Below are 98368 nucleotides of genomic sequence, written 5' to 3' on the forward strand. Positions count from 1 at the left end.
CGCCGTCCACGGTGTAGGCCACATCTGCTCCAAAGCCATTTACATCAAAGCGGTCAGCGCCCCGTCCAACCTCTTCATCCGGGGTAAAGGCGATACAGATCTTGCCATGCTTTTCCTCCGGATGGGATAAAAACCAGGCTGCCATGGTCATGATCTCTGCCACACCCGCCTTATCATCTGCCCCTAAAAGGGTGGTGCCGTCAGTGGTGATAAGCGTCTTTCCCTTATAATTTTTCATTTCCGGAAAGTCATTTGCGGAAAGCCAGATGGAGGCGTCCTTATTTAAACAGATATCCTCTCCATCGTAATTTTCAATAATCTGAGGCTTTACGTTTGTGCCTGAAAATGCAGGCGCTGTATCCATATGGGAAATAAAACCCAGAGCAGGTGCCTGATGGCCTTCCTCCAGATTTGAGGGGATCACGCCGTATACATAGCCGTTTTCGTCCTCACGCACATCCGATACGCCCAGCTCTTTCAGTTCCTCTGCCAGCATATGGCCTAAAACCCTTTGCTTTTCTGTACTTGGCATCTGCTCCATATCATCCGCAGACTGGGTGTCTACGGCTGCATAGCGCAGAAAGCGCTCTGTTACCTGTGATCGATTCTGTACCATTGTGTTTCCTCCTTAAATGTACCATTTTCACAAAGTTCAGTTTCTAAAACTGTAAATAAGTATATCACAGGAACCCTATCCTGTCCAATCCGCTTTAGCTTACGTCTCTGCATCCTCCAAACCCTCTCTCAGCTCCAGATCCCTTGCGATCATTTCCAGATAATGCACCAGCATATCCCTGTGAGCTCGGATCCGCCAGGAATGGTCAATTTCATCATAGGTAAAGCTCTTGCGCCCTCCGGCTTCCATCCGGTCCCAAAAGTGCTTTATGGTACGGAAAGGCACATAATATATCTCATCCATCCCCGTATAGTACAGAACAATAAAGGCAATCCCACCCTGAGCCTCAAACTCCTCCATAAAACGGATCTGGTGAGCATGGATGTTCTGCAGAGGAAAAGTAGATGCACTGCATTCCTTGGCATCAAAGCATACGGGAATCCCCTGAACCACTCCGATATAGTCCACGGTACTCTTCTGGTCAAAATAAGCCAGAGTGATGTGCCGGCTGGACTTATCAATCTGGATCGGTGTGATGGGCGTGGGTATTTTCTGTATCAGGGCAAGCTTTTTCTCCCTGTAGCTGTCATTGGTGCGGTTAATCAAATCCTCAAGGGTAGAGCCCCGAAGGCCTCTGGTGTTCCAGGTTCCCATCTTATATCATCTCCTTTATTTCCATAAGTATTGTATCATGAAACCATAAGAAACTCAACGAACCACAAAATCCCATCATTGCCATTTTCCCCCCTTTGTTTTATAATAAAAAAGGAACTGTAAACCCTTACATAAAAAGCAAATGATTACGAGGTGAACCAATGAATCCGTCAAACGTTTATTTCACAGATTTTCACACAATTGCCTTTGGCGACAGTCTTCCTACCAAGTTAAAAAAGCTGATCAAAAAGGCTGGGATTGAAAACCTGGATCTGGATGGAAAATTTGTTGCGATCAAGATGCATTTCGGAGAGCTGGGAAATATCAGCTACCTGCGTCCCAATTATGCCAGGGCCGTTGTTGATGTAGTAAAAGAGCTGGGTGGAAAGCCCTTCCTTACAGACTGTAATACCATGTATCCAGGCAGCAGAAAAAATGCCCTGGAGCATATGGAGTGCGCATGGGAAAACGGCTTTACTCCTTTGACCGTGGGATGTCCCATCATTATCGGAGACGGCCTTAAGGGAACCGATGATGTAGATGTGCCGGTAGAAGGCGGCGAATATGTAAAAGCTGCAAAGATCGGACGGGCAGTGATGGATGCGGACGTATTTATCAGCCTGACCCATTTTAAAGGCCACGAATCTACAGGATTTGGAGGCGCTATCAAAAATATCGGTATGGGCTGCGGCTCCAGAGCCGGAAAGACCGAACAGCACAGCAGCGGAAAACCCCATATTACCCCTGAGCTTTGCAGAGGCTGCCGCAAATGCCAGAAGGAATGTGCCAACAATGGCCTTATCTTCAATGAAGACACCCGCAAGATGGAGGTCAATCTGGACGGCTGCGTAGGCTGCGGACGCTGTCTGGGAGCCTGCAACTTTGACGCCATTGCCTTTAATGACAACGCGGCCAATGCCCTTCTCAACTGCCGCATGGCTGAATACACCAAAGCTGTAATCGACGGACGGCCAAACTTCCATATTTCCCTGATCGTGGATGTATCCCCCAACTGTGACTGCCATGGTGAAAATGATATCCCGATCCTTCCAAATATCGGCATGTTCGCATCCTTTGATCCTCTGGCCTTAGACCAGGCCTGCGTGGACGCCTGTCTGGCAGCTGCTCCCATGCCCGGAAGCCAGCTGGCAAGAAATATGGCAAAGAAGGATTTTGTGGATCACCATGACCATTTCCGCAATTCCACTCCTGAATCCGAGTGGAAAAGCTGCTTAGAGCATGCGGAAAAGATCGGACTGGGAAGCAGGGAATACACCTTGATCAAAATGTAATATGTGATCCGCAAGAAACAACAAAACAGGAGCATATCAGGCTTTTTGCAGCCGGATGTGCTCCTGTTTGACTGTGGTGCGCCTGACGGCACACGTTTCATTTATGCTTCTGACTCGCTCTTAAATCTGGCTGCCTGCTCTGCGATCAGTTCCTTGTCCTCAAAGTAATTGATCTTCATGGCGCGCTTCATCTCTGCCAGTGTTTCTGCTGCCTTTTTCTCAGCTTTGATGCTTCCCTCTTCCAGGATCCTGTATACAGCGGGAATATCCTTTGCAAACTCTTTTCTGCGCTCACGGATGGGGCGAAGCTCATCCTGGATCACATTGTTTAAAAATTTCTTAACTTTTACGTCTCCCAGTCCGCCTCTCATGTAATGAGCCTTTAACTCATCCAGATTTTTGTACTCCGGCAGATACTTTTCAAAGTGAGCGTCCGTACAGAAAGCATCCAGATAGATAAATACAGGATTCCCTTCCACCTGTCCCGGATCCTGAACTCTTAAGTGGTTGGGATCGGTATACATGGACATGATCTTCTTTTTAATCTCCTCCTCAGAATCAGACAGGTAAATGCAGTTTCCAAGGGACTTGCTCATTTTTGCCTTTCCGTCGATTCCCGGCAGACGCAGACATGCCTTATTGTCTGGAAGAAGAATCTCAGGCTCTACCAGACTTCCGTCATAGACGGAGTTGAATTTATGGACGATCTCTCTGGTCTGCTCGATCATGGGCGCCTGGTCTTCTCCTACCGGCACGGTCGTCGCCTTAAAGGCAGTAATGTCCGCAGCCTGGCTGATGGGATAGGTGAAAAAGCCAACCGGAATGCTTGTTTCAAAGTTGCGCATCTGAATCTCAGATTTTACTGTAGGATTTCTCTGGAGACGGGAAACCGTCACAAGATCCATATAGTAGAAGGTCATCTCACAGAGCTCAGGGATCTGGGACTGGATAAACAGAGTAGACTTCTCAGGATCCAGACCGCAGGCCAGGTAATCAAGGGCTACTTCGATGATATTCTGGCGTACTTTTTCCGGATTATCTGCATTGTCTGTCAATGCCTGAGCGTCTGCGATCATAATATATATTTCATCAAACTGACCGGAATTCTGCAGTTCCACTCTGCGTTTTAATGAGCCTACATAATGTCCAACATGAAGGCGGCCTGTAGGACGGTCGCCGGTTAATATGATTTTTCCCATTGTATTTTATCCTCTCATCTCCAGTTAAAAACCGGAGTTTATAATAAATAAGCATACCCCAAAGGTGATATTATGTCAAGCACGGAAGAGGCTGTTTCCAGCCTTGCTTATGCCAGTCCTTCGCCTTTCATAACTCTTAAAAATGACTCGGGAAGAGGCGCTGAAAACTCCTTTTTGCCAAGATAATGAAGAGGCGCAGGAAGATCTTCAGGCATAACCAGACGGAAGGAATGAAGCATCTGGGAGGTGATTTTGTAGTTTGACCGCACACGTTCATTGACCCTTCTGTCACCATACTTAAAATCACCTAAAATAGGATGGCCGATGGAGGCTAAATGGGCCCGGATCTGATGGCTGCGCCCGGTAATCAGCGTTACCTGCAAAAGGGTCACTTTTCCGTTTGATTTAAGGGGAACATACTCCGTCATAATGGGTACGCTGTCTGCTGTCTGCTTTGAATGGATCTCTACTTTGTTGGAAGCTTCATCCTTCTTTAAAAAGCCTGTGATCAGCTGTTTTTCTTTCACCTCTCCTTTAACCAGGCACTGATAATATTTGTGGATGCTCCTGTCTTTGAATATGCGGTTCATCCCCTGGAGTCCTGCCAGTGATACGCCTGCCGCCACAAGTCCGCTGGTATTCCGGTCCAGACGGTTGCAGATAGAGGGCTTAAAGGTACGCAGCTGCTCAACCGGCAGATGGCCGGACTGGATGAGGTAGTTTAAGATATGTTCATTTAGGGAAATATCACTCTCTTTTGCTTTCTGAGAAAGCATGCCGGAGGGCTTGTTGACGATCAAAATATGACTGTCCTCATAGATGATATCCAGCTTTACTGCCTGGGCGCTGTTTTCCTTTCCCGTCTTTTTGCAGCAGACCGTGCTGCTTTCTGATAGCGGCCGACCGTTCAACGTCTGCGGGGTTTTTAAAGCCTGAGGGACTTTTGATGCAGACGGGGCGAAGGATAGATCGGCTGTGGTCTGGGAAAATTTAGCAATCGTCTCATCCGCCAGAAACAGGCGGATCACATCTCCTTCCTCCAGTCTCTCGGCTCCCTCACACTTCTTTCCGTTCAGCGTAATGTTTTTTTTACGCATCATTTTATATAAAAAGCCTTTTCCTGCCTGATTCAGATATTTGGTTAAAAGCTTGTCTAACCGCTGTCCGGCCTCATTTGCCGTGACCTTCAATTCCTGCATGGTCTTTTTCTCCTTATATCCTGATTTAGGATTCCCACCGGCTGCCCTTTGGCGCGTATTCGATCCGTTCCATTACATCCAGGATCAGGCGGTGGGGCAATAGCTTTGTAAGCAGATAGAAAGCCTTCATGGTCCAGCCATAAACAGAAAGCTCACGTCTGGATACACTATCCCGGATGGCTTTTTTTACCACCCGGTCCGGCTTTGCCATCACAAACTGCTTATAAAGGGGGATTTCACCTGTTGTCTGGGCAATATCAAAAAATTCCGTTTTCACAGGTCCGGGGCAGATGGCTGTTACAGAAATCCCCCGATCTTTTAATTCCCGGTTTAAGGCTCTGCTATAGCTTAGTACGTAGGCTTTTGTCGCCGCATAGACCGCAAAGCCCGGCTGTGGCAGAAAGGCGGCGCTGGAGGCAAACTGGAGGATCCGGCTGTTATTTGGCATAAAGGGAAGAACCATAGACGTAACTGCCGTAAGGGCCGTGCAGTTAAGCTCTGCCATTCCTGTCTGGTCTGATACAGAAAGTTCCCTTACACCGCCAATCTTTCCAAAACCGGCGGCATTTACAAGAAATTTTACCTGAGGCCCGGCCTGCGTAAGAGCTGCCTTTAATCGTTCAAGGTCTTTTTCTTCTGTAAGATCCAGATCAAAGGTGCGTACAGGAATACCGATGAAATCCTTTAACTGCTCCAGACGCTCCTTTCTGCGTCCTATGGCCCAAATCTCATCCAGGCCTTTAAACTGCTCCCACAGTTGAATGGCGCATTCTCTCCCCATTCCTGAGGTGGCTCCTGTCACTACAGCAATCATCATAATAAGCCCTACCTTCCCTTCTTTTTATGGATATTGCGAATGGCTTTCTTCTTTCCTGACGGCTGGCCTTTGTCTGTTTTCTGGACAGGCCGGCTGTTTGTCCCCTTTCCTCCCTTTGATCCGCCGGAACTGTTTTTGCTCCTGTAGTCCTTCGTTCCACCCGGACGCACCAGACACTTCTTATCATAGCCGATCAGATCCGTCCTTCCGGCAATCCGCAGCGCCTCTGTCACAAGATCGTAGTTTTTCGGGTCGCGGTACTGGATCAGCGCCCTCTGCATGGCTTTTTCATGTGGATTGACCGGCACATAGACTTTTTCCATGGTACGGCAGTCATAGCCGGTATAGTACATACAGGTGGAAATAGTAGAGGGCGTGGGGTAAAAGTCCTGTACCTGCTCCGGCATATAGCCCAGATCCCGCAGATATTCTGCCAGCTCCACCGCTTCCTTCATGGTAGAACCGGGGTGGGAGGACATCAGATAGGGAACCAGATACTGATCCTTTCCCAGACGCTCATTCATCTCCTTATATTCCTTGACAAACCTGCGGTAGACCGCATTTTTCGGCTTTCCCATACGGTTCAACACAGCATCAGAAACGTGCTCCGGAGCTACTTTTAACTGTCCGCTTACGTGGTATTCGCACAGCTCCTTTAAAAATTTTCTGCTGGTGTCCGCTAGCAGGTAGTCAAAACGGATCCCGGAACGGATAAATACCTTTTTCACCTTCGGAATAGCCCGCAGCTTCCTCAAAAGGGCCACATAATCGGAATGATCTGCTTTCAGATTTTTACATGGCTCAGGAAACAGGCACTGCTTTGAGGGACAGGCTCCCTTCGTAAGCTGCTTTTCACAGGCCGGGAAACGGAAATTAGCCGTAGGCCCGCCTACATCATGGATATAACCCTTAAAATCAGGCTCTTCTGTCAAACGCTTTGCCTCTTCCACTAAGGATTCATGGCTTCTGGCCTGAATGATCCGTCCCTGATGGAAGGTAAGGGCGCAGAAACTGCAGGCGCCAAAGCAGCCCCGGTTGCTGATGAGGCTGAACTTGATCTCACGGATAGCCGGAACACCGCCAAGAGCCTCATAAGAGAGGTGATAGCTTCTCATATACGGCAGAGCATAGACGTCATCCATCTCCTGCTTCGTAAGGGGCTTTGAAGGCGGATTCTGCACCACAAAAAGTTTCCCGTCATAGGGCTCCACCAGACGTTTTCCAGAAAATGGATCTGTATTGCTGTACTGGATAAAAAAGCTTTCCGCATACCTTTTTTTATCACGGACAAGCTCCTCATAATCCGGCAGAAGCTTGTAGTCATAGACATTTTCCAGCTGCTTTGTCTTATAAACCGTACCGTCAATAAAGGTAATATCCTTCACATCCAGACCGCTGTCTAAGGCATCTGCTATCTCTATGATGGAGTGCTCTCCCATTCCATAGGAAATAAGATCCGCCTGGGCGTCTAAAAGGATCGAGCGCTTTAACCGGTTGGACCAGTAGTCATAGTGGGCCAGACGGCGCAGGCTGGCTTCAATGCCTCCGGCGATAATAGGAACATCCTTGTAGACGGAGCGGATCAGGTTGCAGTAAACCACAACCGCATAATCCGGCCGTTTTCCCATGACGCCTCCCGGAGTATAGGCATCCTCTTTCCGGCGCTTTTTCGATACGGAATAATGGTTCACCATGGAGTCCATATTTCCCGCAGAAACTAAAAAGCCCAGCCTGGGGCGTCCGAATGTCTGTATGCTTTCCTTTGTTTTCCAGTCCGGCTGGGAAATGATCCCCACACGGTAGCCGTGGGCCTCCAAAAGCCTTGAAATAATGGCGGTTCCAAAGGAAGGGTGATCTACATAGGCGTCGCCTGTCACATAGACAAAATCACACTGATCCCAGCCTCTTGTTTCCATATCCTGCCGGGTAACCGGCAAATAATCATGTATCATACGCTCTGCTCCTTATAAAAGCTCTCTAAAATCACAGATAAAGCCGTCTGCCAGAGCTTCCTTTTCTTTCCGCATGGCTTTGGAAAATGTATCTTCCACTGCGTACACCGTCATCCCGGCTCTCTTTCCAGCCATGATTCCAGCCGGAACATCCTCAAACACCAGACAGTCCTCCTGCTTTGCTCCCAGCCGTTTCGCTACCTCCAGATAGATATCTGGAGCCGGTTTTCCAAAGGGTACCTCACAGGCCGTTACCACCTCACGGAAATATTTTTCCATATCAAGGGATTTTAATACAGCGGATACCATTTCTCTGCCGTTGCTGGTGGCAATGCCTGCGGGAATCCCTCTGGCTGCAAGCTCCTCCAGAAATTCCCGTGCTCCCGGTTTTAGAGGAACTTCCTTTTCATATTTTTCCAGAGACATGGCAATCCAGGCTTCCTTGATTTCTTCTATAGAGTCAGGAAGTCCGAAGCGCTCCTTAAAATAAACAGCCGTCTCTGTAAAGCTCATGCCTTCAATGGCTTTCTGCAGATCCTCCGGGCAGGACAGGCCGTACCGTCCCAGATATTCGATGTCAATATCCTCCCACATCCACATGGAGTCTACCAGTGTTCCATCCAGGTCGAAAATGACTGCTTTTATGTAATCCAGTATCATATTTCTGATATTTCTCCTTTCAGACCGGCCAGTTCCTTTTGGGTAAGCGGCCTGTATTCTCCTGGCAAAAGCGCCGGATCCAGACAAAGCGTTCCCATGGACAGCCGCTTTAAAAATACGACCCTGCAGCCCAGAGCTTCAAACATCCGCTTTACCTGATGGAATTTCCCCTCATGGATGGTCAGGGTCACAGGAGCCGCTTCTGCAAAGGCTGTCTCCGGCGCACGTCCCAAACGCTGTTCCCCCTCTTCTCTGCTTAAACAGATAAGCTCTGCCGGTCGGGTCTTTACTCCATCCTCTAAAATCACGCCATTCTTCATCTGTTCTGCGGCATCTTTAGGGAGAGTTCCCTCGATATAAGCCAGATAGACCTTATCCACATGTTTTTTCGGGGAAAGCAGTTCATGGGCCAATGCTCCGTCATTGGTAATCAAGAGCAGGCCCTCTGTATCCAGATCCAACCGTCCAACCGGAAAAAGATCTCCCCTGAGGGCATCTTCGATCAGGCTTACTACGGTAGGATAACGGCCATCCTCTGTGGCAGATACGGTTCCCTGAGGCTTATTTAACATAAAATACTCCATCCGGGCATAGCTTACCGGCACACCGTCAAGGAAAATCTCATCCTTTTCCGGATTTACCTTTGTATCTGCTGCCTTTACGGTCTGTCCATTGACCTGGATCCGGCCCTTTCTCGCAAACTCCTTTACCTGGCTGCGGCTTCCCTTTCCCATTTCTGTGAGAAATTTATCCAGACGCATCTGTCCGGTATTCTGTTTTTTCTTCTCTGCCATATGGATTTTACTCCTGTTTTTCTTATCCGCCGCTGGCAGCTTCACAGCTACTGTAAGCGCCAGCCGGGATAGTATTTATTTTTCAGTGTCATATTGTTTCCCTTGGCCCAGCCTAGTGGGAAACCTCTATAGGCCACCAGGCACCAGCCTTTTATGGGGCCTTCCTCCGGCAGCAGGCTGATCGTTTCCCCTTTCAGGTAGCGCGCCACACGCTCATCTTCCTCAGAAAGATTTAAAACCACTGGATATTCCTCTATGCGCAGCGCCATTGCCAGTGCCTGTGAGGGCTCAAAACGGCCCTTTTTCAGTTCTCCGATCAGCAGGCCGGTGCGCAGAAAACGTAAAGGCAGGCCCGTTTCCAGTCCGCAGGGCAGATAGTATACATGTTCCTGATGGATGAACATACGTTCTTTTTTCCAGGAAATCCTGCATGAACGTAAAAATGCTTCCAGCTCCCGAAGGCCTGTATCCTCAGAAGCCGAAGACTTTTTGCCCTGGATCTTTCTGCTTTCGGCTCTGTTGGGATGACGTTCTCCTGGTTTGGCAGGATGACCGACCGGGGTTGGTATCTTTTTTGATCCTTCACTCTTTTTTCTTAAAAGCGCCAGAAAATGGCCTTCCCCCTTCATCCGGTGGGGAAAAAGGCGCATACAGCCGTTCAGTCCGATGCCGTCTGCGGATCCGGGTACAGAGGCAAGATTGAAAGGCACCAGCTCCATTTCCGGGTGCGATTCTAAAAGAAAGTTTACATTATCCTCATCCTCCAGCCTTGAAAAGGTGCAGGTAGAGTAAAGGAGCATACCGCCCGGTTTCAGCATAGCCACGGCCTGCTCTAAGATCCGGCGCTGGATGGGGCTGTAATATTCAGGACCTCTGCTGGTCCAGTCTTTTACCATGTCATCATCCCGCCGGAACATCCCCTCGCCGGAACAGGGAGCATCTACTAAAATTTTATCAAAAAATTCCGGCCAGACCTCTGCCAGCTTTTCCGGGTCCTCGCTGACCACTGCAATATTGGCAGCTCCTGTTAATTCCAGATTTTTAAGCAGGGCTCTTGCCCTGGAATAGCTGATATCATTTGATACCAGAAGGCCCTCTCCCTTAAGCTTTGCCGCCAGCTCCGTACTCTTTCCTCCCGGAGCCGCACATACATCCAATACCTTATCTCCCGGCTCCACTGGAAGCATGGCCGCCGGCGTCATGGCGCTGGGTTCCTGAAGGTAGTACAGCCCTGCAAAATAGGCAGGATGTCTAGATGGCCGGTCCTGGCTGTCATAATAAAACCCATTTTTCGTCCAAGGGACTGGAGAAAGTTTCCAGGGAGAAAATTCTAAAAATTCCTCAGGAGAAAGCTTAAGCGTGTTCACTCTCAGTCCCGGTTTCCATTCTTCCTCATAGCTTTTTATATACTGGTCGTATTCCTTTCCCAAAAGTTCTTTCATCCCGGCAAGAAAGTCTTTTGGGAGCATTTTCACATCTGTCATCTTTTTGACCTTTCAATGTTTTTCCATATTGGTTATATTACTGTACTTCTTCCATATACTGATACAAAACTCCCACCCTCTAAGGTTCTTCATGAAACACTCCCTCGGCAGTTTGGGGGCAGTCTTCTGCCTCATCCTTCTTCTTGCCTGCCCGGCTCTGGCCCTCACAGGAGCCAGAAATGGGCTTCTTCTCTGGGCGGATGTGGTTCTTCCCACCCTTCTGCCCTTTATGATCTGCTCCGGCATGATCGTGGCCCTAAACGGCGTTCCCCTGCTCACAAAGCCCCTTTTCCCTTTTTTATCCCGTTTTATGGGCCTGTCCCAGCCGGGAAGCTTTGTCTTTATCACGGGCCTTCTATGCGGATACCCCATGGGAGCACGGATGGACAGCCGTTTCCTGGAAGAAGGACGGATTGAACTTAATGAAGCCAGAACGCTTCTTGCCGTCAGCAACCACCCCAGCCCCATGTTTATCCTGGGTTATATCTGCGTTCAGGCCGCATCCCTTTTTTCTTCTTCAAATGCCTGTCCGCCCTGGATCTTTCTCACCGCTTTGTATCTGCCCATACTTCCGGTTTCTTTTCTGGCAAAAAAATGTTATCATCTGAATCAGGAAGCGTCTCTTTGCAGACAGGATAACTATAAATCGGAGCATACACGCGTTTCCTTTGACGCCCACTTAATGGACTGTCTGGAAACCATGGAGAAAATCGGCCTTTATATTATGATTTTTTCCATTTTGGCTTTGTATCTGAGTGCACTTCCAGATTCCCTTCTCCCTCTTACGCTAAGATGCGCCCTCTTAGGCGCGGTAGAAATCACTACAGGCATCCAGGCGATCTCAGGCTCTGTTCCCGGCTTTGCCGGAGCCCTTCTTATCACAGCAGCCGGAGCTTTTGGGGGGATTTCCGGGATCTTTCAGACAAAAAGTGTACTAAAAAGTGCCGGACTGTCTATCCGGCACTATATTCTGTGGAAGTTTTTCCACAGCGTCCTTTCCTGCGCGGCCTTTGCTCTGTGCTTTTTCATAAATCAAAGCCTGCAGATCGGTATTTAATCAGCCTGTGTTTCCTGATTCTCCACAGCAGCCGCAGCCTCTGCATTCTCCTCTTTCACAATCCCTCCGGACAGCTCATTGCGGTTGGCAGAAACAATATCATAGCTGGACTGCATGGAACTCATAAATGCGTCAAAACGCCCCTTTGCGTTGTCCATGGTGTGGTTAAGAATGGTCTGCAGGCTGCGGAGCATATCATCCGTATACTGAATGGAGCCCTGTCGGATATTATTGGCGTCATTCACTGCGGCATCTACGATTGCCTGAGCCTGGATATTGGCCTGTGAAATAACCTCCTCCGCATGGCTGTAGGCCCGCTGCATGATCTCATGCTCATTGATCATCTCTGTCGTCTGCTCATTAGCCTGAGCTACCATGGAGTTTGCCTCCTCTGAAGCCTGGCTTACCATGGAATTTGCCTGCTCTGTCGCCTGGGCGATCATGGCATCTGCCTGAGCCTTTGCCTCAGAAAGCATGGCGTCGGACTGGGATCTGGCGTCATTTAAGATGGTCTGCTGCTGACTGATGATCTTCTGATACTTTGTGATTTCATCCGGGATCCGCATACGAAGCTCTACCAAAAGCTCCTCCATCTCCTCTTTGTTCACAATGATCTTGCTTTTGGACAGCGCCTGAGACTTGCAGCTGTCAATATATTCTTCAATCTCGCTTATCAACTGTTCAATTCTGCTCATATTACGATCTCCTTCATCCCTGTACTTTTTTTATCTCTTCCAGCTTTTCTCTTACTCGTCTGGCTGTGGCCGGATGGAGAAAGCCGCTGATATCACCGTCATACTCCGCGATTTCCTTCACAATGCTGGAACTTAAATAGGAGTATTTCAGGTTGGTCGTCAAAAATATGGTATCGATCTCAGGGGCAATGACCCTGTTTGTCTGGGCCATCTGAAGCTCATATTCAAAATCCGTGATGGCGCGAAGACCTCTTACGATCACCTTGGCATCATTTTGGCGGACAAAGTCGATCAGAAGGCCATGGAACGCCTGAACTTCCACATTGGGAATATCTCCTGTCACTTCCTCTAACAACTCTACCCGCTCTCTGGCCGTAAACAGGGGCGATTTTGCCCGATTATTTAATACTCCGATAATTACCTTATCAAACATGGATGCGGTACGCTTAATAATATCCAAATGACCCAGAGTGACCGGATCGAAGCTGCCTGGATATACTGCAATTTTCATTTATTCTCCCTTGCCAGCAAAGATATGCTTGTTGGTCTTGTATATTTTTTCTTTTGTCATATGGTAACCAGCTTCCTCTAACCAGCCAAAATCCGTTTCTTTGGACGCTTCTATTATGATCTGTGTATCCTCTGTTACCATCGGTGAACCCGAAAGATACTCCAGAACCCGTTTTTCAAGTTCCATTCCATAGGGCGGATCCATAAAAATCAGGTCAAAACGATAATTTCTTCCTTCCAGCCGCTTAAGTCCTGCAATTACGTCAGATTCCAAAACAAGAGCCCCCTCTTCCAGGTGGGTACGGCTCAGATTTTCGCGGATACACTCCACCGCTTTTGGATTATTTTCAATAAAGACTGCCTTTCTGGCTCCTCTGCTTAAGGCTTCAATCCCGATGGCACCGCTTCCGGAAAAAAGATCCAGAAAAAAGCATCCGGGAATCTGGGGCTGGAGCATATTAAAAAGTGTCTCTTTGATCCGGTCTGTAGTTGGACGTGTGTCCAGACCTTCTATTGTTTTTAAAAGCAGCCTTCTGGCACTGCCTGCGATAACTCTCATGGAAAAACTCCTGTAATTAAGCAATTTTCATTCCAAACAAGTATAATATGAAATGAGCTGTAATACAAGGTTTTTTTGGAATTTTCTAAAAAGAGCAGACACAGTTTCCCATGTCCGCTCGTTTGCATCTGTTTCTTTCCTATCCTGCCCTCAAAATCAGTACCCGTAAAAGATCTGGGCAATGGGTGAAGTCTTATCAAGGATCAGCGTATTATTTCCGCTCGTAAGAGACGCCTTTGCCGCATCCAGAGAGCGGACAAAATTGTAAAAATCTGCCTTGCTGGCGTCATTATAGGCATTAGATAAAATCTGCATATACTGGGCTTCTCCTTCTGCACGGATGCGTTCCGCCTCAGCGGCCGCCTTGGATTTCATCACAGACACCTCTTTTGTGGTGTCATTTTTAATCTTCTGGGCAGAGGAATTTCCCTGAGCCGTATAGGAAGCGGCAATGTTGTTCCGCTCAGAGATCATACGGTCGTAAACAGACTGCTTATTGTCATCCGGCATATCTAAAGACTTGGTTTCTACCGCCATTACCTGAATGCCATAGCCGTCCAGAGAATCTCCAATTCCGCTGCTGATATCAAGAGCCAGCTTTCCGTCTCTGTTTTCAATGATCTCGGCCTGATCCATGTTGGAAATGACAGATTTCATAGTGGAAAAAACAGAAGCCGCAATACGGGACTGGGCCTGAGCTACCTGTCCGTTTAAATGTCTGGTAAAGAGCACCGGGTCAGAGATCTTCCACAGTACAAAAGCATCGGCGATCATGGTCTTTTTATCCTTTGTAATTACATCCGACTGGGGGATGTCATAGATCTGAAGGGACTTTGGAATGGAAGTCCCTGTCTGAAGAAAAGGCACCTTTAAGCTCACTCCCGGAGTTTCCACTACCCGGACGATCTCGCCGAACTGGCGGATCAGCTTATACTCGTTGGGATAGGTCACCACTAAGGACGCTCCCAGTAAAACCGCAGCAGCCGCCGCAGCAAAACCTGCTATGATACCGACTTTTTTCATTCCTGCGCCTCCTCTATGGTGATCTCTCCGGATGGCTGGCCGGAGGCTGTCTGCTGTTCCATGGCTTCTGCAAAACGATCCAGGGGCAGCAGCTTCTGAGTCCCGCTTTCATCTACAATATAAAGCTTCATATGAGGCAGAACCTCTTCCATAGTCTCATAAAACATACGCTGTCTTGTGATCAGAGGATATTTGGTATATTCCGCATACATCTGTTCAAATCGCGACACCTGGCCCTGGGCCTCATTGATACGGGCTTCCCGTTCTGCCTCTGCATCCTTTATAATCTGGTCGCACTGAGCTTCTGCCTGAGGAATTTTTTCATTTCGGTCCTTATTGGCATTATTGATGGCAGTTTCCTTTCCCTGCTTGGCATTTTCCACGTTTTTAAAGGCATTCAGTACCTCTGTGGTAGGAGGAAAGGCGTCCTGAATGGTAATATTTACCACTGCAAGACCGATATCCTCTTCCATCATACGGTTTGTAAGTTTTTCCTTGATTTCTGATTGGATTTCAGATTTTCCTGTGGTAATTACATCGTCTACATTGTGGGTTCCCACCGTATCGCGGATATAGGACTGGGCCAGCATTTTTAAGGTGGCAACAGGCTCTGAGGATGCGTAGAGATATTTGACCGGGTCATTTACCATATATTCCAAATAGAAATCCGTGTTTACAAAGTTAAAATCCTTGGTGATCATGATAGATTCAGATTCATCACTCGTTCCGGTCTCAGGGTCATAGCCAATCGGCATTCCCTTAATGCCCTTGGATACCCGGCGCACATTCTGGATAAATGGGATTTTAAAATGAAGCCCTGCCTGAGATACTGCCTGGGCACTTCCCAGCGTACTGACAACTGCATAATTTTCTTCATCCAGAATATAGTAGCTGTTCGTACCCAGAAGGATCAGTATAACAGCCGCAGCTGCCACCTTTCCCCCTCTGGCAAAACGGCGTCTTTTTTTCTTCTTTTTTACCGGGTTGCCGTTGGAATCAAAGCGCTCCGGCTCCGGCGTCCCGTCCTTCTCCCCCTGCCCGTCTTCCGGCTTTTTACCGCTGTACTGTCCATTCAGCTGCTGAAAAAGCTTCCGGAAATCAGGGTTTTGTCCCAATGGATGTTTTTTCATGTAACTCCTCCTTATCTGCCCGACATAGGTCACTCATCCCCCGAAAAATATATAAGAGGATTATAACAGATAGAAGGCTGGTTTTCAACCAAAATGACAGTCTTTTACAGATCCAAAGCCAGATTTCTTAGCCATTTTTTCTGACGGTACCGCCAATAGCCCAAAATCATTTTATAGATTTCCTCAGAAAGTACCAGAGCGTATACCAGATAAATCGGAAGATGCCATACAAGCGCTCCCAGAAAAGCCAGCGGAACACCGATGATCCACACGCCGCTGGTGTCCAAAAAGAGGCACATTTTCGTGTCGCCGCCGCTTCTTAAAACACCTACCACATTTACATAGTTAAACATTTTTGCAGGCATATAGAGGGCAAATACCAGCAGGCAAAGATTTACATCCATGGCTACCTGAGGGGTAATGGTATAAATCCCGATGATCTGCCACCGTCCTGCCACCATCACAAGGTCAGCTGCCATAGTTATGATAAACTGCAGGATAAAAAACTGGGTGGCATATTTTTCTGCTCTCTTTATCTTTCCCGCGCCAAGTTCATTTCCAAGAATGACGGCTGTAGCCGCGCTTAAGCCCTGGAACAGCACTACAAAAATATCCTGGATCGTGGTAGCAATGGTAATGGCCGCCACTGCGTCATCTCCCATACGGCCATATGCCAGAGAGTACAGTGTAGTCCCCAGTCCCCACATAAATTCATTTGCAATAACCGGAGCCGATGTATCTGCGAAACGGAGGATAAAATCCCTGCTCCATCCAAACAGGCCTTTAAAGCCGCAGGCCAGAGGAAGCTTTTTGCCGTAAACATATAGGAGCACAAGACTGACCTCAATGCACCGGGCGATCAAAGTCGCGCAGGCAGCGCCTGCCACGCCCATCTGCGGAGCACCGAATTTTCCAAAGATCAGCACATAGTTTAAAACAACATTGATAGCAATTGCAATACAGCTGCATACCACAGGATATACAACCTTATTTACAGCCCGCAGCATGGCGACGTACACATTTGTCATGGCAATAAAAGGGTATGTGAGCACGGCGATCCGAAGATATTTTATGCCCAGTTCAATGCTGCTCTCACTGGTTGTAAAGATCCGCATCACCTGATGGGGCCAGATCAATCCCGGGAGCACAAATACAAGTGCTCCGGCTGCGGCCAGGAGAATAGATAAGCCCAATACTTTCCGTATGCTCTTTACATCTCCATTACCCCAGTACTGGGCCGCTAAAATACCGGCTCCGCTGACAATGCCGAATACCAGCAGTGAAAATACAAAAAAATACTTATTTGCAAGTCCCACGGCGGCAATGGCGCTGGAGCCAAGGCCTCCGATCATCAGAGTATCTACCATATTTACTACTGTATTAAGCATACCCTGCAGTGCCACAGGGCATGCGATCATCAGCGCTTTTTTAAGAAATCTCCGGTCACGGAGCATTTCTCCCGTGCGGATCATCAGCTGTCTCATCGTTCGTTTCCATTCCTTCCTCGTTCATTCTGTTTTTCCTGTCTTCCAGCAGTTTTTTTGCAAGTACGCTTTCAATTTTCTTATTTCCGATCGTTAACACCTGAAAATGCCAGCCGGACTGGTCGATGGAGGGCTTTTCGCCCTCTGCCGGAATCCGGTCTAACCGGGATGTAAGAAAACCGTTTAATGTATCGTACTCCTCCTCGTCCTCTCCCAGGCTGAGTTTTAGCGCCTCTGAAACCTCATCAAAGGGAGCCAGTCCGCTGATAAGCCAGGAACCGTCCTCTCTTTCGGTCATATAGTGCTCTTCCTCGTCATATTCATCCATGATGTTCCCCACGATTTCTTCTAAAATGTCCTCCATGGTCACCAGGCCTGCGGTTTGTCCATACTCGTCTACCACGATTTCCATATGGATCTTTTCCGACTGCATTTCTTTAAAAAGAGAATCAATCTTTTTTGTCTCAGGGATAAAAGCCGCCTCTCTTAAAAGTCCCGGCACTTTACGGATTTCCTGTTCCCTGAATTCTGCTTTGCGGGCCAGCATGGCCGCATCTCTCAGATGAAGGATCCCGATAATATCATCCATATCCTCGCCATATACGGGATACCGTGTATTTATGCCCTCATCCAGCATAAAATCAAGGGCAGCCTCCAGCTTCATGGAACCGTCAAGAGCCGTGATCCCGGTTCGGTGAGTCATAATATCTTCTGCCGTTGTGTCACCAAGCTGGAAAATATTGGATATCATTTCTGTTTCATCTGCTTCCAGCACCCCCTGCTCATGGCCTTCATTGACCATGGTCATAATATCTTCTTCCGTTACATCCTCATAACCGTGTAACTTGATCCCAAAGCGCCTTAAAGCTGCAAAAAGCTTTTTTCCAGGCCCCCAGCTTCCATCCTCCATAGTAAATTCAAAAACTCCTTTCTCGCGTTCCCAGCTCCAGGCTGATCCGCATAGCCTCATCTACCCGTCTCATCATTTCCCCGTCAATATGACAGATTTTTTCTCTCAGCCGCTGTTTATCAATGGTGCGTACCTGCTCCAGTAAAATGACAGAATCCCTGACCAGACTCCGGTTTCTGGCTTTCAGCTCTACATGAGTAGGCAGTTTTGCCTTATTCATACGGGAGGTGATCGCTGCACAGATTACCGTAGGACTATGTCGGTTTCCCACATCATTCTGAATGATCAGCACCGGACGCACACCTCCCTGTTCAGAGCCCACAACCGGGCGAAGATCCGCATAAAAGATATCTCCCCGTCTGATGATCATAGCTTTCCCCTCCCATGTACTGATACACTATCAGCATATGTAGGGGGACAGTCCAGGGAGCGTGTCTGTACCTCTTATAAATATCTTATGGCTCTTCAAACCCTTCGTAGCGGTCATCAAAATAATCCTTTGTTCCTGCAATCGCACCGTCTTTTATATAGACTCGGGGCACCCGCTTTCCAATATCGCAGATGATCTCATAGTGGAAACCACCTGAGCAGGCAGCCATTTCTTCTACTGTGATCTCTTCTTCCCCATCCCTTCCGATCAAAGTAACCTCATCATCCTCTTTTGCCTCAGGGATATCCGTCACATCGACCATAAACTGATCCATGCAGATCCGGCCAAGGATCCTGGCCCGCTTTCCGCGGATAAGGACAAAACCTTTATTGGACAAAGCGCGGTTGTAACCGTCCGCATATCCGGTAGGAATGGTTGCCACCCGCATAGTCTTATCTGATACAAAGGTGCTGCCGTAGCTTACTGGCGTTTTTGGTCCTATTTCCTTAATATAGGTGATAAAGCTCTTAATTTCCATTATAGGCGTCAGTCGAATCCGGCTTCGATCCACTTCATCCGATGGATAAAGACCATAAATACAGATTCCGGCACGGACCATATCCATATGGTTTGAATCCAGATCTTCTACGATCCCGGCGCTGTTGGAACAGTGGCGGATGGGAATATTGACCCCATATTCCTCCAGATAACCTAAAAAGGCCAGATATTTGTCATACTGCTCCCTGTAAAAGGTCTTGTCTGTCTCATCTGCTCTTGCAAAATGGGTAAAAAGCCCCTCGATTTCAATGCCCGGAAGGGACGCCATCCCGGCTGCCTCCTTTGCAGCATCCCTGCTGGGAGCCATGCCGATCCGGCTCATGCCTGTATCAAGGGCCAGATGGATTTTGGCCGTAAGGCCTCTTTCCTTTGCCAGACAGGATAATTCCTTGGCTTCTTTTAAACGGAACATAGCCGGGGTGATCTTGTACTGCAAAAGCTCCTCAAACCGCTGTCTGTGGGTCACACCTAAAATCAGGATCGGTTTTTGGATCCCATGGCGGCGCAGATTGATCCCTTCGTCTATATTAGATACCGCATAACCTTCCACATACGGATCCATGGCCCAGGCCACCGGAACTGCTCCATGGCCGTAGCCGTCTGCCTTTACGACACCCATAATGGCTGTAGAGGCCGGAAGGGCCTCTCTCATAGCTTTCATATTAGAAACAACGGCATCCAGATTTACCGTTGCATATACTCTGCTGTAAGGTCTCATTTTGTTTTGATTTCCTCCTTCTGCCGATCCATAAAGGCCCCGGCTGCCTCAGCAATCTCTGATGCAAGCAGGCTGTGAAGCTTATTTCCGGCTGCACGCTCTCCTGCCAGCCCATGAATATAAACGCCCAAAGCGGCTGCTTCCTCTTCCTCCATTCCCAGGGCCATCAGCCCGGCCAGGATGCCGGTAAGCACATCTCCGGATCCGGCCTTTGCCATAGCGCTGCTTCCGCTGGTATTGATATATAAAGTCCCCTCTTTTCCTGCGGTCACGGCTGCCGCATCTTTAAGAACGCAGGTAATCCCGTAGTGGGATGCATAGGAAAATGCCGCAGCCGGAAGATCGGCCTGAATTTCACTGATTTTCTGGCTTGTAAGCCGCGCCATTTCCCCCAAATGGGGAGTGATCACAATATTTTCCGTATAGTAGGAGGTCAGATAGGGGTGAGATGCAATGGTATTTAAGCCGTCCGCATCAATGATCACAGGCACAAAGGCGCTTGTAAGGATATCCTCTACCAGATATTCCACATAAGGCTCGCTTCCAAGACCAGGGCCTAAAACCACCACATCTGCCCAGTTCATCTCAGCCTCGATCCGTTCCTTAAAATCCTCTCTCCCGCCTAAAAGCTCTTCCGGACGATAAGAAGAAATAATGGCTTCCGGAAGAAGGGTCTGTAAAACCGTCCTGTTTTCTTCCACGGTCAGGATTTTTACAAGTCCAGCTCCGGCCCTGTAGGCTCCAAGAGCGCTAAGATAAGCTGCTCCGCTCATGTTTTTAGAGCCTGCTGCGATCAGCACGCGGCCAAAGGTCCCTTTATTTGAATAGGCTTTCCGCTCCGGTACCCGGTTTAAATCGCTTTCCTCGCAGGCATACGCCATAGAGATCGGATCCTCCTCTTCCGGCTCTGCCCTTAAGGCCTCCTCAGGAAAACCGATGTCTGCAACCGTAACATTTCCCGCATAGTCCCTTCCCGGATATACGGCAGTTCCAATCTTCTCCCAGCCAAAGGCTACGGTTTCATCTGCTTTCAGAGCAATCCCCATCACCGCTCCCGTACCGGAATGGATCCCGGAAGGAATATCGACAGCAATGCACCATGGCTTTGTTTTTCCATTCCCTTTAAGAATCTCTGCTGCAAGCTCCATACAGGCTCTGTATTCTCCCTGGATTTCCCGGCTTAATCCCACACCGAAAAGGCCGTCGAAAAGAATCCCGCAGTTTTCTGCTTCCTCTTTCATAAGTTCCCATTTTTTTACAGGTATCCCCAGCTTCCTGGCAATGGAAAGCTGGAGCTTTAATTCTTCTGTCGCCTTTTCCTCTGAACTGGCCAGAAAAATAACTGCAGGAAGTCCTTTTAAATAAACCATCCGGGCTGCCGCCGCTGCATCCGCTCCATTATTTCCCACACCGCACAGCGCCCAGACCGGACTGTGTGCGGCAAATGCTCGGGCTGCCTTTAATGCGCAGTCTGCGACCGCCAAAGCTGCCCGCTCCATTAAAACCAGGGAAGGAATCCCGACCTCATGGATGGTGTAATGATCCACTGCTTTCATCTTTCTACCTGTCAGAAGGGTTCTCATATCATGTTCTCCTCTCTGCGGACGTTTCCTTTTCGCCCACTGCAAATGCCATGGCAAAATCCTCTGTATTGGAGATAGACACATGGATCTGTGTCAGCCCCATTTCCTCAGATCGCTTTTTAGCGCCGCCGTAAAGATTGACATAGGGTTTTCCAAGCTCATCCCGAAGCACCTCGATATCTCCGGGCATAAATCCCCGGAACCCGGTGCCGAACATCTTTGCCACGGCCTCCTTCACAGCAAAAGAGCCGGCCAGCTTAGAGGCAGACCCCTTCGCTTGCCGGCTTTCCGTCTCCGTAAATGTGCGAGCGACAAAATGAGGCCTCCTGCAGGCCTTTTCCATGCGCTTTATTTCGATCAGATCGGTTCCAACTCCCAGTATCATCCTACTTGCTTCCTGTGCGTTCGTTTTTTTCATCCCGGTCCAGCATACTGCATACCCGGTAGGACAGCCGCATCAGACTTTCAGACAGATGCACATTTTCCACAACTACATCCTCCGGTACAACAAGATCCGTATGGGCGAAATTCCAGATTGCCTTGATTCCTGCTGCTACCAGACGATCCGCAATCTCGGGAGCCTTTGTCTTTGGTATGGTAAGAGCCGCGATCTGGATCTCATTCTCTTTTATAAAGCTTTCCAGATCGTCCACGGACCGGATTTCAATCCCGCGGATCACCAGACCGATCAGCTTGGGATTGATATCAAACATCCCTTTGATCACAAAACCTCTCCGTTCAAAATTTGTATAATTGGCGATTGCCTGTCCCAGATTTCCGGCTCCGATGATGATCAGATTGTGCTGCTGGTCGATTCCCAGAATCTTTGCAATTTCCGAGTACAGATATTTTACATTATAGCCATAGCCCTGCTGTCCGAAGCCGCCGAAATTATTCAGATCCTGGCGGATCTGAGAAGCTGTAACCTTCATGCGGTTGCTCAGTTCATTGGAAGAGATACGCTCCACTCCTTCTTCAATCAGCTCCCCCAGATAGCGGTAATAGCGGGGCAGTCTCGAAATAACCGCTTTCGATATTTCCTTGCGTTCCATCCTGTGCCACCCTCTCCTTATATGATTCAATCTAATGCTTTCTATTATAATCGGGCGTTAAAAAAATGTCAAATCACTTTCAGGATGTTCTTGAAAAAAATATGTTCCTATATTATACTGATTGGTGCATATTATGCAAAAAACATAGAATTTATGCTAAAAAAGGAGTTTTGAAATGATCCTGTCATGCAGCAACATCAGCCGGTCCTTTGGAGATAACCATATCCTCAAACGGGTCTCATTTCATATAGAGGAACATGAAAAAGCCGCTGTCGTAGGGATTAACGGCGCGGGAAAATCCACTCTTTTAAAGATCATCATCGGTGATCTGGCACCAGATGAGGGAAGTGTAACCTGGGCCAAGGGCGCTTCCATCGGATATCTGGCCCAGCATCAGGATCTGGAGGGCGCTGAGACCATTTATGACGCTCTTTTAGAGGTAAAGCGGCCTATCCTTGAAATGGAGGAGCGTCTACGAAACCTTGAACAGTCCATGAAATCTGCCTCCGGTGAAGAACTGGAGGCTATGCTTTCCGAATACAGCCGCTTAAACCACGCGTTCGAGCTGGAAAACGGCTACGCCTGCCGCAGTGAAATTACGGGGGTATTAAAGGGTCTGGGATTTTCAGAGGATGAATTTTCAAAGCCCATCCAGGCGCTCTCCGGCGGCCAGAAAACCCGTGTATCCTTAGGCAAGCTTCTCTTAACCAAACCCGATATCCTGCTTCTGGACGAGCCCACCAACCATCTGGATATGGAGTCTATTGCATGGCTGGAAACCTATTTAAAGGGCTATTCAGGAAGCGTGATCATCGTGGCCCACGACCGGTATTTCCTGGACCGTGTGGTTACAAAGGTCATCGAGCTGGACAATGGCACCGCCACTGTTTTTTCCGGCAATTACTCCGCCTACAGCGATAAAAAAGCCATGCTCAGAGACGCACAGATCCGTGCTTACTTAAATCAGCAGCAGGAAATCCGCCATCAGGAAGCGGTCATTGCCAAATTAAAATCATTTAACCGTGAAAAATCCATCCGAAGGGCAGAAAGCCGGGAAAAGATGCTGGATAAAATCGAGCGTCTGGAAAAGCCAGTGGAAATCAACGATTCCATGGATATCCGTCTGGAACCGGACGTAGTCAGCGGAAATGATGTACTCACCGTCACAGACTTAAGCAAGTCCTTTGATACTCAGACATTATTTACACATGGCAGCTTTGAAATCAAACGTGGGGAACGGATTGCGGTTATCGGAAATAACGGTACCGGAAAGACCACGCTTCTTAAGATCATAAACGGCCTGATCCCTGCTGATGCCGGAGAAATCCGCCTGGGCGCCAAGGTTCATATCGGCTACTACGATCAGGAGCATCAGGTCCTCCACATGGATAAAACCCTGTTTCAGGAAATCCAGGATACCTATCCCAATATGAACAACACTCAGATCCGCAATACCCTTGCTTCTTTCCTCTTTACCGGTGATGATGTGTTTAAGCTGATCAAGGATTTAAGCGGCGGCGAACGGGGCCGCGTTTCACTTGCAAAGCTTATGCTTTCTGACGCCAATTTCCTGCTCCTTGACGAGCCCACCAACCATCTGGACATTACCTCAAAGGAGATTCTGGAAAGTGCATTAAACCGATATACAGGAACGGTGCTTTACGTGTCCCATGACCGCTATTTCATCAACCGCACCGCTACCCGGATTCTGGATCTGACCGGACAGTCCTTTATAAATTATATTGGCAATTATGATTATTATCTGGAGAAAAAGGAGGATGTGGAGGCTGCATTTTTTGCAGGACGAGGCTCTGAGGCTCCAAAATCAGCTTTAGGCCGTCCGGCTGATGCCGGAACGGGAGCTTCTTCCGGTACCGCTGCCTCCTCTTCTGCTTCAGATACAGGGGCCAAGCTTGACTGGAAGGCTCAGAAGGAAGAGCAGGCCAGGATCCGCAAACGTCAGAATGAACTTAAAAAGACCGAAGACGCCATCCACCAGTTAGAAACAAGAGACAGCGAGATCAATGAGCTGCTGGCGTTGGAAGAAGTCTATACCGATGTGTCCAGACTGATGGAGCTGAACAAAGAAAAGGATTCCATCAGTGAAAAACTGGAAAAACTTTACGAATTATGGGAGGCGCTGGCAGAGGAATGAAATTAAAACGTATTCTGGCTCTTCTTGGAGTCCTTCTCCTTGCAGGGCTTGTTCTCCTGTTTTTTATTCTGGCTCTTACCGGGGCTTCCAAAAATACACTGATGGCTGTGGCTTTTTCGATCCTCTTCTTTTCCGTCCTGTTTTATGCTATGGCGCTGATGGCAAGGGTATTAAAGCATGGGGACGATCCAGGTCAGGAAGAGGATGAACGAAAAAAAACATTGTAGGTTATTGATAAAGCGGGAACCTCCCGGGAGTATGTCTTCATAGGCTGCGGTCATGAAAATGACCGCAGTTTCCTTTTTTACGATAGGATCTGAATTTCTGCTGTCAACCTCTGCAGTTCATTCCGTGTAAATCTTACTAATTTTTTTCTCTATGAAATCCCCTTAATGGCTGCTTCCCCATCGGATGAATACCATCTTCTGTTTCACGGACAGGGTATTGTCCTGCCAGCTGCTCTAAATATTTCTTTCATTTTTTCAGAAGGCTACCGTAATATTCTTCCTGTGTCAACTATACATCCCACACATTTACTGGATTTCTTTTTTATTTTCATTATCGGGTTTTTCTCCCATTCCCGGTTTATTGTCCATTTCTCCGGGTCTTTTACCATTCTCCGCTGGTTCCCTTTCCATGGGCGCTCTCCCGCCTGTGGGAACTTCGCCGTTCTCAGGCCCCCTACCGCCTTTAGGAGTCTCACTGCCAACGGGAGCCTTTCCATTTTCAGGAATATCGGCGCCGTAAACAAGACTGTCCATAGTAATCATTTTCTCCTCCGTACCGGCTGTTAATGAATAGCTTTCTCCCTGTCTGATATCCGGGCTGCTAATGAGGACAGATGAATATTCTTTTTCTGCTTTCCAGGATAAAAGCTCTGTGCCGTCACTGTTTTTCAGGGCGATCTGCGTTCCGGCTTCCTGCGGATTCAAAGTAACCATTATTATCCCCTGGGTAGAAGATAGATCAAAGTTTTGTGCCATACCGGATGCGCCTGATGAAGCAAAAATTCCTCCTGTGACCACTGCTTTTCCATTATAATCCAATGAACTATTTCCACCATTGACCGGTCCGGATAAATAGGTTTCTCCACCGGAAATCATAAGATCTCCATTTGAATCAATCCCATCTCCTGACGCGTTGATTCTCAGACTGCCGCCTGAAATTGAAATATAGGCTCCTTCCATAGATACAAACGGATCTTGTCCTTTTTCCATACTGCTTCCGTCTCTGCCTCCGGCAGCATTCACACCGTCGTCAGATGCTGTAATATCGATCTGTCCTCCTGTAATATCGATCGTCAAACCTTCTATTCCTTCGTAGCTTTCTGAAATCTTAATACTGCCTCCGGAAATGGCAGCTCCGTCATCTGCATGGATTCCATCATCTCTGGAAGACAGAGTGTAATCTCCTCCGGTGATAAAAACATCTCCATTAGAGTGGATTGAATCATCTTCTGTATCCAAACAATACGTTCCCTCTTTCAAAAGCATTTGTGCTCCGGCCTTTATACCTTTCGCACTTTTTTCCTGCTCCTCCTGTTTGTGTTGTTCCAGACTGTTTTTTTCTTCTGCGGAAACGCCTCCCTGTCCTGTAGTTATTTCATAGGTTCCATTTTCTGCCAGCAGCCAGTTTCCAGCGCTGATCCCGTCACCCTGGGATTGGATTTTAAATATTCCATCCTTCAGATAGATAAATCCAAGAGTTTCATCTTCATCATTCTCAGAGTGAATTCCATCTTTTCCTGAAAGGATTTCATACGTTCCCTCAGCAATGCGCACACTGTCTTTTCCTTCAATCCCATGCTCAGCCGCCGAAATCTCATAGCTGCCATCAGCAAAGATCAGATCGGCTTTTGACACAATCCCGTGTCCGGCTGCTGCGGTTACTATAAGTTTTCCCGTTCCGTTGAACAACAGATCGGCTTTTGAGAAGATTGCCCCATCGATCGTATCCTCATCAATGTCTGCGTAGACGCCTCCATTTGATACGGCGTTTTCTGTACCATCTGCCAGCGTAAGAAACACTTTATCGGCAGACGCAATATAGACCGCCGCCGAATCCTGATTGGAAATGGCTGCCTGGTTAAATACCAGATGTACTTCATCTGTAGTTTCGGCATTTACAATGAGCATACCGTCTGACAGGCTTCCGGAAAGAAGATAGGTTCCTTCATCCGTAATCGTTACCGTATTCTGATCGATCACAACGGTGTCCGTATCACAGAAGGAACCTTCATCGGACAGCTGGATGATTGTACTTTCCGCTTCATTATATTCCACATTTCTGTCGCTGTCAGAAAACATATCGGATGTATCTATTTCAAAAGATGTGGTTTTTTCGGAATTTTCCCCTGTTTCCATGCTTTCATTCGTCGGATCATTTTCGGCTGTCCGGGTTTCATCTGCACTTTGTACTGTGCCTGGTTCCGTGCTGCTTCTGGCGCATCCGGATAATAAAATAATACCTGTAATAAAAATACCTGCGATTTGCTTTTTTCTCATTCTTCTGCCTCCTATGTAAGTTTAAATAAGCTCCCCATATTTGTGGTTTTCACCTGCTGAAGTTCATAGTATGCCATACAAGTTCCTCCTGATATTTTTGATTTTCTTACTATAAGGAGCAGACCTTAACTCAACTTAAAAAAGCTTTTAAAAAATAAAAAATCCGCACAGATAAACTTGTGCGGAGTGCCGATAAGGCCTTATGCCGGAAATAAGATTGAAATCTGTAAGGATTTTTCATCCTTTGTTTCAGCTGTGATCTTCCCTCCATGGGCTGCCACGGTTGAAGCTGCGATGGATAATCCCAGCCCGTATCCTCCCGTTTCAGAATTTCTGGAGCTGTCTGTACGGTAAAAACGGTCAAATAAATGAGAAATCTGTTCTCTGGAAATAGATTTTGTCGTATTAAAAACGGATAGCCGGATCCTGTTTTTCTTTTTCTCAAGGGTCACAAGGATAGTTCCGTCTTCATCCGAATATTTTACAGCATTATCCAGCAAAATCGTGAGCAGACTATGGATTGACTTCTGTTCCCACTTCATGGATACCATGGGAGAGATGGAACTATAGCAATCCATCAAATTACCGCACATAATTGCACGAACAAACCCCCCCTAAACAATCTGAAACTCGAACGGTCGAAAATGCCCTTTCGATTGCTGCTGGAAGTTCTGATGCGACTCGGACTTTTTCTTTCCTTTATTTATACACCATCAGTCCTTCACCTCTCGGCTACTATGACCTCTGCTGACTTCTGTGCGTTCAGCATTGCTTTATGTAATGGTTACCTCTTTCAAGGCGTGCCGCACAGACCTCCCTAGGTACCACACGTTTCTTCCTCTCCATCCATCTGCCTCATCTATCATGCATGATTCCGTGTAGTTATTGGGCTTCGACTTGGATGGCAGCCTTACCCTCATGCATGACCTCATATGAGATTTCTGTTCATCAGACCAGAGATTTGCCCGTGAGTTAGTATGTCCCTCACATCCAGCTTCCTTCAGATCCCACCTCACGATGGACACCCTTGCCTTCGGCTATATCCTTCCCACTACCGGGCGGATTCGGGACTTTAACCTGTTAGAAACGTGCGCCGCTAGGCGCACCATCCATAAAACAGGGTGTGCAGATATAAAAACTGCACACCCGATCGCAACATCCTTCTGCACTTATATCTTCCCATATGCAGCCAATGCCTCTCCAGCCCTTACTCCCAGAGCTGTGGTATGATATAAGACAACTCCATCGAATTTTGCCGGAATCTCCATTCTTTCCCCGGCCGGAAAGGATTCAAAAACTCCCAGCTTTTCCCCACAGCATACCCGCTTCCCCGCTGTAATAGAGGGATACCAAAAACCGTCAGAGACTGCCTCCTCATAAACGGCTTCTTTTATATCTGCCTGCGATGTTTTTTCATATGAACCCTGTTTTATCCCAAGAAATGCCATAATGCGGTGCATATCCTCCATACACCGCTCCACTTCATTCTCCGACCACAGACCGCCTGAACCCCGTTCGATCAAAAGAGACGGAATCCCCTTCTGTACGGCCCAGCTGTATAATCCATTTTTCGCCTGAGAGCTTACCCTGTAAGGTACGGATAATACTTTGGCTGCCTGTAATGCTTTATCATTAACCGCCTTCTCTCCCTTTGTGGGATAAAAAACAAGAGGAATCAAATCTTCATTGCTGTCTCCGCTGTGAAGATCAATCAGAAAATCTACACAGGGATAGATATATTCTTCCATGGTATAAGCAATCCGTTCAGAAATCGTTCCATTCGATTTTCCAGGGAAAACCCTGTTTAAATTTTTTTCATCCTCCGGAACCACCTGCTTTCTGCCGTCAAAAAATCCGCATCTGTTTACGAGAGGGATCAATATCACGTTTCCCGCCAATTCCATGGGGTCAAGAAACTCAGCCATTCGCTTCGCTGCTTCTATCCCCACATACTCGCAGCCGTGAACTCCTGCCGTTATGACCAGAGTTTTCCCCTGATTTTTTCCACAGATACAAATTCCTTCCATTGCCTCCGCCTGTAAGACGGGAATTTTTATATGTTTCTTTTCCCCCGCCTGTATCTCGTATCCGCAAACGATCATGATGCCTCCTCTGTGTCAAAAACGATAATAGATTCTAAAAGCTTTCTGGCATAGATATCCTTTGCTTCGCTTAGCTGCTTTACCGGAAGATACTCTGTCACCCTTCCCTGGTACAAAAACAGCACATCATCACAAAGATAGGTTATAGATGTAAGATCATGGGTAATGAAAATATAGGTCAATCCAAGCTTTTCCTTTAAATCAAGCAAAAGATCCATGATCTGAACCTGGGTATGGGCATCTAGTGAGGAAATCGCCTCATCAAATAAGATCAACTCCGGATTACACGCAACCGCCCGGGCAATGCAGATCCGCTGAAGCTGGCCTCCTGACAGTTCATGGGGAAACCGACCGGCAAAGTCATAGGACAGGCCTACCAGCTCAAGCAGCCGGCGGATCTCCTTTTCCTGATTCAGCTTTTTCCTCTCTCGTCTTTGACGGACAAAGAGGCCTTCCTTCAAAATATCCGCCACTCTGAAACGGGGATTGGCTGAGGTTGTATAGTCCTGAAAAACAATACTTAACCGATCCTGCAGATTCTTACGTCCCTGTTTTGAACCGTATACGGAAACTCCATTGAGGAATACGGTTCCCGAATCCGGTTTTAAAAGTCCGCATAACACCCTGCCCATAGTAGATTTTCCACTTCCGGATTCTCCCAGAATCCCCAGGCAGGTTCCTTTTTTCACCTCCGCTGATACATCAAATAAAACCTGCTGTTTTGTATGTCCAAACAGCTTGTCCTGGCATTCCCTGCGGAAGCTGACGCATATCTTATCCAGCTTGAGCATGACTGCACTCTCCTCCTTCCAGCGCCTGTCTGTATTTTCTCATAACATCCGTCCGTTTTTCAATCAACAGCCTTGTATACGGATCTGCCGCATGGTGGATAATGTGATGGAAATCCCCCTGATCCACTACTGTTCCCTGGTTCAGAACCACAATTTTATCTGCTATCTGCGAAACAGCATTAAGGTCGTGAGAAATAAAGATCATCGCGGTCTTATGCTTTTGTTTAATGACTGCAAATTCATTTAAAATATCAAACTGTGTAATAGCATCGATTGCAGTGGTAGGCTCATCTGCAATCAGCAGAGACGGCTCCATGGACATGGCAATTCCAATCATAATACGCTGCAGCATTCCGCCGGAAAGCTGGTGTGGATATTTTTCCAGTGCCTCCTCTGGATTTCGGATCTGCATTTTATCTAACATTTCAATGGATCTCTCTTTTATTTCTCCGGCATCCCATTTTTGATGAGCTGCAAATGTTTCTGCAATCTGGTTTCCGATACGGTACAGAGGATCGAAACAGGTCATGGGATTTTGCAGTACGATTCCAACCTGCCCGCCTCTCAGCCTGCGCAGCTGCTCTGCATTTTTCCCAACCAGCTCATCTCCCTGAAATTTCGCGCTTCCGGAAACAACAAAATTCTTATCAAGAAGCCCCATGGCTGCCTTAATTGACATGGATTTTCCGCTTCCTGATTCCCCCAAAATTCCCAGGCACTCCCCCTGCTTTACCGAAAAAGAGACGCCTTTCACTAAATCCGTATTCCTTTTTTTGCCTCGCAGGGATACCTGAAGATGATTCAATTCAAATACTGGTGTCACTTTGCCACCTCCTTTGGATCAAGAACGTCCCGCATCGCATCTCCCAGCAGATTAAAGCAGCACACAAGGGCAACGATTGCAATTCCTGGCGCAAGCATCTGAGTTGGGTTGCTGGTCAGAACCTCCTTAGCCTCATTTAACATAGCGCCCCATTCTGGTGTGGGTGCCTGAACTCCCAGTCCCAAAAAAGATAATGTAGAGATGTTAATAATCGCCCATCCAATGTCCAGAGAAGCCAGAACTGCCAGATCAGAAGTGATGGACGGCAGCAAATGACGGAACAGGATAAAACGCTCTGGCATGCCTACGCACCTGGAAAACTGTACAAAATTTTTATCCCTGTACTGCATAACTCCGGTACGGATCATGCGGGCATACCAGGCCCATTTTATAAACACATTGGCAATGATCACATTCTGGACACTGACTCCCAGCAGGGCCACCACTGCAAATACCATGATCTGGCTGGGAAAGGAGAGCATCACATCTACGATCCGCATAATAATCTCCTCTGCAATCCCTCTGAAATATCCGGCTATAATGCCCAGGACTGCCCCAATCCCAATGGTTCCTGCCATAGTAAGAGCTGCCAGCCCCAAGGTGGGGCGGATTCCAAAGATCATGCGGGAAAGCACACATCTGCCCAGCTGATCCGTTCCAAGGGGGTACTGGACGCTGTAGGAAGCAAACTTATTGATAATATTGGTTTCATAGGGATCGTTCGGGGCAATAACCGGAGCAAAAATCCCAATAAGAGCAATGAGCAAAACTGCAAACGTTGTAAAAACTGCCGTTCTGTTCTGAAAAAAACGCTTTGCCATGTTCTCTAATCCTCCTTTCTCAGCCGTGGGTCAGACACTGTCTGCAAAATATCAAATATCAAATTAAATACTACAAAAAGAACACCGATCAGCAAAACATAGGTCTGAATAACTGGATAATCCCTGTTAAAAATAGAACTGATGCACAGAGTTCCAAGTCCCGGCCATGAAAATACATTTTCTACAACAATGGTACCTGATATCAGCTGAGGGATACTCATTCCCATTGCAACAATGCAGGTATGCATGGAATTTTTCAGAACATGCTTTACCCAGATCGATTTTGGAGATAATCCTCTGACATTGGCATAAAGGACATAATCCTGTTTCATATTCTCCAGCATATTATTGCGTATCAGCCGGATATAGGTCGATATATAGCTTAATGCCACTGTAAATGCAGGAAGGATCAAATGCTTCCATGTTCCGTTTCCATTGGTAGGCAGCCATCCAAATTTTACACCGATTGCCCACATCAGCAGCAGTCCAACCCAGTAAGGCGGCATGGCAGTGGTAACAAAGACAATGCTTCTCATCATCTTATCAAACCATCCATCCTTGTATACTGCACACAAAAATCCGATTGGAATACTCAAAAGCAATACGATCACAAAGGAAGCTCCCGCAAGCTGCAGGGTGGCCGGAAGACATCTTAAAATTTCTCCGGCTACGGTTCTTTTGGGATTCACATAGCTGATTCCAAAGTCTACCTGCAGGCATCCTGCAAGCCAGTCAAAATACCGGATCAAAAACGGCTTATTCAGACCAAGCATTTCCTCCATCCTGGCAATGGCCTCTTCTGTTATCACAGGCATTTGCTGTACCCTTAGGGCAACCTCTGCGGGATTAGATGGAATCAGATTGATAAACAGAAAACAGATAAAGGAAATCGCAAGCAGCAATGGAACAGCCATCATCAGACGGCGAATGACATATCGTTTCACAGCTTTTCCCCTCTTTCTTATAGATTTTCAGGTCTTATCTTTTAAAAAGCCGCTTCTCAGAAGAAACGGCTTTTCCTGATTATTCAAAATACATGTCGGAAAACGGAACATCATACTGGTCTGTTCCAAAATGAACGCCTTGTAAATTCTTTGTATAAAGCGCCTTGTTGCATTCAAAAGTCAGAGGAATATATACGGCATCCTCGTGGAGACGGGTGAGAACGAACCGGTACAGTTCCTGACGTTCCTCTTCATCTGTGGTAGTCAGGATATCCGTAATTGCCTGATCAATTTCTTTCTTATCTGCCAGTCCCTGCTGTGCCGCAAAATCTCCGTAAACCGGTGCTCTCATTGCCGCCAGCGAAGACTGTGGATCGTAAGGCATACCCCAGCAGATGTTGAATACCATATCAAAATTACCTGCTTTCATATTGTCCCTGTAGGACTGCTCCTCCTCACCATGTATGTTGAGGGAAATTCCAAGCTTCAGGTATTCGCTCTGCAGATATTCAGAAATGGTTTTTTCCGTTACACTATCGCTGTTATACAATAAATCCAGTTCCAGTTTTTTTCCGCCTTTCTCCCTGATGCCACTGCTTCCCATAATCCATCCTGCTTCATCCAGCATACTGGATGCGGTTTCTGTACTATATTCGTATGGTGTCAGTTCTACATCACAGTAAGGAACCGTAGCTGCGTAAAGCGTATCTGCCGGCTGCTCCAGCCCATAAAAAATACCTTCCGAAATTGCCGTTCTGTTGGTCGCATGCTGCAGTGCCTGACGGACAGCCGTATCACTGAGAATCTCATTCGTCGTGTTTAATACAATATGTCTTGTAGAGGTAGGATTGGAAAGGGCAACTTCAAATTTATCACTGTCCACATACTGACTGATGGCATCTGCATCCAGCATATTTTTACCAAAAATCAGATCGATCTCTCCAGACTCCAGCGCCATAATACGGGTCTGGTTATCAGGAATTACTTTTACGGTAATCCTTTCAATTTTAGGCTTTTCTCCCCAGTAATTTTCATTGCGCTCAAATACGGCATATTGATCTGTCTCGAAATCAGTAAGCACATAAGGACCGGTTCCGATATACCCGCTCACTCCGTCTTTTGTACTTCCGTTAATCATGCAATTGGGAGAAATCATGGCAAAAGGACGGATACAACCTAATTCCGTAAGCATTGGATAATAGGCTTCACTCAATTCTATTACAAATGTATGGTCATCCGGAGCCGATACCCCAACCAGCAGGTTCATCATCTCCAGCCATGTATGACGATTTTTATTCTCAATAATTGCATTAAAATTCGCTAAGATTGCATTGGCATCGCAAACGGTTCCATCCGAAAAAGTAACTCCATTGCGGATTTTAAATGTATATATTTTTCCATCCTCGCTGATGGTCCAGCTTTCTGCCAGGCATCCCTCATATCCGTCTTCTGTAATGCTCACCAGAGTATCGTACAAAATGCTCTGGGCATACATTTCTCCTGCATACAGATGTGGATTTAAATCCCGGATATCCCGATAATTTACAAAAACCAGTTCCTGGTCGGAACCGTTGACTGCAGCGGCCGGTTCCGATGCTGCTGTTGAAACCGATGATGCAGCTTCTTTCTGTCCGCATCCGCTTAAAAGACCAAGCGCCAGGATTCCTCCCAGAACCAGTGCCGGAAATCTTTTTTTCATAGTGCTTACCTCCAGTAATTTTTATAGCTTTATCTGACCTGCATTATTGTATCAGAGTTAGTTCAGCCTTACTAGATGGTAATTTGTTCTGCCACTCCATAACAGATTGTTATAGCATTTGCTGAAATTTTTCCAGAATCCATTCTGCCTGTCTGGAAAGAATGCGGGCTGGATCTTTTACATAACCGACCTGTAAAAATGGTTCACAGCCATTGATAGGAAGGGCTTTTAAATCATACTGGGAATAGGGCTCATACATAAAATCAAGTCCCAGACTGCATACATCCGTATATAAAAGAAGGTTGACAGTCAGATGGTCACTGTTTGTGTAGGCCGCATGGTTCAGGTTTTTTGTATCGATCAGACCCATGCTGACTGTTTCCAGATGGTGCTCCATAGAAAAAAAATCTCTTACTCCGCGGACAAATTTCAGCTCCTGGAGCTCAGAAAAGTCTACGCTTTGCTCATAGTACAGAGGATGGCAGGGACCCACATACAGGCAGATTTTCTTCGTCTTTAACGGTATGAATTCCAGGTTTTTATGGGACAGAATGTGCTGGAAGGTCTGAACCTGATGCTGTGCCACATAAACGATCCCTATCTCAGAAATCCCCTGATGTACCTGTTCCGTAATGTCCTCTACCGTTCCTTCATGGTGCTCTATGGAATACACATGTCCCCATTCTTTATAAAAATCTGTCAGAAGCCTTGCGATCATATTGCTTGGATAAGTGGAAATCCGGATACTGTTTTTCATATCCGGAACCGCTAGAGAGGAAATGGTCGCCGTTGCTTTCAGTATCATTTTTGCATATTCCAGAACGGTTTCTCCATAAACCGTTGGAGAAACGCCTTTTCCGCTGCGTTCAAGCAGCGGCCTTCCCAACTCACGCTCCAGAGAACGGATCGTTTTGCTCACATTTGGCTGGGAAGTATATAAACAAATGGCCGCCTGAGACAGGCTTCCCCGTTCACAGGCGGTCACAAAAAACTCCAGTTGCTTGATATCCATTTAATCTTCCTCCCACGTCGTTTATTTAAGTCTGTGGTTAGTTTACACTAATTTTTATTTACAGTCAATATCACTGTTTTAACATCTACCCCTTTACAGTATCCGAAAGGCAGTCTGCAGGCAGCATTTTCCGCTGCATACTGTTGTAGTACACAAACATTACATAGCTGCCTGCCCCAATCCATGCAAGAGGTGTGGCAATACATACTCCTGTGTATCCCCACAGGGAACAGATAAACAATGTGCTTCCAATACGCATCACCAGTTCAATCATACAGGCGATAAAAGGTGCCGCTGTATTCTGCATACTCTGAACGGCACAGCGGTAGATACTGAGCGCTCCCAGTATCAGATAGCAGGGGGCCACCCAATTCAGATAACCATTTGAATACCAGATAACCTCTTTAGGCGGATTGGCAAGAAACATTTCCACAATAGGACGGCGCAGAAGGAGGATTCCCACTCCCATCATAAGATTCAGGCACTGGGTCTGGATGAGTGCGGCATGTACTCCCTGACGAATGCGTTTCCATTTTCCAGCTCCATAATTTTGAGAAACATATGCAGACAAAGCGGACGCAGTTGCATTATTGACAAGCACAGAAACCTGATCCGCTTTCGTAGCCGCCGTATAACCGGCCACAGCCATACTTCCAAATCCGTTAACCGCACTTTGCATGGCAAGCTGGCCTATACACATAACGGACATCTGAAATCCCATAGGAAACCCGATTTTGAGTTCCCGGATACAGACCCTCCTTAGTCCGGAAAAATCCCTTCGTGACAGCCTCAGCTCCTCATATCTCCTTACACCTGAAACGGCACATAATAAAGAAGCCAGAAGCTGGGACAAAACAGTAGCCCATGCAGCACCTGCAACACCGCCCTTAAAAGGCACAATAAACAGGATATCCAGAACAATATTCAGCAGAGAGGAAAATACCAGATAGTACAGGGGCGTCCGGCTGTCTCCAAGAGCCCGCAGTATATTGGATATCATATTGTAAAAAAAGGTGGCTCCGCTTCCTAAAAGAACAATAAACATATATTCGTATGCCTCATTACAAGTACATACACTCATTCCCGGACAGGCGATTGTGATCAATTCCGATGTCCCTCACAGTGCAGTTCCCATAAAAAACAGTCATGTAATGATCGACACGATCATTATTCAGACAGCATTTCTTTCTAAGACACCGGGAAATGATATTGATCGAAACTGCCTCTCCCCCTTTTTCCATAATACAGATCTCCCCTGTATTCCTCTCCTTCTCGAAAATGAAATACAGAATGAAATTGTAAAAAACCTGATTCAGCTTGTCCACCTGTTTGATTCTAAATCTGACTTTTTTGAATTGAAGGTCAAAAGCCTGATACTTGACTGCTTTTATCAATTGCTTTTAGAAAACAAAAATAAATTTAAAAACCATTGCCCATCCAGCCAGGAAGCTCTTCGCAGGCTCCGGATTATGCGGGACTATATCCATGAACATTTCAACCAGCCTTTTTCTCTGACCGGGCTCGCAAATCATACACTGCTGTCCAGGGAATCCTGCTGTCGGATTTTCAAACAGATGACAGGTGTGACAATCAGCCAGTATATGACTGAATACAGAGTTATGCGGAGTCTGCCCTATCTGGCGGATGGAAAATACTCGATCGCAGAGGTTTCTGCTCTTTGCGGCTTCAGCAGCCAGAGCCGGTTTGCCGCTGCTTTTCGTTCCAAAATGGGGTGTAATCCAAATCAATATCTGCATTCCAATTTTGACATTATACGGAACTCCTGAAGAAAAATCTATTCATATTTACGATTTTTTCATACAGATATTGATGATGAATTAAGAAACGATGTCCAGTTGAAAAAGAAACTTCCCGTAAAAAAGCCAGTCGTATTTCCCGCCCAAAGGGCAATGTAATACCACTGGCTTTTTATTGTTTTTATCGGGCAAGCAGCTTCACAAGCCGCCCGGCTGCCTCTTTCGTATCCTCCGGCGAGCCAAAGGTAGAAAAACGGAAATATCCCTCGCCGCAGGCTCCAAAGCCTTCTCCCGGAGTTCCCACCACCTGGATTTCATGAAGCAGATAATCGAAAAATTCCCAGCTTCCCATTCCATTCGGACACTTCATCCAGATATAAGGAGCATTTTTTCCGCCGCAATACCAGATTCCCAGCTGATCAAGGGCATCCATCAATACCTTCGCATTATTTTTATAAACCTGTATTCTTTCACGGATCTGCCTCTGTCCTTCTTCCGTAAAAACAGCGGCTCCTCCCTTTTGGATAATGTAAGATACCCCGTTGGTTTTCGTTGTACGGTTGCGTATCCACATCTCATTTAAGCTCATCCCGTTTCGTTTCAGCGCTCCGGGAATCACTGTATAGCCCAATCTGGTGCCAGTGAAGCCCGCTGTTTTAGACAGGGAACATATTTCGATCGCACAGTTTTTTGCCCCCTCTATTTCAAAAATACTGTGGGGAACATCCTCATCTTCAATAAACGCCTCATATGCGGCGTCAAACAAAAGGACAGCGTCCGTGCGGTTGGCATAATCTACCCACTGCTTTAATTTGTCATAATTGAAAACGGCTCCTGTAGGGTTATTGGGGGAGCAGATGTAAATGACATCCGCTGTAACGCTTTCATCCGGCAGCGGAAGAAATCCCTCCTTCTCTCCCGATGGGATGTGAATGATTTTATTCCCTGCGATTATATTGGCGTCTACATAAGCCGGATAGGCCGGTTCCATGATCATAACCGTTTTATCCCTGCCAAACAGATCGAGAATATCTCCCAGCTCGTCACTTGCCCCGCTGGAAATAAATACTTCCTCCTGTGAAAGCCCTACGCCTCTTTTTTTATAATATTCGGCAATTATCTTTCTCAGTTCAGGGTCTCCGCACTCCGGCATATAGCCGTGAAAACGGCTCTTTTCCCCCTGATCGTCGACTGCTTTGTGAAGCGCTTTGATCACCTCGCCGCAGAGAGGAAGGGATACGTCTCCGATTCCCATACGATACAGATGCGCCTCCGGATGCTCTTCCAGATAAAGCTTTGTTTTCTGGGCAATATGATAAAACAGATAGGATTCCTTCAAATTATTGTAATTGGTATTCGGTATCATAGATTTTATTCCTTTCTACTGATTGTTTCTCTCAGACAGCTTTCTTTCAAATCGGTCTTTCCGAAGATCCGTTGGTATTTTCGTAGGATATTGTCCATGAAAACAGGCTGCGCAATAGTCATTGCTGTCAATCAGCCTGTTCAGCTGATCCACCTGCAGATATCCCAGAGAATCGACTCCGATCAACTTCGCGATTTCCGCTGTACTGTGATGGCTGGCAATCAGATTTTCTTCTGAATCAATATCTGTTCCATAGTAGCAGGGATGCAGGAAGGGAGGCGCGGAAATCCTCATATGGATCTCCTTTGCTCCCGCTTCGCGCAAAAGCTTTACGATACGCCTGCTGGTCGTTCCTCTGACAATGGAATCATCGATCAGAACCACATTTTTCCCCTCAATCACACTTTTTACAGGAGAAAGCTTGATTTTTACCTGATCCAGACGTTCGCTCTGCCCCGGAGATATAAACGTCCGTCCAATATATTTGTTTTTAATCAGTCCTATGCCATAGGGAATGCCGGATTTTTTCGCAAAGCCCAGGGCAGCGTCCAGACCGCTGTCCGGAACTCCGATCACAATATCCGCGTCTGCCGGATAGGTCTCCGCCAGCAGTTCCCCAGCCCTTATCCGCGATTCATGGACAGATACTCCGTCTATCACAGAATCCGGTCTGGCAAAATAGATATACTCAAAAATACAGGTTTTTTTCTTCTGTTTTCCGCAATGCTCTCTTCTGGATTCCACACCATCCGGATGAAAAACCAGGATTTCTCCCGGCAGTACGTCTCTGATAAACTCTGCCCCCACTGCTGACAATGCGCAGCTTTCTGAAGCCACAACATAAGCGCCGTCCGGCATCTTTCCATAGCACAGGGGTCTGAAGCCATAGGGGTCGCGGGCGGCGATCATCTTCGTGGAAGACATAAGAACCAGGGAATAGGCCCCTTCCAGCGACTCCATCGCATTGCTTACAGCTTCTTCAATACTGGGTGTCTTCAGCCGTTCTCTGGTAATAATATATGCGATGGTTTCCGTATCGCTGGTGGTATGAAAAATAGCTCCTGACAACTCCAGCCTGTCGCGAAGCTCCAGAGCATTGCTCAGATTTCCATTGTGAGCCAGAGCCATTTTCCCCTTCTGGTGATTGACTTCAATGGGCTGGCAGTTGCTTCTCGTGTTTCCTCCTGTGGTTCCATATCTTACATGTCCCACAGCTATGGTTCCCTCCGGCAGATGGGATAGTGTATCTTTAGAAAATACTTCGCTTACAAGCCCAAGGTCTTTATAGGAAGAAAATACTCCGTCGTCATTGACAACGATCCCGCAGCTTTCCTGTCCTCTGTGCTGCAATGCATAGAGTCCGTAATAAACCAGCTCTGCCACAGGCTCCTTTTTTTTGTTCATTACTCCAAATACGCCGCATTCCTCATGAATTCCCATCCCGTTATTTCCTCCTACTGATCTTTCCTTACTCTACCGTAACCGATTTTGCCAGATTCCTCGGTTTATCAATATCACAACCGCAACGCCTGCCGAATCATATCCTCTGTATTCCAGCCGTTTTAAACCGTCCAACAGTACGGAAACCGCCTCTGTATTTCCTGCGAATCCGATAATTCCACACATATTTCTACTCCTATTTTTCTTCTGTCTGCTTTAATGCCGCAGAAATAAAGCCTTTAAACAGGGGATGAGGCTGATTGGGGCGGCTCTTAAATTCGGGATGAAACTGTACGCCTATAAAAAATGGATGCTCCGGCAGCTCTATGGTTTCAACCAGCCTGCCGTCTGGAGAAGTTCCGCTTATGACCAGTCCAGCTTTCTCCAGCTCCCCGCGATATTCATTATTAAACTCATAACGGTGGCGGTGACGCTCATGGATCTGTTCTGATCCGTAGCACTCTTCCATTTTCGTCCCGGCCTTGATGCAGCAGGGATAGCTTCCCAGACGCAGCGTGCCTCCCTTATCAATCTCCCCGCTCTGTCCCGGCATAAAATCAATTACCCTGTGGGCGCACTGCTCATCAAATTCTCCTGAATGGGCATCCGTAAGCCCCAGAACATGCCGTGCAAATTCGATAACAGCAATCTGCATTCCAAGGCAGATGCCAAAATAAGGTATCCTGTTTTCACGGGCATACTTTGCAGACAGGATCATGCCTTCAATTCCCCGGCTTCCAAAACCGCCGGGAACGATAATTCCATCCAGTCCATGCAGAACATCATTTACAGTTTCCCTGGTAATCCCTTCGGAATCGATCCAGTGGATTTTTACAAATGCATTCTCTTCATATCCGGCATGATTCATTGCTTCTGCTACAGACAGATAGGCGTCGTGAAGCTTTACATACTTTCCAACCAGGCCAATGTGTACTTCTTCAGAACGATTGTGGATCCGTTCTACCATCGCCGTCCAGTCTGTCAGATCCGGCTCTGGCGCCTCAATGTGAAGCTCCCTGCACACCACATCGGAAAAACCGGATTTTTCCAGCATCAGCGGCGCTTCATAGAGATTTGGCAGCGTTATGTTTTCAATCACACAGTCTTCCCTGACATTGCAGAACAGGGAAATCTTCCGAAAAACAGATTCCTCTAATGGCCTGTCAGAACGAAGGACAATAATACCGGGATTGATCCCCATTCCGCGAAGCTCCTTAACTGAGTGCTGTGTCGGCTTTGACTTATGCTCCTCTGAACCGCTCAGATAAGGAACAAGCGTCACATGGATAAACAGGCTGTTTTCCTGTCCAACCTCCAGCGAAATCTGGCGTACCGCCTCTAAAAACGGTTGGGATTCAATATCGCCGATGGTTCCACCGATTTCCGTAATCACCACATCCGCATCCGTCTTTTTTCCTACGCGGTACACAAATTCTTTAATCTCATTGGTAATATGAGGGATCACCTGAACCGTCGATCCCAGATATTCTCCTCGCCGTTCCTTATTCAGAACGTTCCAGTACACCTTTCCTGTTGTCAGATTGGAATACTGATTCAGATCTTCATCGATGAACCGCTCATAATGTCCCAGATCCAGATCGGTTTCCGCCCCGTCTTCCGTCACATACACTTCCCCATGCTGATAAGGGCTCATCGTACCGGGATCTACGTTAATATAGGGATCCAGCTTCTGGGCTGCAACCTTTAACCCCCTTGCCTTTAAAAGCCGTCCAAGAGAAGCAGCTGTAATTCCTTTTCCCAGGCCGGACACCACTCCTCCGGTCACAAAAATGTATTTTGTCATTGTCTTTCCTCCATTTTTGAACGCAAAAAGGGCAAAGAGGCCTTTAAGTTTATCTAAACTTAAAGACGCCTTTGCCTTTATGGACGCTATTCTACCTCTTAAGCCATATCTTGTCAATCCGTTTTTTCTGAAATTCGCTCAGCCCTATCGCTTCGGATATTCTGTCCCATCAGGTCTGAAAGAGTAATATGATCAACGTAGTCATTTGCCATATGGTAAAACTCTTTCCACATATCTCCTTATCCTATTGTACTGCGTGACGCTCCAGCCACAGGGACAGGGTTTCGAATCTGTATTTTGATAATAATTACAGAACTTTAGCGATAATACAGAAAAAAGAGTGGTTATTTTATTTTCCGCTGTCTCCGTAGTTAGAAAGCACACGCGCAGATGGGTCATTTACGTTACATCCCTTCCACGTTTTGTTTGGCATCCAAAAATCAACTACCATCTCTGCCTGTCCCGGATAGAAAGTTTCAAAAATCTCCCTGTATAATAATGACTCTTTTGTAAAAGGACGGGCATACGTATAACGTTCACATCTGCTTTTAAATTCTTCATCCGTATATTGGCTTTCTGCATATTCCTTCAGATAATCAACCATGGAATGGCCTACTGCATCTGAAAAGGCAGCTTTCTCTCTCCAAAGGATTGTGTCCGGAAGATAACCGCCCTGTTCGAAGGCATGGCGGAGCAGATATTTTCCCTTTCCGTAGGTATTCAGTTTCAATTCCGGATCCAGCGCCATCACATACTTTACGAAATCAAGATCTCCAAAAGGAACCCTTGCCTCCAGGGAGTTTACGGAAATACAGCGGTCTGCACGCAGTACATCGTACATATGCAGTTCATGGATCCGTTTCTGGGATTCTTCCTGAAAAGCTTTCCCGTCCGGTGCAAAGTCCGTATATTTATAGCCGAACAGCTCGTCTGAGATCTCTCCAGTTAAAAGAACTCGGATATCTGTCTGGTTATGGATTGCCTTACACACTAGATACATTCCTATGGATGCGCGGATTGTGGTTATATCATAGGTTCCTAACAGCTGAACCACAGTCTTCAGAGAGGACAGTACCTCATCCGGCGTCATGTAAACCTCTGTATGGTCGCTTCCTATATAATCTGCCACCTGCCTTGCATATTTTAAGTCGATGGCATCTTCGCTCATTCCGATGGCAAAGGTCTTGATCGGCTCGCTGCTTTTCTTTGCTGCAATCGCACACACCAAGGACGAATCCAGGCCGCCGGAAAGCAGGAATCCCACCTTTGCATCTGCTATCAGACGTTTCTCTACGCCTGCCACCAGCTTATCATGAATCTTCCCGCAGGCAGTTTCCAGATCGTCATAACAGACCCTATGGACTTTGGCTATATCGCAGTAACAGATAAACTGTCCCTTTTTATAATAATGTCCCGGAGGAAACGGCATGATCCTGTCCGTAAGCCCTGTCAGATTTTTGGGTTCACTGGCAAATATGATCGCATGATCTTTATCATATCCATAATACAGTGGGCGGATTCCAATGGGATCTCTTGCTGCGATAAACTCCCCTGCTTCCCCGTCGTAAAGGATGCAGGCAAATTCGGCATCCAGCATGGCAAACATATCTGTGCCGTATTCCCGATACATTGGCAGCAGAATTTCACAATCCGAATTGCTTTCAAACGTATATTTTACTGACAGCTCTTTTTTCAGCTTCTCAAATCCATAAATTTCTCCATTACAGACTACATAACTGTTTCCGAGCCGGAAGGGCTGCATTCCCGACGGAGTCAGGCCCATAATGGCTAATCGGTGGAATCCAAGAATTCCATCGCCCGTTTCAACCACTCTGCTGTCATCCGGCCCCCTTGATATGGTTTTTTGAAATCCTTCCATAAAACTGCTCAGAACCGCATTGCGGCTGCAATAACCCATGATGGAACACATAGGAACATACCTCCAAAATCTTAAGTTTCCTTTTTTATTCTACGTCCTGCAGGGCGTCAAAGCCCTCTTCTCCGGTTCTTACCTTTACTACATTTTCCACATCATAAACAAAAATCTTGCCGTCTCCAATATGGCCGGTATAAAGAACCTTCTTTGCCGTTTCAATCACCTTACGAACCGGAACCGCACTGACTACGATCTCCACCTGTACCTTCGGGAGCAGGCTGGCTTCTACCTGTACTCCACGGTAATACTCCGGTTTCCCTTTCTGTGCGCCGCAGCCTAATACATGTGATACGGTCATACCGGTAATACCGAGTTTCATCATTGCATTCTTCAGCGCTTCAAATTTGGATTCCCTGCATACGATCTCAATTTTCGTAAATTTAGGGGTTCCTTCTTCAAAAGACGGCACTTTTTTAACCGGAATCGCTTCTGCAGCCGGAACATCTCCGGTTACTGCAGCCGGAACAGCCTCACCCTCTGCCGCAATATCCGGCTGCATTGCAAAGCCTGCATAGGCAGTTAAAAGACCGTGTTCTGATACATCCAGTCCGGCAATCTCATCCTCTGCGTCGGCCCGGAGCCCAATGGTATATTTGATCGCCAGAAATACAATCGTAATAACAACCGCCACATATACCGCCACAGAGACGACGCCTGCTGCCTGAACTGCCAGCAGATGGACTCCGCCGCCATAAAAAAGACCTGCTTCTGTCGTTACGCCTGTTGCAAACAGGCCGGTGAGTATGGTTCCTGTCGCGCCGCACACGCAGTGAACGGACACAGCGCCCACAGGGTCGTCAATTTTGGCGATCTTATCAAAAAACTCTACTGCCAGAACAATAAGGATTCCGCATATGATCCCAATAACAGCTGCCCCAACCGGACTTACCGCGTCACATCCGGCCGTAATTCCGACAAGACCTGCCAGCGCCGCGTTATACGTCATGGAAACATCCGGCTTTTTATAACGGATCCATGTGAACAGCAGGGTCGTACAGCAGGCTACGGCTGCCGCCATATTTGTATTGAAAAATACCCGTCCCGCCGTATCCATCAGCGCGTCACTGTCCATGCCTACCGTAGACGCGCCGTTAAATCCGAACCAGCAGAACCAGAGAATAAACACTCCAAGGGCTGCAAAGGAAAGATTATGTCCCAGAATTGCCTGCGGTTTTCCGTTTTTATCATATTTTCCAATACGGGGACCAAGAATTTTGGCGCCGATCAAAGCGCAGACACCGCCTACCATATGTACTGCCGTAGAACCTGCAAAATCATGAAAGCTCATCTGCGCAATCCAGCCGCCTCCCCAGATCCAGTGACCGGAAACCGGATAGATCAGCAATGAGATCGCAGCGGAATAAATGCAGTAAGCGCTGAATTTTGTTCTCTCTGCCATTGCTCCGGAAACGATTGTGGCTGATGTGGCGCAGAATACAGTTTGAAATATCACAAACGCCCAAAGGGGGACGCCGGCAGGCAGGATGTGGCTGTAATCTCCTCCGATCAGGGGATCAAAGGTTCCTATGACGCCGGAACCTGCGCCGAACATAAGTCCAAAGCCTACCAGCCAGAAGGCAGGAGTGCCAATGCAAAAGTCCATCAGATTCTTCATCAGGATATTTCCGGTATTTTTTGCTCTGGTAAAACCTGCTTCACACATAGAAAAACCTGCCTGCATGAAAAATACCATTGCTGCTCCAAACAGTACCCAGATTGTGTTAACCGCACTGTACGTCATAAACATTCCTTCTTTCTGTTGTTGTATGATCCAGAGTTTCCGCCGAAACTTATCTTACGCTGAATAATAAATCTCCGTAAGTCGGGAAGGGCCAGAATTTCTTTGCGGTCATGGTTTCTGCACTGTCGCAGGCGATCCGCAGCTCTCCCATTTTACTTAAAACGCTGTCCCTGATCATGCAGGATTCCTCAGTGATATCCGTAATATCCTGAACCTTAAGCACTGCATCCTCCAATTCCTCTGCCTTGATCATGATCTGATCCTCCAGAATTGCCAGCTTCTTCAGCAGTCCGGTTTCATAATTGCAGGAAATCGAACTCTCTGCCGCTTTCTTTGCAGCCGCTGTTTTTGCAAGCTCCAGCACGTATTCGCTTACAGCCGGGGCAATTTCGGTTTTTGCCATATCGATCATGGTATTTGCCTCGATCAGAACGGTCTTACAATAGTTGTCCAGCATGATCTCGCATCTGGATTTTAATTCTGCCTCTGAAAATACTTTATGGGAGGTAAGCATCCGTACATTTTTTTCATCCAGAAGATGAGGCATGCAGTCCGGCGTGGTCCGGTAGTTGAGAAGTCCCCTCTTCTCCGTAGCTTCCTTAATCCATGTATCATCATATCCATTTCCATTAAAGATAATATGCTTATGGTCTTTGATGGTCTTTCGGATCATTTCATGTAAAGCGCTTTCAAAATCCTCTGCTTTTTCCAGTCGGTCTGCATAGATTTTCAGGCTTTCGGCTACTGCGCTGTTTAACATGATATTGGCGCAGGCAATACTGTTGGATGAGCCCAGCATACGGAACTCGAACTTATTTCCGGTAAATGCAAAGGGTGAAGTACGGTTGCGGTCCGTGGTATCCCTGTTAAATTTGGGAAGCACATTTACCCCCAGCTTCATCTGGGTTTTTTCTGTGCCCGCATATGGGGTATCGTTCTCTATTGCCTCCAGAACCCCGTTTAATTCATCTCCAAGGAAGATGGATACCACTGCGGGAGGCGCTTCATTTGCTCCAAGCCGGTGATCATTTCCTGCCGTTGCCACGGAAAGGCGGAGCAGATCCTGATAATCATCTACCGCTTTGATCACTGCACACAGGAATAATAAAAACTGTGCGTTCTCATAGGGTGTTTCACCCGGCGAAAGCAGGTTTACGCCCTTATCCGTTGCCAGGGACCAGTTGTTGTGCTTACCGCTTCCATTGACTCCTGCAAAAGGCTTTTCGTGGAGAAGGCATACCAGACCATGCTTTGCCGCTACCTTCTGCATTATTTCCATAGTAAGCTGATTGTGATCGGTTGCAATATTGGTTGTGGTATAGATGGGGGCAAGCTCGTGCTGTGCCGGAGCTACTTCGTTATGCTCTGTTTTTGCAAGAATCCCCAGCTTCCAGAGTTCTTCATTCAGCTCATCCATATAGGCGGCTACTCTCGGCTTAATTACGCCAAAATAATGATCATCCATCTCCTGCCCCTTTGGCGGCTTCGCGCCGAAAAGGGTACGCCCTGTAAAACGGATATCCTTTCTCTGCTCATACATTTCCTCTGTAATAAGGAAATACTCCTGCTCCGGACCGACCGAGGTGCGGACGCATTTCACATCCTCATTTCCAAAAAGATGGAGGATACGCATAGCCTGTCTGTTTAAGGCTTCCATGGAGCGGAGAAGGGGAGTTTTTTTATCAAGCGCCTCTCCCCCATAAGAACAGAATGCAGTGGGGATGCACAGTGACTTCCCTTTAATAAATGCGTATGAGGTAGGATCCCATGCCGTATATCCCCTTGCCTCAAAGGTAGCCCTAAGGCCGCCGGACGGAAAAGAAGATGCGTCAGGTTCTCCCTTGATCAGTTCTTTTCCTGAAAATTCCATAATCACACCGCCATCCGGCGACGGGGAAATAAAACTGTCATGCTTTTCTGCCGTTACGCCGGTAAGGGGCTGAAACCAGTGTGTATAATGTGTCGCTCCATTTTCAACCGCCCAATCTTTCATGGCTGCCGCAACGGCATTCGCCACACTGATATCAAGCTTTGCGCCTTCATCAATGGTTTTTCTCAGCGACTGATATACCTTTGATGACAGTCTTGCTTTCATTACTCTGTCGTCAAATACCTTACATCCAAAATAATCTGATACCTTTTTCATAACAATCTCCTCTCCAGCAGCATATTTTTAATACAAAAAGCAAGGATGTCCTTCACAGCACCTTTCCTGTGCTGCAAAAGACATCCTTGCCTTTATGTGTGGCATAATACACCCCGAAAAATCATTTGTCAAGCACTTTTTTCTCCTGACAAACCTCTTGACAAACCCTGTTCAGAGCTGTATAAATAGTGAATATGAGCAAGGGCGTTCATTTTTAAATCAGAGAAAATTCTGCTTAAAAATGAATGTCCCTGCTTTTTTATTTATTGAAAGGAAGGTACAAAATGTATGAAGATCGAAGGTCAGGTGAGAATCCCTTCAGGCTGTGCAATCTCGGCAGTAATTTCCAAAGATGGAAATAAGATGTCCGGCGAAAGTATCACAAATTCCATGAAGCCTATGCATGACCGCTCCAACGGATTGGGCGGCGGCTTTGCAGGCTACGGCATTTATCCTGAATATAAAGAATTTTACGCACTGCATATGTTTTTTGACACCCGCGATACAAGAAAGAAATGCGAAGCTTTTTTTAAGGAACAATTTGAGATCGTTCAATCCGAAGTTATCCCCACCCGTAAGCTCCCGGCGATCACAGATGAACCTATTATATGGAGATATTTCGTCGCACCCTTAAAATCGGTTCTGGCCTCGCTGCAGCTGGATGAAAAAGAATTTGTTGCCCAGACGGTTATGAAAATCAATGCGGAAATGTCCGGAGCATATGTTTTCTCCAGCGGAAAAAACATGGGTACATTTAAAGCAGTCGGATTTCCCGAGGATGTAGGCGTCTTTTATAAACTGGAAGAATATGAAGGTTACTCATGGACTGCCCATGGACGTTATCCCACAAACACCCCGGGATGGTGGGGCGGAGCGCACCCCTTTACATTACTGGATTATTCCATCGTACATAACGGTGAAATCTCCTCTTATGACGCTAACCGCCGCTTTATCGAAATGTTCGGCTATAAATGCACCCTTCAGACAGACACAGAAGTAATTACCTATATCATGGATTATCTGCTCCGCGTACAGGGACTTACCCTCGGTGAAGCCGCAAGCGTCATTGCGGCGCCTTTTTGGAGTACCATCGCTTCAAAAACAGATCTGGAGGATCAGAAAAAACATACCTATTTAAGAACCATGTTTTCCAGCCTGCTGATCACCGGCCCGTTCTCTATCGTTTTAGGCTTTAACGGCGGACTGATGGCTCTCAATGACCGCTTGAAGCTCCGCTCCATGGTAATCGGAGAAAAAGATGATAAGGTTTTTATTGCCAGTGAGGAAGCCGCGATCCGGACCATGGAACCAAATGCAGAAAATATCTGGTCTCCCGCCGGCGGAGAGCCTGTTATTGTAAAAGTAAAGGAAGGTGCGTTTTAATGGGTATCGAATTTATCTATCCAGAATTTGAAGTAATCCGAAACGAAGACCGCTGCACGGTCTGTCGTGCGTGCGAACGGCAATGTGCCAATGAGGTTCACAGCTATGATGAGGAACTGGGAGTCATGAAGTGTGACGAATCAAAATGCGTAAACTGCCAGCGGTGCGTTTCCTTCTGTCCAACCAGAGCGCTGAAGATCGTAAAAACCGACTGCTCTCTCAGGGAAAACTCCAACTGGCAGAACAATACGATTAAAGAGATCTATAAGCAGGCAAACAGCGGAGGCGTTCTTCTTTCTTCTATGGGCAATCCCAAGCCCTTCCCCGTTTACTGGGATAAAATACTGATCAATGCCTCCCAGGTAACAAATCCCTCCATTGATCCTCTGCGGGAACCAATGGAAACCAGAACCTATCTGGGAAAAAAGCCACAGAGAGTAAGCCGCAATGCAGAAGGAAAGCTGGACTGCCAGCTTCCTCCCCAGCTGGATCTTTCCATGCCCGTTATGTTTTCTGCCATGAGCTATGGTTCCATCAGCTACAATGCCCACAAATCCCTTGCCCTGGCAGCCACAGAACTGGGAATCCTTTACAATACCGGCGAAGGCGGTCTCCACGAGGATTTTTACTGTTATGGTGAAAATACCATCGTCCAGGTCGCTTCCGGACGTTTCGGCGTCCATGAAAAGTATTTAAATGCCGGAGCTGCCATTGAAATCAAAATGGGACAGGGCGCAAAGCCCGGGATCGGAGGCCATCTTCCCGGGGCAAAAATTGTGGGAGACGTCTCACGCACGCGAATGATCCCGGAAGGCTCTGACGCCATCTCTCCGGCCCCCCATCACGATATCTATTCCATCGAGGATTTGCGTCAGCTTGTTTTCTCCCTGAAAGAAGCTTCGGAATACAAAAAACCGGTTATCGTTAAGGTTGCCGCAGTACATAATATCGCAGCAATCGCAAGCGGAATCGCAAGAAGCGGCGCCGACATCATTGCCATCGACGGTTTCCGCGGCGGCACAGGCGCTGCTCCCACCAGGATCAGGGACAATGTGGGAATTCCCATAGAGCTTGCCCTGGCGGCTGTTGATCAGCGTCTGCGTGACGAAGGCATCCGCAACGATGTATCTCTGGTAGTCGGAGGAAGCATCCGGAGCGCTTCCGATGTTATAAAGGCCGTTGCGCTGGGGGCAGACGCCTGCTATGTGGGTACTGCCGCACTGCTGGCTCTTGGATGCCACCTGTGCCAGAGCTGTCAGACCGGTAAGTGCAACTGGGGCATCGCCACTCAGCGTCCGGAGCTGGTAAAACGGCTGAACCCGGAAACAGGAAAAAAGCGGCTGGTCAACCTGATGACTGCGTGGAATCATGAAATAAAAGAACTGATGGGAGGAATGGGGATCAACTCCATCGAGGTACTGCGCGGAAACCGTCTGATGCTGAGGGGAATAGGGCTTACGGCAAAAGAACTTGAAATACTGGGAATCTCTCATGCAGGAGAATAATATTTCTGCAAAAAAACGTAAACATTTTTTTGGAGGTATGGTACAATATGCTAATCATCGATGCTGCAAATTCAGATTATAAAGCTGTAAATGAAAAGCTCCGCAATACGGATGAGGACTGTACGATCGAGGGCTGCTGCGGACAGCGTTTTATCGCCGCCGGTATGTCTGGAAAAAACGTCACGATCCACGGAATCCCCGGAAATGCACTGGGCGCATACTTAAATGATTCTCATATTACTGTAAACGGAAATGCCCAGGACGCCGTAGGCGATACCATGAATGAAGGGAAAATACTGATTTATGGAAACATCGGAGACGCTGCCGGTTATGCCATGAGGGGCGGAAAAATCTATGTACAGGGCAATGCCGGATACCGCGCCGGAATCCATATGAAGGCTTACAAAGAAAAAATCCCCGTTATGATCATCGGCGGATGCGCGGGAAGCTTTCTGGGAGAATACCAGGCCGGCGGTATTATCATAGTTCTTGGACTTCACAAAAACGGCAAAAGCATTGTGGGAAATTTTCCATGTACCGGTATGCACGGCGGAAAAATGTTTCTGCGCGGAGACTGCGGAAACATACGCTTTTCAGAGCAGGTAACTGCAAAAACAGCCGGGGATGAGGATCTGGAGGAAATCCGTGAATATCTGTCGGAATATTGCGCGGACTTTGGGTATTCTCTTGACGGGATTTTATCTGAACCCTTTACAGTTATCACGCCAGACAGCAAAAATCCGTACAAACAGATGTACGTGGCAAATTAAAACAGAAAGCAGGTAAGGTTATGAAATATTCAAAAGAAGAGGTGCTCCAGTATATGCAGGAAGAGGATGTGAAATTTATCCGCCTGGCATTTTGCGATGTGTTCGGCAGACAAAAAAATATTTCCATTATGCCCCAGGAGCTTTGCCGGGCGTTTGAACATGGCATTGCCATTGATGCATCCGCTGTCGCCGGTTTTGGGGACGAAAGCCATTCTGATCTCTTCCTGCATCCGGATCCGGATACGCTGATGCCTCTTCCCTGGAGACCGGAGCACGGGAGGGTGGTAAGGATGTTCTGCAGTATTACCTATCCCGACGGAACCATATTTGAATGTGATACGCGCTCTCTTTTAAAGAAAGCGGTTCATGAGGCAGAGCAGGCCGGATATCAGTTCTTCTTTGGCGCAGAGCAGGAATTTTATCTGTTCCATCTGGATGAAAATGGAAACCCCACAAAAATCCCCTATGATCATGCAAGCTACATGGATATGGCTCCTGAAGATAAGGGTGAAAATATCCGCCGGGAAGTCTGCCTGACCCTGGAACAGATGGGGATTTTTCCAGAAAGCTCACATCATGAGGAAGGACCGGGACAGAATGAAATTGATTTTCGTTATTCCGATCCTCTGGCAGCCGCGGACAATTCCATGACCTTTCAGACCGTAGTAAAGACCATCGCCGGACTGAATGGGATTTTTGCGGATTTCAGTCCTAAGCCACTGGAAAATGAAGCGGGAAATGGCTTCCACATCAATATGTCTGTGAAATCCTCTGACGGCACAGACCATATGGACAGCATGATTGCCGGTATTCTGGATAAAATTTCTGATATGACTGTATTTTTAAACCCCACCGCTGATTCCTACAGGCGCTTCGGCTGCAATAAGGCTCCCAAATATATTTCCTGGTCCAGTGAGAACCGTTCCCAGCTGATCCGTGTTCCGGCGGCAATCGGAAGGTACCGGCGTGTGGAACTGCGTTCGCCTGACCCATCTGCAAATACATATCTGGCGTTTGCTCTTATGATCTATGCTGTTCTGGAAGGCGTACAAAACAATCTGGCGCTTCCGCCTGCTGCAGACATCAATTTATACCGGGCAGAAGCTTCTGTCCTTTCAGGCTTTGGTCAGCTTCCAAAAAACTTTGAAGCTGCCTGTGATGCTGCGGCGCACAGTGATTTCATTCTGAAATATATACCAAAGACCATATTGGATATCTACTGCGGACAATAGATTTTTAACAGGAGGGGTGAAAATGAGTTTAAAAGAGCGAACCTACAGTATCCTCATTGTGTCGGCAACGGATGTACTCACCTCTGCCTTTGCCGGCCTGCTTCCTGAAACCAGATATTCTCCTGTTCATGCTGTTTCAAGTATCAATGCCGCCAGACGTACGCTTACAGAAAAGACGTATGATTTTATTATCATTAATGCTCCTTTGCACGATGATATGGGCGTTCGTCTTGCTATTGATATTTCCAGCAGCAAGCAGTCAGTTGTCCTTCTTCTGGTAAAAAGCGATATTCATAACGAAATCCATGACCAGGCCGCAGAATATGGTGTATTTACCCTGTCAAAGCCAATCTCAAAGGCAACGATGACCTATGCCTTCAGCTGGCTGGAAAGCGCCAGGGAGCGCCTGAGGCAATTTGAAAAAAAATCTTTGTCCATTGAAGAAAAAATGGCCGAAATCCGCCTTGTCAATAAGGCAAAGTGGATTCTGATCAGCCAGCTTTCCATGAGCGAACCAGAATCCCACCGCTACATAGAAAAACAGGCAATGGACCGCTGTGTTACCAGGCGGTCCATTGCCGAAGAAATCATCAGAACCTATTCTTAAACTTTATTTTCTGAAAATAATATCCTCACGCCCGGGACCATTGGAAACCATGGTAATGGGCGTTTCAATTTCTTTTTCGATAAATTCAATATACCTGCGGCAGTTTTCGGGAAGCTCCTCGTAGTTTTTAATACCGCGGATGTCGCATTTCCAGCCCGGAAGCCTGGTAAACACCGGTTTTGCCTTCTCCAGCTTTGCAGTGGTCGGGAACTCTCTTGTGACCTCTCCATCGATTTCATAACCGATGCATACGGGAATCTCATCCAAATATCCCAATACGTCCAGTACGGTAAATGCAGCCTCTGTGGTGCCCTGAATGCGGCAGCCGTATCTTGTCGCCACTGCGTCAAACCAGCCTACTCTTCTTGGGCGTCCCGTAGTGGCTCCGTATTCGCCGCCATCGCCGCCCCGATGCCGTAACTCTTCCGCTTCCTCTCCAAAGATTTCGCTGACAAAGGCGCCTGCGCCTACTGCGCTGGAATATGCCTTCACAACGGTTGTGATATTTTTAATCTCATAGGGTGCAATGCCTGCACCGATCGCGCCATAGGCAGCCAGGGTTGAGGAAGAGGTAACCATGGGGTAAATTCCATGATCCGGATCCTTTAAGGAACCAAGCTGTCCCTCTAACAGAATGTTTTTTCCTTCTTTGATGGCATGATACAAATAGGAGGATACGTCGCATACATAGGGGCGGATCATCTCCCGGTAGCTGATCAGCTCATCAAACAGTTCATCCGCATTCAGGAGGGGTTTATGGTAAAGATGCTCCAGAAGCACGTTTTTGATTTCACACACTCTCTGGCATTTTTCTCTTAACAGTTCCTCATCGAACAGCTCGCTGACCTGAAAGCCAATCTTTGCATATTTATCCGAATAAAAGGGAGCAATGCCGGACTTAGTGGAACCAAAGGATTTTCCAGCCAGGCGGGCCTCCTCATAAGTATCAAACAGCACATGGTAGGGCATCAGGATCTGTGCACGGTCTGAAACCAGGATATGGGGCTTCGGCACTCCCCGGTCTACAAGGGACTGGATTTCCTTGATCAGATACGGAATATTTAATGCTACTCCGTTTCCGATGATACTTGTAGTATGCTGGTAAAACACGCCGGAAGGAAGCAGGTGAAGGGCAAATTTTCCATATTCATTGATAATGGTATGACCTGCATTGCTTCCGCCCTGAAAGCGTATGATAATGTCAGACTCTTTCGCCAGCATATCCGTTATTTTTCCTTTTCCCTCGTCTCCCCAGTTAGCTCCTACGATTGCTCTAACCATTGCTTCAATCCTCCTTGGGCTGCTGCCCTGATTTAAATATCCCGCAGCATAGCGGGATCTCACATAAGTTCTCTTTTACTCTACTACAAGCTTTCACATAAGTAAAATGATTATTTATTATGTGCGGCATAAGTAAACCTTATACCATTTAGGAAGATTCTGCCATTTCGTCAAACAGATTTAAAAGCTTCCTGCCTGCCAGAGAAATCAGGCTGTTCTCACCCGTAACAACACAGATGTGGCGCAGAGGCATTTTCTCCTTAAAATCCAGCTCAAACACTTCTCCTTTTGCTATGGCATCCTTTGCAAATCCGTCCATGACGCAGCCTACGCCCATATTCCGCTTTGCAAACTGAACGATCATATCGCTGGTAGCAAGCTCAAACTCTGGCGTCAGTTCCATTCCTTTTGCAGAAAGAAACGCGTCCATAAAGGCTCTGGTACTCGTGTTTTTTTCCAGAAAAATACAGGGCATACTTCCAAGAATACTGTAATCCAGCTTTTTTCCTTTCAGTTCGCCAAAGCTGTCTCCTGCAATAAAAACCGTTCCAATCGGTTTTACCATCATCGAATGAATGGTACTTTTGCAGGAAAAAGGCGTTGTCACTACGCCAAAGTCAATTTTTCCTTCCTCCAGGCTGCAGATGGTTTCTGGTGTGGGGGCATTGGTTACGGTAACTTTGATCCGTGGGTACTCTTTGTGAAACTGCTCCAAAAAAGGCAGAAGAAAAAACTGAAGTGTCATATCGCTGGCTCCGATCCGAACCTCTCCCATATCCATATCCAGCATTCTCTCCAGCATCCTGCCGCCTTCCAGAAGCTGTTCCACGCCCGTTTTCACATAACGGAATAAAAGCTCTCCTTCCCTTGTCAGCCGGATGCCCTTGGAGGTACGCAAAAAAAGCCGTGTGCCGGCCTCTTTTTCCAGCTGGCGCACGGCCTGGCTTACCGCAGGCTGGGAAATACACAGCTTTTGGGCAGCCGCTGTCAGGCTGCCCGCTGTGCATACATAATAAAATACTTTGTAATATTCCAGATTGATATTCATGGTCTTTGAAGCATTTTTATACATTGATCTCCGCAGTCATACCAAGTGCTTCTTTATTGGCCTCCAGTACAGGACGGATCACTTCCTCAAGGAATTCTTCCACCTGTCTTGGTGCACGGCCTACATACCGGGAAGGTTCCATGGCCTTTTTAAGATCCTCTAAGGACAATCCGAATGCAGGATCTGCTGCAATCAACTCTAACAGGTTGTTGTCTCCGCCCTGCTCTTTTACATTCTTTCCTGCCTCCATGGAAAGCTGACGGATGCGCTCATGGAGCTCCTGTCGGTCTCCTCCTGCCTTTACAGCGTCCATCATAATGTTTTCCGTAGCCATAAAGGGCAGCTCTGCCATCAGATGCTTTTCGATGACCTTAGGATATACCACCAGTCCATCCACTACATTTAAGTACAGATCCAGGATTCCGTCCACCGCCAGAAAGCCCTCTGGAATGGACAGACGCTTATTGGCAGAATCGTCCAGCGTACGCTCAAACCACTGGGTAGAAGCTACCAGCATAGGATTCATCATATCGCTCATTACATAGTTTGCAAGAGAAGCAATCCGTTCGCTGCGCATGGGATTCCTCTTATAAGCCATGGCGGAGGAACCAATCTGATTCTTCTCAAAGGGCTCTTCCACTTCTTTTAAGTGCTGCAGCAGACGGATATCATTGGAAAACTTGTGGGCGCTCTGGGCAATGCCGGCCAGTACGCTTAAGACACGGCTGTCTACCTTTCTGGAATAAGTCTGTCCGGATACGGGATAGCAGCCCTCAAAGCCCATCTTTTCCGCGATCCGCTGATCCAGTCTGCGGCAGCGCTCATGATCGCCGTCAAAGAGTTCCAGAAAACTGGCCTGTGTGCCTGTAGTTCCCTTGGAGCCTAACAGGCGCATGGATCCGATAAGATAATCCAGATCGTCCAGATCCAGCTTTAACTCCATCATCCAGAGGGCTGCCCTTTTTCCTACAGTAGTAGGCTGAGCCGGCTGGAAATGGGTAAATGCCAGAGTGGGCAGATTCTTATATTTATCCGCAAACGCTGCCAGCTCCGCCAGTACATTCAGCAGCTTTCTGCGGACCAGCTTTAATGCCTCTGTCATAATGATCACATCGGTATTATCTCCTACATAGCAGGAGGTAGCTCCCAGATGGATGATGCCCTTTGCCTTCGGGCACTGGGTGCCATATGCGTACACATGGCTCATCACATCATGGCGCACTTCTTTCTCACGGGCCTTTGCCACATCATAGTTGATTTCATCTGCATGGGCCTTCAGCTCATCAATCTGCTCCTGGGTAATATTAAGGCCTAGCTCCTTTTCTGTCTCAGCCAGAGCAATCCACAAGCGTCTCCATGTCTTAAATTTCATATCCGGTGAAAAAATATACTGCATCTCCCTGCTGGCATAACGCTCTGAAAGCGGGCTTACATACGTATCATGATTGCTCATGTCTTATCCTCCATCTGTTTGTTATAAGTTTTATATATAAATATGCTATGATTCAGAAGAAATTATAATACTTTCTTATTTTGAACACAAGACAGACAGTCATTAAAATTCCTAATAAATCATCTCTGCCCTTCTAATCATCACAGGCTTCCTCGTGAATCCGAAAAAATACTATGCGCCCTTCTTTTAAAAACAGGGAAATCCCCTGCTCTGTCCGGCTGGCGTTCTCTTTCTCCCTGCGAAATTCTTCTTCATAAAAGGGATGGATTTCTATGAATGCGGGCAGGCTGTCTATACGGATTTCTGCTGTGCGGTTTCCAGACTGCCAGTCCTTTGCCGAGGCCGTCTCCAGACAGATACAGACAAATATAAGCATCCGAACCCCCAAACGCCCTTTTTTGTCTTTTTCCTGCCGCTTTTCGCGCTGCCTGTTTTTTCTTACAGCTTTCCATCTGTATACGGCCTTTTTACGTCTTCTTTTTAAACAGCGGTTCCGTTCTCTTTTGTTCATGGTTTCCTTTCCCACGCACTCCTGACTGCATTATAGACGTAAATCCGCCTGACTGCAACAAAAAAATCTCCCTGAAGCTTCGAAAGCTGTATCTGCTCTCCAAATGCTCAGGGAGATTTTCCGTCTGTCCTCCGGTTTTAAATGATTTTATTTACCGGTTTTGTGTCTCGGCTGTGGACTCAGATTCAGTTGTATCCATTATATCCCTTTTTATGTCCTCTACGCCTTTTCTCACATCATCTGCAATCCCGTCCATGACCCCTTCCCCGGTGGTATCTGTTTCAGACCGGGATGTGGCGTCCGTATTTTCAGTTTCATTTGCGGCTGCGCCCTGGTCTGTCTCTGTGCTGTAGGAGGCAGAGGTTCCCGGTGTTCCCGAAGAAGCTGTAGGCTGCTTGGAATCTCTGCTGCCGCATGCTGTAAGGGATGATGCAAGCACGGCAATCAACAGTACCATCATAACAGGTCGGATCTTTTTCATCATACATTCTCCTTTCGTGCTCCAGGCATCGTTTTCTGTCCGGTGCCCTATTAAAAAAGTGTATCCAAACCTTACGTTCAGATACACTTAGTATAAGCTCCCAAAAAAGTTTTATTCCTGTTTACAGACCGATCACATCTGTCATGGTATAAAGTCCCGGCTGTTTTCCGGCCAGAAACTTTGCCGCCTCTAAAGCTCCTTTTGCAAAAATGGCTTTTGAATAGGCCGTATGGCTGATCGTAATAACTTCATCCTTTCCGGCATAGATCATATCATGTTCTCCTACGATCGAGCCTCCCCGTACAGAGGAAATACCGATTTCTTTTCCATCTCTTTTTTCGTGGATACTGCTTCTGTCTGTTACGAAATGATACAGACCGCCCATGGCTTCATTCACCGCTTCTGCCATCGCAAGAGCAGTTCCGCTGGGAGCATCCTTTTTCTGGTTATGGTGCTTCTCTACGATTTCCATATCAAAGCCCGCATTTCCCAATACCTTTGCCGCGTCCTGAATCAGCTTTAAAAGCAGATTTACACCAAGAGACATATTGGCAGAGCGAAGAACCGGAATCCTTTTGCTGGCATCCTCTGCCCTTTTTAACTGTTCTTCTGTAAGTCCTGTGGTACACAGCACCAGAGGAAGCTCTTTTTCCAGACAGTAATCCAAAAGTTCGTCCACTGCCTTTGCAGAAGCAAAATCCACCACTGCGTCCGCAGCCTCTGTACACTCTCCCAAAGAGGCATATACCGGATAATCATAATTTTTTTCCGTATTCAGATCAACGCCCGCAGCGATCCGGATTCCGTCCATTTCCTGTGCCATGGCGGAAATCACCCGTCCCATAGCGCCGTTGCAGCCGTGCATGATAAGATTGATCATTTTCTGTGGTATCCTTTCTTTACTGAGTCTTCTTTTGGCAAGGCCCAGGACTCTTTTCAAACGTTTTATGCCAGAATGCCGTATTCCTTCATGGCCTTTTTAAGAATTTCCTGATGCTCCGGCTCCATCTCGGTCAGAGGCATGCGCAGCGGTCCTACTTCTTTTCCCATCAGGTTCATGGCGGCCTTTACGGGGATAGGATTTACCTCACAGAACAGGGCGTTAATTAAAGGAATCGCCTCTAACTGCATCCGGGCGCTCTTTTTTACATCTCCTGCAAAATAGGAGGCACAGATTTCATGAGCCTGTGAAGGAGCCACATTGGAGAGAACAGAGATAACGCCCTTTCCGCCTAAAGATAAAAGAGGCACGATCTGATCGTCATTTCCTGAATATACGTCGCAGTTTCCATCGGTCAGGTTCATCAGCTGGGCAATACCGGAAAAATTGCCGGTAGCTTCCTTTACACCCACTATATTGTCTACTTCACGGCAAAGAGAAGCAATGGTCTCAGGCTGGATATTTACACCGGTTCTTCCGGGAATATTGTAAAGGATCATGGGTATTTTTACTGCATCTGCCACAGCAGTAAAATGAGCCTTGAGTCCCTTCTGGGTCGCCTTGTTGTAATAGGGAGATACAACCAGGATACCGTCTGCCCCCCTTTCCTCGGCCTCCTTTGACAGGTAAATGGCGGTCTGTGTACAGTTTGAGCCTGTTCCTGCCACAACCGGAATTCTCTTTTTGGTCACATCACAGATAAAGCCGATCACATCCAGATGCTCTTCATGGGTCATGGTAGATGCCTCTCCTGTGGTTCCGCAGGCAATGATCGCATCGGTACCGCCTGCGATCTGCTCCTCTACGATCTCCTCCAGCTTATCGTAATTTACTTCTCCGTTTTCCTTAAAAGGCGTAATCAGCGCAACGCCAGCTCCTTCAAAAACAGCCATGCTTATCTTCTCCTTTTTTACAGTCTTATTTACCATCAGTAAATGCGCATGATAAACAAAGTGTACATATCCCGCACCGGTTTTCGCCCCCGTACCAGCGAAAAAAGAAGGGCTGAGGTAAATGTTTCAGCCCTTCCCATACAAACCCGTTCTTACTGCGGATACATATCTTCTGGTAGCTCTCCATCCACCTGGATGACAGTCACAGGATTCTTCATCCTGCACCCAGAAACGATCCTGCAGGATAACCGCTCCTTCGGCGCTTTTCCCTTTCACGGCTTTTCTTCTGTGCCTGCCACATCCAAACCGATATTCATGATCAGCGCAGCCTCTACTCTGTCTATAGTCTTATCCTATCATCATTAAAAATAGATGTCAACAGGGAACTTACTCAAATCGCGTCTGAAGCTTCGTCACCTCATCCACCCATTCATCCAAAGCCGCCGGATAAACGGTTCCTGTCATGATCAGCTCGGCCTCCGACTGTCTTGCCTGGCCGATCAGGGCGCACAGCTCCTCCAGGGTGAGAATCCCTTCATCCAGGATCCCCAGGATCTCATCCAGGATCAGGATATCGCATTCTCCGGTTACAAGAACCTTTTTTGAAAAATTCAGCCCATTGCGGATATTGATCCTGGCTTCCTCTTTTTCCTCTTCAGAAAGCTGATCAAAAACCACAGGAGATTTTTCAAAACGGAACAGTTTAAATTCCGGTTCCAGACGTTTTAATACTTCCATGTTGTCGGAATCCATAGAACCCTTTAAAAACTGAACCATGATCACATTTTTTCCATGGATCAGGGCGCTGATCCCTCTTCCCAGAGCGCTGGCCGTTTTCCCCTTACCCGGTCCGCAGATCACCTGTATCGTACTGTCTTTCATCATCATGCACCTCATACTGCCTTCCGGACACCTTCCCTATGTGTGTCTGGAACATCAATTCACAACACACACTCTAGCACAATATAAGAAATAATGCAAATATTTCTTATATTTTCCGTAAGGAAATCGTAAGAGAATTTATTGATCCGACTCCTCGCCGCATTCCAGCTTGCTGATAGAAACCTCGTATGCCACCCTCTTTTCACACTCTGTCTCGCTGAGCTTTTTTGTATATTCCCTGCTCTGGACTCTTCCCCAGATACGGACTCGGGTGCCTACCGTAAAGCCGGAGGCAAAGCGGGCATTTCTTCCCCAGCTGATACAAGGTATGTAATCTGATTTTCCATAAGGACGGTTAACTGCCAGCAGAAGATCTGCAATCTCTCGTCCAAGAGGGGTTTTTCGGTAGATCGGAGGCTTGCATATGTAACCGTCCAGGAAGATCTGGTTGGTTCTGGTGTAATCCGTAAATTCATCCAGAAAACGAATCTCTCTGGCAAAAACAGACAGCATCAGGCGGTTTTTTACACCCTCATGGCGGTTATAGGACCGGAACTGCCCCACTGCCTCGATGGTGCTCCCCCGCAGATCCTTATGGACATCCATAAGACGTTCCGACACCATAAGCGGAATTACATCGGCCTGTTCGCTGAGACGGTTTACCGACAGATCCACCATGTAAAACCCTTCGCCAAATACCTCGTGGCTGAAGGAGAACTCCGATACGATTTCTCCGATCACGCTCACCCTATTGTTTTCAATCATTTTTTCTGCCATTGTACTTCTCCTCTTCTTTTCCAATTTCACTCCGGGTTACAATTTTCCCGTATGCACATAATCAATCTATGCAATTATAACCAGAAATAGACGGAAAACAAAGGCCTATTCGTCGCATCAATTCGACAATTCAGGAAAATAACGTCGATTTTAGCAAAAAAATCTGTAAAACGCAAAAAATCTCCCGGACTCTGGAAGAATATTCCAAAAATTCCGGGAGAACTGTCATATTTTATTTAAAAAATAAATTTTATTTTTTGAAGGAAGCTCTCTTTCGTAAAAGAGGATCCAGGATCTTTTTACGGATACGCAGGCTCTCCGGGGTTACCTCCAAAAGCTCGTCTGTATCAATAAAGTCCAGGCTCTGCTCTAAACTCATGATCTTTGGCGGAGTCAGCTTTAAGGCCTCATCTGCACTGGAGGAACGGGTATTGGTCAGCTTCTTTGTCTTGCAGACATTGATCTCAATATCCTCTGCCTTGGGGCTCTGTCCCACAACCATACCGGAATATACCTTTACGCCCGGCCCGATAAAGAGGGTTCCTCTCTCCTGAGCATTAAACAGGCCGTAGGTAATGGCCTCACCGGCCTCAAAGGCGATCAGAGAGCCGGTAGGACGGTAGGATAAGTCGCCCTTGTACTCTGCATAGCCGTCAAAAATTGTATTTAAGATACCATTTCCCTTGGTATCCGTCATAAAGTCGCCGCGGTAACCGATCAGGCCTCTGGACGGGATAGAAAATTCCAGTCTGGAATAGCCTCCGGCTGCCTGGCTCATGCCCTGCAGGGCGCCCTTTCTGGCTGTCAGCTTCTGGATCACCACGCCGGTATACTCCTCAGGAACATCAATATAAGCAAGCTCCATGGGCTCTAATCTGCGGTTGCGCTCATCATAGTGATAAAGCACCTCTGCTTTACTTACCGCAAACTCATAGCCCTCGCGGCGCATATTTTCGATCAGGACCGACAGATGAAGTTCACCGCGTCCTGATACCTTAAAGCAGTCTGCAGAGTCTGTTTCCTCTACACGGAGGCTCACGTCTGTATTCAGCTCGCGGAACAGACGGTCTCTTAAATGACGGGAGGTGATATACTTTCCTTCCTGTCCGGCAAGGGGACTGTCATTTACCATGAAGTACATAGCAATAGTAGGCTCAGAAATCTTCTGGAAGGGGATTGCCTCCGGGTTCTGTGGAGAGCAGATGGTATCCCCGATATGGATATCCGCAATACCGGAAATGGCAACGATGGAGCCGATTTTTGCCTCCTGAACCTCCACACGCTTTAAGCCGTCAAATTCATAAAGCTTACCGATCTTGATTTTTTTAAATTTGTCAGGATCGTGATGGTTTACCAGCACACACTCCTGATTCACCTTAAGGCCGCCGTTTTCCACCTTGCCGATACCGATACGGCCTACAAACTCATTATAGTCAATGGTACTGATCAATACCTGGGTGTCCGCATCCGGGTCGCCTTCCGGTGCGGGAATGTGGTTTACAATGGTCTCAAAGAGAGGTCCCATATCCACCTCTGGATCGTCAATATTAAATTTTGCAAAACCGGCTCTTGCAGAAGCATAGATAAAGGGGCAGTCCAGCTGTTCATCGGAAGCATCCAGATCCATCATAAGCTCCAGCGTTTCGTCGATCACCTCTTCCGGACGTGCTTCCGGACGGTCGATCTTATTGATGCACACGATTACGGACAGATTTAACTCCAATGCTTTCTGAAGCACAAACTTGGTCTGGGGCATGGGGCCTTCGTAGGCATCCACAACCAGAACAACGCCGTTTACCATCTTAAGCACACGTTCTACCTCGCCGCCGAAATCGGCATGTCCGGGAGTGTCGATAATATTGATCTTTGTATCCTTATAAAATACAGCTGTATTTTTTGACAGAATGGTGATGCCTCGCTCACGCTCAATGTCATTGGAGTCCATGACGCGCTCCTGAACCTCCTGATTGGCTCTGAATACGCCGCTCTGCTTTAACAGCTGATCCACCAGAGTGGTTTTGCCATGGTCTACATGGGCGATAATGGCAATATTTCTTACATCTTCTCTTTTCATCTTCATAGTGATCATTCTTCCTTATTTATGCAGAAAACTTATAGATTTAGTCACGGTTTTATAGTATAGCATTGGTATCTTAAGATTGCAAGACCCAAATCCAGGTGCATTTTAAAATACGATCAGCTCTCCCCGGTTCATGCCGTAGTACAGTTCTTTTCCGGTGCGTATCCTCGCCCGGCCGTTGGTCCCTTCTGTGATCTTGGCCTGGAAGCAGTCCTTTACGGCAACCGGTACCAGAAAATCAAACTCTGCCTTATCGGAATACCTGCTTTCCAGAGTATCGATCCCCTCCTGGGCCGCAATATACTGGATCTTTCCCACGCTGTTGTAGTCGGCTGTGACCTCCAGCTGCACTCCCAGCTTTTTTTCTACAACCGAACAGTTTAAAAGCGCTTCTTTTACAGCACCGGAATAAGCTCTTACAAGGCCCCCTGTCCCTAAAAGTGTACCTCCGAAATACCGGGTAACTACTGCACATACATCGTGGAGTCCCTCTCCTGCCAGCACATCCATCATGGGCTTTCCCGCCGTCTGGGAGGGCTCGCCGTCATCGCTGCACCGAGCCGTCTGAGCCCGTTCTCCTATAATATAGGCGTAGCAGTGGTGCCTTGCATCCCAGTATTTCTTACGGACCTCCTCAATAAAGGCAAAGGCTTCTTCCTCCGAAGCCACGGGACGGATCTGGGCAATAAACCGGGACTTTTTTTCCACCAGCTCCCCATCTGCGCCCTCATATACGATCTTGTAGCTTTCTACCACTTTTCTCTCTCCTTTTCCCTTTTTTTCAGAAACTGCACCCACATTTTCCTTATTTTTCTTCTGTTTTTTATCATAATATAGTTAGGCTTTCATGGCAAGCCATATTTATGCCTTTTCAATTCCATAAAACTGTTGTATAATTTAATCGTCTGCCAAATGCCTCAGGGCTTTGTCATACGGGGGGAACTTGTTGTAAAGGAGAAACTATGAATTACGGAACACATGAGTCTGAGCGCAGGCTTAGGGCTCTCCAGTCAAAATCGGCCAAATATACCTCAAAGCTGTTTTTTAACATCTTTAAGGCTTTTTTTGTATTGTTTCTTTTTCTGGCCATCGCAGGCACTGCCATCGGTTTCGGCATGGTAAAGGGGATTATCGACAGCGCCCCTTCCGTAGACCTTATGAACATCCAGCCGGATCGCTTTGCCACTACCGTTTATGACATAGGCGGCAATCTCACCGACACAATTGTAACCAGCGGTTCCAACCGTGAATCTGCTGCCTATGAGGAACTGCCCCAGGATCTGATCGATGCCTTTGTAGCCATTGAGGATTCCCGTTTCTGGTCCCATAACGGTATCGATATCCGTTCCATCGCCAGAGCGGTCAACGGCCTGATCAGCGACGACTATGCCGGTGGCGGAAGCACCATCACACAGCAGCTTATCAAAAACAATATCTTTGCCGGCGGTATGGAAACCAGCTGGGGAGCCCGTATTGAACGAAAGCTCCAGGAGCAGTATCTTGCCGTACATCTGGAAAAAAATTCCGGCATGTCCAAGGAAGAAACAAAAAAAGTCATTATTACCAATTATCTCAACACCATTAACCTGGGCTATAATACTCTGGGTGTAAAGGTGGCCGCACGGCGGTATTTTAATAAAGAAGTATCTGATCTTACCCTTTCCGAATGTGCGGTTCTCGCCTCCATCACGAAAAATCCCTCCCGTCTCAATCCGATCTCCGGCGCCGAGGCTAATGCCGAACGCCGCAGCATTGTCCTTCAATATATGTATGATCAGGATTATATCGACAAACAGGAGCTGGAAGAGGCGCTGGCAGACAATGTGTATGAGCGGATCCAAAACGTAAATACAGCCGCACAGGAAACAAACTCCCATTTCAGTTATTTTACCGATGAGCTGGTCGAACAGGTCATTGCCGCTCTTATGGGGGAGCTTGGATATTCGGAAAGCCAGGCGAGAAATCTTCTTTATGCGGGAGGACTTAAAATTTATACCACACAGGATCCCAAGCTTCAGGCCATTGTGGATGAGGAGATCAACAATCCGGAAAATTATACTGCTGCCAAGTATTCCGTAGAATACCGTCTTTCCATCACACATACGGATGGGACAACCGAGCATTTTTCAGAAGAAAATTTAAAATCCTACCACAAGTCTGTATTGGGAGATACGGGCTATGATGGCCTTTATCCAAGCAAAGAAGCAGTCCAGGAGGATATCGAACGCTACAAAGCATGGCTGATCAAGGATGGCGACACCATTATCGGAGAACGCCAGAACCTGATTTTACAGCCTCAGGCGTCCTTTGTACTGATGGATCAGCGTACCGGTGAGGTACGGGCCCTTTCCGGAGGACGCGGTGAAAAGACCGCCAGCCTGACCTTGAACCGTGCCAGCAATGTATACCGCCAGCCCGGTTCTGCATTTAAGGTAATCACTGCCTTCGCTCCAGCTCTTGACACCTGCGGAGCCACCCTGGGAACGGTTTATTATGACGCTCCTTATACGATTGGAACAAAAACCTTCCGTAACTGGTGGGGTTCCGGGAAAGGCTTTGTAGGCTATTCTAATATCCGTGAAGGCATCATTTACTCCATGAATATCGTAGCAGTGCGGGCCCTGATGGAAACCGTAACGCCCCAGCTTGGCATGGAATACGCTGAAAAAATGGGAATTACTTCCATGACAAAAAATGATCTCGGCGCTGCCCAGGCTCTGGGCGGACTCACAAAGGGCGTTTCCAACTTAGAGCTCACTGCCGCCTATGCCTCCATCGCAAACGGCGGTGTGTATACAAAACCCCGGTTCTTTACAAAGATCCTGGATCATGACGGGAATGTGCTCATCAACAATGAGCCTGAAACACGGCAGGTATTAAAGGATTCCACTGCCTTTCTGCTTACAGATGCCATGGCGGATTCCATGAAAGCAAACCGGAAATTTGCGCGTTCCGGCGTATCCATCAATTCCACCAGTACCAGAGCAGCCCTGTCTGGAATGTCTGCAGCCGGCAAGAGCGGCACTACCACCGGAAATAATGATATCTGGTTTGTAGGTTTTACTCCCTACTATACAGCCGGTGTCTGGGGCGGCTGTGACAGCAACCAGAAACTCTCTGCCGGAAACGGAGGTACCTCTTTCCATAAGGATATCTGGCGCAATATCATGAACCGAGTCCATGAGGGGCTTTCTGATCCCGGATTTCCCGTTCCAGACAGCGTGGAAACGGCCGAAATCTGCCGCAAATCCGGCAAACGGGCAGTACCCGGCGTCTGCGATCACGACCCAAGAGGCAGCGCCGTATATACGGAATACTTTGCTAAAGGAACCGCTCCGTCCGAGGTCTGCGACAAGCATGTGGCTGTAACCGTCTGCGCCCAGTCCGGCCTGCGCCCCACTCCGTACTGCACGGAAAAGACAACAAAGGTATGCATGGTACTGCCTGAGGGAGAGGAAAATCTGGCAACGGATGATTCCGTATTTTCCATACCAGGTACCTGCACCATTCATTCCGGCAATTCTACCATTATCGCACCTTCCTTTGGCTCGGATGAGACTGGTGGCTCCGGCGAAAATGTAACCATCTCTCCCATCGGCCCCGGTTATGAGCCTCAAACCCGGCCGCAGTGGGAAAATTCGGGGCCCGGCGTCCGACAGAACTGATATTTAAAGAGAATAAAAAGAATCTGTGAATACAGCTGTATTTTACATACTGTTTCACAGATTCTTTTTTTGCAGCGTCAAGCTGGCCCTATAGGATCTTCCGCCGTCTTACTCTGCAATATAATATCCGTCCCGCCCCTGTTCCTTCGCCTTATAAAGCGCCCGGTCCGCTCTTTCATAAAGATCTCTAAAACCCATCCCCTTTTCTGCTTCTGTAATTCCCACAGAGGCACCATGATCATGATCTGGCTGGTATCCTGCCGGCCGCTGGTAAACACATCAGAAACATAAGCTCTCCCCTTTTCCATAGCAGCCAAAAGCTCACTGTCATCTATCTGCCAGCGGTTTCCCGTATCGTCTATGGTATTCCCTTCCTGATCCATAATGCCTATCTGTGCAAATCCCGCCCTGCTCCTGATTTCCTGAAGTTGTTTTACGATTTCCGCGGAAGTCATTTTCTCTAGTACGCTGAAATTTTCCTCACCTATATTTAAAATCTCTGTACAATGCCTCATCTCACTTCGTATAATCTTTACAATATAGTCAGATAAAAGGGAAATCTGCTCCATATTACGGTTAAGAATTTCATTATGTATACGGTTGGAATAGTGAAAAAACAGCGAAAAAATATTGATAACGGAAAAAGAAACAATACCAGCGATCAAAAGAATCCAGGCTGCAGTTTTATAGCGGTTTGATCTCTTGTCTTTCATATATCTGCCTCATATAATATTTTAAAAATACGTTTTTCTAAAAAGAACCCGCCAGTTCTCTCCCGGCGGGATTTTTTCCAATTATACCAGATTGCCAGGGACATATGCAATAGTTTTAAAGTATTAAACTTCCCCTCACTTCATCTTGGGCTTAAAAAGTACGGAAGCTGAATACCCGAATATGAGAGCCCCGGTGATTCCGGCAGATGCGGCGGTCAGCCCACCTTTAAATAATCCCAATACTCCTTCCTCTGCCAGCGCAGTTTTTACTCCCTTAAAAAGCGTATTTCCAAAGCCCAGAAGGGGAATGCTGGCTCCGGCTCCGGCCCAGGAAAGAAAGGGCTCATAAATCCCTACCGCCCCCAGAATGGCTCCTGAAACGACTAACAGTACCATGATCCGTCCCGGCATCAGTTTCGTCTTTTCCATCAGGATCTGAACCAGAGCACAGATAATGCCTCCTGTAACAAATGCTTTTATATAATCCATATATCTGCTCCTTATTTATGCTGGATCCGGCCTTTAGGGCCTCCCCCATTATTCCAAATGCTCTATTACCACCCCATGGGCAATTCCCGGGATGGTCTGTCCTTCGTTGTAACTTACCGTAGAAAGAAGAGCGCCTGTAGGCACAAAAAGAACACGTTTCCAGATTCCCTCCCGGATTTTTGGAAGGATCGCCGCGCACAGCGTAACCGCAGAACAGCCGCAGCCGCTTCCTCCTGCATGGGTATCCTGGGTTTCTTTGCTGTAAATCTCAACGCCGCAGTCCATATGGCGTTCCTTCAGGCTGCGCCCCTTTTTCTCCATCAGATCCAACAGGATCTGCGTTCCTACCTCTCCCAGGTCTCCGGTGATGATCCTGTCATACCAGGTCTCATCCGTTCCAAGATCCTCCAGATTCTGTTCGATTGTATGAAATGCCGCCGGAGCCATGGCAGCTCCCATATTCATAGAATCTCTGGCTCCAATATCGATCGCTTTTCCGGCAGTAAATGCCGTGATCTTTGCCAGTCCCGGCTGCCCCTCTTTCCCAATGACGACTGCCCCGCACCCAGTCACCGTCCAGGTAGAAGACATAGGGCGCTGGTTCCCGTAGGCAAGAGGAAAACGGAACTGTTTTTCTGCGGTGGCAAAATGGCTGGACGCCATGGATAGCACATGATCCGCATAGCCTGCATTTACCATCATTGCTCCCAGGCTCATGGCCTCTCCCATGGTGGAACAGGCCCCGTAAAGCCCAAAGAGGGGAATTTCCAGATCTACGGTTCCAAAAGAGGTGGCAATCAGCTGTCCCAGCAGATCTCCTGCAAAAAGATAACGGATATCATCCCGTTTCAGTCCGGCTTTTGTAATGGACAGATCTGCAGCCGCCTTCTGCATGGAGCTCTCTGCCTGCTCCCAGTTTTCCATCCCCTTTCCATCATCCATGATATGACGGTCAAAAAACGGTCCTAAGGGCCCTTCACTTTCCTTCTTTCCAACTATACTGGCTGCTCCGCAGATAACCGGAGGCCGTGCAAACGCTACCGTCGCTTTTCCTTTCTTCTGTTCCATCTGCTATGTGCTCCTTTCCCATATCCGACCGTATTTTCCATTGAAAACATCCGGCGATTGGAAATATTATGCGTAAACAGATGTGATTTTATGCAAATGACAGAAAAAGCATCCTGTTAAAAAATACCTTCATTGACAGATCACAGTCCCGACTTTATACTAAAAACAGCATAGGGAGGTGCTATACTTATGGATCTTAGTAATAATTTTTCAGTCTGGAACCACCTGACCCCGGCCCAGCAGGAGCTTATATCCACCCATCTTATCTGCCGGGATGTGAAAAAAGGCACTGTTTTGTATAATGGAAGCTCTGACTGCCTGGGACTCGTACTTATAAAAAAAGGCCAGCTGCGGGTCTATATGATTTCCGAGGAAGGACGTGAGGTCACGCTGTACCGGCTTTTGGAGCGGGATATCTGTCTTTTTTCTGCTTCCTGCATTATGAAAAATATCCAGTTTGACATTACGATCGAGGCGGAAAAGGATTCTAACATCTGCATCATACCAGCAGTGATCTACAAACGTCTCATGGAGGAATCTGCTGCTGTCTCCAATTATACAAATGAGATCATGGCAGCCCGCTTTTCTGAGGTGATGTGGCTCATTGAACAGATCATGTGGAAAACCTTTGACCGGAGACTGGCCTCCTTTCTTTTAGAGGAAATGGCTCTGGAAGGAAGTTCCGGATTAAAAATCACCCATGAAACCATTGCAGGCCATCTGGGTACTGCCAGAGAGGTAGTAACTCGGATGCTGCGTTACTTCCAGGAGGAAGGCATGGTAAAACTCAGCCGGGGGATGATTAACATTACCGATGAAAAACGACTTAGAAAACTGGCCGAATCATAAAATAAGCCAGACGCAGGTAATACGAACGCGTCTGGCTTTTCGATCACAGATATCTATTTTTTACCATTTTTCCCTTTGCAGATCAGCTGGGTCATGGTTCCCATGGGACAGTATACGCACCAGCTGCGGGGCTTAAACAGCACCATGGTAATGAGTCCTAATATGGTAGAGGTCAGCATCACGCTGTAAAATCCAAAGGCAAACTGGGCTGTGCCGGGATGGAACAGGGTTCCGTGGTAGGCCCAGTGCCATGGAAGCTTAAATATCCACAAGAGCGTCACAACCTGCTTTAAATCAGAGGCTCCTGTAAATACCAGAACCGTATTCCACAGCATCTGGCAGAACATAATGAGGAAGAATACCAGAAAGCCGTATCGAAACGCCCTGCTTTTCATCCATCCCGGAATGTCCTTTTTCCTGGAAAGCCCCAGCCGGCCGCCTAACAGCCCAAAAAGCTGCCCCCTGCCACAGTAGCGGTTACAGTAGCCTTTATTCCCCTGCACCAATGCAATGATCAGGGGGATAAAAAAGCATAAAAGTCCCAGCCATGCAAACATAATATTGAAAAATCCCAGGATCAGATAGATCAGGGACAAAATCCACATATAATCATACCAGTGTTTTTTCATCATCCCACCTCCCTGATCTCAATCACGGAAGCCGGGCATTCTTTTGCACATTTTCCGCAGCCTACGCATTTTTCCAAATTCACCTGAGCCCACATTCCATCTGCCACATAGATTGCCCCTAAGGGACAAACCTTTACGCAGCAGCCGCAGGCCACGCACAGGCGGCTGTCTACGGATGCTTTCCTTTTCTTTCTAACTCCCGTTGCCATATTCTTCCTCCGCTCTCAGTTTCTATCGGCCGCCGGCCAATACCGAAACGGCTTAATTTTATATCGAGTATAGCGGATTGCGGGAAATATGTCTGTAATTAAGTCACATATAACACACCCCCAGCTCAGACACCAGGATTTTATTTAACTTTCTTCTGTTTCGTGGCTATTTCCATTCTTTCCATATATCCGGTTCATAGCCTATGGCTGCCTGTTTTCCATTACGGACGATCGGCACCTTAAGGATCTTCTGATTTTCCAGAATCTTTTCTGCTCTGTCTTCCTCTGCAATATACCGGATCAGAGCCAACAGATCCTTATCCCTGCAGTCCGGATCAATAAGCTTTTCATAACCTCCCACAGCCTGGCATACAGCGTTAAATTCTCCTTTGCTGAGCCCTTTTTCCTTCATATCTATAAATTGGTATTTAATCCCCCGCTCCTTAAAATACCGCTCTGCTTTTTTACTGTCAAAGCTCTTTTTCGTTCCAAAAATCTGTATATTCATGCGTATCCTTTCACCTTTTTATCTTCTCCCAAACCGTTCTGCGATCCGGCCGTCACGGTAGGCCTTTAACAGCTGTTCCAGATCTGCGATTTTTTCCTTCAGCTGCTGTCCCGTGTCCGTATCTCCTACCAGCTTCCGGCTGGCTGTCCGTTTTACAATAATATCCTCCGAATAGATATCGCTTTCCTGTTCAATGGCGGCTGCCCTGGACTCAAAGGGTTCATGAGCTGCCAGGATCAGGCCGTAGGAATTATAAATCAGGGTATATCCGGCGATTCCCGTCTCTTTCTGGTAAGCTCTGGAAAAGCCGCCGTCAATTACCAGAACCTTTCCGCCGCATTTAACCGGATTTTCCCCATTTTTCGACTTGACAGGAACATGGCCATTGATGATATGGCTCTCCTCTCCGCCCAGCCCAAATTCTCCCAGGATCATATCTACGGTTTTTTCATTTTCAAGCATCCGGTAATAGGGATTTTTCTTTTCTTTATGGCTTTCCTCATCTTCCAGAAAATACCGTTCAAAGGTAGCCATCTTATCCTTTCCAAAAAGCGGGGAATTTTCTCCCAGCCATATGTACCACATGATGTCCCGGCCCCTTTTTCGTTCCGTCTCATCCTCCGCCATAAAGCCTCTGCGGATATAGCTTTCCAGCACATCATAAAGTCCCCTGCCTTTATAGCGCTTTCCGTAAACAGACGTTTCCTTTAAGCTTCCGTCCTCACAAAGGGGAACGCAGCCGTGATAGAGGAGGTTTTGATTATATACCTTATACAGGCTTCCCTTTGCCAGAAGAAACCGCATATGCTGCTGAAGCTTTTCACAGTTTAAAAATGCCTTTTCCAGCCGTTCCATAATGGACTCTTCCTCAGGAGAAAGCCGGTAGGGATCTGCATGATCCACCGTAGGGAAATGCATATCCTTCATGGGCAGACGTCTTCCATCCAGAACAATGGTGCCATTTTCATAATTGATCCGGTGAAGAAGGAGGCGGCGTTCCAGACCAAACTCCGGATACTCCTTGATCAGCTGGCCTTCTACCTTAAACTGGATAATGGAAATGGCCTTGTGCATACGCAGATTCAGTTCCTTTTCTCCGGGACTGCATGGATGGCTTCCCTTTAAGGCAAAGCAGATGCAGGGATCATCCCCATAGGTTTCCAGGGCAAAGGTAGCAAGAGGAAGCAGATTGATGCCATAACCGTCTTCTAAAATATCCAGATTCCCATATCTGGCGCAGATACGGATCACATTTGCTATACAGCCCCTCTGCCCTGCAGCCGCTCCCATCCAGAGCACATCATGGTTGCCCCACTGGATATCCAGAGAGTGATACTGCATCAGCTTATCCATGATCAGGTGCGGACCGGGGCCGCGGTCATAAATATCCCCCAATATGTGCAGATGGTCAACGACCAGGCGCTGGATCAGCTCACAGAGAGCTCTTATAAACTCCTCCGCCCGGCCCACCCGTATAATCGTGGCGATAATGGCGGTGTAATAGGATTCTTTGTCTCGGATATCTGCCTTTTCCGTCATCAGCTCTTCAATGACATAGGCAAATTCCGGCGGCAGCGCCTTGCGCACCTTAGAACGGGTGTATTTGCTGCCGGAACGCTTGCTGACCTCTATAAGACGGTAAAGAGTAATCTTATACCAGTCCTCCTTATTTGCCGTGTGCTCTAAAATCTGCGCCATTTTCTCTCTGGGATAATAGATTAGCGTTGCCAGACTGCGCTTATCTTCTCTGCACAGCGTATTCCCAAACACGTCATTTACCTTGCGCCGCACTGCGCCGGAACCATTTTTCAGCACATGGGAAAATGCCTCTGCTTCCCCGTGGATATCCGTAAGGAAATGCTCCGTTCCCTTAGGAAGATTTAAAATGGCCTCAAGGTTAATAACTTCCGTAGAAGCCGCAGCTACTGTAGGATAAAGCTCTGCAAGCCGTTCCAGATATCGGGTTTGAAGATCTGCCATGAATACCCTCCTTTTGATGGATCCGTTATTTTTCCGTATGCTCTATAAATGTTCCCTCTATGGGATCTATATGGTCTAATTCCCTGTAATCATCTGTACGGGCAGAAAGCTTTTTTCTTCTGAGCATCCCGCAGATATATTCAGAGATCAAACGATAAAATACTGCAAATACCGGTACCGCTATGATCATTCCGACAAAGCCGAAGAGTCCTCCGAACAGCAGGATGGAAAACAGCACCCAGAAACTGGGAAGGCCGGTGGAATCTCCCAGGATCTTCGGCCCTAAAATATTTCCGTCAAACTGCTGCAGCACCAGAATAAAGATCAGGAAATACAGACATTTTAAAGGGCTTACAAGCAGGATCAGAAATGCGCTGGGAATGGCTCCGATAAACGGACCGAAAAAGGGGATCACATTTGTAAAACCAATAATAACGCTGATCAAAAGCACATAGGGCATTTTTAGAAACCGCATTCCGAAAAAGCACATAATGCCGATGATCAGAGAATCCAGAAGCTTTCCTGTAATGAAACCGCCAAACACATGGTGGGCAAAGCGGATCTCATTAATCAGCCGGTTTGCCATGCGAACACTGAACAGGCCATAGATTATTTTCTTAAACTGAGCGCAAAGTGTCCACTTTAAATTCAGCAGATAGATCATTACGATCAGACCGATCAAAATATTTTTCACCACTGTAACCGCATTGATCACTCCGGCAGATACATGATCCAGGATCAAATAAATACTTGGCACCAGATCTGTCGTCATCCAGTGCTGAAATTCCATGGCCGCCTCATTAAAATGAGGCATCACGATTTCTTCCAGTTCCGGATTATCTTCAAGAAGCTGTGACAGCCATAATGTGAGGTTATTGATATATTCGGCCAGGCTTTCCTGAAATCCGAGAATGCTCTCCATGATCTGTGGGATAATCATCCAGACCAAGCCGCAGACCAATATAAGCAGAAACAGCAGACTGGCAATTGTAGCTGCTGTTTTTCCCGCTCTGCTTCTGACTTTTTCTGTGGTAAACAGCTTTTTCGTATTACGGCAGACAAAGAAATAGACCGAATTATAGACAGGAAGCATCAAGTATGCGAGAACGCCTCCATAAATAATAGGCATCAGAATCTGAATGATCTCTCCGATCACTCCAAAAATAGTCTGAACTTTCATCAGGGAAAAAGCCAGAAAAACACTGCAGGCAATAACAGCCAATGCTGTAAGCCCCCAGTTGATATACAGCCGGAATCTTTGGTTTTTCATAATCGTATACTCCTGTAATAAAATTTAAACGGTTCCTGCTGGAAAATGCAGGAACTCCATTCAAATTTAGTATACCATGGTTCCCAGGTTCCCACAATGCAGCGGGAAACTTTCTTGAAAATTTAGCAGAATTTTTATATTTCTGAAACGAAAGGCGGCTTTCCATGATATAATGGAGCAAAAAAGGAAGGAACTGAATATGTCATACATCATAAAAATGGCCCTGGATATCAAGGCCGGCTTTGAGCCCCCGGCTCAGATGTCCTCTCCCATCGAGGCCTACTGCGCCATAGGGACCGTTGCAAAGGCCATGAGGCTTGACCTCCCGGCGCGAAGAGACACACTCTTTGAAATGCGTGAAGATTTAAAGAATGAGATAGATGGCAAGGACTTTCCGGAACCCCGGATTGAAAAAATCTGCCATATTCTTATGAGCTTTATCCGTAATGAGACCACTACGGACCGGATGATGGAGTATATGGTGTACGGGTATGAGAATGAACCGATATAAATGCGGCATTCCGCCATGGGGAATCTATCCTTAGAGGGTATCAGCCTCACCGTGGAAAACAATTCCCGTCTGACGTCTTACCTCTTCAATAATACCTATCTGGACCGCTGTCTGCTTCTGATACCATTCCGCTCTCTGGAAATCTCTGTTTTCCAGAATGGAGGCCAACACTTTTGCCTCCTCATAAAGGGGATTCGGATCCTTCGTCAATCTGAATACCTGCTCCTTTTGATTCCTGAGCTTCAGAGTGATCCTGGAAGGTTCTGATATCATATCCACAAGGATGTTTCCTTTCTCTCCCTGGATCTGGCTTTCCCCTATGGTATCCGTAATCTTGGAATAAAGGATCTCACTGATCATACCCGGATAACGGGCAAGAATGGTACCGATCCCCTCCATTCCGTTGGACAGTTTTACATTGAGTCCTCTGATCTCTTCCGGCTTTCCGAACAGACGTACCAGCCCGTACACTGCGTACACCCCAATATCCATCACAGCCGCATTGGCCAAAGAAGGATTGAATGCGTTAAGAATCTCTCCATTTAAAAACGCATCATAACGTGAGGAATACTTTCCATATTCCAAAGTTGCCCTGCGCACCGCTCCGATCAGAGGGATCAACTCCTCCAGTTTTTTCAGGCCGGGATCAAATGCAGTACGCATAGCCTCCATCAGGATCACCTGATGCTTTTTTGCCTCTTCCAACAGCTCCTGAAGTTCTCTCACGGAAGGAACCACCGGCTTCTCACAGATCACATGCTTTCCTCCCCTGAGCATCATCATAGACTGGCTGAAATGGCAGCTATTGGGACTGGCAATGTATACCGCATCCACATCCTTCATTTCTGCCAGCTCCTCAAGAGACACTGTCACCTGAGAAATTCCGTACTCTTTTGCAAATGCCTTTCCTCTCTCTTTATCTCTGGAACAGACAGCTTCCAGACGATAATTTCCGCTCTTTAAAGCCGCCTGGGCAAACATATGAACAATTTTGCCGGTTCCGATCATTCCTAAGCGAATCATGTATGTTCTCCTCCTGATACCTGAAATACTTCCATACCCTTCATCCTGACAGGCAGCCCGTACGTCATTATCCATAAGAGCACAGTAGTAAATAAATGAAAAACAGACCACCGAAAACCGATCGTCTGCTTTACAAGCTTCCAGCCGGACTCGAACCGGCGACCCCTTCATTACGAGTGAAGTGCGCTACCAACTGCGCTATGGAAGCATACAACTATTAAATTTTAGATGTAAATCAATATCCACAAAGATGAAAAATGGCTGTTGCAATGCAACAACCATCCCATCAGTGACCTGACCGGGAATCGAACCCGGGTTTACGCCGTGAGAGGGCGTCGTCTTGACCGCTTGACCATCAGGCCTTAAAAAATCGAGGCGACGTGATTCGAACACGCGGCCTCTGCGTCCCGAACGCAGCGCTCTACCAAACTGAGCCACGCCTCGATTACGTACGTAAGTATAATACACTTTTCAGGAAATGTCAACCATAAATTTTCATAATTTTTAAAATAATTTAAACAACTGGAAACATTGCCATTTTAGAGATTAAAACAGGCCTGTGCATCTGTCTGCACAGGCCCCAAATGCCAGAGGATGTTTTCCTCTATGAATTATCCAATATAACCTTCAATCAAAATAAACAGCACAATCAGAGGAAGGATATAGGACACATAGACTCTGGCCCAGGTCGGGAAAGCAATCCCCTCTCCTTCATTTGCCTCATTTACAAAGTTTTTAAAGCCCCATCCATACCGGCTGGTACAGAACAGCAGATACAGCACACTTCCGATGGGGAGAAGGTTATTGCTGACAATAAAGTCTTCCAGATCCTGAATGGTGGTTCCCGGTCCCAGAGGCTGAATACCGCTCAGGACGTTAAAGCCCAGAACACACGGCATGGACAGCAGGATGATTACGATCACATTCCAGAACACAGCCTTTTTAACGGAACAGCCGGTCAGGTCTGTGGCAAAGGAAATGATATTCTGGAACACGGCGATTACCGTAGACAGGGCCGCAAAGGTCATAAATACAAAGAACAGAGCGCCCCACAGCTGTCCCCCTGCCATATGGTTAAATACATTTGGAAGGGTAATGAAGATAAGGGACGGACCGGATGTAGGCTCGATCCCATAAGCAAAGCAGGCTGGGAAAATGATAAGACCGGACATAAAAGCAACTGAGGTATCTAACAGAGTAATGCTGATGGCCTCTCCGGTAAGTCTCTTTTCCTTGCCGATATAGCTTCCGAAAATCGCAAGAGCGCCGATTCCGATACTTAAGGTAAAGAAGGACTGGCCCATAGCTGCAAAGATTGCTTCTCCCAGTCCGGCCTCCTTCATCTTTCCAAAATCCGGCTTTAAATAAAACTCAAGACCCGGAGCACCGCCCTCCAACAGTACCGAATGAACGGCCAATACCACCATTAAAAGGAACAAAAGGAGCATCATGATCTTTGTGATACGCTCTACGCCAGATACAAGTCCCTGCGCGCAGATGGTAAAGCATACCAGAACAATGACAACCATAAATACCGTCATGATCACCGGATCAGCCAGCATTTTGCTGAATTCCTCTGCCGTACCGGCAGAATCAAGTCCATTAAAGTCGCCCCGGAGCATTTTAAAAAAGTACAGAAGCATCCAACCGGCTACTGTCGTGTAAAACATCATCAGCATATAGTTTCCGGCCATTGCTATATATTTTGTCAGGTGCCATTTGCTTCCCTTGGGTTCCAGCAGATCAAAGGACAGAGCCGCACTCTTTTTGCTGGCCCGGCCCACGGCAAACTCCATCACTACAATAGGAAGTCCCAGGACCAGAAGAAAAGCAAGGTAGATCAGCACAAAGGCGGCTCCACCGTATTTTCCCACAATATAGGGAAAACGCCATACATTGCCCAGACCGATGGCGCATCCTGCTGAAATCAGGATAAAGCCCAGCCTGGAAGAAAACTTTTCACGTTCCATTTCTCATATCTCCCGTAATTTTTTTGTATTCCGGCCCTTATGCATTCCCCCGCAAAGCCGGAAAAGAGCTTTTTATAAAAAAAGCTCTTCCGTATCATAACACAGATTAAATAAAATGGCAACGGCTGTCTTTTTTACAGATCAAACAGAGAAAGCTGATTGGACTGGGGCAGATCCTTTAAAAGTCCCAGATCCGACATCAGGGCACAGATCGTTCCGTTTACGCGGGTACGGCTTGAAAAATCCTCCACAGACAGGAATGGGCCGTCCTTTACCGCATCAACGACCGCATCCGCTGCCTTTTCTCCCAGACCGTCAATACTGCTTAAAGAAGGCATCAGCTTACCATCAATGATCTGGAAATCCCTTGCCTTTGCCCAGTAGATATCAAGAGGCATAAAATCAAAGCCTCTGGCGTACATTTCCTGAACAATCCTCATATCTCTTAATGTATCCTGTTCCTTTTTTGACAGGGTATCTGCCCGTTTTTTATAATCTGCCAGATAGTACTCCAGCTTGTCCCGGCCCTGGCACATGATTTCATAGGAAAATGCATTAGCGCGGATACTGAAAAAGGCTGCATAGTAGGCTAACGGATAAAAAATCTTGCAGTAGGCGATCCGCCACGCCATCATAACGTAAGCTGCCGCATGGGCCTTGGGGAACATGTATTTAATCTTTTTACAGGACCAGATATACCAGTCAGGCACCCCGTGGGCTTTCATTTCCTCTTCCCATTCAGGTTTTAATCCCTTTCCCTTCCGCACACTCTCCATGATCGTAAAGGAAAGCCCCTGCTCCATCCCTCTGGCGATCAGATAAACCATAATATCATCTCGGGTACAGATGGCGGTCTGAATGGTTGCCTTCCCCTCCTGGATTAACGTCTGGGCATTTCCCAGCCATACATCCGTACCGTGAGCCAGTCCTGCGATCCGGACCAGGTCGGAAAAGTACTTCGGCTTTGTATCAAGGAGCATCTGCATGGCAAAATCCGTACCAAACTCAGGTACGCCCAATGCTCCCAGCGGACAACCGCCGATATCGTCCGGAGTGATCCCCAGCGCCTCAGTGCTCTGAAACAGGCTCATAACCTCCGGACTGTCCAGAGGGATATCCTTAACCGGGTCAAGACCAGTCAGATCCTGGAGCATTCGTATCATGGTGGGATCATCGTGTCCCAGAATATCCAGCTTTAACAGGTTGTGGTCAATGGAATGATAGTCAAAGTGGGTCGTTATGGTGGAGGTCGTCATATCGTTGGCCGGGTGCTGCACCGGAGTAAAGGAATAAATCTCCTCTCCCAGCGGAAGCACGATAATGCCTCCGGGATGCTGGCCTGTGGTACGGCGCACGCCTACGCAGCCCTGGACGATCCGGTTGATCTCACAGTTGCGCTTTCTGGTTCCCCTTTCCTCATAATATTTTTTTACATAGCCAAAGGCCGTCTTATCTGCCAGAGTACCGATGGTACCTGCCCGGAAGGTCTGACCTTTTCCAAAAATAACCTCTGTGTAATCATGAGCCTTACTCTGGTACTCACCGGAAAAGTTTAAGTCAATATCAGGCTCCTTATCGCCCTTAAAGCCAAGGAATGTCTCAAAGGGAATATCAAATCCGTCCTTTTCAAGAGGCGTACCGCAAACCGGGCAGGCCTTATCGGGCATATCGCAGCCCGCCATACCGGAAAATGACTTTACCTCCTCTGAATCAAAATCATAGTAGCGGCACTTGGGACAGTGGTAATGGGGACTTAGCGGGTTTACCTCCGTAATACCGGACATGGTTGCCACAAAGGAGGAACCGACAGAACCTCGCGAACCTACCAGATATCCGTCCTCATTGGATTTCCATACCAGCTTCTGTGCAATAATATACATTACCGCAAAACCGTTTGTAATAATAGAATGAAGTTCCCGCTCCAGACGGTCTACTACGATCTGAGGCAGATCATCCCCATACATTTCATGGGCTCTGTCATAGCAGATCTTTGTCAGCGTCTTATCGGAATCCGGGATGACCGGAGGACATTTATCCGGCCGCACCGGAGCGATCTTTTCACACATCTGTGAGATTTTGCGTGTATTTGTCACCACTACCTCATAGGCCTTATCCGGCCCCAGATAGGCAAATTCTTCCAGCATTTCCTCTGTGGTCCTTAAATACAGAGGCGCCTGATCGTCTGAGTCCTTAAAGCCCTGCCCCGCCATGATGATCCGGCGGTATACCTCATCCTGAGGGTCCAGAAAATGCACATCGCAGGTAGCGCAGACCAGCTTGCCAAACTGTGCGCCCAAATCTACGATCCGTTTGTTGATCTCGATCAGATCGTCCCTCGTCTTTACTGTGCTTTTTTCGTCCCGGAGCATAAACGCATTATTTCCAAGAGGCTGGATTTCCAGATAATCATAAAAATTTACCAGCCTGGCAATCTCTGCATCCGGCGCTCCTCTCAAAAGAGCCTGGTACAGCTCTCCTGCCTCACAGGCAGAGCCGATAATAAGTCCTTCTCTGTGTGCGTTTAAAACGCTTTTGGGGATTCTGGGACGTCTGGAAAAATAATCCAGATGCGACCAGCTCACCAGACGATACAGGTTAATGCGGCCGATATCATTTTTTGCCAGAATGATCACGTGGTTGGTGGGAAGCTTCATAATGGTATGGGCATCCATGGCGCTCAGGCGGTTGAGCTGATCCAGATTTTCGATATCACGATCCCGGAGCATCTTTACAAAGGCCGCAAAGATCTCTGCCGTGGCTTCTGCATCATCCACGGCCCGGTGATGATTTTCCAGTGAAATGTTCAGAGCTTTTGCCACTGTATCCAGCTTAAAACGGTTCAGATTCGGCAGAAGCAGTCTGGCTAAGGATACCGTATCCAGAACCGTTGGCTGAAAGGGAAGTCCCTGTTCCTCCGCATAATGGCTGATAAAGCCCACGTCAAAGCCTGCATTGTGAGCTACCAGGGCGGAATCTCCTACAAATTCCAGAAACTGGGGTAGGATAACGTCAATGGGCGGATAGGGGAGCACCATTGCGTCATTGATGCCTGTGAGCTTTTCTATATCAAAGGGAATGGGAACATCCGGGTTTACAAAGGTGGAAAAGCGCTCTGTGATAGCTCCGTCCACTACCTTTACCGCCCCGATCTCAATGATCTTATTTTTCAGCGGGCTGAAGCCGGTGGTTTCTATGTCAAAAACCACATAGGAATCCTTAAAGCTCTGTCCTTTTGAATTTTCCACCAGCTGCTTTGTATCGTCTACCAGATACCCCTCTACCCCGTAGATGACCTTAAAGGGATCTCCCTTATCCAACGCATGGTTTGCATCCGGAAAGGCCTGGACACAGCCGTGATCCGTCACCGCGATTGAGGTCATTCCCCATTTCTTAGCTCTCTTAATGATATCCTTTACCTCAGAGACACCGTCCATATCGCTCATCTTGGTATGGCAGTGAAGCTCCACACGCTTTTCAATGCTGGTATCCATACGCTTGCTGGTAAAGTCCTCGCCCTTTTTGATTCCCACAATCGAACCTAAGGTCAGTTCGCCGTCAAATTTATCAATGGTGGTTACGCCTTTGATCTTAAGGAACATTCCCTTCTGTATTACATTTTTTACCTCGTCAAAAATCTCCGGACGGATGAACATTTTAGCTGTAATGGTATCTGTAAAATCCGTAATATCAAAGGTCAGGATAAATTTGCCGCTTCGAAGCTCCCGGCTTTCGCAGGTAAGTACCTGCCCTCTTAAGGTAACCTCTCCAATCTCACCGTCAATCGTCTCAATTTCCAGAAATTCATCTTCAAAATCACGGCCATAGAGCACATCGGGATTATTCGAACGCTTGACAGAAAACTTTTTATCCTCTCCAAAGCCATTATCCCGGCCCCAGCCCTTTCTCCCTTTATTTAACTGGGGACGCTTTTCCTTTCCGGGAGAGTTGTTTCCGGTTCCGGTACTTCCAGACCCGGCATTTCCTGCTGGAACAGCCTGAAGGGACGCTTCCTCTCCGCTTCCCACCTCTCCTGAAGCTGCCTGTGCCATAAGCATATCCCAGGGGGCGCCGTCCTGAGGAGCTTCCATCAGAGCATCCTGAGGGCCGGCCGTCTGCTTTAAAAGCTCTTTTCCCTCCAGGCCCTCTGCCGAAAAGCCTCCCATGGCTTCCAGCTCTTCCCTGTGGTTGCGCCAGTAGATAGCCTGTGCCTCCTTTTCAATCTTTCGCTCAAGCTGTTTTCTGCGCTCTCCGCCGGAAGGGGGAATATAGGCAAAGCGCACCTCTACCGGAAGGCCGCAGCGCTCTGCAAAAACCTTTTCCAGTACCCGTTTTAACTCCCCGGTCCGGTCCCGGTTCACCATGGTATCCTCTACGGTCAGTACCATCAGATCCTCCTGTTCAAACCGGATCTGTGATTTTCTGAACATGGAGTATTCGATGATGCTGTAATGCTTCAGTTCCAAAAGCAGGCTGTCCTTATAGATCTTTAACAGCTTTTCCGGCGTATACTGACCGGAAAGACGGTATCTTTCCTGGATTTTTACTGTTACCTGCTTGTCAGGAAAAAGCTGATCCTTTATTCCCTTTTCCAGATCGTAAATATTCTGTTTGTGTATGAGCCGCGGGCTTTTCACATAAACGCGAATAGAGCTTCTATCTCTGGTAGAGGTAACCTTTTCTACCTCTGTCAGAGCTAAAAGCTCTCTAAGCGGCTCTGCAATATTCAGTGAAGGAAATACCTCCAGAAAATTCTTCGCCATAAAATTACTTCTTTCTTTCCACTGCCATTGCTGTTAATTCCTCTTTCAGCACATTTAACAGCTGTTCCTCCGGCACCTTTCGGACAATTTCGCCTTTTTTGATCAAAAGCCCCTCTCCGATTCCGCCTGCAATCCCGATATCTGCTTCTTTTGCCTCGCCCGGTCCGTTTACCACACAGCCCATAACAGCAACCTTTACACCATCCAGTCCCTCAAGACCGGTAACCATGGTTTCTACCCGGTTGGCCAGTCCGATCAGATCAATGCGCGTGCGGCCACAGGTGGGACAGGAAACAACCTCTACTCCGCCTTTTCTTAAGCCCAGAGTCTTTAAAATCCGCCTGGCAGACTTGATTTCCTCCACCGGATCGCCTGTAAGGGATACCCGGATCGTGTCTCCGATTCCCTGGTACAGAATAATCCCCAGACCTACCGCGGACTTAATATTTCCGGACATAAGAGTACCGGATTCTGTGATGCCTACATGAAGCGGATAATCGGTCTTTTTGGCAATCTCCTCATGGGCTTTCACGCACATCATTACGTCTGAGGATTTAATGCTGATCACCAGATGATCGTAATCCATGTCTTCTATCATTTTCACCTTATCCAGCGCACTTTCTACAATCCCCTGTGCAGTCACACCCCCGTACTTTGCAATCAGATCCTTTTCCAGAGAACCGCTGTTTACGCCTACACGGATGGGAATCCGGCGCGCCTTTGCAGCATCTACCACAGCCTTCACGCGTTCCCTGCTTCCGATATTTCCGGGATTGATACGGATCTTATCCACTCCGTTTTCTATGGCTGCCACCGCAAGGCGATAATCAAAATGGATATCTGCCACCAGGGGAATATGGATCTCCTTTTTTATCTGTTTCAGGGCCTCTGCCGCCTCCATCGTTGGCACAGCCACCCGGATGATCTCGCATCCGGCCTCCTCCAGTTTAAGGATCTGAGCCACTGTAGCCGCCACATCCTCTGTTTTTGTATTGCACATGGACTGGATCAGTACCGGATTTCCTCCTCCGATCACCCGGTCTCCGATCCTGACCACCCGTGTATCGTTTCTTGTCATCTTAACGTTTCCTCCTGTTAAAACAGCTTTCTCACATCGTTAAACAGAATAAATACCATAAACGCCAGTAAAAGCGCCATTCCCGCTGTATGGATCATGGCTTCCTTTTCCTGGTCAACAGGCTTTCCTCGAAGAGCCTCCAAAAACAGGAAAAACAGCCTTCCGCCATCCAGGGCCGGAAAAGGGATCAGGTTCATCACACCCAGATTGGCGCTTAAAAGAACGCCGAAATTTACCAGAGTCATCGCCACAGCCCCGGCTCCCGCCTGTGACGCCTCATCCACGGTCTGATCGATGGTGCTTACGATTCCAACCGGGCCGCTGATATCATCAACCGATACGGCTCCATGAAACATCATATAAAAGGTATCAAATACATATCGGATCCAGAACTGTACCTCATATACCGACTGGCGCATCAGCTCCAAAAGTGTATCTGCCGGTTCAATCCCAGGCTGAAACTGTACGCCAATGAGCTGCTGTCCATTTTCTGTAAGCACAGGCGTCACAGAAGCGCTCAGTTTTTCCTTTTTTCCATCTTCTCCTTCCCTTTTCCAGGTGAGCTTAAGCTCCTTTCCCGGATGGGTAAACACATAGGTTGTAAAATCCCGGTAGGAATGGATGGAACGGCCATTGACATGGGTAATCACATCTCCTGGTAAAAGACCGGCCTCCTTTGCAGGAAAGCCCTCCTCTACTCCCAAAACCTCAGGAACCGTATAGCCGCCGGAAACGCCCACCAAGATCATTGCCAGAAAAAATGCCAGTATAAAATTAAATACAGGGCCTCCGGCCACGACGGCAATTCTGGCCCAGACCGATTTATTTCCAAAGGCGCTCTCCTCATCCGCTTCCTCATCTTCTCCCAACATGGCACAGGAACCGCCAAAAGGAAAGGCCTTGATGGAATACTTGGTTTCCCCCATCTCCACACTGAACAATCTGGGCCCCATACCCAGAGAAAACTCCACTACCCCGATTCCACAAACCTTTGCCATCAGAAAATGGCCCAGTTCATGGATCAGAATAATGGCCCCCAGGATCAGTATTGATAAAATGATATTCATCTGGCTAAATGCGTTCCTTTCTTAATGTCTCTCTGATAAAGTCATATGCCTCCTGCTCCGCTGCCAGAATCTGATCCACATTCGGAGCCGCTTTTCTCTTATGGTTTTCCATCGCGCCCTGGATCAGATCTGTGATGGCTAGATAGGGGATTTTTTTCTCCAGAAACAATGAAACCGCCAGTTCATTGGCCGCGTTAAACACGGTAGGCAGGGAGCCTCCGGCTTTTCCGGCCTCGTAAGCCAGCTTTAAGCCCCGGAAGGTTTCCATATCCGGCTCATCAAACGTAATCTCTTTTAACTTTGTAAAATCCAGACGGTCTCCCGGAAGGAAACGGCGCTCCGGATAGTAAAGAGCGTACTGAATGGGCAGCTTCATATCCGGTGTGCCAAGCTGTGCGATCACGGCTCCATCCTCATATTCGATCATGGAGTGGATCACGCTGGCAGGCTGGATCACTACCTGAACCTGATCCATATCCACATCAAAGAGCCAGTGGGCCTCCATAACCTCCAGTCCCTTATTTACCATAGTAGAAGAATCAATGGTAATCTTGCGCCCCATGGACCAGTTGGGATGCTTTAAGGCATCCTCCGGCTGTACACCGGCCAGCTGTTCTCTGGAGCGGCCTCTGAATGGGCCTCCGGAAGCCGTCAGAAGAATCTTGTGGATCCGGTTCTCTCCCGCTCCCTGAAGGCATTGGAAAATAGCAGAATGTTCCGAATCTACAGGAAGAATCTTTACTCCCTTTTCCTTTGCCAGAGGCATAATGATATGGCCTGCCGTCACAAGGGTTTCCTTATTTGCCAGGGCAATATCCTTTCCCGCCTCCATGGCCGCTATGGTAGGGCGGATACCGATCATGCCTACTACAGCAGTCACCACAATCTGAGCCTCCGGCTCACAGGCTGCCTCCATCAAGCCTTCCATCCCGCTTACCACCTTCACATCCAGATCCCTGATCCGGCGTTTAAGCTCTCTGGCCGCCTCTTCTTTCCAGAGGCAGGCGATTTTGGGATGAAATTCCCGTACCTGCTTTTCCAAAAGCTCCACATTGGAACCTGCCGCCAGCGCAGTGATCCCAATGTCCTGATTGTATCTTGCAATTTCCAGTGTCTGAGTACCGATGGAACCCGTAGAACCCAGAACTGAGATCTTCTTTATCATAACTTATATTCTCCTCATTTTACGAAAATACACATTTTTCACAAAATCGTTTATCCTAAAAAGGTAAGAACAAAATAAATCGCCGGAGCGGTAAAGATCATACTGTCAAACCGGTCGAGAATCCCTCCGTGCCCCGGTATGATATGACCGTAGTCTTTTACTTTGTGATTACGTTTAATGGCAGATGCCGCCAGATCTCCGATCTGGGAAATAACAGCCGCAATGGCACAGGCTACGGTACAAGCAATCACGGGTTCTTCAATCCCGTGCATTCTGGAACCAAAGATCCATGCATAAATGAGACCTAAAATCGCAGAACCAAGAGTACCGCCTATTGCTCCCTCTATGGATTTTTTAGGGCTTAACACAGGAGCCAGCTTATGTTTTCCAAGAAGCATCCCACTGCAGTAAGCGCAGGTATCACAGCCCCAGGAACTTAAAAAGATCAGCCACACCAGATAAACTCCGTCCTGCATTTCCCTGGTCTGATACAAAAAGGAAAGCATCACCGGAACATAGCATACACCGAAAAAAGCCCCTGTAATCTCTTCTGTCTTGTACTTTGGAAAGGTAAATACATAAAGACCCATTAACACCATCAGACAGAGGATAATCATAAGGTTCAGATACTCATGGCCTTCCCACCACAAAATCCCATAGTAAGAAAGGGCTGTAATATAACCCACCGCACCTACCGAACGATTTTCAATCCCCAAAACACGATACAACTCAAAAAGGCCCACAAGTGAAATAAGGGCTGTGACTCCAAACAGGATCAGTCCTCCCTTTCCCACAAAAAGGACTGCCAGAAGCACCAGTATAATTCCGCTTATCAGTCGTGTGGTAAACATGGACTTCTGTCTCCTTTCCTACTTTACTCCGCCGAACCGCCGGTCTCTTTTATTATACTGCAGGATTGCCTTTTCCAGCTCTTCCTGGCTGAAATCAGGCCACAGACAGTCTGTTACATAAAGCTCTGTATAAGCCAGCTGCCATAAAAGGTAATTAGACAGGCGCAGTTCACCGCTGGTACGGATCAAAAGATCCGGATCCGGGATTCCCGCCGTATCCAGATAAGAGGCAAATACATCCTCTGTTACAGCATCCGGATCCAGCGCTCCTCTGGCGGCGTCAGTTGCCAGTTTTGCAGCTGCCCTGCGGATCTCATCCCTGCCGCCGTAATTTACCGCGATCACAAACGTAAGGCCTGTATTGTCCTTTGTCTCATTTTCCAGACGGTTGATGCCTGCAATGATATCCTTTGCAAAGCGGGACCGGTCTCCGATCATCTTCACCCGGACATTATTTGCAGAAGCAATTTTTAACAGGCGCACCATGTAGTAGCGGAACAGCTGCATCAGAGCTCCTACCTCATCCTCGGAGCGCTTCCAGTTTTCCGTGGAAAATCCATAAACCGTCAGATAACGGATGCCCATTCTGGCTGCAATTTCCACCGTTTTCTCTACTGTAACGCAGCCCTCCTTATGTCCCATGGTTCTGGGAAGCCCTCTTTTTTTAGCCCACCGTCCGTTTCCGTCTAAGATCAGGGCCACATGGGCCGGTATTACTGCATTTGTATCTAAAGCCATTCTTTCTCCGCCTTTCTCTCCAGGAATATTTCTGAATAGATGAAAAGGCAGGAGTCGCTCCTGCCTCCACATATGGGAAGTATCCCTTTCACGGCCTTAAACGGTCATGATTTCCTTTGTCTTTTCTTCTACCAGCTTATCTACGCGCTCAACCATCTTATCGGTAAGCTTCTGCATCTTCTCTGTAGTCTCTGCCAGTTCGTCCTCTGACATATCTCCTGCTTTTTCTGCCTTTTTAAATGCGTCATTTGCATCCCGGCGGATGTTGCGGATGGCAACCTTGGCTCCATCTCCCTTTTTCTTTACATCCTTGGCAACCTCTTTTCTGCGGTCCTCTGTCATCTCAGGGAAGACTAAGCGGATGCAGTTTCCGTCATTGGTTGGGTTAATGCCCAGCTCAGAGGTAAGGATTGCCTTTTCGATGGCCTTTAACAGGCTCTTCTCCCATGGCTGGATTACGATCATGCGGGCCTCGGGAACAGATACATTGCCCACCTGCTGAATCGGGGTCGGAGTGCCGTAATAGTCAACTCTGATCTTATCAAGAACATGGGGATTGGCACGGCCTGCGCGGATGGCAGCGTAATCAGATACCAGTACGTCCAGTGTCTTGTTCATCTTATCCTCATAAAACTTTAAATCTTCCATATGTCCTCCTGTAATGCGGGCCTGTCGGCCTGATTTTATAAAATTCATACCCGGCGGCGCCTGCGTCCTGCCGGAAACTATGCGGTAACGATGGTTCCGTTGATCCGGCCCTGCATAGCGTTTGCAATGCCGTCTGGTTCATTTAAGCTGAATACAGCCATGGGCATCTTATGCTCCATGCACATGATGGAAGCAGTCAGATCTACCACTGCCAGCTGCTTATCGATAACCTCCTGAATGGAAATGGTATCATACTTTTTCGCTTCAGGATTCAGCTTAGGATCGCTGTCGTATACGCCGTCAATTGCCTTTGCCAGCAGAATGCAGTCTGCATCCATCTCAATGGCCCGAAGCGCAATTCCCGTATCCGTAGAGAAGTACGGATGACCGGTTCCGCCTGCAAAAAATACCACCATTCCCTGTTCAAAGCACTTATTTGCACGGTCTTTTGAAAACAGCTTTGTCATAGAGCCGCACTCAAAGGGGGTTAAAATCTGGGTTTTCATCCCTGCATTGCGGAAAATCTCAGATACATAAATGCAGTTCATAATCGTAGCCAGCATGCCGATCTGATCCGCTTTTGTACGGTCAATAGCCTCACTGGTGCGGCCTCTCCAGAAATTCCCGCCTCCGATCACGATACCTACCTGGACACCTGCATCCACAGAAAGCTTTACCTGTCTGGCAACTTCTTTTACCGTATCCTCATCAAACCCGGTCTTTTTCGGTCCGGCAAGTGCCTCGCCGCTTAATTTTAAAAATACTCGATTCATTTTCATGGGTGAATCTCTCCTTTGTTCACTTATCACCTGACAGCCGAACATGGCGGCAGCTGATACTCTCATTACAGTATACCATACTCCGGTCCATTTGCAAAGAAAAAGGAAACAACTTTTATATTTTTCAGCATTTTTGAATTAAATTTGAGATTTTGCCTGTATTGTACTATAATGGAATATATTGGTACGTTGCAGGATTTTAAATATCGCACATTTTTAGGGAGATTCATATCCCAAATCGGCATCTGCTCCTGTCCTGCCTATGGAGCGGATATGACCTCGGTCCTGAAAAATCTCGACGCTGCCGTATCTGCCGCTGAGGAATACGGTCCAAACCAGTACGCTGTCTTTGACTCCAAACTTCACGAGCAGGTTCTGCGCCGCCAGGCCATTGCCCGATATCTGCAGACTGCTCTGGAGAAAAATGAAATCGAGGTCCGCTACCGCCCCATTGCCGAGGACTCCGGGCAGATACGGGCCGTTGGCTACTATGCCCTGGAGGATGCGGGCCGTTTGATCGCACGTCTGATGGAAGAAGGAAAAGAGTTTGAATCCATCTGTATTCCTGTATCTCCTCTCCTGCTGACCCAGGAGGACTTTATAGACAAGGTAGAGGATGTAATTACCCGTTTCCATATCCCATCCGGAAAACTTGCTTTAGAGCTGGATGATACAGCTTTATCCTCCGTTTACTTAAACGTAAATATTACCATGCAGGAGCTGGCACACCTTGGCGTGGAGCTGGTACTGAACCATTTCGGTTCCGGCTGTGTCCCGGTTACAGGCATCCTTGACCTTCCGGTAAACACAGTAAAGCTGGAGCGTATGTTTGTATGGCAGCTGGAAACAAATCCTTCCTGCGCAGCCATCGCCGGGGGCCTGATCCAGATTGCAAAGAATTTAAACATCCATATCATCGCTGAAGGCGTGGAAACAGAAAATCAGCTCAATACCTTAAACGGCTATGAATGTGAGTACCAGCAGGGCTTCTACTACGCTCCTACCATGGAAAAGGAAACTCTCATTAAGGTTCTCGGCTGTACGCTGGAGGAATCACGGATCACTGTGGAAGAGGAAAAGAAAAAGATGGCGCGCTAAGGCGCATTTATAAAAGGAAGAGACCTGGTTTCAGATCCCTTCCTTTAATTTTGCCAGAATCCGGTGGGCGTCGGAGGTTTCCTCCATCCCGCACAGATCGTAAATTTTTGCTGTAAGCTCTGGGTCATTTCCTGTATTTTTAACAACCCAGGCTCTGGAAGCATCTGCCTGATAAAGACGCAGGATCTTTGCGATCAAAAACAGCATTTCCTTATCCTTTTTCTCCTGCATATGACGCTTCTGCTGACGCTCATACCTGTTTTTCTTCGGTTTTTCCCGTTTTGCGATGGCATCTTCGGGCGTTCCGTAGCCCTTTTCCAGCCATATGGTTTCCAGCGTATAGGCTCCGTTTTCTATGGTCATCACCGCCATGGAAAGGGGCAGGGTACCACGTTTATAGCCGCAGCTTCCTGGATTGAGCCAGAGCCGTCCATTTATCTCCTGCTGCTGGTACATATGGGAATGGCCAAAAACAACCACCTGAGCGTCTCCCAGGCTGCCCGGAATCTGTGTCCTTTCGTGAGCCATGATGAATTTTACGCCTTCGATCTCAAAACGCTTAATCCCCGGAAGGCCTCCGGACCAGCCGCGGTCATTGTTTCCCCTCACCGCAAAAAGGGGCTGGTTTACCTCCAGCTTGTGATAAAGCATCTGCGTATCAAAATCTCCTGCATGTACGATCACATCGCAGGTCTCTAAAATCCGTTCCACCTCCGGCCTTAAAACGCCGTGGGTATCTGATATAATAGCCGCCCGTATGGGTCCCCGTTCCATTTGTCTCCTCCTTTAGGGCTGTGTCGTCCCACGATTTATGATTATAAAGGAAAGCTTCCATTTTTTCAATGAAAGGATAACAAAAAACAGCACATTTTCTGACAATTTTGTGAACTTTATTGTGTGGAACTTTTCTATATGATACAATAGACCTGTAAATTTCAAAAAATTACCAGAAGGAGAACCTTTGATCATGAAAAAATACAAGTCATTCATTCCTACCCTCGGAGCAGCCCTGCTTCTCTCTTTGGGTTCTGCATTCTGCGCTCAGGCAGCGGATATCGGCTGGGTCACGGAGGACGGCACCTGGCGTTATAAAGATGCTTCCGGAAACTATGTGACAAATACCTGGAAAACCTCCGGCGACTCTTCCTTTTATCTGGGGAGCGACGGAAAGATGACGGTGAACCAGTGGATCGACGATGAATACTATGTAAATGATTCCGGCGCCATGGTCAAAAATTCCTGGATCCACATCACCGAGGAGGGCGGCTCAAAGCCTGCGGGCTGGTACTATACGGATTCTAAGGGAAAGCTTGAGCGTGATGGCTGGGAAACCATTGGAACGTATAAATATGCCTTTGACAGCGACGGCCGGATGCGTACGGGCTGGTTTTTTGACGGGGATGATATCTACTATCTGGGCGGCGAGAACCAGGGCTATGCAAAAACCGGCTGGCAGTGTCTGGATTACGATGAAGAGGACAAGCCCGAAGATGGCGACATTTCCGAAGCACGCAGCTCTGCCTCCGATTCCTCCAAATGGTTTTACTTTCAGTCCAACGGCAAGGCAAAAAGGGCAGATGACCGTACCTACGCAGTCGAAACCATCAATGACCGGAAATATTATTTTAATGAGGACGGCGTTATGATGACAGGCTGGATCGCTGCTGAGGAGGAGGCCGAGGCAGGAGACACGACAGGGATCAGCCGCTTTGTCTATCTGGGCGATGAAAATGACGGTACCATGGCAAGAGATACCTGGCTGGAGCTGACGGAGCATCCTGCAAGCTGTGATGACAAGGATGAGCTTGCAGAAGGAGATACGGACGAAATGCCAGAAGACGGAGATTCCAACTGGTACTATTTTGAAAGCGACGGAACGCCGGCCTATTTAAATGCAAAAGCCTCCAGCATGAGCCGGGCTACTACAAAGGTGAATGGGGATTCCTATTTCTTTAACCCTTACGGCGTGCGCCAGACCGGTATGATCCGCATGGTAAACCAGTCCGGGGAAGAAATGGTAGGCTATTTCGGAGACAGTAACTCCGACGGAAAAATGGTGACCGGAAAGAAGACCAATCTGAATGTAGACGGAGACAGCGGCACCTATTACTTTGCAGACTCCGGTTCTGATAAGGGAGCCGGTCTAAATGGCACCAAGGACGACTATCTTTACTATCAGGGACGGCTGGTAGAGGCCGAAGACGGCTCTGATTTTGAAGTCTTTGAGGTAAAAAACCGCCTGTACCTTGTAAATGAATCGGGAAAGGTTCAGACGGACAGCAAAAATTATAAGGTAGACGGTTCCTATATGTATAAAATTTCCGGCGGCACTATCTACTATATTGATGATGATAAGAATGTAGAAGGAAAGGTAGAAGCATCTGATGCCTCTACCCTTCCAGAAGTCATTTATGATAAGGAATACGTTTTAAACGGAAACTAATACCAGTATACCTTCCAGTCGGCGGTCAGACGGGTGAGGGCTTCCATGAAGAAATAATCTCCCCAGGTATTGCACTCATCCACCCCCCGGTTGGTACAGGGATTTCCCTTGCTGGCTCTGACATAGGTTCCGTGAAGAAGAAGGCCGTTTGACTCACTGTGATCCTTTACGGCGCAGTGATCGCAAAGGGCCTTTATCAGTTTTTCTGCCAGGGCTGTATATTTTTCTGCCTCCTCAGGCTCCAGATATTTTGCCATCTCCAGCATACCGCAGGCTGCGATTGCTGCGGAGGAGGAATCTCTGGGTTCTGTACTGCCGTCATCAAAATCAAAATCCCAGTAGGGGATCAGATCGGAAGGCAGATGCGTTACAAAATAATCTGTAACTTTTCTGAAAATATCAATATATGCAGGATCCTTTAAGAAATGATAGCTTAAAGCACTGCCGTAAATTCCCCAGGCCTGTCCTCTGCTCCATGCGGAACCGTCGCGGTTGCCCTGATGAGTCACACCCTTTACAGGCTCTCCCGTCTCAGGATCAAAGAAATAGGTATGGTAGGTGGAATGATCCGGGCGGATCACACAGTTCATGGCTGTGAGAATGTGAGCCGTAGCCTTTTCTCTGTACTTTGGATCTCCTGTCACCTCACTGGCCCAAAACAGCAAAGGCATATTTAAAAGACAGTCAATGATAAGACGGTAATTGTCCTTTGCTCCCAGTTCACCCCAGGCCTGAAAGAACCTTCCCTTTTCCTGAAACCGTTCCATCAGATTATCCGCTGCCATAAGGGCGGCTTTTTTTGCAGTTTCATCACCGGTAAGCCGGTAAGCCGCCACACAGGACGGAGTATAAAGAAATCCCATATCGTGGTTATCTACGTCCACACGCTCTGTAATCCTCTTTAAAAAAGACTTTGCCTGAAGCAGCCCCGCTTTTTTCAGGTTCTCATCCTTTGTTCGCTCATAAGCCAGCCAGATCTCTCCGGTCCAAAAGCCGGTGGTCCATTCTCTGTTTTCCGTCTGCGGATAAAAATTTCCCTCGCTGTTGGAATCGGGAAAATATTCTGTAAATTCCGGCAGGTTTTCCTGTACCAGTTTCACTGCCCTGGCCAGAAAATCTTCTGCTTCCCGGCCTGTAATTCTTTCATATTGTTCTAAGCGTTCCGCTGTCTGCATAATTTTTCTCCATTTGTTATATGATTCTGCTCCCAATCGGGCAGTTTTACCAGGAAAGAACCGTCATTTCAGGTTCCGGCTGGTTTTCCTCACAGATCATCACCCGGCCCAGGCCGTAATGTCCGTCTGCTCCGATATATTCCATATCGGCGCCTGTCTCCCGATGATTGAATACGGCCAGATAGGAATGGTCTCCCATTCTGATACGCAGGGCCTGAGCATCCTGATCCTTTAACACTTCTCCTGTTACTGGAACGGTCACCGGAACCAGGCTGGCGTCTGCTGTATTGTCATTAAAAATGACTGTAATCAGAGTGCCTGGAAGAGCCATCTTTTTTCGGATGCAGATCCAGGGACATTCCGTAAGCTGGTTATAGTGGAAGGATACCGGCCCCTGCTCCATAGAGATTTCTGCTCCCGGCATCAGAACAAACGCCTTTGCTCCTGTTTTGATTCCCTGATAGGAAAATCCCAAACCAGATGCCTGGTCTTCCTTTGTAAGCGTCGTCTGTCCGGCTGGATTTAAGTGGAAGTGCTGACTGCACACATGCTCCCAAAAACCGTAAAAACTGTCTGCGATTATCTGAATCTTTGTACCGATCGACAGAACTTTTCGGCATACATAGACTCCCGCATCCATATATCCCAGATGGGCTCCCTCAAACAGTGTATACTGCCCTTTCTGCACCGCTCTCATTCCGGCATAAGCTGCGGCATTTCTTACATTCCAGGAGCCAGTACACTCTGTATATTCTCTGTCATCTGCCATAGGGACATTGTGAGCCTTTGCAGACTTTAATGTCCTGCGCAGCGTTCCATCCACATAGGTATAACGTCCTGTATCGATCAGCACGTCCTCTCCCTCATAAGACAGGTCCAGATGGAGCTTGCCAAAGTGGCCGTGGCCGCCTCCCAGGCTTCCGCACATGAAATGAAGGTAATCTGCCTTCTGATCCCATCCGGAACGCAGAACGGCCTGTCCGCTGGCCTCCAGAGAAACCAGCTCATTTTGGGGAGTTTCCTTCGTCATCTGTTCATAGCCGATCACGGCCTCCATTCCCATTTCCCAGGCACTTTCAAAATCCAGACAGTCATAACCTCCAAAGCGAAGAAGCGGATGCTTAAGCAGCCATGCGGCCGGTGTAAGCACATCCCGAAGATCTGTCCGGTCGCTGTCCCCGTTTGCAGGCTGGGTATGATCCGGCTTGCTCCACAAAAGATCTGCCATGGCCATAGCTCTGGCCGCATTTTCAATATCCTCCGCCACCGGAATCTCATACAGCTCTGCGACCCTTAAAACCTCCAGAATACAACGTAGAACCTCATTATGGTACATGGGAGACTGTTCCCAGTGGACTCCGTCGTCCATTACCTGGATTGCCAGCTCCCGCTTAAGCCTTTTTAAAGCCTCTTCGATATAAAGAGCGCCCTTTTTCCGGCTGCTTTCCTCAATCGCCCATTCCTTTTTTGAAAGGAAGGCTCCGATACAGAAAAGTCCGTGATTTTCCAAAACGCCCCAGTTGCTCTTATCGCTGAACAGAACCCGGCAGTTAAAAAGATATTCCCCATGAAGGAGCAGGCCCTTTATAAAGGCCTGTTTCTCCTCATCTCCCATATGGGGACTGGATTCAAAATACTCAATGGCTTTGCACCAGTTTTCTCCGCGGATACCGGCTTCAATGGTTCTCCAGGTAGTCTTTTTTGTAGACTCTGTAATCGGATTTTCCGAAATCCAGGATAAAAGCTGCTCTTTAAAGCAGGCCGCATAGGCTTCATTTCCTGTAAGCGCATAGGCCTGACCCATACAGATCCAATAGCGGTGACGGTTAAACTGATAGATAAACTCAGGATCGCCTCCGGGCATATACTGCCAGTCAATCTGATCTGTAAAAATCACAGGCTCCGTGGTCTGCTCCATATCCCAGGGCAGATCAAAGAGAAATTTCCGATTTAAAACATCCTCTGCGGTCTGTATACTGTGGCTGCACTGATCAGCCCAGCGGCTCTTACAGTATCCGGCCTGCTCCTTCATCACTTCTCCTGTCATAGGCTCACCCCTTTACGCCGCCGGCTGTGATGCCTTCCACGAACCACTTCTGGCATACCATAAATACGATGAGCACAGGGATCAGAGAGCAGACTGAAGCAGCCATGATCAGTGCATAATCTGCGCCGTACTGGGAAATAAACATACGGATACCTAACTGGATGGTCTTTAACTCTGTACTGTTTAAATAGATCAAGGGCCCCATAAAGTCATTCCAGATATTTACAAATGTAAAAATAACCAGGGTTGTAATTCCAGGCTTTACCAGAGGAAGCGCCACTCTTGCAAAAATTCCGTATTCGTTTAAGCCATCAATTCTGGCTGCCTCCAAAAGTTCATTTGGTACACCGATCATAAACTGACGGATCAGGAATACGCCAAAACCGGAGAATGCCTGCATCAGGATCAATCCCAGATGGGAGTCGGTCAGATGCATACGGGAAATCAGTGCAAACTGCGTTACCATGTATGCCTGCCAGGGTACTGCAAAGGTGGTAACAGAAATTAAAAACAGGGTATCTCTTCCCTTAAACTGAACTTTTGAAAAGCCGTAGGCTGCAAAACAGCTGGTGAGAACCTGAACGGCTGTGGTGCAGATGGCAATTTAAAATGTATTTTTAAAGAAGGTAAGAAGCGGAATCTTCTCCCAGATGGTCTGATAGTTGACCCACTGAAATTCCTTGGGGAGCAGACGCATGGGTATGCTGAACACCTCGTTGCTGGTCTTTACAGATGCAAGGAGCATCCATCCGAACGGTATTACCACTAAAATGGCAAGTACAGTCAGAAGACCATAGATAAATATGCGGTTAACGTTTTTTCTTGTTTCCATGATCCTTCCTCCTTATACATAATCGGTGAATTTCTTTTCACCCTGGAACTGTACCAGCGTAACCACCAGAACAACAGTAAACAGCACAAGAGCGCTGGCGCTGGCATAACCGAACTTAAAGTCAACAAAGGCTGCATTGTAAATATGGTTTACAAGCACATTGGTTGCACGTCCAGGACCTCCGCCTGTCATAACATAGATCAGGTCAAATACCTTAAAGCACTGGATCGTCATCATAATGATAACAAAGAAAGTCGTTGGCTTTAACATGGGAAGGGTAATATAGCGGAACTTCTTAAAACCGGTTGCTCCGTCAATGCTGGCTGCCTCATAAAGATCTCCGGAAATGCCCTGAAGTGCGGCCAGATAAACGACCATGTAATAGCCCATGTATTTCCACACGCTGACGATAATAATAACGGACATGGCCCAGTCGGTAGAAGCGCACCATTTCGGCGGGTTGGCGATCCCGATCCATTTTAGAAATTCATTGATCGGTCCAAACTCCGGCTGGAACAGCATATTCCAGGCCGCACCTACAGCCACCAAAGATGCCACATAAGGGAAAAAGAAGGCGGTACGGTAAATCACAATTCCCTTGATCTTGGAATTTAACAGAATTGCAATGAGAAGAGCCGCCACCATAGTAAGAGGCACGGTAAATACGGCGTAATAAATCGTATTTTTAAACGAAATAATAAAACTGCTGTCATGAAACAGTTTTACAAAGTTTTGAAGTCCTACAAATTCCATGGGAGCAGAAGAACCGTCCCATTTCATCACACAGAGAACGAATGTAAAGATCACCGGAAGGAAAATAAAGAGAAAATATCCGATAAAATTGGGGAGGATAAAAGAATATCCGATCAGGTTCCTCTTTAATATTTTTTTCTGTTTTTGTGTCATTTTTCTCACCTGTTCTTATATAAGGGTACAAAAAGAGCGTCCAACTTTCGCTGAAGACTGAAATCAGACGCTCTTACGTTTTGTATTATGGCTTTGGATTCAAAATGAGGATTAGTCCTCTCTTGCTTCCTTTGCTCTCTGGTTCATGTTTGCAATACCTGTATCAATATCCTCTTCACCGATCATGATCAGGTCATGCTCTTCCTCAAGAACCTTTCTTACTGCTGCCATCTTGGCATCGATCGGACGGTCAAGTACCCAGCTTGTGATATTTAAAGCATCGGTTCCATCCTCAGGGAAACCGGGAATTGCTGCCAGCTTCTCATTGATCGCATCGGTAGATGCAGCCGGGAAGATACCGTTGTCAGCCAGAGCCATTGCGCCCTCCTCACCGGTTGCAAATTTTACAAACTCCCATGCAAGATCCGGATCATCTGACTTTGCGTTGATAGCAACTCTTCTTTTTTCTCCTCCGTGCTCTCTCCTGCCGCTGTGGTATCTGCCGCCTTGGAATCAGCTGTGGATGAGCTGCTGCCATAGAAGCTGTCATAGCGGTTACCAGTGTAAGCGCTGCTGCCTTTTTTAATCTCATTGTAAAGTCCTCCTTAAAATAATACCTCTTTGCTTTCTGTGTATACTATAACAAAAACAGCTTCCAAAGCCCATTCAACAAATAAAGACTTTTTATAAAAATTTC

The 98368-nt window shown here is 47.4% G+C and carries 86 protein-coding genes, 3 tRNA genes, 3 pseudogenes and 1 riboswitch (1 of these 93 cut by a window edge); of the genes and pseudogenes, 15 read left to right on the forward strand and 77 right to left on the reverse strand.

Features of this window, described 5'->3' with window-relative positions:
• Window positions 1-616, reverse strand: the 5' portion of a protein-coding gene (gene pepT, locus WKT10_RS06900; RefSeq protein ID WP_337434523.1) for a peptidase T. The gene continues 635 nt to the left of window position 1, outside the view; the window shows 616 of its 1251 coding nt (coding positions 1-616); it begins with the start codon at window positions 614-616; the stop codon falls past the left edge of the window.
• A 99-nt stretch (window positions 617-715) separates the two neighbouring features.
• On the reverse strand, window positions 716-1270 hold the full coding sequence (locus tag WKT10_RS06905; RefSeq protein WP_340276338.1) for a Holliday junction resolvase RecU: 555 nt from the start codon (window positions 1268-1270) through the stop codon (window positions 716-718).
• A gap of 161 nt (window positions 1271-1431) precedes the next feature.
• Here WKT10_RS06905 and WKT10_RS06910 point away from each other — a divergent pair, with 161 nt between their 5' ends.
• Window positions 1432-2562, forward strand: a complete 1131-nt coding sequence (locus WKT10_RS06910; protein WP_066548337.1) for a DUF362 domain-containing protein — start codon at window positions 1432-1434, stop codon at window positions 2560-2562.
• Between the two features lie 101 nt (window positions 2563-2663).
• On the opposite strand, the gene trpS is transcribed toward WKT10_RS06910, so the two are convergent.
• The 7 genes from trpS to WKT10_RS06945 all read right to left on the reverse strand — a co-directional run bounded on the left by trpS (window position 2664) and on the right by WKT10_RS06945 (window position 10667).
• A complete protein-coding gene (gene trpS, locus WKT10_RS06915; RefSeq protein ID WP_066548335.1) occupies window positions 2664-3761 on the reverse strand; it encodes a tryptophan--tRNA ligase in 1098 nt (365 codons plus the stop codon).
• Between the two features lie 107 nt (window positions 3762-3868).
• A complete protein-coding gene (locus WKT10_RS06920; RefSeq protein WP_340276341.1) occupies window positions 3869-4960 on the reverse strand; it encodes an RluA family pseudouridine synthase in 1092 nt (363 codons plus the stop codon).
• 25 nt (window positions 4961-4985) lie between these two features.
• Entirely contained in the window at window positions 4986-5777 is a 792-nt protein-coding gene (locus WKT10_RS06925) for an SDR family NAD(P)-dependent oxidoreductase (protein ID WP_066548327.1), read from the reverse strand.
• Window positions 5778-5785: 8 nt separating this feature from the next.
• Window positions 5786-7729, reverse strand: a complete 1944-nt coding sequence (locus tag WKT10_RS06930) for a YgiQ family radical SAM protein (RefSeq protein WP_340276344.1) — start codon at window positions 7727-7729, stop codon at window positions 5786-5788.
• Between the two features lie 12 nt (window positions 7730-7741).
• Window positions 7742-8389 (reverse strand): HAD family hydrolase, encoded by a 648-nt coding sequence (locus tag WKT10_RS06935; RefSeq protein ID WP_337434054.1) that lies wholly within the window; start codon window positions 8387-8389, stop codon window positions 7742-7744.
• Complete coding sequence (locus WKT10_RS06940; RefSeq protein WP_340276346.1) at window positions 8386-9183, reverse strand: pseudouridine synthase; 798 nt, start codon at window positions 9181-9183, stop codon at window positions 8386-8388. The genes WKT10_RS06935 and WKT10_RS06940 overlap by 4 nt, the downstream gene beginning before the upstream one ends.
• A gap of 47 nt (window positions 9184-9230) precedes the next feature.
• Window positions 9231-10667: an RsmB/NOP family class I SAM-dependent RNA methyltransferase gene (locus WKT10_RS06945; protein ID WP_340276348.1), complete on the reverse strand. Its 1437-nt coding sequence runs from the start codon at window positions 10665-10667 to the stop codon at window positions 9231-9233.
• A gap of 91 nt (window positions 10668-10758) precedes the next feature.
• Here WKT10_RS06945 and WKT10_RS06950 point away from each other — a divergent pair, with 91 nt between their 5' ends.
• Window positions 10759-11724, forward strand: a complete 966-nt coding sequence (locus WKT10_RS06950) for a nucleoside recognition protein (protein WP_340276350.1) — start codon at window positions 10759-10761, stop codon at window positions 11722-11724.
• Here the strand turns inward: WKT10_RS06950 and WKT10_RS06955 are convergent.
• From WKT10_RS06955 to WKT10_RS07010, 12 genes and pseudogenes are all read right to left on the reverse strand, one after another.
• Window positions 11721-12419 carry a vacuolar family H+-ATPase subunit H gene (locus tag WKT10_RS06955; protein ID WP_066548303.1) on the reverse strand — a complete coding sequence of 233 codons (699 nt, stop codon included), beginning with the start codon at window positions 12417-12419 and terminating at the stop codon, window positions 11721-11723. The genes WKT10_RS06950 and WKT10_RS06955 overlap by 4 nt on opposite strands.
• 13 nt (window positions 12420-12432) lie before the next feature.
• A complete protein-coding gene (gene coaD, locus WKT10_RS06960) occupies window positions 12433-12930 on the reverse strand; it encodes a pantetheine-phosphate adenylyltransferase (RefSeq protein ID WP_066548300.1) in 498 nt (165 codons plus the stop codon).
• Window positions 12931-13488, reverse strand: coding sequence for a 16S rRNA (guanine(966)-N(2))-methyltransferase RsmD (gene rsmD / locus WKT10_RS06965; RefSeq protein ID WP_337434059.1), 558 nt, complete (start codon window positions 13486-13488; stop codon window positions 12931-12933).
• A 156-nt stretch (window positions 13489-13644) separates the two neighbouring features.
• The gene (gene hflC / locus WKT10_RS06970; protein ID WP_066548293.1) at window positions 13645-14511 is read right to left on the reverse strand and encodes a protease modulator HflC; all 867 of its coding nucleotides are present in this window, start codon (window positions 14509-14511) and stop codon (window positions 13645-13647) included.
• Window positions 14508-15641 carry an FtsH protease activity modulator HflK gene (hflK, locus tag WKT10_RS06975; RefSeq protein WP_081422945.1) on the reverse strand — a complete coding sequence of 378 codons (1134 nt, stop codon included), beginning with the start codon at window positions 15639-15641 and terminating at the stop codon, window positions 14508-14510. The genes hflC and hflK overlap by 4 nt, the downstream gene beginning before the upstream one ends.
• A gap of 104 nt (window positions 15642-15745) precedes the next feature.
• Window positions 15746-17125 carry an MATE family efflux transporter gene (locus WKT10_RS06980; RefSeq protein ID WP_066548291.1) on the reverse strand — a complete coding sequence of 460 codons (1380 nt, stop codon included), beginning with the start codon at window positions 17123-17125 and terminating at the stop codon, window positions 15746-15748.
• A pseudogene (locus tag WKT10_RS06985) lies at window positions 17085-17990 on the reverse strand (hemolysin family protein); the annotation flags it as partial. The pseudogene WKT10_RS06985 and the gene WKT10_RS06980, both read right to left, overlap by 41 nt.
• Before the next feature lie 52 nt (window positions 17991-18042).
• On the reverse strand, window positions 18043-18405 hold the full coding sequence (locus WKT10_RS06990; RefSeq protein WP_317438607.1) for a type II toxin-antitoxin system PemK/MazF family toxin: 363 nt from the start codon (window positions 18403-18405) through the stop codon (window positions 18043-18045).
• Between the two features lie 85 nt (window positions 18406-18490).
• Window positions 18491-19681, reverse strand: a complete 1191-nt coding sequence (alr, locus tag WKT10_RS06995; RefSeq protein WP_296038974.1) for an alanine racemase — start codon at window positions 19679-19681, stop codon at window positions 18491-18493.
• A complete protein-coding gene (locus tag WKT10_RS07000; RefSeq protein WP_296038976.1) occupies window positions 19678-21264 on the reverse strand; it encodes an NAD(P)H-hydrate dehydratase in 1587 nt (528 codons plus the stop codon). The genes alr and WKT10_RS07000 overlap by 4 nt, the downstream gene beginning before the upstream one ends.
• 1 nt (window position 21265) lies before the next feature.
• Complete coding sequence (acpS, locus tag WKT10_RS07005; RefSeq protein ID WP_066548279.1) at window positions 21266-21649, reverse strand: holo-ACP synthase; 384 nt, start codon at window positions 21647-21649, stop codon at window positions 21266-21268.
• Between the two features lies 1 nt (window position 21650).
• Entirely contained in the window at window positions 21651-22316 is a 666-nt protein-coding gene (locus WKT10_RS07010; protein ID WP_066548277.1) for a redox-sensing transcriptional repressor Rex, read from the reverse strand.
• Between the two features lie 175 nt (window positions 22317-22491).
• Here WKT10_RS07010 and abc-f point away from each other — a divergent pair, with 175 nt between their 5' ends.
• Together abc-f and WKT10_RS07020 are read left to right on the forward strand one after the other, a co-directional pair.
• The gene (abc-f, locus tag WKT10_RS07015; RefSeq protein ID WP_337434062.1) at window positions 22492-24471 is read left to right on the forward strand and encodes a ribosomal protection-like ABC-F family protein; all 1980 of its coding nucleotides are present in this window, start codon (window positions 22492-22494) and stop codon (window positions 24469-24471) included.
• Window positions 24468-24698: a hypothetical protein gene (locus WKT10_RS07020; RefSeq protein ID WP_337434063.1), complete on the forward strand. Its 231-nt coding sequence runs from the start codon at window positions 24468-24470 to the stop codon at window positions 24696-24698. The genes abc-f and WKT10_RS07020 overlap by 4 nt, the downstream gene beginning before the upstream one ends.
• Before the next feature lie 306 nt (window positions 24699-25004).
• Here WKT10_RS07020 and WKT10_RS07025 read toward each other — a convergent pair whose 3' ends face one another.
• From WKT10_RS07025 to WKT10_RS07070, 10 genes are all read right to left on the reverse strand, one after another.
• Window positions 25005-26975 (reverse strand): carbohydrate-binding domain-containing protein, encoded by a 1971-nt coding sequence (locus tag WKT10_RS07025; protein ID WP_337434064.1) that lies wholly within the window; start codon window positions 26973-26975, stop codon window positions 25005-25007.
• 200 nt (window positions 26976-27175) lie between these two features.
• On the reverse strand, window positions 27176-27553 hold the full coding sequence (locus WKT10_RS07030) for a sensor histidine kinase (RefSeq protein WP_337434065.1): 378 nt from the start codon (window positions 27551-27553) through the stop codon (window positions 27176-27178).
• A gap of 591 nt (window positions 27554-28144) precedes the next feature.
• Window positions 28145-29077 carry a M14 family metallopeptidase gene (locus tag WKT10_RS07035; RefSeq protein ID WP_337434066.1) on the reverse strand — a complete coding sequence of 311 codons (933 nt, stop codon included), beginning with the start codon at window positions 29075-29077 and terminating at the stop codon, window positions 28145-28147.
• Window positions 29074-29868 carry an ABC transporter ATP-binding protein gene (locus tag WKT10_RS07040; RefSeq protein ID WP_340276359.1) on the reverse strand — a complete coding sequence of 265 codons (795 nt, stop codon included), beginning with the start codon at window positions 29866-29868 and terminating at the stop codon, window positions 29074-29076. Before WKT10_RS07040 ends, WKT10_RS07035 begins: the two co-directional genes overlap by 4 nt.
• The gene (locus WKT10_RS07045) at window positions 29852-30691 is read right to left on the reverse strand and encodes an ABC transporter ATP-binding protein (protein WP_340276361.1); all 840 of its coding nucleotides are present in this window, start codon (window positions 30689-30691) and stop codon (window positions 29852-29854) included. Before WKT10_RS07045 ends, WKT10_RS07040 begins: the two co-directional genes overlap by 17 nt.
• Window positions 30688-31512 carry a nickel/cobalt ABC transporter permease gene (gene opp1C, locus WKT10_RS07050; RefSeq protein WP_340276363.1) on the reverse strand — a complete coding sequence of 275 codons (825 nt, stop codon included), beginning with the start codon at window positions 31510-31512 and terminating at the stop codon, window positions 30688-30690. Before opp1C ends, WKT10_RS07045 begins: the two co-directional genes overlap by 4 nt.
• Window positions 31513-31517: 5 nt before the next feature.
• A complete protein-coding gene (opp1B, locus tag WKT10_RS07055) occupies window positions 31518-32456 on the reverse strand; it encodes a nickel/cobalt ABC transporter permease (protein WP_337434069.1) in 939 nt (312 codons plus the stop codon).
• 79 nt (window positions 32457-32535) lie between these two features.
• Window positions 32536-34155, reverse strand: coding sequence for a nickel ABC transporter substrate-binding protein (gene nikA, locus WKT10_RS07060; RefSeq protein WP_340276365.1), 1620 nt, complete (start codon window positions 34153-34155; stop codon window positions 32536-32538).
• A gap of 109 nt (window positions 34156-34264) precedes the next feature.
• Complete coding sequence (locus WKT10_RS07065) at window positions 34265-35167, reverse strand: LysR family transcriptional regulator (RefSeq protein WP_177968165.1); 903 nt, start codon at window positions 35165-35167, stop codon at window positions 34265-34267.
• Window positions 35168-35252: 85 nt separating this feature from the next.
• Complete coding sequence (locus WKT10_RS07070; RefSeq protein WP_340276419.1) at window positions 35253-36248, reverse strand: MATE family efflux transporter; 996 nt, start codon at window positions 36246-36248, stop codon at window positions 35253-35255.
• Window positions 36249-36264: 16 nt separating this feature from the next.
• Between WKT10_RS07070 and WKT10_RS07075 the strand changes: the two genes are divergently transcribed.
• Window positions 36265-36954 (forward strand): helix-turn-helix transcriptional regulator, encoded by a 690-nt coding sequence (locus tag WKT10_RS07075; protein WP_337434071.1) that lies wholly within the window; start codon window positions 36265-36267, stop codon window positions 36952-36954.
• A gap of 151 nt (window positions 36955-37105) precedes the next feature.
• On the opposite strand, the gene WKT10_RS07080 is transcribed toward WKT10_RS07075, so the two are convergent.
• From WKT10_RS07080 to WKT10_RS07110, 7 genes and pseudogenes are all read right to left on the reverse strand, one after another.
• Window positions 37106-38290, reverse strand: a complete 1185-nt coding sequence (locus WKT10_RS07080; RefSeq protein WP_337434072.1) for an LL-diaminopimelate aminotransferase — start codon at window positions 38288-38290, stop codon at window positions 37106-37108.
• Window positions 38291-38305: 15 nt separating this feature from the next.
• Complete coding sequence (gene purF / locus WKT10_RS07085) at window positions 38306-39730, reverse strand: amidophosphoribosyltransferase (protein ID WP_337434073.1); 1425 nt, start codon at window positions 39728-39730, stop codon at window positions 38306-38308.
• Window positions 39731-39808: 78 nt separating this feature from the next.
• Window positions 39809-39916 (reverse strand): annotated as a pseudogene (locus WKT10_RS07090) (glucosamine--fructose-6-phosphate aminotransferase); the annotation flags it as partial.
• Between the two features lie 10 nt (window positions 39917-39926).
• Complete coding sequence (locus WKT10_RS07095) at window positions 39927-41534, reverse strand: CTP synthase (protein ID WP_066548223.1); 1608 nt, start codon at window positions 41532-41534, stop codon at window positions 39927-39929.
• Window positions 41535-41883: 349 nt separating this feature from the next.
• On the reverse strand, window positions 41884-43464 hold the full coding sequence (gene asnB, locus WKT10_RS07100; protein WP_340276369.1) for an asparagine synthase B: 1581 nt from the start codon (window positions 43462-43464) through the stop codon (window positions 41884-41886).
• Window positions 43465-43498: 34 nt separating this feature from the next.
• Window positions 43499-45211, reverse strand: a complete 1713-nt coding sequence (locus tag WKT10_RS07105; protein ID WP_340276371.1) for an ammonium transporter — start codon at window positions 45209-45211, stop codon at window positions 43499-43501.
• A 49-nt stretch (window positions 45212-45260) separates the two neighbouring features.
• Window positions 45261-47357, reverse strand: a complete 2097-nt coding sequence (locus tag WKT10_RS07110; RefSeq protein WP_337434076.1) for a glutamine synthetase III family protein — start codon at window positions 47355-47357, stop codon at window positions 45261-45263.
• A 288-nt stretch (window positions 47358-47645) separates the two neighbouring features.
• Here WKT10_RS07110 and WKT10_RS07115 point away from each other — a divergent pair, with 288 nt between their 5' ends.
• The 5 genes from WKT10_RS07115 to WKT10_RS07135 are packed head-to-tail and all read left to right on the forward strand — an operon-like array spanning window position 47646 to window position 52854.
• On the forward strand, window positions 47646-48740 hold the full coding sequence (locus tag WKT10_RS07115) for a class II glutamine amidotransferase (RefSeq protein WP_337434077.1): 1095 nt from the start codon (window positions 47646-47648) through the stop codon (window positions 48738-48740).
• Window positions 48740-50245, forward strand: coding sequence for a glutamate synthase-related protein (locus WKT10_RS07120; RefSeq protein ID WP_340276373.1), 1506 nt, complete (start codon window positions 48740-48742; stop codon window positions 50243-50245). The genes WKT10_RS07115 and WKT10_RS07120 overlap by 1 nt, the downstream gene beginning before the upstream one ends.
• 47 nt (window positions 50246-50292) lie before the next feature.
• Window positions 50293-51015, forward strand: a complete 723-nt coding sequence (locus WKT10_RS07125; protein WP_337434079.1) for a glutamate synthase — start codon at window positions 50293-50295, stop codon at window positions 51013-51015.
• 20 nt (window positions 51016-51035) lie between these two features.
• Window positions 51036-52247 carry a glutamine synthetase family protein gene (locus WKT10_RS07130; protein WP_340276376.1) on the forward strand — a complete coding sequence of 404 codons (1212 nt, stop codon included), beginning with the start codon at window positions 51036-51038 and terminating at the stop codon, window positions 52245-52247.
• Between the two features lie 22 nt (window positions 52248-52269).
• Window positions 52270-52854: an ANTAR domain-containing response regulator gene (locus WKT10_RS07135; protein WP_066548206.1), complete on the forward strand. Its 585-nt coding sequence runs from the start codon at window positions 52270-52272 to the stop codon at window positions 52852-52854.
• A gap of 3 nt (window positions 52855-52857) precedes the next feature.
• Here WKT10_RS07135 and WKT10_RS07140 read toward each other — a convergent pair whose 3' ends face one another.
• From WKT10_RS07140 to WKT10_RS07190, 11 genes are all read right to left on the reverse strand, one after another.
• On the reverse strand, window positions 52858-54135 hold the full coding sequence (locus WKT10_RS07140) for an adenylosuccinate synthase (RefSeq protein WP_066550763.1): 1278 nt from the start codon (window positions 54133-54135) through the stop codon (window positions 52858-52860).
• A gap of 148 nt (window positions 54136-54283) precedes the next feature.
• Window positions 54284-55183, reverse strand: coding sequence for a LysR family transcriptional regulator (locus tag WKT10_RS07145; protein ID WP_340276421.1), 900 nt, complete (start codon window positions 55181-55183; stop codon window positions 54284-54286).
• Between the two features lie 16 nt (window positions 55184-55199).
• Window positions 55200-56636, reverse strand: coding sequence for an adenylosuccinate lyase (purB, locus tag WKT10_RS07150; RefSeq protein ID WP_066548204.1), 1437 nt, complete (start codon window positions 56634-56636; stop codon window positions 55200-55202).
• Between the two features lie 133 nt (window positions 56637-56769).
• Complete coding sequence (locus WKT10_RS07155; RefSeq protein ID WP_337434080.1) at window positions 56770-57147, reverse strand: hypothetical protein; 378 nt, start codon at window positions 57145-57147, stop codon at window positions 56770-56772.
• 151 nt (window positions 57148-57298) lie between these two features.
• A complete protein-coding gene (locus WKT10_RS07160) occupies window positions 57299-57628 on the reverse strand; it encodes a hypothetical protein (protein WP_066548192.1) in 330 nt (109 codons plus the stop codon).
• 121 nt (window positions 57629-57749) lie between these two features.
• Window positions 57750-58508, reverse strand: coding sequence for a 4-hydroxy-tetrahydrodipicolinate reductase (gene dapB, locus WKT10_RS07165; protein ID WP_296038780.1), 759 nt, complete (start codon window positions 58506-58508; stop codon window positions 57750-57752).
• Window positions 58509-58573: 65 nt separating this feature from the next.
• Window positions 58574-59461, reverse strand: a complete 888-nt coding sequence (dapA, locus tag WKT10_RS07170; RefSeq protein ID WP_066548188.1) for a 4-hydroxy-tetrahydrodipicolinate synthase — start codon at window positions 59459-59461, stop codon at window positions 58574-58576.
• A 168-nt stretch (window positions 59462-59629) separates the two neighbouring features.
• A riboswitch (Lysine riboswitch) is annotated at window positions 59630-59803 on the reverse strand.
• Between the two features lie 45 nt (window positions 59804-59848).
• Window positions 59849-60346, reverse strand: a complete 498-nt coding sequence (locus tag WKT10_RS07175) for a cob(I)yrinic acid a,c-diamide adenosyltransferase (RefSeq protein WP_081422941.1) — start codon at window positions 60344-60346, stop codon at window positions 59849-59851.
• A gap of 135 nt (window positions 60347-60481) precedes the next feature.
• Window positions 60482-61120, reverse strand: a complete 639-nt coding sequence (locus WKT10_RS07180) for a single-stranded DNA-binding protein (protein ID WP_066548185.1) — start codon at window positions 61118-61120, stop codon at window positions 60482-60484.
• 250 nt (window positions 61121-61370) lie between these two features.
• On the reverse strand, window positions 61371-63200 hold the full coding sequence (gene typA, locus WKT10_RS07185) for a translational GTPase TypA (RefSeq protein WP_066548183.1): 1830 nt from the start codon (window positions 63198-63200) through the stop codon (window positions 61371-61373).
• Between the two features lie 105 nt (window positions 63201-63305).
• Entirely contained in the window at window positions 63306-63956 is a 651-nt protein-coding gene (locus WKT10_RS07190; protein ID WP_337434081.1) for a YigZ family protein, read from the reverse strand.
• A gap of 206 nt (window positions 63957-64162) precedes the next feature.
• Here WKT10_RS07190 and WKT10_RS07195 point away from each other — a divergent pair, with 206 nt between their 5' ends.
• Complete coding sequence (locus WKT10_RS07195) at window positions 64163-66865, forward strand: transglycosylase domain-containing protein (protein ID WP_337434082.1); 2703 nt, start codon at window positions 64163-64165, stop codon at window positions 66863-66865.
• Window positions 66866-66942: 77 nt separating this feature from the next.
• Here the strand turns inward: WKT10_RS07195 and WKT10_RS07200 are convergent, their stop codons facing one another.
• The 3 genes from WKT10_RS07200 to WKT10_RS07210 form a co-directional block, all read right to left on the reverse strand.
• The gene (locus WKT10_RS07200; RefSeq protein WP_340276384.1) at window positions 66943-67578 is read right to left on the reverse strand and encodes a hypothetical protein; all 636 of its coding nucleotides are present in this window, start codon (window positions 67576-67578) and stop codon (window positions 66943-66945) included.
• Between the two features lie 135 nt (window positions 67579-67713).
• On the reverse strand, window positions 67714-68067 hold the full coding sequence (locus tag WKT10_RS07205; RefSeq protein WP_066548175.1) for a SpoVA/SpoVAEb family sporulation membrane protein: 354 nt from the start codon (window positions 68065-68067) through the stop codon (window positions 67714-67716).
• Window positions 68068-68115: 48 nt separating this feature from the next.
• Window positions 68116-69135 (reverse strand): stage V sporulation protein AD, encoded by a 1020-nt coding sequence (locus WKT10_RS07210; protein ID WP_337933200.1) that lies wholly within the window; start codon window positions 69133-69135, stop codon window positions 68116-68118.
• Window positions 69136-69324: 189 nt separating this feature from the next.
• Between WKT10_RS07210 and WKT10_RS07215 the strand changes: the two genes are divergently transcribed.
• The gene (locus WKT10_RS07215; protein WP_337434086.1) at window positions 69325-69984 is read left to right on the forward strand and encodes a Crp/Fnr family transcriptional regulator; all 660 of its coding nucleotides are present in this window, start codon (window positions 69325-69327) and stop codon (window positions 69982-69984) included.
• A gap of 53 nt (window positions 69985-70037) precedes the next feature.
• Here WKT10_RS07215 and WKT10_RS07220 read toward each other — a convergent pair whose 3' ends face one another.
• The 5 genes from WKT10_RS07220 to WKT10_RS07240 form a co-directional block, all read right to left on the reverse strand.
• A complete protein-coding gene (locus tag WKT10_RS07220; protein ID WP_066548167.1) occupies window positions 70038-70613 on the reverse strand; it encodes a hypothetical protein in 576 nt (191 codons plus the stop codon).
• A complete protein-coding gene (locus WKT10_RS07225; RefSeq protein WP_296039100.1) occupies window positions 70613-70822 on the reverse strand; it encodes a 4Fe-4S binding protein in 210 nt (69 codons plus the stop codon). Before WKT10_RS07225 ends, WKT10_RS07220 begins: the two co-directional genes overlap by 1 nt.
• Window positions 70823-70988: 166 nt before the next feature.
• Window positions 70989-71330 carry an arsenate reductase family protein gene (locus WKT10_RS07230; protein ID WP_337434088.1) on the reverse strand — a complete coding sequence of 114 codons (342 nt, stop codon included), beginning with the start codon at window positions 71328-71330 and terminating at the stop codon, window positions 70989-70991.
• 18 nt (window positions 71331-71348) lie between these two features.
• Complete coding sequence (locus WKT10_RS07235) at window positions 71349-73310, reverse strand: fructose-1,6-bisphosphatase (RefSeq protein ID WP_340276388.1); 1962 nt, start codon at window positions 73308-73310, stop codon at window positions 71349-71351.
• Between the two features lie 25 nt (window positions 73311-73335).
• Window positions 73336-74580 carry an AI-2E family transporter gene (locus WKT10_RS07240; RefSeq protein WP_066548152.1) on the reverse strand — a complete coding sequence of 415 codons (1245 nt, stop codon included), beginning with the start codon at window positions 74578-74580 and terminating at the stop codon, window positions 73336-73338.
• Window positions 74581-74779: 199 nt separating this feature from the next.
• Between WKT10_RS07240 and WKT10_RS07245 the strand changes: the two genes are divergently transcribed.
• Window positions 74780-75091 carry a DUF3837 family protein gene (locus WKT10_RS07245; protein ID WP_066548148.1) on the forward strand — a complete coding sequence of 104 codons (312 nt, stop codon included), beginning with the start codon at window positions 74780-74782 and terminating at the stop codon, window positions 75089-75091.
• Window positions 75092-75121: 30 nt separating this feature from the next.
• Here the strand turns inward: WKT10_RS07245 and WKT10_RS07250 are convergent, their stop codons facing one another.
• From WKT10_RS07250 to pyrH, 13 genes are all read right to left on the reverse strand, one after another.
• The gene (locus WKT10_RS07250) at window positions 75122-76114 is read right to left on the reverse strand and encodes a Gfo/Idh/MocA family protein (RefSeq protein ID WP_340276391.1); all 993 of its coding nucleotides are present in this window, start codon (window positions 76112-76114) and stop codon (window positions 75122-75124) included.
• A gap of 135 nt (window positions 76115-76249) precedes the next feature.
• Window positions 76250-76322, reverse strand: a tRNA-Thr gene (locus WKT10_RS07255).
• Window positions 76323-76404: 82 nt separating this feature from the next.
• Window positions 76405-76476: transfer RNA gene (locus WKT10_RS07260), tRNA-Glu, on the reverse strand.
• An 8-nt stretch (window positions 76477-76484) separates the two neighbouring features.
• Window positions 76485-76558 (reverse strand) — tRNA-Pro (locus WKT10_RS07265).
• A gap of 167 nt (window positions 76559-76725) precedes the next feature.
• Entirely contained in the window at window positions 76726-78084 is a 1359-nt protein-coding gene (locus WKT10_RS07270; protein WP_296039116.1) for a sodium-dependent transporter, read from the reverse strand.
• Window positions 78085-78218: 134 nt separating this feature from the next.
• Entirely contained in the window at window positions 78219-82844 is a 4626-nt protein-coding gene (locus WKT10_RS07275; RefSeq protein WP_340276393.1) for a PolC-type DNA polymerase III, read from the reverse strand.
• A gap of 4 nt (window positions 82845-82848) precedes the next feature.
• Complete coding sequence (ispG, locus tag WKT10_RS07280; protein WP_337933190.1) at window positions 82849-83922, reverse strand: flavodoxin-dependent (E)-4-hydroxy-3-methylbut-2-enyl-diphosphate synthase; 1074 nt, start codon at window positions 83920-83922, stop codon at window positions 82849-82851.
• A 17-nt stretch (window positions 83923-83939) separates the two neighbouring features.
• Entirely contained in the window at window positions 83940-84989 is a 1050-nt protein-coding gene (rseP, locus tag WKT10_RS07285; RefSeq protein WP_066548096.1) for an RIP metalloprotease RseP, read from the reverse strand.
• Between the two features lie 4 nt (window positions 84990-84993).
• Window positions 84994-86154, reverse strand: coding sequence for a 1-deoxy-D-xylulose-5-phosphate reductoisomerase (locus WKT10_RS07290; RefSeq protein WP_066548093.1), 1161 nt, complete (start codon window positions 86152-86154; stop codon window positions 84994-84996).
• 50 nt (window positions 86155-86204) lie between these two features.
• The gene (locus WKT10_RS07295) at window positions 86205-87005 is read right to left on the reverse strand and encodes a phosphatidate cytidylyltransferase (RefSeq protein WP_066548082.1); all 801 of its coding nucleotides are present in this window, start codon (window positions 87003-87005) and stop codon (window positions 86205-86207) included.
• Between the two features lie 18 nt (window positions 87006-87023).
• A complete protein-coding gene (locus tag WKT10_RS07300) occupies window positions 87024-87743 on the reverse strand; it encodes an isoprenyl transferase (protein WP_066550752.1) in 720 nt (239 codons plus the stop codon).
• Window positions 87744-87839: 96 nt separating this feature from the next.
• Window positions 87840-88391, reverse strand: coding sequence for a ribosome recycling factor (frr, locus tag WKT10_RS07305; RefSeq protein ID WP_066548080.1), 552 nt, complete (start codon window positions 88389-88391; stop codon window positions 87840-87842).
• A 77-nt stretch (window positions 88392-88468) separates the two neighbouring features.
• The gene (pyrH, locus tag WKT10_RS07310) at window positions 88469-89170 is read right to left on the reverse strand and encodes a UMP kinase (protein ID WP_066548077.1); all 702 of its coding nucleotides are present in this window, start codon (window positions 89168-89170) and stop codon (window positions 88469-88471) included.
• Window positions 89171-89443: 273 nt separating this feature from the next.
• Here pyrH and WKT10_RS07315 point away from each other — a divergent pair, with 273 nt between their 5' ends.
• A complete protein-coding gene (locus WKT10_RS07315) occupies window positions 89444-90268 on the forward strand; it encodes an EAL domain-containing protein (protein WP_337434093.1) in 825 nt (274 codons plus the stop codon).
• 30 nt (window positions 90269-90298) lie between these two features.
• On the opposite strand, the gene WKT10_RS07320 is transcribed toward WKT10_RS07315, so the two are convergent.
• Window positions 90299-91042 carry a metallophosphoesterase family protein gene (locus WKT10_RS07320; RefSeq protein ID WP_066548075.1) on the reverse strand — a complete coding sequence of 248 codons (744 nt, stop codon included), beginning with the start codon at window positions 91040-91042 and terminating at the stop codon, window positions 90299-90301.
• Window positions 91043-91235: 193 nt separating this feature from the next.
• On the opposite strand from WKT10_RS07320, the gene WKT10_RS07325 reads away from it, so the two are divergent.
• Entirely contained in the window at window positions 91236-92711 is a 1476-nt protein-coding gene (locus WKT10_RS07325) for a cell wall-binding protein (RefSeq protein WP_340276399.1), read from the forward strand.
• Here the strand turns inward: WKT10_RS07325 and WKT10_RS07330 are convergent.
• From WKT10_RS07330 to WKT10_RS07355, 6 genes and pseudogenes are all read right to left on the reverse strand, one after another.
• A complete protein-coding gene (locus WKT10_RS07330; RefSeq protein WP_340276401.1) occupies window positions 92708-93886 on the reverse strand; it encodes a glycoside hydrolase family 88 protein in 1179 nt (392 codons plus the stop codon). The genes WKT10_RS07325 and WKT10_RS07330 overlap by 4 nt on opposite strands.
• Before the next feature lie 46 nt (window positions 93887-93932).
• Window positions 93933-95933, reverse strand: coding sequence for an alginate lyase family protein (locus tag WKT10_RS07335; RefSeq protein ID WP_340276403.1), 2001 nt, complete (start codon window positions 95931-95933; stop codon window positions 93933-93935).
• A 4-nt stretch (window positions 95934-95937) separates the two neighbouring features.
• A pseudogene (locus tag WKT10_RS07340) lies at window positions 95938-96765 on the reverse strand (carbohydrate ABC transporter permease).
• A 12-nt stretch (window positions 96766-96777) separates the two neighbouring features.
• Entirely contained in the window at window positions 96778-97671 is an 894-nt protein-coding gene (locus WKT10_RS07345; protein WP_340276405.1) for a carbohydrate ABC transporter permease, read from the reverse strand.
• A 111-nt stretch (window positions 97672-97782) separates the two neighbouring features.
• Entirely contained in the window at window positions 97783-98049 is a 267-nt protein-coding gene (locus WKT10_RS07350; protein ID WP_340276407.1) for a hypothetical protein, read from the reverse strand.
• A 52-nt stretch (window positions 98050-98101) separates the two neighbouring features.
• Complete coding sequence (locus WKT10_RS07355) at window positions 98102-98263, reverse strand: hypothetical protein (RefSeq protein ID WP_340276409.1); 162 nt, start codon at window positions 98261-98263, stop codon at window positions 98102-98104.
• Window positions 98264-98368: the final 105 nt, after the last annotated feature.

This window comes from Enterocloster sp. HCN-30185 (genome assembly GCF_037890305.1).
Lineage (GTDB): Bacteria > Bacillota > Clostridia > Lachnospirales > Lachnospiraceae > Enterocloster.

Excerpts from the sequence above, each read along its gene's own strand:
- WKT10_RS06905 (WP_340276338.1), bottom strand. The coding sequence starts at position 1,270 with ATGGGAACCTGGAACACCAGAGGCCTTCGGGGCTCTACCCTTGAGGAT.
- WKT10_RS06910 (WP_066548337.1), top strand. The coding sequence starts at position 1,432 with ATGAATCCGTCAAACGTTTATTTCACAGATTTTCACACAATTGCCTTT.
- trpS (WP_066548335.1), bottom strand. The coding sequence starts at position 3,761 with ATGGGAAAAATCATATTAACCGGCGACCGTCCTACAGGCCGCCTTCAT.
- WKT10_RS06920 (WP_340276341.1), bottom strand. The coding sequence starts at position 4,960 with ATGCAGGAATTGAAGGTCACGGCAAATGAGGCCGGACAGCGGTTAGAC.
- WKT10_RS06925 (WP_066548327.1), bottom strand. The coding sequence starts at position 5,777 with ATGATGATTGCTGTAGTGACAGGAGCCACCTCAGGAATGGGGAGAGAA.
- WKT10_RS06930 (WP_340276344.1), bottom strand. The coding sequence starts at position 7,729 with ATGATACATGATTATTTGCCGGTTACCCGGCAGGATATGGAAACAAGA.
- WKT10_RS06935 (WP_337434054.1), bottom strand. The coding sequence starts at position 8,389 with ATGATACTGGATTACATAAAAGCAGTCATTTTCGACCTGGATGGAACA.
- WKT10_RS06940 (WP_340276346.1), bottom strand. The coding sequence starts at position 9,183 with ATGGCAGAGAAGAAAAAACAGAATACCGGACAGATGCGTCTGGATAAA.
- WKT10_RS06945 (WP_340276348.1), bottom strand. The coding sequence starts at position 10,667 with ATGACAGATGTGAAAATGCTCCCAAAAGACTTTCTTGCCGGGATGAAA.
- WKT10_RS06950 (WP_340276350.1), top strand. The coding sequence starts at position 10,759 with ATGAAACACTCCCTCGGCAGTTTGGGGGCAGTCTTCTGCCTCATCCTT.
- WKT10_RS06955 (WP_066548303.1), bottom strand. The coding sequence starts at position 12,419 with ATGAGCAGAATTGAACAGTTGATAAGCGAGATTGAAGAATATATTGAC.
- coaD (WP_066548300.1), bottom strand. The coding sequence starts at position 12,930 with ATGAAAATTGCAGTATATCCAGGCAGCTTCGATCCGGTCACTCTGGGT.
- rsmD (WP_337434059.1), bottom strand. The coding sequence starts at position 13,488 with ATGAGAGTTATCGCAGGCAGTGCCAGAAGGCTGCTTTTAAAAACAATA.
- hflC (WP_066548293.1), bottom strand. The coding sequence starts at position 14,511 with ATGAAAAAAGTCGGTATCATAGCAGGTTTTGCTGCGGCGGCTGCTGCG.
- hflK (WP_081422945.1), bottom strand. The coding sequence starts at position 15,641 with ATGAAAAAACATCCATTGGGACAAAACCCTGATTTCCGGAAGCTTTTT.
- WKT10_RS06980 (WP_066548291.1), bottom strand. The coding sequence starts at position 17,125 with ATGAGACAGCTGATGATCCGCACGGGAGAAATGCTCCGTGACCGGAGA.
- WKT10_RS06990 (WP_317438607.1), bottom strand. The coding sequence starts at position 18,405 with ATGATCATCAGACGGGGAGATATCTTTTATGCGGATCTTCGCCCGGTT.
- alr (WP_296038974.1), bottom strand. The coding sequence starts at position 19,681 with ATGAGACCTTACAGCAGAGTATATGCAACGGTAAATCTGGATGCCGTT.
- WKT10_RS07000 (WP_296038976.1), bottom strand. The coding sequence starts at position 21,264 with ATGAGAACCCTTCTGACAGGTAGAAAGATGAAAGCAGTGGATCATTAC.
- acpS (WP_066548279.1), bottom strand. The coding sequence starts at position 21,649 with ATGATACTGGGAGTTGGAACCGATCTGATCGAAATAAAGCGCATGGAA.
- WKT10_RS07010 (WP_066548277.1), bottom strand. The coding sequence starts at position 22,316 with ATGGAACGCAAGGAAATATCGAAAGCGGTTATTTCGAGACTGCCCCGC.
- abc-f (WP_337434062.1), top strand. The coding sequence starts at position 22,492 with ATGATCCTGTCATGCAGCAACATCAGCCGGTCCTTTGGAGATAACCAT.
- WKT10_RS07020 (WP_337434063.1), top strand. The coding sequence starts at position 24,468 with ATGAAATTAAAACGTATTCTGGCTCTTCTTGGAGTCCTTCTCCTTGCA.
- WKT10_RS07025 (WP_337434064.1), bottom strand. The coding sequence starts at position 26,975 with ATGAGAAAAAAGCAAATCGCAGGTATTTTTATTACAGGTATTATTTTA.
- WKT10_RS07030 (WP_337434065.1), bottom strand. The coding sequence starts at position 27,553 with ATGGATTGCTATAGTTCCATCTCTCCCATGGTATCCATGAAGTGGGAA.
- WKT10_RS07035 (WP_337434066.1), bottom strand. The coding sequence starts at position 29,077 with ATGATCGTTTGCGGATACGAGATACAGGCGGGGGAAAAGAAACATATA.
- WKT10_RS07040 (WP_340276359.1), bottom strand. The coding sequence starts at position 29,868 with ATGCTCAAGCTGGATAAGATATGCGTCAGCTTCCGCAGGGAATGCCAG.
- opp1C (WP_340276363.1), bottom strand. The coding sequence starts at position 31,512 with ATGGCAAAGCGTTTTTTTCAGAACAGAACGGCAGTTTTTACAACGTTT.
- nikA (WP_340276365.1), bottom strand. The coding sequence starts at position 34,155 with ATGAAAAAAAGATTTCCGGCACTGGTTCTGGGAGGAATCCTGGCGCTT.
- WKT10_RS07065 (WP_177968165.1), bottom strand. The coding sequence starts at position 35,167 with ATGGATATCAAGCAACTGGAGTTTTTTGTGACCGCCTGTGAACGGGGA.
- WKT10_RS07070 (WP_340276419.1), bottom strand. The coding sequence starts at position 36,248 with ATGAGTGTATGTACTTGTAATGAGGCATACGAATATATGTTTATTGTT.
- WKT10_RS07080 (WP_337434072.1), bottom strand. The coding sequence starts at position 38,290 with ATGATACCGAATACCAATTACAATAATTTGAAGGAATCCTATCTGTTT.
- purF (WP_337434073.1), bottom strand. The coding sequence starts at position 39,730 with ATGGGAATTCATGAGGAATGCGGCGTATTTGGAGTAATGAACAAAAAA.
- WKT10_RS07095 (WP_066548223.1), bottom strand. The coding sequence starts at position 41,534 with ATGACAAAATACATTTTTGTGACCGGAGGAGTGGTGTCCGGCCTGGGA.
- asnB (WP_340276369.1), bottom strand. The coding sequence starts at position 43,464 with ATGTGTTCCATCATGGGTTATTGCAGCCGCAATGCGGTTCTGAGCAGT.
- WKT10_RS07105 (WP_340276371.1), bottom strand. The coding sequence starts at position 45,211 with ATGACGTACAGTGCGGTTAACACAATCTGGGTACTGTTTGGAGCAGCA.
- WKT10_RS07110 (WP_337434076.1), bottom strand. The coding sequence starts at position 47,357 with ATGAAAAAGGTATCAGATTATTTTGGATGTAAGGTATTTGACGACAGA.
- WKT10_RS07115 (WP_337434077.1), top strand. The coding sequence starts at position 47,646 with ATGAAGATCGAAGGTCAGGTGAGAATCCCTTCAGGCTGTGCAATCTCG.
- WKT10_RS07120 (WP_340276373.1), top strand. The coding sequence starts at position 48,740 with ATGGGTATCGAATTTATCTATCCAGAATTTGAAGTAATCCGAAACGAA.
- WKT10_RS07125 (WP_337434079.1), top strand. The coding sequence starts at position 50,293 with ATGCTAATCATCGATGCTGCAAATTCAGATTATAAAGCTGTAAATGAA.
- WKT10_RS07130 (WP_340276376.1), top strand. The coding sequence starts at position 51,036 with ATGAAATATTCAAAAGAAGAGGTGCTCCAGTATATGCAGGAAGAGGAT.
- WKT10_RS07135 (WP_066548206.1), top strand. The coding sequence starts at position 52,270 with ATGAGTTTAAAAGAGCGAACCTACAGTATCCTCATTGTGTCGGCAACG.
- WKT10_RS07140 (WP_066550763.1), bottom strand. The coding sequence starts at position 54,135 with ATGGTTAGAGCAATCGTAGGAGCTAACTGGGGAGACGAGGGAAAAGGA.
- WKT10_RS07145 (WP_340276421.1), bottom strand. The coding sequence starts at position 55,183 with ATGAATATCAATCTGGAATATTACAAAGTATTTTATTATGTATGCACA.
- purB (WP_066548204.1), bottom strand. The coding sequence starts at position 56,636 with ATGAGCAATCATGATACGTATGTAAGCCCGCTTTCAGAGCGTTATGCC.
- WKT10_RS07155 (WP_337434080.1), bottom strand. The coding sequence starts at position 57,147 with ATGAACAAAAGAGAACGGAACCGCTGTTTAAAAAGAAGACGTAAAAAG.
- WKT10_RS07160 (WP_066548192.1), bottom strand. The coding sequence starts at position 57,628 with ATGAAAAAGATCCGACCTGTTATGATGGTACTGTTGATTGCCGTGCTT.
- dapB (WP_296038780.1), bottom strand. The coding sequence starts at position 58,508 with ATGATCAATCTTATCATGCACGGCTGCAACGGCGCTATGGGACGGGTG.
- dapA (WP_066548188.1), bottom strand. The coding sequence starts at position 59,461 with ATGGCTGTTTTTGAAGGAGCTGGCGTTGCGCTGATTACGCCTTTTAAG.
- WKT10_RS07175 (WP_081422941.1), bottom strand. The coding sequence starts at position 60,346 with ATGATGAAAGACAGTACGATACAGGTGATCTGCGGACCGGGTAAGGGG.
- WKT10_RS07180 (WP_066548185.1), bottom strand. The coding sequence starts at position 61,120 with ATGGCAGAAAAAATGATTGAAAACAATAGGGTGAGCGTGATCGGAGAA.
- typA (WP_066548183.1), bottom strand. The coding sequence starts at position 63,200 with ATGAAGATGAAAAGAGAAGATGTAAGAAATATTGCCATTATCGCCCAT.
- WKT10_RS07195 (WP_337434082.1), top strand. The coding sequence starts at position 64,163 with ATGAATTACGGAACACATGAGTCTGAGCGCAGGCTTAGGGCTCTCCAG.
- WKT10_RS07200 (WP_340276384.1), bottom strand. The coding sequence starts at position 67,578 with ATGAAAGACAAGAGATCAAACCGCTATAAAACTGCAGCCTGGATTCTT.
- WKT10_RS07205 (WP_066548175.1), bottom strand. The coding sequence starts at position 68,067 with ATGGATTATATAAAAGCATTTGTTACAGGAGGCATTATCTGTGCTCTG.
- WKT10_RS07210 (WP_337933200.1), bottom strand. The coding sequence starts at position 69,135 with ATGGAACAGAAGAAAGGAAAAGCGACGGTAGCGTTTGCACGGCCTCCG.
- WKT10_RS07215 (WP_337434086.1), top strand. The coding sequence starts at position 69,325 with ATGGATCTTAGTAATAATTTTTCAGTCTGGAACCACCTGACCCCGGCC.
- WKT10_RS07220 (WP_066548167.1), bottom strand. The coding sequence starts at position 70,613 with ATGAAAAAACACTGGTATGATTATATGTGGATTTTGTCCCTGATCTAT.
- WKT10_RS07225 (WP_296039100.1), bottom strand. The coding sequence starts at position 70,822 with ATGGCAACGGGAGTTAGAAAGAAAAGGAAAGCATCCGTAGACAGCCGC.
- WKT10_RS07230 (WP_337434088.1), bottom strand. The coding sequence starts at position 71,330 with ATGAATATACAGATTTTTGGAACGAAAAAGAGCTTTGACAGTAAAAAA.
- WKT10_RS07235 (WP_340276388.1), bottom strand. The coding sequence starts at position 73,310 with ATGGCAGATCTTCAAACCCGATATCTGGAACGGCTTGCAGAGCTTTAT.
- WKT10_RS07240 (WP_066548152.1), bottom strand. The coding sequence starts at position 74,580 with ATGAAAAACCAAAGATTCCGGCTGTATATCAACTGGGGGCTTACAGCA.
- WKT10_RS07245 (WP_066548148.1), top strand. The coding sequence starts at position 74,780 with ATGTCATACATCATAAAAATGGCCCTGGATATCAAGGCCGGCTTTGAG.
- WKT10_RS07250 (WP_340276391.1), bottom strand. The coding sequence starts at position 76,114 with ATGATTCGCTTAGGAATGATCGGAACCGGCAAAATTGTTCATATGTTT.
- WKT10_RS07270 (WP_296039116.1), bottom strand. The coding sequence starts at position 78,084 with ATGGAACGTGAAAAGTTTTCTTCCAGGCTGGGCTTTATCCTGATTTCA.
- WKT10_RS07275 (WP_340276393.1), bottom strand. The coding sequence starts at position 82,844 with ATGGCGAAGAATTTTCTGGAGGTATTTCCTTCACTGAATATTGCAGAG.
- ispG (WP_337933190.1), bottom strand. The coding sequence starts at position 83,922 with ATGACAAGAAACGATACACGGGTGGTCAGGATCGGAGACCGGGTGATC.
- rseP (WP_066548096.1), bottom strand. The coding sequence starts at position 84,989 with ATGAATATCATTTTATCAATACTGATCCTGGGGGCCATTATTCTGATC.
- WKT10_RS07290 (WP_066548093.1), bottom strand. The coding sequence starts at position 86,154 with ATGATAAAGAAGATCTCAGTTCTGGGTTCTACGGGTTCCATCGGTACT.
- WKT10_RS07295 (WP_066548082.1), bottom strand. The coding sequence starts at position 87,005 with ATGTTTACCACACGACTGATAAGCGGAATTATACTGGTGCTTCTGGCA.
- WKT10_RS07300 (WP_066550752.1), bottom strand. The coding sequence starts at position 87,743 with ATGGCTTTAGATACAAATGCAGTAATACCGGCCCATGTGGCCCTGATC.
- frr (WP_066548080.1), bottom strand. The coding sequence starts at position 88,391 with ATGGAAGATTTAAAGTTTTATGAGGATAAGATGAACAAGACACTGGAC.
- pyrH (WP_066548077.1), bottom strand. The coding sequence starts at position 89,170 with ATGAAAATGAATCGAGTATTTTTAAAATTAAGCGGCGAGGCACTTGCC.
- WKT10_RS07315 (WP_337434093.1), top strand. The coding sequence starts at position 89,444 with ATGACCTCGGTCCTGAAAAATCTCGACGCTGCCGTATCTGCCGCTGAG.
- WKT10_RS07320 (WP_066548075.1), bottom strand. The coding sequence starts at position 91,042 with ATGGAACGGGGACCCATACGGGCGGCTATTATATCAGATACCCACGGC.
- WKT10_RS07325 (WP_340276399.1), top strand. The coding sequence starts at position 91,236 with ATGAAAAAATACAAGTCATTCATTCCTACCCTCGGAGCAGCCCTGCTT.
- WKT10_RS07330 (WP_340276401.1), bottom strand. The coding sequence starts at position 93,886 with ATGCAGACAGCGGAACGCTTAGAACAATATGAAAGAATTACAGGCCGG.
- WKT10_RS07335 (WP_340276403.1), bottom strand. The coding sequence starts at position 95,933 with ATGACAGGAGAAGTGATGAAGGAGCAGGCCGGATACTGTAAGAGCCGC.
- WKT10_RS07345 (WP_340276405.1), bottom strand. The coding sequence starts at position 97,671 with ATGACACAAAAACAGAAAAAAATATTAAAGAGGAACCTGATCGGATAT.
- WKT10_RS07350 (WP_340276407.1), bottom strand. The coding sequence starts at position 98,049 with ATGGCTCTGGCTGACAACGGTATCTTCCCGGCTGCATCTACCGATGCG.
- WKT10_RS07355 (WP_340276409.1), bottom strand. The coding sequence starts at position 98,263 with ATGAGATTAAAAAAGGCAGCAGCGCTTACACTGGTAACCGCTATGACA.